This is a genomic window from Roseibium sp. AWQ4_290 (assembly GCF_056160985.1).
Map to the genome: position 1 here is coordinate 1 of NZ_JBSWYG010000020.1, position 112,844 is coordinate 112,844.

Here is a 112,844-nt window from a genome sequence, read left to right on the forward strand (position 1 = left end):
TATCCGGACTGCTTCTGCGCGAAACTCCGCGCCGTGACGTGATGCCATGAACATTCTCCTTTGTGGCAAAATACCAAGTCAAAGGAGCGGTACAAATCCGGGACAGGTCCACCTTGAGGTGCTGGAAGAGTGGGAAAGCCATCTCGCACAGTTAGACCTTGAAAGTCTGAGGTGCGATGATGACGAATTCGCACCATGATTTCAACGAGATAGCCAAAGACAAGAAGCGGAAGGGTAAAACCCCGCCGCCGTTCTCGAGGAGGCTATTGTTGTGACGATTGAAGCAACAGATCTCGTAACCACCGTCTTGTTGGCCGGAGGGCTCATGGGAATGCTGGGTCAAGGCCTGCGTGCCGCAATCGGCTTGAAAAAACTCAAGGATGCCGCTGGAAACAACGGCACTCTGTTTTCCACCAGTTTCAGCGCAAGCCGTTTCTACACCAGCTTGTTCATTGGCTTTCTTGCCGGCGCGCTGACTGCCTTTCTCATATCAGAACCGTCGATGAAACTTGCCTTGACCAAGGAAGTGCTCGTCGGGCTGATGGCGGCAGGATATGCCGGCACCGATACACTTGAAGGTCTGGCTAACAAGTTCATTCCCGGCTCGGTGCAAGCCACCTAGGCGCTTCATTTTAACAGGAGGTAATAATGACTGGAATTCATATTATTAGGCCCGGCGACACCATGTTAGGGATCGCCGCTCAGTTCAACGTTTCATTGCCGGAACTACTTGCGCTCAATGCGCATATCGCCGATCCAAATCTGATCTTTGCCGGTCAACAGCTGAATGTGCCCGATATTGGTGTCCACGGGTCCTCGGTACCGCCAGCGCATACACTCAAAAAGTCGCCGATGGGCCTCTTGTTCGCCCACAAAGACTGATGTGGGCGTCGTGGGACTATTCAGTCTCGCTCGCATTGGGCCCTTGTTGGCTATGGCCGCTTTTGGCGCAAATCAAGTAGGCTGCCTTTTCTTTGGCAACGTCTGATTTCGGGAAGCAACGAAGCTGGCCTCTCCATCCACAATAGCGGCGCATTGCGGCCGTCGCCGAGGTAATGAACCAAACTAAAATTTTCTGGGATCACCGGTCCAGGGCGCTGCCTTGCCTCGTCCCAAATGTCAGTGTGAAATGGGAGCCAAGTGATCTTGCGCGATGCGCCAAGTGATCTTGCGCGCTACACAAGGTTTTAGAGGGTTTTAAAAGCAATCAGTGTGAGATGGCGCACCGGGGAGGATTCGAACCCCCGACCCCCAGATTCGTAGTCTGGTGCTCTATCCAGCTGAGCTACCGGTGCTTGATCTGCTCAAGAGCGTGTCGTCGAAGCCTTAAGGCAATATTGCGACCGTCTTGGCGCTGCGGGGCGTGTGCCCCGGACAGGGCGCTTACCTACTGCGGTCCGGCAGGGAATGCAAGGGGCTTTTCGAAGTTTTTTTCAAGGAACTGTCACATTAGCGCGCTACCCGCAGAAACCTGCCAGTTCCCCGCTCGCCCCGCCTGGCTGTGCATAACAGGACTGCGCGCCCTGCCCCTGAGAGCCGCCGTGGTCAGATGGCTTTAAACCGCTTTGTCTTTTGCAGTGACATCTTTGAGGTCAGGCCGCTTGAGGCAGCCCCTATGACACACGGCCTGCCTCAAGCGGACCGGTCCGGCACCTCGATCCGGAAGCAGGTGCCCGGATGGGTTTCGTCGAGATGGATGGAGCCGCCATGGGCTTTCAAGAGCTCTGCCACGATGGCAAGGCCAAGGCCGACGCCGCCGGTTTTCGAGCCGGAATGGAAGGCCTTGAACAGGGCGGACTTGATGTTGCCCGGAATGCCGGGCCCGGTATCGGACACCGTCACGTGCACACAGGCGCCCTCGCGCTCTGCCGCCAGGGTGATCCTCCGGATCAGACTGCTGTCCCGCTCCGCTTCCAGCGCTTGAAGCGCGTTGCGCACCAGATTGAGCAGCACCCGGAAGATCTGTTCCGGGTCCGCGTCGATCTCCACCTCCTCCGGCACCTTGTTTTCGAAGGTTACCGTGCCGTGATCGGCCAGAGCCAGCACATCGGCCACATCATCGCCAAGACGGCGCAGCGCCAGAAGACGGCGCTGGGGCGGACGCTCCTGGGCCTTGCCATAGGCCATCACCGCCTGGGTGTAGCCGACGGCCCGGTCGAGCGTTGCCAGGATTTTCGGCGCAAGACGGCTGACCGTCGGGTCCGGCACATGTTCCAGACGCTCCAGAAACAGCTGCGCGGAGGCCAGCAGATTGCGCAGATCGTGATTGATCTTGGAGACCGCAAGACCAAGATCCGCCAGCCGCTGCTTCTGGTGAAGCGCCCGGGACAGCGCTTCCTCCATGGCCGCAAGACGGATTTCCGCATCGCCCAGCTCGTCCTTGCGGCCGGAGACCGTGATGATCCGGGAAGTGTCCTCCGGGTTGTCGGCAAAGCGTTCCATGGACCGGGTGAGTCGGCGCAGGGGCCGGATGAACAGCGCCCGCAGCGAAATATAGACCAAGCTGGCTGTGATACCGGAAATCACCAGCGACAGCGCCAGAATGCGGCCGGAAAAGGCCAGCATGTCCTGCTGCAGCAGCTTGACCGGCAACACCACATCCACCCGCTCCGTGTGGCCCATCTGGCCAAGACCGACCACCCGCATAACGCCATTGCCCTGGTAGGTCAGGATCTGGAACGCGCCCAGGATAGAGGAGACCGCCGTGTCATGGGCCATGTCGATCACGAAATCGACATTCTGCGGCACATCCTGCATGGCAATCAGGCTGCGGCGCGAGCCCTGGTCCAGCGAGATTGCAATCGCGCCGGTGGTGGTCAGCAACTCTTCCTGAAGGCGGGGGGCAATCGTATTGGTTTCGGCCAGAACGGACGCGGCCACGCCCGCCGTTGTCAACCGGTCCATCAGCCAAGTGTCCCGGTAGTTGGCGATGGAGGGCACATAGATGAAGACTTCCGACAACATGACAAAGAGCACGGTCAGGATCAGCAGCTTGCCGGACAGCCCGCCAAGCCGGTGCCCCTGTGCACGGATCTGATCTACCCCGGCCGGCCCTCCCGGGGACGGGTGCGGCGGGGCCTGATCCGGTGCTCCATCACTGGCCCCGTGCAGAGCCCGGGAAGAGACTGCGGCGCCGTCCGGCGCGCCCTCATGCTTCATGATCATTCGTCCCGACGGTGCCGCCCTCAGCCGGCACCGGTTCAAATACTTTATCCAAACCGGCGTAACATACCGATTACGCAGCGCAACCAAACACGTTTCGGTGCATCCGCATAGTACGAAATTGCCGCACGCCGCACCAGTTCCCCGAGGGTCGGATAAGGCGCGATGAAGCTGGCAAGGTCTTTCATCGACATCTTCTTAGACAGGGCAAGGGACAAAAGATTGACGATCTCCCCGGCCTGCTCCCCGGCGATGTCAGCCCCCAGAAGGCGGCCGCGCGGCCCTGCAATGAGTTTCAGCCGGCCTTTGAGGGCGCCTTCCGCCTGGGCCCGGTCATTGCCCGCGTAATCGGCGGTCAAGACTTTGACCTTGCTGCCATGGGTCTTGCGGGCCTGCGCTTCGGTGAGGCCCACATGGCCAAGTTCGGGAGAGGTGTAGGTCACCCAGGGCACGATGCCGGGTTCCATCCGGACCGGCAGGCGGAACAAAAGCGCACGGATCAGGAGCCCTGCCTGATAGCCCGCCACATGGGTGAATTGCAGCCCGCCGGCCACATCGCCAATCGCATAGACCTTGCGGTTGCTGGTGCGCAGGCTCTTGTCCACCTGGATGCCTTTGCGGTCATAGGCGATGCCCGCCGCGTCCAGGCCCAGCCCGTCCACATTCGGCGCCCGCCCGGCCGCCACCAGAAGATGGGAGGCTTCGATCTGCCGTGCCACACCATCCTTCTCGCAGACGCTCAAGACAAGCCCATCTCCAGTCTGTGCGACCGCCTCCACGCGGGTCTCTTCCAGAATCTCCACGCCCTCGCCCCGCGCGGCTTGCAGGACCAGGGCGCTGAGCTCCGGATCGTCCTTGCCCAGAGCTCTTGCCGCCTCCACCACGGTGACGCGAGCGCCGAGCCTGCGGTGCGCCTGGGCCATTTCCAGCCCGATGGGACCGCCGCCGACAATGGCCAGATGCTCCGGACAGCTCCGCAGGGTGAACAGGGTTTCGTTGGTCAGATACGGCACCTGATCCAGCCCGGGAAGGGGCGGCACGAAGGCGGAAGAGCCTGTGGCCACCACATAGCGGCGCGCCCGGATCTCCACCTCCCCGGCCTGCGCCCTGTCCGGCCCGGTGAAGCTGGCCGCCGCCTTGAGCACCGTGACACCGAGGCTTTCGAAGCGCTCTTGAGAATCGTGAGGCGCAATCTCGTCTATCACACTGCGCACATGGTCATTCACAGCTGCGAAATCGATCTCCTGCCCCATGGGAAGGATGCCAAATGCCTTGTTTTTCTGCGCGCTGGCAGCGGCCTTTCCGGCGGCCAGCAAGGCCTTGGACGGCACGCAGCCATAGTTGAGGCAATCGCCGCCCATCAGCCCTTTTTCGATCAGTACGACCTCAACCCCGAAAGCGGCCGCCGCCGCGGCGACGGACAAACCGGCCGATCCGGCACCGATGACACAAATGTCTGGGGTCAGCAATTTGGCCATGAAGGGCTCCGTTTCTGCTGGAGGCGGGACAGGATTACGCAGTGACCAGGCTAGGAATTGCGGGACCGGCGTTTTTTCAGGACCACGGGGATGAGGCTTGCAACTCCGAGGGCAAAGAAAGCCGCCAGCAGCTGGGGCGTGACCAGAGCACTGATCTCAATGGCACAGGTTCCCGCCGCCGCACAGCCCGGATTGGCGGCCTCCTGGGCCATGATGACACTGTCCAGACCGGAGCCGATAAAGGCAAAGGCGAAGGTGCCCGGAATGATCCCCAGCACGGTGGCAAAGGCGTAGGTGGCCAGGGGCATCTGAAAGACGGCCGGGGCGATATTGACCAGCCAGAACGGAAAGACCGGGGTGAGGCGCAGGAAGAGGAGATAGCTGAAGCCTTCTGTGCGTAACCCCTCCGCCAGCCGGGCGAGAAAGGGGCCCGCCCGCCGGGTCAGAACATCGCCAAAGGAAGAGCGTGCCACCAGAAACACGATGGAGGCCCCGAGCGACGCGCCGATCACCGTGGCAATCCCACCCAGAACCCAGCCGAACAGGAAGCCCCCGGCAATGGTCAGGAGCGAAGCACCGGGAACAGACAGCGCGACGCTCACCAGATAGATCAGGATATAGGCCAGGAGCGCCAGGACCGTATGGTGTGCCACAAAGGCAGTCAGCCCCTGGCGCTGCATGATCAGATTCGACAGGCTGAGCTGATCCTGAAGTCCGGTGGAAAACACAATCGCCATCAACCCGGCCAAAGCTGCCATCGGCAACCATTTTCGGGCTCTGGCGGCGACGGATGATCCGCCGGAACCGCGTCTGTGCGCGGCCGCCTCGTCCGATCTTCCGGCCGCCGGGCCCGTTTCCTTCGGCGCTGCCATGGTGTCTGCCTTGTCCCCCAGCATATCCATCCACTTTGCGTATCGGTGTCAGGCGGTGGAAAGGACCGCCACAATTGCTTCATAAGGCAGATGTACCTTAAAGCCGGTAAAAAGAACGGCGCTTCACCGAGAAGTGACGGCATCTGGCGGCCCGGTCACCTGTGTGTGATCCGGGTTTTCGTGTCAGATTCTTGTCTGGTGACGTTGACTTGAAGCGGCGCGGCGCTTATAAGCGCGCTCGATCGGGACATGCATTCGGGACCCAAGGCTGAAATTGCCGCGCTCTTCCGGCGCTTTCGGGTGCTTTCTCCAAAGAATTTAAATGAACAAGGGCCGCGCTCAAATCCGCGCGGGGAAGAACAATGAAGCGTACGTATCAACCGAGCCGTCTTGTCCGCAAGCGCCGCCACGGCTTCCGCGCACGTATGGCCACCAAAAATGGCCGTCAGGTGCTTGCTCGCCGTCGTGCAAAAGGCCGCAAGAGCCTCAGCGCCTGATCGGCGACCTGCGCGCAGTGCGCCGGGTTGGCGGCGTCTGCCAGGACCAATCCGCCGCCATGGACACTCTAAAAAAGCGCTCCGAATTCCTGGCGGTCGCCAAAGGCGGCCGGCTGGGTCGGCGCGCTTTTGTCGTTCAGGGCCTTCCGCGGGACACGGATAATGCGCCGCGCGTGGGCTACACGGTGACCAAGAAGACCGGCAATTCTGTTGCCCGCAGCCGCATCAAACGGCGCCTGAGGGCAGCCGTTGCCGCGTTAGAGGCCGGGGATATTCCGCAAAAAGCCGATTTTGTGCTTGTCGCGCGCGATAGCGCGCTCACTCTTCCCTTTCAAAAACTCGTTGCAGACCTTAAGTCTGGCCTGAGCCAAGTGCTGGACCCGGACACGCCGCGCGGACGGTCCAAATCGCGCAAGGGGCGTCACAAGGGCGCTCAAGGGTCTCAGTCGACATCGCGCAGGAAACAGGGGTAACTCCAGTTGATTTCTGAAAACCGAAACACGATTCTTGCAATTGTCTTGTCCCTGATCGTTCTGCTTGGCTGGCAATATTTTGTTGCCAATCCGGAACTTGAGCGCCAGCAGGCAGCCCTTCAGGCCCAGCAGCAGGAAGACGCAGCCCGCCAGGCCGCAACGGCAGACGGCAGCAGCGGCCACGCCAACGCGCCCCAGCCTGCCGCCAACGCTTCGGGCGGCACAGCAGCCCTTCCGGCCCAGGGCGCAGGCGGCTCCGCCACCTTTGCCAACCGGGAGCAGGCCCTGTCCGCAAGCAAGCGCATTGTCATCGATACGCCCCATCTGGAAGGCTCCGTCAATCTGACCGGCGGGCTTCTGGATGATCTGCGGCTGAAGGAATATCACGAGACCGTCGACAAGAGCAGCCCAACCATCGTGCTGTTTTCGCCGAAGGGCAGCCCCAATCCCTATTACGCCGATTACGGCTGGGTGGCCGATCCCGGTGCCAATGTTGCCCTGCCCGGCCCAAATACGGTCTGGTCCGTTGCAGGCGATGCAACGCTCACGCCCAGCTCGCCACTGGTCCTGACCTGGAATAACGGCGACGGACTGACCTTCAAGCGCACCTATTCGGTGGATGACAACTATCTCTTCACCGTTGACCAGTCCGTCGAAAACAGCTCCGGCGCGCCGGTCACGCTTTACCCTTACGGCCTGATTGCGCGCAAGGGCGTGCCGCAGACCAGTGGCATCTGGATCCTGCATGAAGGCCTTCTCGGGGTCTTCGGCGAAGACGGGCTGCAGCAGGTCAAATATGCGGACCTGGAAGAAGACGGCGCCATACGCCCGCCCAAGGTCGACAATGGCTGGCTTGGGATTACCGACAAATACTGGGCCGCCACCCTGCTGCCGCTTCCTGGTGCGGAGTTCCAGCCGAGCTTCAGCTTTTCCAAGACAACAGGCAACTTCCAGGCCGACTACCTGGGCAGTGCGGTGTCTGTTCCGGCGGGCGGAAATGCACAGACCAGCTCCTATCTCTTTGCCGGCGCCAAGGAAACCAAGCTTCTGGACGCTTATGAGGAAGCCCTTGGCCTGAACCGGTTCGAGCTCTTGATCGACTGGGGCTGGTTCTACTTCCTGACCAAGCCGATGTTCTTTGCCATCGACTATTTCTTCCACCTGTTTGGCAATTTCGGTGTCGCCATTCTGGTTGTGACCGTCATCGTCAAGCTGATCTTCTTCCCGCTGGCCAACAAGTCCTATGTCTCCATGAGCAAGATGAAGCTCGTGCAGCCACAGATGACGGAAATCCGCGAGAAATACGGCGACGACCGGCAGAAGCAGCAACAGGCGCTGATGGAGCTTTACAAGAAGGAGAAGATCAATCCGCTGGCCGGCTGTCTGCCGATCCTGATCCAGATCCCGGTCTTCTTTTCGCTCTACAAGGTGCTGTTCGTCACCATCGAAATGCGCCATGCGCCGTTCTTCGGCTGGATTCAGGACCTGTCCGCCCCGGACCCGACAACCCTCTTCAACCTGTTCGGCCTGATCCCCTGGGACCCGCCGCAGCTGCTGATGCTGGGCGTCTGGCCCCTGATCATGGGCATTACCATGTTCGTCCAGATGAAAATGAACCCGGCCCCGCCCGATCCGACCCAGCAGATGATCTTCACCTGGATGCCCGTGGTCTTCACCTTCATGCTGGCTTCTTTCCCGGCCGGTCTGGTGATCTACTGGGCCTGGAACAACACCCTGTCGGTGACCCAGCAATATGTGATCATGCGCCGCCAGGGAGCCAAAGTGGAGCTCTGGGACAATCTGGGTTCCATGTTCAAACGCAAGAAACAGGCGCCGGACGACAAGAGCTGACGTCCAGCCGGACAATCCGGAAAGAGCCTCAAGCCCCGCGCTTCCGCGGGGCTTTCTTTTTGGGCAGACTGCTGATGACGCCCGCCTCCTTCAATCTTCGGGAACCGGACGAAAAACTCAAAGAGCGGATCGGGCGGCGTGTGGACGGAAAGGGCCATCCTCAGGGCCTGCGCGATGTTTGGCTGGAAAGCCGCCGGTCCAAGTAGGGTTTTGCCGTTTGCCTGTCGAAGTCCGGCTTGTATCTCACTGCCCGATGTGGTTGAAGAGGCTCCAGTCTGCCTGAAAGGCAGATGCCTGATCTCTTCCAATCTCAGGAGTGTGCAGACCAATGATCCGATGAAGCAAGACCTGTTCTGAAAGGCGAGGATGCCGGCCGGCAGGTCGAAGACGCACAGCGTCTCTCCATTTCCTTTCCATGTCATTTGCTTCCCGGAGGTCCCATGCACGGCCCATCCCCTGACACACGCCATCCCTTCAACGGTGAACCGCACACGGTTTTTCTGAAGAACGTCATCACCCGCCCCAATATCGAGGTGGGCGACTACACCTATTATCACGACTTCGACAATGCCCCGGACTTTGAGAACCGCAATGTGCGCTATCATTTCGAGGCGATCGGCGACCGGCTGAAAATCGGCAGGTTCTGCGCGCTAGCCCATGGCACCAGCTTCATCATGAACGGGGCCAACCACGCCATGACCGGGTTTTCCACCTACCCGTTTCATATTTTCGATGCCGCCTGGATGGCCGCCTTCGACCCGGCCAGCATTTTCGATCACCTGCGCGGCGACACGCTTGTTGAAAATGATGTCTGGTTCGGCACCCACTCAACTGTGCTGCCGGGGGTGACCATCTGCAACGGGGCCATCATCGGCGCCCACACAGTGGTCACCTCGGATGTGCCCCCTTATGCGGTGGTTGTTGGCAATCCGGGCCGTGTCGTCCGGCTGCGCTTCGATGAGGCCAGCATCGACCGGCTTCTGGCGGTGGCCTGGTGGGACTGGCCCGCCGCAAAGATCACCCGGCACTTGAAGGCCATCTGGGGTGCGGATATCGATCTTCTCGAAGAGGCCGCCCTCGCAGACGAACCGGCTCTCGACGCAGCGGACGAGGCAGGGTAGAAGGCGCCATGAGCGACGATACCCTCCATACCCCAGACGACCTGGAAGCGGGCCGGCTGATGTTTGCCCGGCCCTGGGACTTTTTGACCAGCGTCACCGACATGCGCGACCTTCCGGAAGCAGCCGGAACGGAAATCGCCTTTGCCGGGCGCTCCAATGTGGGCAAGTCCAGCCTGATCAACGCCCTGACCGGCCGCAAGGGCCTGGCGCGGACCTCGTCCACGCCGGGCCGCACGCAGATGCTGAATTTCTTCATCGCCCCGGACACGCCGCTGACCATTGTCGACATGCCCGGCTATGGCTATGCCCAGGCACCGAAAGAGCTGGTGGAGGCCTGGACCGAACTGGTCTTCTCCTATTTGCGCGGCCGGCCGAACCTGCGCCGGGTGATCCTTCTGATCGACAGCCGGCACGGCATCAAGAAGAACGATCTGGAAGCCATGGAGCTTCTGGACAAGGCGGCCGTGGTCTATCAGGTGGTGCTGACCAAGGCCGACAAGATCAAACCGCCCCAGTTGGCGCGGCTGATGGACGAGACCAGAACGCTGCTGACCAAACGGGTGGCCGCCCACCCGGTTGTCCTTGCAACGTCGTCGGAAAAAAACAAGGGCGTTGACGGCCTGAAGGCCGAATTGTGCCTGCTTGCCAACCAGTAGTGTCTGACAGACTTGAGAAAAGCCGCGAATTGTGAAGCCTGCACAAACCAGCTATAGCAAGTGTCCTTCAACCGATTGTCCGCATCCAGATTGAGTATCTCACGTCCATGACCACGCCCGACATGTCCAGCCGCGCCCACATCATCGCGCATGCACTGCCCTACATGCAGCGCTATGACGACAAGACCGTTGTGGTGAAATATGGCGGTCATGCCATGGGCGATCCGGAGCTGGGCCAGGCCTTTGCCCGCGACATCACGCTGTTGCGCCAGTCCGGCGTCAAGCCGGTGGTCGTGCATGGCGGCGGGCCGCAGATTGGCAAGATGCTGCAGCGGCTGAACATTGTCAGCGAATTCAAGGGCGGCCTGCGCGTGACCGACAAGGCCACCGTGGAAGTGGTGGAAATGGTGCTGGCCGGGGCGATCAACAAGGAAATCGTCCAGATGATCAACGCGGAAGGCGGCCGCGCGGTGGGCCTGTGCGGCAAGGATGGCAACCTGGTCACCGCGCGCAAGCTGCAGCGCACCGTGGTTGATCCGGACAGCAACATTGAAAGCGTGGTGGATCTCGGCTTTGTCGGTGAACCGTCCAGCGTCGATCCGACCGTCCTGAAGCTGGTGCTGAAGGAAGCCATCATTCCGGTGGTTGCCCCGGTCGCCCATGGGGAGGACGGCGCCACCTACAACATCAATGCGGACACGGCCGCCGGGGCCATTGCCGGATCGCTTCACGCCAAGCGGCTGCTGTTTCTGACCGACGTGCCCGGCGTGCTCGACAAGGACGGCAATCTGATCAAGCAGCTGACCGTGGCCAAGGCGCGCGAGCTGATTGCCGACGGCACCATTTCCGGCGGCATGATCCCAAAGGTTGAAACCTGCATCGAGGCGCTGGAGCTGGGTGTGGAAGGCGTTGTCATCCTGAACGGCAAGGTGCCCCATGCGGTGCTTCTGGAGCTGTTCACCGATGGCGGCGCAGGGACCTTGATCCGCCCGTGACCGGCAAGCGCACCCTGCCGGCGGAAGGCCAGCACGCCCACCGCCAGGACCTTAGGGTCTTCAAGGGGGTGGAAGCCTGGGTTTTTGATCTGGACAACACGCTCTATCCGCATGACGCGGATCTGTTTGCCCAGATCAACGAGCAGATCGCCCGCTATGTGGAAAGGCTGCTCGACCTCAGCCGGGCCGATGCCATGGCCCATCAAAAGGCGCTTTACCACGAATACGGGACCACCTTGCGCGGCCTGATGGTGACGCACAAGATCGATCCGGACGACTATCTCGCCTTTGTCCACGACATTGACTATTCGGGCCTTGCGCCCGCCCCGGATCTGGGCACAGCCATCAAGGCCCTGCCCGGCCGGAAGTTCATCTTCACCAATGGCGACCGCCCCCATGCGGAACGCACCGCCGCCGCCCTTGGCATTGCAGAGCATTTTGAAGATATTTTTGACATCGTCTCGGCTGATCTTGTGCCCAAGCCCAACCGGGAAACCTATGACAAGTTCCTTGACCTGACCGGCATTGCCCCGGCCCGCGCGGCCATGTTCGAGGATCTGGCCAAGAACCTGCACGTGCCCCACCAGCTCGGCATGCGCACGGCGCTGATCGTGCCCAGGGGCAGCCGGGAAGTGTTTCAGGGGGACCTGGATCTGGAGGCCGATCCCTATCCCCATGTCGACTTTGTCACCGAAGACCTGACCGGCTTCCTGAAAGCCGTTCTGGGGGCTATGGCGTCCTGATCCGGAGCGGCACAGGTCTGCTTCAGTTCTGCGGAAACTTGAAGCCGCTTGAAAAGACGGCCCCTCCCCTTGCCCGGACCGGCTGAAGGCGCAATAAGGGGCAAATTTTCAAAAACCCGTCAGGAGCCTCATGTCCCTTCGTGTCGTCTTTATGGGCACCCCGGAATTTTCGGTGCCGACCCTCATGGAAATCGTCGGTCAGGGCCACGAGGTTGTTGCCTGCTACTCACAGCCCCCGCGCCCGGCCGGGCGGGGCATGGACCTGAAAAAATCGCCTGTCCATGAGGCCGCCGAGTCCTTTGCCATCCCGGTCTTCACGCCCAAAAGCCTGAAAGGGCCGGACGAGCAGGCCGAATTTGCCTCGCTGAACGCCGATGTTGCCGTTGTGGTCGCCTATGGCCTGCTGCTGCCAAAGGCTGTTCTGGACGCACCGCACCATGGCTGTTTGAACCTGCATGCCTCCATGCTGCCGCGCTGGCGTGGTGCGGCCCCGATCAACCGGGCCATCATGGCGGGCGACACGGAAACCGCCGTTCAGGTGATGCGCATGGAAGAAGGTCTGGACACAGGCCCGGTCTGCCTGTCGGAAACCGTGGCCATTGGCCAAAATATGACTGCCGGGGAATTGCATGACCGGCTGTCCGGCCTCGGCGGAGACCTGATGGTGCGGGCGCTTGCGGCCCTGTCACGGGGCGCCCTTGGCGAGCAGGCCCAGCCTGAAGACGGTGTCACCTATGCGGCCAAGCTCTCCAAGCAGGAAACCCGGATCGACTGGTCCAGGCCGGCGGCGGAGATTCACAACCACATTCGCGGCCTGTCCCCCTTTCCCGGTGCCTGGTGCGACATGCCGCTTGGCAGCAAGCCGGAGCGGGTGAAAATCCTGCGCAGCGCGCTGGTGGACGGCAGCGGGGTGCCCGCCACGGTGCTGTCCGCGGATGATGTGCCCGTGATTGCCTGCGGCTCCGGAGCTGTCCGTCTGGAAGAAGTGCAGCGCGCGGGCAAGAAGCCCATGAACGGCGCAGATTTCCTGCGCGGTGCAGCTCTTTCTGCCGGCACACAACTCAACTAAACTAGGCCCTTGGCATCACAGGCTTCAGGAGACACCCATGACCGGCGCGGCCCCATCCTCCGATCTGACAATCCGCAGCGTGACTGCAGAGGACACGGCTGCCATCCGGGACCTGCTGACGGCCGCATTTCCCTCCGGCATGGAAGCCCGGCTGGTTGAACAACTGCGCAACTGCGGCGCCCTTGTGCTGGAACAGGTGGCTGTGGATGCCAGCGGCGCCGTTCAGGGCCACATTGCCTATAGCCGGGTCACTCCGGCGGCCATCGGCCCGGGACAGGCCCTGCAGGTGTGTTGTCTCGCCCCTGTCTCCGTATGGCCCGGCCAGCAGCGCAAGGGCATCGGCTCGCAGCTGATCCGCGCGTCCCTTGAGACGCTGAAAACGCTCGAGGAGGATCTGGTGCTTGTACTCGGGCCACCCTCCTACTATCCGCGCTTCGGGTTTGATGCGCAGCTCGCCCGCAAGGTTCAGGGGCCCTATGCAGGCGATGCGTTCATGGCGCTTGCTCTCACCCCGGCCGGGTCTGCCGATCTGCCGATTGAAGTGGCTTTTGCCACGCCGTTTCAAGAATTCGAATAATCAGAGCCCCGCAGAATGCCACGCTACAAGTTGACGGTGGAATATGACGGCCGCCCGTTCTGCGGCTGGCAGCGCCAGGCCAATGGGCCATCTGTTCAGGCCGTGATCGAACGAGCCATCCGGTCCTTTTCCGGCGAAGAGGTCACCATTGGCGGCGCGGGCCGGACCGACACGGGGGTGCATGCCACCGGACAGGTCTGCCACGCGGATCTCGGCAAAGCCTGGCCGGTCAAAACCATCATGGGGGCCCTGAACTTTCACTGCCAGCCGGACCCGGTGGTAATTCTGGACTGCGCAGAAATGCATGAGGGTTTCGACGCCCGTTTTTCCGCGATCCGCCGGTCCTACCGCTACCGCATCCACAACCGGATCCCGCCGCTGACCCATCAGCTCGGTCTGGCCTGGCATGTGAAGCCGGAGCTGGATGCTAAGGCAATGCACGACGCCGCGCAGGAATTTGTCGGCCACCACGACTTCACCACGTTCCGCCACTCCCGCTGCCAGGCCAAGAGCCCGGAAAAGACCCTTGAACACTTCCGCGTCTTCCGGGAAGGCGAATTTGTCATCGCCGAATGCTCCTCACGCTCCTTCCTGCACAATCAGGTGCGCTCCATGGTCGGCAGCTTGCGGCTGGTGGGGGAAGGCAAGTGGGGCGGCGGCGACATCTCAAAGGCACTTTTGGCACGGGACCGCAAGGCCTGCGGCCCGGTGGCCCCTGCCGACGGGCTTTATCTGACCCGCGTCGACTACCGCCCGGCGGAACTGGATATAGAGCTCTTGAAAGACTGGCAGGCCCGCAAGGCAGCCCTGGATGCTGCCCCTGACGGGGACGCCTGATACATAGCAGAATGATGGCTCAGCTGCCGCCCAGGATCTCACTGAAATTGGCCAGGATCGCACAAAGCAGCACCACACCGGCGATCAGCATCACCATCCAGACGAACATCTGAAACCCGATGGCAAGGCCGCCAAAGCCGATGGCGCCAAACGCAAGCCGCCGGTTTTCTTTCAGGATAAAGCCAATCCCTCCAAGAACAATCGCCAGCCCGCCCAACAGATAGGCGGCAGTTGCCACAGCCCGGTCAAGGCTCCAGGGCCGGGCCTGGGGCTCCGGCTGCGGATCGCCCTTCAGGCCCCGCAGGGCGGACTTGCTGATATCGGCCGCAATTTCCCCAATGGACTGGCCTATGGTCGGCTGAGGCTCGAGCGGCCCGGCACTGTGCAGGAACAGCGCCAGCAACAGCGCGCAGGCGCCGGCTGCCAGCCCGCTCAGGCCAGACCAGGACCGTCTGGCCACTTCAGCTGTGCTCATGTTCCGAACTCCTTGCCCTGTGCGTTCAAATCACAGTGGCAAAGTGCCATGGAGAGCCTAAGGCTCTCTTTACGGGACCTTATACCAGCCTGACCAAACAAGACCTGCAGCCTCATCGAGCAAGCCGCGTTTGATCTGCTTTACCTGCCACGGCCTGACATTAAAGATGTCAGCGCAACAGACAAAGCGATCAGACGACACCGGACCGCGAAGCGCTCTGGGAGGCGGCGGGCTGTTCGTCCGGCGGGATCACAACGCATTTCTTGTAAAGATGCCAGGTGGTGTGACCCAGCACGGGCAAGGTCACAATCAGGCCCAGAAACGCCGGCGCCATCGAAACGATCAACAGCGCGGTGACCGCCAGCGCCCAGCCGATCATCGGCACGGGGGACACGACGACGGCACGCACACTGGTGATCATGGCGGTGATGAAATCCCGGTCCTCCTCCAAAAGCAGCGGGAAGGAAATCACCGTCAGCGAAAACAGGATCAGGGACAGGATCGCCCCGACCACATGGCCGACCGCCAGAAACATCAGCCCTTCCGGCGTGGAAATGACCTGAGCCAGGAACGCATCAAAGCTGGCAAAGGACTTGAAGCCCAGAAAAAGCGCCAGCAGCAGCCGCACCTGATACATCCACATGATCTGGATAAAGAGCACCACAAAAGCCATCCAGGACAGTTCCCGGCCCTTCTGGGCCCAGATCGTGCCAAGGACCGCTGTCCAGGTGAGCGGTTCCCCGGAGGCGAGCCTGCGGCTGACCTCATAAAGGCCAACCGCCGCAAATGGCCCGATCAGCACGAAACCGGCGGCGGCCGGATAGGACAGGTAGCTCATGTTGAGGGCCGCCGCGCTGAGGACCACAAACAGCCCGCCTGCGGCAAACAGGGCACCGATGACGAGGCCGTAAACGGGCGCCCGCCGGAAATCCATCAGACCGGCGGCCAGCGCATCGATGACATCATTGGCGGTGATCTTGTTGACCTGCGGCATGGGGCGCATCGCCGCGGCGCTTTGAGCCACTGGCGCGTGTGGTGCGGCAGTTTGAGATGTTGGGGCCTGGCGGTCTGCGCCCGCAGGCGCGCCAGCCCCGGCGGGGGCAGTCTTGATATCGGTCATGGTTCAGCTTCCTCCCAAAAGCCGGATGATGAACGCGTCTGCCCTCCTTCAGACACACAATGTTACGCATGGATCAGCGGGAGTCTCAACGGGAGAAATTCCTTATCCCTCTAAACGAAATATTTGATGTGAGTTCGAGCCCGCGTGCAAATCGTGAAAGTGGCTGAATTTTAAAAAATAAATCTCTCAAGAAGTGTATTTGAACCGTCCATGACACAGAATTTCTCCTGTGCCACGGGGCACTGCACCGCCTGTATCGGGGCTTTCCGCAAGAGCGTTAAAGGTCAGACCGGCCGGTGCTCACTGCAAGAGCGTTTATTCGGCCGCCGGTTTGGTCTGCTCGGCCGCTGCGGCGGCGGCGGCGGCGGAGGTGAGCGTTTCCTTCTGCTTCTCGTCCATCTGGGACATGTCGGGCAATTGCACGCGCACCTCCTTGCGCGCGAACTGAATGCCGTTTTCGTCAAACACCTGCTGCACGCGCTTGTAGATTTCCTTGCGCACGCCGAACTGCTTGCCGGGCTTGGTGGTGAACTTGCCGCGCACAACAATGCCGACATCGTCCACATCCGCCACGCCCTGCCCCTTGAACGGCGCTAGAATGTCGTCTTTGTATTCGTCCATCTGCATGATGTCCTGGCCGATCCGCTTGAACAGTTTGCGTACTTTCTCCACATCCGTGTCGAAGGGCACCGTGAATTTCAGCTTCATGATCACCCAGTCGCGGGACAGGTTGGTGAGTTTGGGGATCTGGCCATAGGGCACGATATGGACGGCCCCTCTGGTGCCGCGCAGCTGCAGGGAGCGGATCGAGATTTTCTCGATGCTCCCCTGGGCATCTCCCGTGTCGACAAATTCCCCAAGCCGGAAGGCATCATCCATCAGGAAGAAAACCCCGGACACAACATCCTGCACCAGGGTCTGGGCGCCGAAGCCGACGGCAAGACCGATGACGCCGGCCCCGGCCAGAAGCGGCGTGATGTTGACCCCGAGCTGGGACAGCGCCAGAAGGACCGTCAGGGTGAGGATGGTGATCTGAAGGACCACCCGCAAGAGCGGCAGGATTGTTGCCATGCGCGATTTGCCGGCCCCGCCCATTTCCGCATCATCATCCTGATTTTCCGCTGGCGGTGAATCCTTGGCCAGTTGATGGGACACCCACAGATTGGTCACCTCCCAGGCCAGATACCCGGCGGCCAGGATCAGCAGGAATATGACACTGTCGCGGGCGACGGCCGATCCGTCATTGGCACCAAGCGCCAAAAGGTTGAGCCCGTAGATGCGCCCGACCATCAGGATCAGGAATGCCAGAAGGGCGACCCGGGCGATCCGCACATAGCTGTGCCGGGTCTGCAGATGCGCGGCTTCGGCTACCGGTCCGTCCCCCTGCATCGGGGGCACGATATGGGAGACAATGCCCCTGACCATTGTGTCCAGAAACGGTGCGAACACCACAAGCGCGATCACGGCCAGGGACCGCCCGGCGGTCAACGCGTCGCTGCCCATGCTGGTCGCCGCCTGAACCAGAACCCAGTTGAAAATGATGAAGGCCATGGAAAAATACGGCCAGAACCGGGCCATGCGCTCCAGACCCGAAGTCGGGTCTTCATCATCCCCCAAAATGATGCTGGTGAGGCCGTGCCGGGCCTTCCAGACAATGGAGACAATCCATGCGTTGACCGCAAAGCCGACAAAGAAACGGAAGGTCCCGGCGACGTTCTCGTCCGCGCCGTGCAGAATGTTGCGCAGGAAAAAGGCAACACCGACCACAGTGAAGAGCGTCGTGAAATTGTGATAGAGAGCCCGTGCGGTTGCATCATCTGCTGTTACAAGCCGCAATTCGCGGCGGTTGGGCGCCAGCGCAAACCGGAGCAGGGCCGCCACCAGCCGCGGGATGAACACGATCCAGAAGACTGCTTGCAGGGCAAAGCTGCGCGCCACAGGATCGGCTATGGCAGTCCGCCCGGCAATGACCGCCACTACGACAAAAACGACCAGTCCACCAAGGTCAAGCCCGGCCCGGGTCGACACCAGTTTGACCGTTTCAAAAAGGCTTTCGGGGGACTTATCGCGGATCTTGCCGCGCAAGGTGGCAGTGAAGCGGTTCATCGCAAACTCGGCTGCAAACCCGGCGATCAGAATGATGGCAATGCCGATGAGCAGCACAAGCAGAGGACCTGCGACCTCACCGGAGACCAGGGCGGTCAGGCTTGCCGCGATGCTGGAAAAGAGCTCGGGCAGGTTCTGAAAATGGTTGCTCACCATGGCCGCGAAGTCATTGGCCATCGTCTGCAGCTGCTGCAGCAGGCTGGGCCCCTGGCTCGCTGCCGGGGCTGCCTGCGCCTTGGTGGCGGCGCTTTGCTGCAGCAGGGTCATCAGATCGGTTAGCGCCTCGACCTGATCCGGGTCCAGATCGGAGACCAGCTTGTGCATCGCGTCGCTCTGAAGGGCAGGAGGCAGATCCCCCTGGGTGTCCTGAGCAAAGGCGGTTTGTTGAAAAAGGCTGAAGATTGCGAAAAAGAAGCTGATTGCACAGAGATGGATGGACTTGCGTAACACAACGCGCATGGAGCTGCCCCCGACGGCTTTTTTGAAATTGCCCCAAAATAGACTCGTCCACGCCGCAAATCTACCAATAATCCGCTGCGTAATTTGCAAATTTCAGAAACTACGAACTGGCAGAAGAAGACCCCCCTTGCGATAAATACCGGTGCAGTCCAAGGGCGGCGCTTGATCCCGGCCGCGTATGCGTCTACCTCCCTAACAGATCAATTTTCGTAAGCAGGACTGGATGACCACACTCCCTACAAGCGCAAATGTCGCCCCCGGGCCAGCCTGGGCTTTTTTCAGTCCCTTCGGGCGCATGGGCCGTCAGCCCTATTGGCTTTGCTTTGCCTTTATCTGCCTGGTTATGTCGCTTCTCCTCAGGCTCTGGATGCTGTCCCTTCCAGCCCAGCCCACTAGGGAGGAAATGACCCTGGCGGCCTTTCTGTCCTCCAACCCGCTGATTCCGTTTGTTCTGCTCACCCTGAACTGGATTGAGATTGCCATGGTGATCAAGCGCCTTCAGGATCTGGGCCGCAGCGGCTTCTGGGCGCTTTTGATTTTCCTGCCTTTCGTCAACCTGCTGATGTTCTTTCTGCTCGGCTTTGTGCCAAGCCAGGACAAGCCGAACCGCAGCGGACCGATGCCCAACAGCTACTGGCGCAAGTCCTGACCCCTTCCGTCCTCCCTGCCCGCAACTCTCCTTTGAAACCGAGTTCCCCTCTGATGTCTTCTGCCGTCTCCATCGCCCAGGATCTGATCCGCTGCCCCTCTGTCACTCCTGCCGAAGGGGGGGCCCTTGCCACGCTGGAAACGCTTCTGGCCAAGGCCGGGTTCTCGGTCTCAAGGGTCACGTTTCAGGACAAGGACACGCCGGATGTGGAGAACCTGTTCGCAACGATCGGCTCGGGCGCACCGCATTTCGTCTTCGCCGGGCACACGGATGTTGTTCCGGCCGGAGCGGAAAGCGACTGGCGCCATGGCCCGTTTGCGGGCGAAATAGCCGACGGTTACCTGTTTGGCCGCGGGGCGGTCGACATGAAAGGCGGCATTGCCGCCTTTGCCGCAGCGGCGCTGGATTTCATCGGCGCACACGGACCTGATTTTGGCGGCACGATTTCCTTTCTGATCACCGGTGATGAAGAAGGGCCCGCCGTCAACGGCACTGTGAAACTGCTGGATTGGGCAAAGGCGCAGGGCCACAGATTCGATGCCTGTATCGTCGGCGAGCCGACAAATGTGGACACGCTGGGCGACACGATCAAGATCGGCCGCCGCGGCTCCCTTTCAGGCATTGTCATGGTGACCGGCGTTCAGGGCCATGTGGCCTATCCCCATCTGGCCGACAACCCGGTGCCCGGCCTGCTGCGCCTCCTGAGCGCGCTGGATGGTCTGGAGCTGGACAAGGGCAATACGCGGTTTGAACCGTCCAATCTGGAGATCGTGACGGTGGATGTTGGCAATCCAGCCTTCAATGTTACCCCGGCCCGGGCCGAAGCCCGGTTCAATATCCGCTACAACGATGAATGGACCCTGGAGAGCCTGAAGGCCCGGATCACCGAAACCCTGGAGGCGGTGGACATGGGCAACCTGAGCCGGGAAATCACCTTCCGGCCGGATGCCAGCGAATCGTTTCTGACCCGCGACGATACGCTGATCGGCACCTTGAGTGCGGCGGTCGCCGCCGAAACGGGCCGGACACCCGCCCTGACAACCGGGGGCGGCACCTCTGACGCCCGGTTTATCAAGACTTATTGTCCGGTTGTTGAGTTCGGACTTGTGGGGCAGACCATGCACAAGGTTGATGAATGCACCCAGATCGTGGATCTTGAACGGCTGACGGCCATCTACACCCGTTTTCTGGCCGGATATTTTGGGCACGAGTCAGGAGCGGCTTGACGTTGATCACCATGACGGAAATCCGGGCGGCGCTGGACGGCTCCTGGCTATTGCTGCGCAACAGGCCGGAAGGCATGGCGTTTTTCGACCAGTCCATTCATGGGTTCTGGCGCTCGTTTCAGGTCGTGTTCCTGCTGATCCCGTTTTTCCTGCTGGCGGGCCTGTCCGAACGTCAGATCTATTTTCTGGAAAATCTGTTTCATCCGGAAGGGTTCCCCAACCGGGCCTTCTGGAGCGCCCAGGCGTTCGGGCTTGGGGTCGACTGGATTGCCCTGCCCCTGATTATGGCAGCGCTAGCCTCCCCCATCGGGATTTCGCATCGCTATGTGCCCTTCATCGTGGTCCGCAACTGGACCAGCCTGCTGGCATCCATTCCGTTCACGATCAATTACATCCTGTTCCTGCTCGGCATCATTCCGACAGGGATTGCGCTGCTGCTGTCGCTGACCTGTGTCGTGGTCGTGCTCTGGTACCGTTTTCTGGTGGCCAGGATTGCCCTTCAGGCCACCGTCAGCCTGGCGATTGGGGTTGTCGTCCTCGACATTCTGCTGTCGCTGGTGATTGCCGAAATCGTCGAGATCCTTTGGCTCAGATAAAACCCCCGCCTTTCGGAAAGACGGGGGTTGAAAGAGACGATCCGCCCGCTCAGTCGCGCAGAAGCTCGTTGATACCGGTCTTGGACCGGGTCTTTTCGTCAACGGTCTTCACGATCACCGCGCAATAAAGGTTCGGGGCCGCCTCGCCGTTGCCCATGGTGCTGGAAGTCGGCATGGACCCGGCCACGACCACCGAATAGGGCGGAATTTCGCCATAGGTGATTTCGCCGGTCATCCGGTTCACGATCCGGGTCGACTGGCCGATATAAACGCCCATGCCCAGCACGGACCCTTCGCGCACGATGCAGCCTTCCACCACTTCGGAGCGGGCACCGATGAAACAATTGTCCTCGATGATGACAGGACCGGCCTGAAGCGGTTCCAGAACCCCGCCGATGCCAACGCCCCCGGACAGGTGCACATTCTTGCCGATCTGAGCGCAGGAGCCGACGGTCGCCCAGGTATCGACCATGGAGCCCTCATCCACATAGGCGCCGAGATTGACGAAAGACGGCATCAGGACAACGCCCTTGCCGATAAAAGCGGAGCGGCGCACGGTGCAGTTCGGCACGGCCCGGAACCCGGCCTTTTCAAAATCCGTCCCGCCCCAACTGTCGAATTTGGACGGCACCTTGTCCCACCACACGGCAGCGCCAGGGCCACCTTTGATGACTTCCATGGCGTTGAGGCGGAAGGACAGCAGAACCGCTTTTTTGGCCCACTGGTTCACGAGCCAGTCCCCGTCCTTTTTCTCCGCAACACGCAATTCGCCACGGTCCATGCTGTTCAGCGTGGCTTCCACCGCATCACGGACCTCGCCGGTGGTCGAGGTGTCGATGGACGCGCGGTCTTCAAAGGCGGCGTCGATGATCGCAGACAAGGCGGCAAAATCTTGAGGCATGGCTCGAAGGTCTCCAGACAGGAACAAATCGTGCGCGGACCTAAGCCGCCGCACCTTGCCATGTCAAGCGCCCTGCGCGCCCCGTCCGGCCCCTTGCGCCCCGGCTCCTTGCCCGCCTGCTGGCCAGCCGCCGCCCCTCCCGGCCCTTCCGGCCTGTGCGCCCTTGCCCGGTTCCGGCCCGGGCGGCCGCCCGGTTGAGCAAAAATAACCGAACCCTTGCAGTTTCAGTTAGTTTTTGTCGGCCTAGCCTGACCTAAGATGAGTGGAAATCAACTGAACTCAAAGGTGCCCCCGTGGAACTGTGGATCCCGATCACGATTTTTGCGGCCTTTTGCCAGAACCTGCGCACGGCAATGCAAAAGCATCTGAAGGGCAGGCTCGGCACGACCGGGGCCACCTTTGTCCGCTTCGGCTACGGTGTGCCGTTTGCGCTCGCCTATGCGGCCGTTCTGCACCTTGTTTTCAAGGCCCCTGTTCCGGACCTGACCCCGACCCTGATGATCGCAGGTGCGCTCGGCGGGCTGGCGCAGATCATGGCCACCTTTCTGCTCATCTATCTGTTTTCCTTCCGTAACTTTGCGGTCGGCACGGCCTATTCCAAGACGGAACCCATCCAGGCGGCCCTGTTCGGGCTGGTGGTGCTGGGAGAACATGTCACCTGGGGCGCCGCTATCTGCATCATGGTGGGCATTTCCGGGGTGGTTGTCATTTCACTCGCCCGGGTGCCCCTGACCTTTGCTGGCGTGCGCGCGTCTCTCTTCGGGCGCCCGGCCCTGATCGGTCTTGCGTCCGCCGCCCTCTTTGGCGCGTCTGCAGTAGCCTACAGAACCGCGTCGCTGTCGTTGCAAGGCACGCCGGTGCCCATGCAGGCGGCCACTGCCCTGGTCTATGCCACCCTGTTTCAGACCTTGATCATGACGCTCTACATGCTGTGGCGCGAGCCCGGAGAGTTGCGTGCCAGCCTCAAAGCGTGGCGGGCTGCTGTCTGGGTCGGCGCCTCTGGTGTGGCCGGGTCCGCTGGCTGGTTCACCGCCATGACCTTGCAAAATGTTGCCTATGTCCGGGCCCTGGCCCAGATCGAACTGGTTTTCACCTTCCTGGCCTCCTGGCTGGTGTTCAAGGAAGTGATCACACGGTCTGAGATCGCAGGCTGCCTGCTGATCATTGCAGCGGTGATCGGGGTCATTCTGTCACACTAGTCACCCCGATCTGAAGTTCGTCTCACTTTCCAGCATGTTCCGGCCGAGTTCAGCTTCATGAGGATCACTAGCAAGCCTATGTTCATAGTGTGGTTTTCGTAGCGGAAATACGCCACGGCGCGCTGCATAAATCAGGCGTATTTCAAGTCCACCGCACTAGGGCTGCCCGGCGGTGCCTTCCAGCCAGTCGCGGAAGGCGGCGACGGGCCGGGCAAGGGTGCGGGCCGGAGAGCGGACGAACCAGTAGCCGGTATCCAGTTCCAGCACCGGCCAGTCCGGGGCAACAAGATGGCCCGCTTCCAGCTCCTGAGAAATGAAGCGCCTGTCGATGGCGATCGCACCCATGCCTGCAATCGCCGCCTGGATGGCCAGGTCCCGGCTTTGCAGAACCGTGCCGGAATTAATGTCCGGATGACTGAGGCCGGACGCCTCCAGCCACTGCATCCAGTCGGCCCGCCGGGCGGCGCTGTGCAGCAACGGCAGCGTTTCCAGAACCTCCGGATCCGGAGGCTTGGCGCCCTGAAGCAGACCGGGCGCCATGGCAACCGCCAGATGTTCCCTCCAGAGCAGATGGGCTTCGATCCCGGGCCAGTTGCCGGTGCCCAGCCGGATGGCACAATCATAATTTTCCCGGTCCAGATCGATCACCCTTGTGGAGGTGGACAACAACAGCTCCACATCCGGCTGGTGCGCCTGAAAGTCGGGCAGACGCGGGATCAGCCAGCGGGTGGCAAAAGTGGTGACCGTGCTGATCCTGAGTTCCGTACGGCCCCGCCGCCGGAAACTGTCAACCGCCTCGTCAATCCGGTCAAAGGCGTCGCCCAGGCTAAGAGCCAGCCGCTGGCCCTCGTCGGTCAGGGTCAGGCCGCGCCCGTCCCGGTTGACCAGCGTTGCGCCCAATTCGCTTTCCAGTTTGCGCATGAGATGGGACAGCGCGGACGGAGACACGCCCAGCTTTTCAGCCGCGAGAGCTGCCCGGCCGTGACGGGCGAGGAGAGAAAAAGCATGAAGCGCGCGCAGGGAAGCCATGAAGAACCGGATCTTTATTGAGTTTTGCTCAATTTAACCGAGTTTCATGCGAATAAGAACCGGTTTGATCCCTTCTTTGCCGAAGGGCAGGCGATGACGGCTTTTTGATATCTGCAAACGGCTGCGCACATCCAAAAAGATCGTGATGTCCGAAGAATTGGCGGTCTGAAAATCCCTCAGGCGAGACCGGGCAACAGCACCTTGAGACTGCCGGTCATCATCTCCATGGCGATGGCGGCCAGGATCATGCCCATCAGGCGGCTCATGACGCTGTTGGCGGTTTGCCCCAGGAACCGCGACAGGAAGGGGGCTGCAAAAAATGTCGCGACCAGAACCGCAATGGCTGCGGCCACAGCTGCAACATAGGCCACTTCCTGCTCAAAGGAACTCACTTGCCCCCGGAAGATGATCATCGTGGAAATGGACCCTGGGCCGAGCAGCACCGGAACGGTGAGCGGATAAATCGCCGGATTGTCCTGCGCCTGCATATGCTCCTTTTCGGTTTCCGAGCCATGATGGGTTTCCGTCTTCTGCCCCCGGATGAGATCCAGGGCAATCAGAAGGATCAGAAATCCGCCCGCGAGGCGGAAGGCATCCAGGCTGATGCCGAAGATCTTCAGGATAATATCACCGGTCAGGCCGATCACCACTGAGCCGATGGTGAGGCTGATCAGGAGCGTGAAGGCAACCTTGCGCTCAAAAGCCGGGCCCCGGTCAGAGGTCAGGGCCAGGAATACAGGCAAATTGGCAATAGGGCTCATGATCGCGAACAGCGCCGCGAAGGTTTTCAGGAACAAGGCCTGATCCATGACTGCCGCCCTTCCCCTTTTGGCCGCCTTTTGGCCGCCTTTTGGCCGCCTTCAGCCAGCTGCACCCAGTCGGCGGTGGTCAGACCTTGCCGGCCAGTCTGGCCTGTTTGCTGAATTTCTTGACCACCCTGTCGCGTTTCAGCTTCGACAGATAGTCAATGAACAATTTCCCGTTCAGGTGGTCAAGCTCGTGCTGGATACAGGTGGCCAGCAAGCCGTCCGCCTTGATTTCCCGTTCGGCGCCCTCCCGGTCAAGAAACTGCACCGTCACTTCCGCAGGCCGTTCCACATCCTCATAGTAATCTGGAATGGACAGGCAGCCTTCCTGATACACGGACAGATCTTCACTTGACCAGACGATTTCCGGATTGATGAAGACCATGGGCTCCTTGGGCGCATCTTCCTTGGCCACATCCAGCACGAACAGACGCTGCAAAATGCCGATCTGGCTTGCAGCCAGACCGATGCCCGGCGCCGCATACATGGTTTCCAGCATGTCGTCGGCCAGAGTGCGGACGTCGTCAGTGACGGTTTCCACCGGCGCGCAGACCTCGCGCAGCACCGGGTCGGGAATGGTGATAATGGGGCGTTTTGTCATGCGCCTGACATAGGCAATCGCGCCGCGCCGGTCAACGCGCAATTCACGCCTCTCCAAAGGCCTGGCCCAAGCGTTTTCAACGGTTCTGACCGGTAGGGCGGATAGGAGCATCAGCCGAATCGTTCTATGTTTGTTTCATGAACGAGATCCTGTTTGAGTTGAATGGCCGTCCGGTGACAGGGCTGGAAGCAGCCCTTGCCGGTGGTTTCTGTCTGCTGGTGCTGATTGTCTGGCTTGTCTTGCGCACCATGCGCCAGATCCGCCTGCGCGCGGAAGACGACAGCGCGGCGGCAGAGCGCATCCACGAGCTGGAAAGCCACCTGTCCCAATTGCTGAAATCGCAAGGGGAAATGACCGGCCGCATGCAGACCATGGCGGAGGTGTTCGGCACCCGCCAGTCGGACATGATGCGCGCGGTCAATGAGCGCCTGGACGGCATGGGCCACAAGCTGGGCCTGTCCATGGCCGACACCACCAAGAAAACCCAGGACGGGCTCCGCCACCTGCATGAACGCCTTGCAGTGATCGACCGGGCGCAGCGTACCATCACGGACCTTTCCGGTCAGGTGGGCCAGCTTCAGGCCATTCTCGCCAACAAACAGACGCGCGGCGCTTTTGGCCAGGGGCGGATGGAAGCGATCATTCAGGACCAGATGGCACCGAGCACCTATTCCTTCCAGAGCCTTCTGTCTAACAATAGCCGTCCGGACTGTCTGATCCATATGCCGAACGGTGCGCCCCCGCTTGCCGTTGACGCGAAATTTCCGCTGGAAGCGTTCAACCTGCTGCGCGAGGCGGAGACCGACGATCAGCTGAGGGTGGCGCAGGCCCAGTTCCGTAAGGATTTCACCAAACACATACAGGATATCAGCGAAAAGTATCTGCTGCCCGGAGAAACCCAGGACACGGCATTCCTGTTTGTGCCGTCAGAAAGCATTTTTGCCGAGGTGAATGAGCGGTTCGAGGATCTGGTGCAACGCGCGCACCGGGCCCGGGTCGTGATCGTCTCCCCGTCCCTGTTGATGCTGTCTATCCAGGTGATTCAGTCGGTTCTGCGCGATGCCAAGATGCGGGAACAGGCACACCTGATCCAGGCGGAGGTCGGCCATCTGATCACCGATGTCGGACGGCTGAATGAACGGGTCGGCAAGTTGCAATCCCATTTTGCCCAGGCGAACAAGGATATCGACCAGATCCTTATTTCAACGGACAAGATCACCAAGCGCAGCCGCAAGATCGAAGACCTTGAACTGGGAGAGGCAGAGCCAGCCCGGCAGGAGGTGTCCGATCCGGAGCCTGAGCTGTCATTGTCGCAAAAAGCCTGAACAGATCCACCACGCCGCCGGGCAGCTGCCGGCTGGCCCAATAGAGTGCCGCGCTCCGCCGGATCTGCATTTCGCGGCCTGACATCAGAGATTTCAACGCAAAAGACAAACGGTTTGACCGCATTTGAACGCGACACGCACTAACGGCGTGCCGAATGGTCCTGTGTCGGCAGATGGCGGGCGCTGGTGATCTGGCCCCATTCCCTGGCCGCAATACGCTCAATCGCCCGGTCGAGGGGCTCGGAAGCGACGGTCATGGTGAAACCATTGGCATGAAGCAGCCGGTTCGGACCGGTGACAATGCCCACATGCCCTTTCCAGAACACCAGATCCCCGCGCAGGAAAGTGCTCGGATCCTCATGCGGAATTTCCGCGCCTGCAGCCGCTTCCTGCATATCGCTGTCGCGGGGGATGTCATACCCTCCCGCTTGGGCAGCCAGCTGGACAAGCGCAGAGCAATCAAGCCCCGTGCTGGTGCGCCCGCCCCACAGATAGGGGGTGCCGGTAAATTCCTCCGCCACCGCCACCCAGTCGCCTGCATATGTCTCCAGCGGCACCAGATGTTTGGCGGCAACGGCCGTGCCGTCGCTCAGCAGGGCATAGGTCAGGCCGCGGGTTTCAGTCGTGCCGGTAACGTGCACCTGCGCGCCGATGGACAGGCAGCCAAGTGGCGGAAATTTCAGGTCCGGCCCAGGATAACAAAAGGTCCGCAGCGCCCGGACCCGGTGGGAGGCCGGGTTGACCGGGCCGAGCCCGTCGGACGAAAACCAGCCGACATAGCCATCGGTGTCGAGTTGCCCCCAGGCCCAGCCTTCCGCAGTCTGTTCATAGACCGTGACCCATTCCCCGCGCAAAGCCTGGCTGTCGATGGACCGGTCCGGCCGGGGCTCCGGCCGGATGTCCAGATGATCGGCAGTGACCTGAAACACTTCACCATCGGCAAAGCGGGACGCCTCCACCCTGCCCTCATAGTCACGGGCGGCAAGGTCCGGACGGACCGGATGCAAACGTCGGTCAAAAGGCTGGCTCATGGGAGGGCACCGGGTCACGGGGTGAAAGGCTGAGACCACTCTTACCCGATAGCAATCTATCTGATGAGGGTGGCATGAGGCCCTGCGTTCAAAAGGTTATTCCTTAGCGCGGCAGATCTTTGGCCTTGTCTACCACGAGGTCGCCCAATTGCTCCAGATAAAGTGCGCCGGCGACGGTTCGGGTAATAATCACGTTGCGTTTGTCGGCCTCATCCCGCTTGCGTGATAACAGCCGCATGCCGCCCAGCGTGTCCAGCGCCCGGGTGATGGCCGGTTTGGTCACATTGAGCTTGGCCGCAAGCCCGCGCACAGTATGAGGCGGTGGCTCCAGATAGACAGTCAGCAGGATCGTTATCTGGCGCGCGGACAAATCCTGTTCGCTGTCGCGAACCAGCGCCAGATTAACTTCATGCAGCAATTTCAGCGCCTGAGAGGCGCGTATGTCGACAGCCATGGTGTTGCCGGTTTCTCGGTTTCATTCCCGGCCATCGAAACACAAAAACGTTTCGGACCCGTTATCTTACGTTCAAATAGCGTTCCGAGATCATATCGAACAGGCAGCGGATGCCCTGAGCCTCTCCGCCCGCCGGTTTTCCGGGCCGGTCAGACGGCGTCCAGCCGTAAATATCGAAATGCACCCAGCTGTCTGTCTTTTCGACAAAACGGGACAGGAACAGCGCCGCCGTGATGGAGCCGGCAAAGCCGGTGCCGGACGTGTTGATGTGGTTGATGTCTGCCACCTTGCTGTCGAGATACTTCATGTAAGGTTGCCAGAGCGGCATCCGCCACAGCGGATCGGCGGACGCTTCCGCCATGACGGCAATGTCTTCGGCGAGGACCTCGTCATCGGTGTAGAAGGGCGGAAGATCCGGCCCGAGCGCGACCCGGGCGGCACCGGTCAGGGTGGCCATATCCACCAGAAGGTCCGGTGCCTCTTCATCCGCCAGCGCCAGGGCATCTCCCAGGATCAGGCGGCCTTCCGCATCCGTATTGCCGATTTCAACAGTCAATCCCTTGCGGCTTGGCAGAATGTCACCGGGACGGAAGGCACTGCCGGCCACCGAATTTTCAACGCAGGGAATGATCACCCGCAACCGGACAGGAAGGTTTGCCGCCATGATCATGCTGGCAAGGCCAAGCACATTTGCCGCCCCACCCATGTCCTTCTTCATGAGGGACATGGAGCCGCCCGGCTTCAGGTTGAGGCCGCCCGTATCGAAAATGACGCCTTTGCCCACCAGTGTGACTTTGGGATGCCCCGCATCCCCCCAGCAGAAATCGGCCAGACGCGGGGCCCGGGAGCTGGCCCGGCCAACCGCATGCACCATGGGGAAATTCTCCGTGAGGAGATCCTCCCCCACAACAATGCGCCCGGTGCCGCCGTGTGCCTGGAACAGCGCCTCAACGGCGGCGGCAAGCTCTTCCGGCCCAAGATCATTTGCCGGTGTGTTGATCAGGTCGCGAGCCAGTTTTACCCCATCCAGGATCGTGCCGATCCGTTCAAGGTCCACCTCTTCGCCCACTCCGAGCCGCCTGGCCTTGCCGGATTGCGCCAGATAGCGCTCGAACCGGTAGGATGAAAGAGCAAACCCGAGCGCGGCCTGTTCGGGATCGGGAAAGCCATCTGCCAGCACATAGTCGCCTTCCGGAAGGCTGCTGACGCAGGCGCCAAGCGCAAACGGATGCGCGAGGCCGGTCTCTTCTACACCGAAAAGGACTACGGCCCCATTGTCTTTTCCGTTTGGCACCAGAAGATGGGACGAGGGTTTTGCCGAATACCCGTAGGCCTCACACCAGCTGCGCGCTGCCGTGCCCAAACCGGCAAGAACCGTTTCAAGGGTGGCCTCGCGCACCGCGATGATGGAGGTGGCATCCGGCAGGCCGGTGTTGCGGAGAAGGATGTTGCGCACTGTTGAGGCTCCGTTGGCTGGGCTGATCTGGTTCGGTCAGATCAACAGGTAAGCCCCCTAGCCCGAAGACGCAATATTCCAGCCAATGCTCTGATCAATCTTGCAAATCGCGACGGAACTTAACCAAGCATTAGGGTTAATTATCTATTTCTCTAAGGGAACCCGAAAAGTGCGGGCAACAAGGAAGTTGACAATGCAAGCGCCCAGGACCGGCTCCGCGCCACGCCAAACCAAGACACGTGTCTCCGTTCTAATAGCCGTGAGTGTGCTCGCGCTGATGACCGCTGGCTGTGCGTCGAACAAGGCCAATACGGGAACGCATTCCCCCACTTCCGGTGTCCACTCCGTAGCGCCCGGCTCCAGCCAGGCCCGCGCCGAAGTGGCCAAGTGGGCCAAGCGCTATGAAAAGGACCGCCAGAACCGCACCTCCCTTCTTGGCTATGCCAATGCGCTCAGCCAGAATGGCCAGATCCAGCAGGCCATGGCGGTGCTGCGCGCCGGTGTAATTGCCCATCAAAACGACCGCGAAATCGCCTCGGCCTATGGCAAGATCCTGGCCATGAATGGACGCTTTGAAGAAGCACTCAATGTTATTCAGGGCGCCCAGCGCCCGGATATGCCGGACTGGAAACTGATGTCGGCCGAAGCGGCCATCTATGACCAGACGGGCAATCAACAGAAGGCCCGCAGCCTCTACAAGCAGGCTCTCAAGATCGCTCCGGACGATCCGAGCCTGCTCAACAATCTGGGCCTTTCCTATCTGCTGTCCAACGAACTGCCGGATGCCGAATACACGCTGCGCCGTGCCGCCAGCCTGCCCGGAGCGGACAGCCGCGTACGTCAGAACCTCGCCCTGGTTCTTGGGGTGCAGGGTAAATTTGACGAAGCCATTCAGGTGGCCCAGGCTGAGCTGGACCCGCGCCAGGCCGAAGCCAACATCGCTTACCTGCGCCACATGATGCAAAAACGCGCCCGGAGCTAGAGCAGACCGACGCCCGGGCTGTCACAGGCCGCTACAATGACACTATAGCCTATCGCGAATTGATCAGCCTGTCGCGATTGACCGGATTTGCCTTTCGCTGCCTGAAATCAAAGATTGCAATGCAAAAGACAAACGGTTTGCAACCATTTGGGCGCGACACGCACCGGAAACCGTCGCCGCTGTCTGCGAAGAGGCCAAAATGGATCCAGTGTTGAATGCCGCCCTGCAACCGGAAGGCCGGCCACAGTCGGAGGGCAAAGTGACACCACTTTCATTGACACTATCGTTTTTCTCTGATCGAGACCCATTTTCGCGGTGTTTATCTTGAAGTATCGACAGGGTTTCGGGCTGTTTCAGCGCACGATAATTCGTCAGACAGTCACCTGAAACGACGTTTTTTCTGCCGCAATCTGCTTCTCACAAATGCTCTTCCACTTGCGAATTGAGCAGCCGAGAAATCCGGAAATGTATCTCGCATCATCCGACAGGTTGCCGCCCTGCATGTAGATCAAGTCCAATAACACCCGGTAGATGCACTTGACCTTGAACTCCATACCGATGGTGCCTTCGGTGAAGCGACGCGGACAGGCTTTGCAATAGGGTAACCGGTTCACACAGCGACTCCACGACTCAACCAGAGAGTGGTATCAGCAAGACCATGAAGAAAAGCGCGATTTGGCTCTCTCTAGGGGCCGCCATACCAATATTTGTGATTGTTGCCTGGATGATGCTGGACAGCGCGTGTGGGCAGATCAGTGACATTGCTCTGCTCAATGCGTGTCGCTATGGCTGGGTTGGGGCGCTTAGTGGATGGGCTGCTGCGATTGGCGCTTTGACTGCTGCAGTATGGGCCTATAACGGCTTGAGAAATCAAATGACACTGCAAGCACTGCAGCATCGAGCTGATGTGCTGGAAAAAAAATTGCTCCATGCAACTCAGCAATGTCAAGGCACTTCCAAAGCAATCAAGTCTTTTGATTATCTTGCAGCGCGCGCTGAACTGGCAAACAACAGCAACTCGCAAAACAGCCTTAGAGACTTCTGTAGAGATATCACTTCTGAAGCAGTAATCGCTCGGCTTAAGGAGAGCGTTTCGCTGGTCCGCAATGAACACTCTGCCACCGTAAAGCTCGCGCTTAGAACCGCAGAAAGCCTCTTTGCATCCGCAGGGCAGATGAAAAGCAAAGAGTTTAGAACTGAATGTATTGGTTTAAAAACTCTCAGGGATATCCTTACGCAGCATGCTCGTTCGCTCCACGCAGAAATCTCCGGCATAAAAATTGAGTTACATAATATCAACCAACGTATCTGCCAATATGAAGACAACTAGCGGCTTTAAAAACTACGGCCCCAGTCTGTTTCATCCCTCCACCGCCTCTCCGTGCAGGTTCACCAGCGTTCGGGACGTCTGATCCAGCAGCGCATCAAGCCGCTTGATTCATTCGCCGAGCTCTTCTTCCGTAAGCTTTCCACCCGCTTAAGAATTCATGACCAAGCCGGTTTGGACCTGTCACGTTTTGATCTCACTCCTCGTTCTCTTCTTCGCAGCCCTTGCTTCGAAAGCCAAGGGGCTTTTCCATCCATGCTGATCCTGGCGTTGCTTTGCAAAGACGGAAGTGAACTGCGTCGCGATTTGTAACACTCAAAGAGACCCGCAGGCTCTTTTGGCGCCGCCCCTTGCAAAAGAGGCATGCCGCCGGCCGCCGCCGATCAAAAAACCGGGCCCGCATTGGCGGGGGCCCGGTTTGGTATGTTCTCTCTTTTCGCGTGCGAGGCGCAGCCGAGAGTCAGTAAAGTCTGAAGCCGTTTCAACGCGAGTTGCTCTAAAAGACCGGCTGGCGTTTTCAGCAAAGCGGTCTGGAGCGCCGCTCAGCCCCCGGCAATATCCATGACCTGCATGACCGCCGGGCTCATGATAATGAAGAACAGCACCGGCAGAAAGAATATGATCATCGGAACGGTCAGTTTCGGCGGCAGGGAGGCCGCTTTCTGCTCGGCAAACAGCATGCGCTGTTCGCGGGTGTCATCGGCCATGGTCCGGATTGCGGTCCCAACCGGTGTCCCGTAACGCTCTGCCTGTACAAGAGCCATCATGACGTTTTTCACGCCGTCCACACCGGTGCGTTTGGCAAGGTTTTCAAAAGCCGTCCGGCGTTCGCTGAGATAGGATAGTTCTGCTGTGGTCAAGGACAGTTCTTCCGCCAATTCAACGGACTGTACCCCGACCTCTTCGGCAACCTTCTGAAACGCGCCCTCGATCGACATGCCCGATTCCACACAGATCAGCATCAGATCGAGTGCATCCGGCCAAGCCCTTTGAATCTTGAGCTTCCGTTTGTCGATCTTGTTTTTCAGGACCAGGTTCGGGGCAAAGACACCCACGCCGGAAATCAGCAGACAGATACAGATCCGGGTGACGACCGGCAGGGTGTCGGCCGGCAGAATGACAAAGGCATAGAACAAGGAGATCAAAAACAGCACAAGCGGCAAGGCAATCCGGGCTGTCAGGTAGTAGTAGAGAGGTGCCGAACCACGATATCCAGCCATTTTGAGCTTCTCAATCGTGCTTTCATCCGACAGCATTTCCCTCAAATTAAGCCGGTCGACAAGGCTCTTCATCTGGGCCTTGGGCTGGTTCCGAAGCGCCATCCTTGCATCTTGCTGGCCTTCCTGCAGCCGCGCCCGTTCCTTGGCCCGGAGCTTGTCGCGTTCCAGGGCTACGCTTTTCATGCGCGATTTCAAGGTGTCACGGGACAGAAGGGGCGTCACCAGCGTGAAGATTGTGCCGGTCACCGCAACCATGGCCAGAACCGCTGCCAGAGTTTGGCTGGAGGCGAGAGTCTCGAGATCCATGCGGGCTCCTAAAAATCAAAATTGATCATGTGGCGCATGACCATGATGCCGATAAACATCCAGAACAGGCAGCCGCCAATAATGATGTTTCCAGACGTGGTATTGAACAGCATCATCATATAGTCGGGGTTAATCAGGTAAATAATGCTGCCCACACCAAAGGGCATGGCACCAATAATCGCCGCCGATGATTTGGCTTCTGAACTCAGAGCCTTGATCTTCCCCTTGAGCGATTTCCGGCCGCGCAAAACCCGGGAAAGGTTTCCGAGCGCTTCAGCAAGACCACCACCGGCCTTTTGCTGAATGGCGACCACGATTGCAAAGAAATTCGCCTCCGCGAGAGGCACACGGTCCGGCAACCGGGCAACCGCTTCAGCCAGCGAAACCCCCATCACCTGGGTTTCTGTGATCTTGCGGAACTCTGTTGCAACAGGCTCACGGGACTCCCGGGCCACCACTTTGATGCAGTCCGCCAGCGGAAGACCCGCCTTAACGCCACGCACAATGATGTCGACGCCATTGGGCAACTCATCCAGAAACTGGTTGAAGCGGCGTTTGCGCTTGTGCCCCACATACCAGCGCGGGAACCCGAACGCACCGACAAAGCCTGCGGCCAGCGTGATCCAGAGGTTTCCAACTGCGATCAAGCCGATCAGAAGAAAGACCAAACAGCAAACGGCGCTGAAAATCACAAAGTGCTTCATCTCCCAGGTCAGCCCGGCCTGTTCCATTTTGACCTTCAGCGAGACCTTATGCTGCTTGTCGTGCTTGGCCCTTTGACGCTGCTCAAAATCTTGCAGCTGATCCTGAATCGATTTCTTGCGCCTGTCATTGTCCCGAATGGCTTTACGTTGTTTCTCGTTCTGAGGCCGCGCGGCAACGGACTGGATGCGTTTGTCACTGCGCTTGGTGCCGGAAAGGGCCGGTTGGAACAGGCTGAAAATGATCCCGCCAACCGCAAGCATGACCAGCACCGCAACTGCGATGCCGGTAATCTGTGGAGTTAGAAAGTCTTCAAGTCCGGACATTGATCGCTCATTCAGCTCCATATTCAGGCATTTCGGCCGCATCCAGGGCCTGTGCCAGGCGCGCTTCATCACCGAAGTAGCGGGCGCGCTCCCAGAATTTCGGCCGGCCAATTCCGGTGGACCGGTGACGGCCGATAATGCGGCCGTTCGGATCTTCCCCGACAATGTCATAGAGGAAGACATCCTGCGTGGTGATGATGTCGCCTTCCATGCCAACCACTTCGGTCACGTGGGTGATGCGGCGGGAGCCATCGCGCAAACGGGCGGCCTGCACCACAACGTCGATGGACGAAACAATCATCTCGCGCAGGGTCCGCGACGGCAGCGAGAAGCCACCCATGGTGATCATGGATTCAAGTCTCGACAGGGCCTCGCGCGGAGAGTTGGCGTGCAAGGTGCCCATCGAGCCATCGTGACCGGTGTTCATGGCCTGCAGAAGGTCGAAGGCTTCCGGGCCACGCACCTCACCCACGATAATCCGCTCAGGACGCATACGCAGACAGTTTTTCACAAGATCGCGCATGGTGATCTCGCCTTCCCCTTCCAGGTTCGGGGGGCGGGTTTCAAGACGCACCACATGGGGCTGCTGCAACTGAAGCTCGGCGGAGTCTTCGCAGGTGATGATGCGTTCGGTGCTCTCGATATAGGCCGTCAGACAGTTGAGCAATGTCGTCTTGCCCGAGCCCGTACCGCCGGAGATCAAAACATTACAACGGGAGCGTCCAATCACCTGGAGGATGGTGGCCCCTTCTGGCGTGATCGAGCCGAAATTGACAAGCTGATCGAGCGTGAGCTTGTCTTTCTTGAACTTACGAATGGTGAGTGCGGGACCGTCAATGGCAAGCGGCGGCGCAATGACGTTAACACGGGATCCATCCGGGAGACGGGCGTCACAGATCGGGCTGGCATCATCCACCCGGCGGCCGACCTGGCTCACGATGCGCTGACAGATGTTCATCAGCTGTGCATTGTCGCGGAAATTCACGCCGGTCTGCTCAACTTTACCGGACGTTTCGATATAGACCGTATGCGCGCCGTTGACCATGATATCGGCAATATCATCCCGGGCCAGGAGAGGTTCCAGAGGGCCGTAGCCGAGCACGTCATTGCAGATGTCTTCAAGCAGGTCTTCCTGCTCGGCAATCGACATGATGACATTTTTCAGCGCGATGATGTCATTCACGACATCCCGGATCTCGTCGCGGGCATCTTCGGCATCAAGGCGGGCCAGCTGCGACAGGTCAATGGCCTCAACCAGCGCGTTGAAGATCTGGGCCTTTGTCTCGTAATACTCGTTGTTCTTCTTGCGCGGTGAAGACGCGGACTGGCTGGCTTCGGGTTCAGGAGCCGGAGCAGCTTTTGCCGCAGGCGCGGGAGCGGCTGCCTCAGCCGGCTTTTCAGGCTCCGCAGACGCAGGAGCCGGTTGTGCTTTTTTCGCATCATCGGGCTTTTCAGGGTCTTCTGGCAGGCTCTGAAGGCCTCCCGGAACCCCTCCCGGGCGGAGGGTCTGAGATCCGGACGATGAATTACCGCGTCTTCCAAACATAACGATCTATCAGCTCCGTCTAAGGGCCCGTCAGCCGGACTTCCGTCTCAGTTTCGAGAAAAGTCCGCCGAGAGATGACCGTGACGTCGGTGCAGGCTGCACCTTTCCGGAAATTGCGTTGGCCAGATTGTCGAACATGCCGGTCACGGCGTGTTTTCCGTCCATCTCACCGATCATCTGTCCATTGTTCGCCGCCGTGCCGAAAAGCTGGGGTTCGAATGGGATGACTGCCTTCACCTGAAGCCCAAGCGCTCCGGCAAATTCATCGGGTTTGATCTCGGGGCGCTTGGGCACGTTGACCTTGTTCATGACCAGGTGCGGCGCCCGGTCGTTTGGCCGCAGCTGCTTCAAGATATCAACGGCATTCTTGGCGTTGCGGAGATTGGCAAGATCGGGCTCGGCAACCAGAACAATCTCATCCACGTTCAACAGTGTGTTTTTCACCCAGGCATTCCAGCTGTGGGGCACATCAAGCACCACATTGGGAACGGACGAGCGCATGGTCTCAAACAGAAGCTCGAAAGATTTCTCGCCGTGATCATAGGTCCGCTCAAGGGTCGCGGGAGCGGCCAGAATGCTCAAATGCTCGCTGCATTTGGACAGGATCCGGTCAAGATAGGTTTCGTCCAGCCGGTCCGGCGAGGAAATCGCTTCAAACACCCCTTGCAACGGGTCCTGGTTGAAATCCAGTCCAGCTGTCCCAAAGGGGAGATCCAGATCGGTGATAACCACTTCGCTCTGGAAATTCCGGCCAAGGGCCCAGGCACAATTGTGGGCAACAGTTGAAGCGCCACAGCCCCCCTTGATGCCGAAAAAAGCAGTCGTCCGGCCGAGTGGTTCGGCTTCAGGGTCACTGTAGAGCTCGGCAATGGAGCCGATCAGCTGATACACATTGACAGGTGCAATGAGGTATTCACTGACACCACGCGCGATCAGATCCCGGTAAAGAGACACGTCATTGACGTTGCCAATCACGATCACCTTGGTTCCGGCATCGCAATATTCAGCGAGCTGATCCAGGTTGCCAAGCAGCTCTTCCCGCTGGCCATTGGTCTCCACGATGATCAGATTCGGTGTCGGTGCCTGGGCAAAGACATCAATGGCTGCCGGAATGCCACCCATATCGAGTTTGAGATGCGCTTTGGCCATGCGGCGGTCTTCCATCGCCGTTTCGGCAACCTGCATGGTCGCATCGGTCAGACAGAAGCCGTGCACCGTGATGCGCGGAACCGATCCGATGTTTCCTGCAGCATCGATCCCTGCAGGCTGGTGATCAGCAGGCTCGGACATGGACTCCAGATAGCCCGGCATATCCTTCAATTCTGCGTTTGTGCTCATGCTTCACCTATTCTGAGACCTGAGCGCCCACACCTTCGGTATAGGAACTGGTGGTCTCTGACCCTTCTCTGTAATTCTCGATCACAACTGCGCGGCGGGCCTGATCGGCCGGTGTGGACGCCCTTGGCGTAATCAGGTCAGACGGATTGTCGACCATCGCGGCAAGGTTGGACTGGGTAGCGCAGCCGAAATTCTCATATTCCGTGTTTTCTCCAATGCCGCCGCCGAGGTTTTTCGGCCAGGCCCCGCAGGGCCCTGCCGTTGCCTGCATGGCAGCATAAGACAGACGAATTGGTGCCTCGGCAGAGGAATCTTGAACAGCGTAGGTGCGGGTCGAAATTCGGGACCGGCTGACACCGCCACGCTGCAACGCCGTCTTGATATCGCCTGTCACCGCATGAACGGCGGCTTCATTCGCTCCCCCTGAAGGGATCAGAATTTCGACCGCGCCATTGCCCTTTTGACGGGACTCAGCTGCAAATGCGGAAATCGTGCCTTCGATCGGACCATATAGGTTCCGCGTGTTCCGGCCGATTGGTAGGTCGAGCGTCGCCGGCTCTTCCGTAATGACAATCGGGTGCCGGTAGCGGTAGTCATGAGCTGCCAGCAACTCGGAATTCGTCTGACCCGTCGTATTGCAGCCCGCAGCAGTCAAGCACCCGGCAAGCACAAGCGCGGATCTGGAAAGGGCAGACATCAGGACTGCATGCTTCGTCTTCATCCGTCCATCCTCACTTGTAGATAAATCCGACTTCGCCATGGTATTCATCCTCGATGACACCACCAGAAGGGTTAAAAATCTTGTTCAACCGGTTCAGAAAAACGGTTTCTGCGTCCGATGGCGGTATCAGGTTCTTGTCTGGCCGCACCATTTTCTGCATGGCGACCGGCCGGACGACATAAGGCGTGACGAACACTGCCAGTTCAGTTTGATCCCTCAGAAAGTCGCGGCTTTTGAACAAGGCACCCAAAACCGGGATCTGCATCAAACCGGGAATGCCCTCGATAGACTGGCTGTAGGATTCTTTCAGCAGGCCTGCCATGACCAGCGTACCGCCAGAGGGGAGTTCCACAGTGGATTCTGCCCTGCGGACTTTCAGGGCCGAAATCGTGATACCGCCCGTGGTCACCGCGCCTTCGTTGGTCAATTCACTCACCTCGGTCAGCACCCGGAGACTGATGCGTCCCCCGGAGAGCACCACCGGCGTGAAATCCAGGCCGACACCGAATTTCTTGAACTCGACACTGACAGAGTCATTGTCCTGAGCAACCGGGATTGGAAACTCCCCCCCCGCCAAGAAGCTGGCATTTTCACCAGATATCGCTGTCAAGGTCGGTTCGGCGAGCGTGCGGATAACCCCATCGCGCTGAAGCGCCTGGATCTCTGCGCTAATCGAGGCCGAACCAGAGGCAAACGACACGCCGGCAACCGCCTGGTTGACGATGGAGGGGTTCACGTTGAACCCGGGAGCCGAAGAAAAATTCGGTGTGAAATTGCCGGTTCCCACCGATCCACTGAATTGAACCCCAAGCTGCTTGACAATCGAGCGCTCGACTTCGGCCACCGTCACCTTGAGGTGAACCTGATCCTTGCCTTCCACTGTGATCAAATTGACCACTTTGGTCGCACTGTCAGCGCCTTGGAACTTCGAGGCAATGTCTGCTGCCTGTTGCGCCTCAAGGGTGCTTTTGGCAGTGCCGCTCAAAATCACGTTGCCATTGACAGACTCAGCAGAAATATTTGCCCCGGGAATGAGTTTGCGAATGATCCTTGCCAGATCGGATGTGTCATTTTCCACCCGCAGATCAAAGCTCGCCAGTTCGCGGCCACTGCGGCTGAACAAGACCAGACGGGCCTGACCTGCGGTGTTTCCGAGAACAAAGATCCGGCGCGGCGTTCTGAGGACCGCATCAGCGATTTCCGGATTCGAGACCAGGACGTCGGCTGCATCTTCGGCCAGATTGATCACAACCGACCGGCCGATCCCGACATTCAAAATGCGTCCGCTGGCCCGCTCTCCGGCTGCGATATGAACCTGGCTTGGAAAATTGGACTGAGCTGAAGCTCCGGTGACCGGTGTTCCAAGGCTAGCGGCGAACAGAGCGACACACGCCGTCAGTTTAACCAGATGGTGTCTCATTGCGCCCCTCATTCTGAACTTTTTTCTCATATCCGGTCTCATGGCGAAACTGCCTTGCTGGTGATGCCGTATTTCACGTAGCTCACATCATTGCGCCGGCCTTGATCGTCGACCGCATCATCGGCTGAATCCTGAGCACTGCGAAGGGCGAGCGAGATGGTGCCAAGCTGTTGCGCCTGCGCCACGACCTCAGACTCCGGCAGTGTGAGTTCCAGAGTTGCCGTCTTCTTGGGTGACAGATTTTTCTGGTCCTGTTCTCCCGCAGTCGTGGAGTCAATCGCCAGAACGCGTATGTTTTCCAAGATCGTCTTTGAGACGACGGATTCACGCTCGTCACTGGTAAGAATGAGATCGACCTTGTCGCCGGGAAGAATAAAGCCGCCCGCGGTGGTCTCCGCTTCGACGCTCACGGCAATTGCCCGTTTCCCCTTCGGCAAAATCGCCGCCATGAAACCTTTGTCCGTGTTGATCAGGCGTTCCGGCCGGATGGGCTCGCCTGCGAAAATCGGTGCCTTTGCGATTCGGCCGATGAATTCCTTTTCGGCCGTCGGATCGCTCTTTTTGGTCACGACCCCACGCGGCAGTGCATCCTCGGGCCAATCTGACCAGGCGAAGTTGTCCTTGGTCAGCTTGCCACCGAGAGGAATGTCGACTTCGGCAATGAGAACCTTTGCCTTTTTCGTTTCAACCGGGACCTCGACAGCCTGTGGTGCCGGCTCTCCGCCGGACATCATAACCATCCGGAAAGCCAGCAGACCTGCCACCAATGCGATCGCCAGTACGAAGATTCGAGCGAATTTCATGACAAAAACCCAATGATCCTGCGCGCTTCTGCGCCTTGTGTTCTTAGGATGACGGGAAATTGGTCAAAACATGGTTAATCGTCAGTAGAAGTTTTTGGTTAATTTCCATTAACTTTACCAAACACGTCCTTAAATCTCATTCAATTTGCGAAAATTCGTACCAATTGACAAAGCGCGACCGGACAACGCCGATTTTCTGTGCCGTTGCTGACTTCACATTTGAACATCAAGGAAACAGGACACTTTTCACTGTTCCCAGTTGAGCGAAGCAATGATTTCGAACTGGTCCGGGGCGCCTGGCTCGGGGAAAGAACCGCCTTCCGTGCTTTTACCCATGTCTCATATGCCGAATTTAATTTTTTGCCAGGAGAGCCAGCCAGATTTTGCGGCCACACAAACGCCAAGACTGGCAAAAAAGAGCGGGACGCGGGACAGCCAAGACCGGAGAACGCTCAGAAAGACAGGCAGCGGGAGGCAAATCAGATGCAACGCGATGTGCGCCAAAGCGTACGTGTCAGGCGCTTTGGCCAAGCATCAGAAACCACCCGGTCGACGGGTAGATTTGGAGACCGGCAATTGCGATGGCAATTCCATATGGGATGCCGCTCTTGCTGTCGTGCAAACGCGCAAGCCAATCCTGCCGGTACAGCACAGCCGGGAGCACAAGATGGGAGCGCATCAAGAGCAGGCCAATCGTCAAGAACATTCCGTATATCGCGACAAGAGCTACAAACGCGGCGAGTTCTGGAGAAAAACCGACCCACAAGGCGATGGCGCTTATGAACTTGACGTCCCCGCCCCCCATCCATCCGGCGGCAAAAAACGCAAAACAGACGGAAAAAACCGCAAGCAGCCCGGCCACATGAAGGCCCCAACCACTCGGCGGCATGCCGGTGCAAAGAGCCAGAACAGAAAACCCGCCGATAAGCAGCAGCGACACCCTGTTGCGGATGGTCATCGTCAACAGGTCGGAGGCCCCGCCGAATGCCACAAGCATCGGGAAGAAGACCAATAGTGCCGCCTCTAACATATCAAGCTCACAATTCTTTCAGCCCGTTCCAAGCATAGGTGCAGGAAGTTAATGAAATAAGGACCTAAGACAGCAAACCGCAAAACAAAAAACGGGCAGAGATCTGCCCGTTTCTTGCAATCACACGATCTGGTAACGCCGCACCGCGTTCGATGTGGCGCAGACCAGCGTATTAGCTACCGGTCGTGACGGTCGTGCCAGCGAGCGCGGAACCGATCGCGGAGAAGATGCTGCTGATGTTCGTACCAGCCAGAGACACACCAGCAATGATCACGATGGACAGCAGACCTGCGATCAGGCCGTATTCAATTGCAGTTGCGCCGGATTCGTCTTTAGCGAAACGGTTGATAAGAGATTTCATGTTTTTGCTCCAAGTACCACTGAGTTGACAGCTTCAAGTTCGCCGGATCTTTTTTGGTCCGTTCGAACACGGCTTCACCCTAGGCATCAGAGCTTTCCAACCCGTTAAAACAACCAAAGGATTCCGCGTTAATGCTGAGAAAAGAAAAGATAGTTAAAAATCTGTATAGATAAAAAAATATTAATTTCAGTATTCGACAATTAATATCCAGAATATTATTTGTAAAAACTCTTCTATATGCAGGAATATTCCTCAGTATATTTGAGATTTCTCCGCGCACTCCCCATCATGAATTCGCTTTGATCTTAATAAAACGCACTATCAGTAAAATTTATAAGACCGGAATTCTGGATACAAGATTGTCCTGATCTCACTCTCCGGCTTTTAAACATGCTCAATGAGATTTCTTCTCCAGCAAAAACAAGTTGAGGCAGCTTTAGTCTTAATTCTTCACCGTTAGCAGATCGTTCACCACGTTTGAGGCATTATCTCGAAAGAAATCACATAGATGGAGTATTCATAAGCATGTTTATGAAGCTAGCGAAATGGGCCGGCGTTCTTGTGTTTGCTGTTCAGGCAAGCGCCGCTCTGGCTGAGGAAGGCCCTGTGATGGTGACAGTCGACCGCGCAAAGATCTTCCGCATAGATGACGGCGCCTCCGCAGTGATCGTTGGCAATCCGTTTATTGCCGACGTTGCCCTTTACGATGAGAATACAGTTGTGATTACGGGCAAAAGCTACGGGACTACCAATCTCGTCATTTTGGATCGCAACAGCAAGCCGATTGTTGACGAGACCCTGACTGTCAGGGCGTCCGCAGAGGGTGTGGTCGCGATTTACCGCAAGTCCTTGCGCTCGACCATGTCGTGCCATCCAACCTGCGAGCCAACGATGCGCCTTGGCGATGATCTCAAAACCTTCGAAGGAATTGCGGCCCAGTCTGAATCCAGAAACGCGATGGCTGCAACAGCGGCTGGCGGCACACAATAACGTTGCTGAAATGTGAGCAAACGATGAAGCGGCAGATGGCAGAGCGAACCAGATATATTCCCCGGTTGATGAGATGCTTTCTCAAGGACCGGAAAGGGGCAACAGCAATCGAATTTTCGTTCATCGCCTTGCCCTTCTTTATCCTGGTCTTTGGCATCATCGAAGTCTGCTTTTCGATCTTCGTCAACAGGATGGTCGACAATGCTGTGATCAGCGCCTCCAGGCTGATCCGAACCGGCCAGCACGCGGACATTTCTTCCGTTTCGGATTTCAAAGACAAGATTTGCGGTTTCATGCCGACCTTCATGTGCGACACGGACAGAATTGTTGTCGACGTGGAAAACGTGAATGCCTTTTCCGATGCCGGTTCGACAAACAGCCTCTATGACAGCGACGGCGAGCTGAAAGAAGAAGATGAGCTTTCGTACAACATCGGAGGTTCAAGCAGCATTGTCGTCGTCAAGGTCATCTACAGATGGCCGAGGATGTCGTCGGCACTGAATTTGGCTCTCGGCGACCATGGCACTGAGCAACTCCTGACCTCAACAATGGTGTTTCGCAATGAACCCTGGCAATGATCTCAATCTGAGCCCAGCAAGATTGGACGGCCGCGCTTTCCGGCTCCTTGCGAAACTGCGCCGCAGCGAAGACGGTGTCACCGCAGTCGAGTTTGCGATCATTCTGCCGTTCATGCTTTTCCTGCTGATCGGCATGACGCAATTGGCGGATGCGCTGAATCAGGACCGGAAAGTCAGCCGGATTGCCAACTCCATCGCCGACCTCATCGCGCAGGAAGAAACCCTCACGTCGTCGGATCTCGATTCCCTTCTGGACATTGGTGAGAACATTCTGGACCCTTACCCTTCGACCAATTTGCAGGTGATTGCGGCAAGCGTTTCCTTTGACGCATCTGGAGATGCAACAGTTGACTGGAGCCGTGACTCCAATGGTTCGGAGCCTTGGGCCGAGGGCACGGCCCCGCCCTTCACGCTTCCTGCGACCGTGGCAACTCCAAACACATCCATTGTTGTTGGCCAGACCAACCTTGGATACACACCCAACTTTGTTGGATTTCTGGACTCCCTCTACGGCTGGAGCCCGTCGGCTCTCACCCTGAGTGACACCTACTATCTTGCTCCGCGCATCACAGACACGGTGACCTGCGGCACCTGCTGACACGTTCCTGGCCTTGACCCGAATGGGGGCAGAAAGGCACCGTAAGAACTCTCCCGTATTTGTATCGTCGTACAATCCGGATACCTTCCAGCTGAATGTTGCGCTGCAAAATTCCGTTTCAGCTTGGGATCCACGACCGATGGCGACAAACAAGACATATGACCAGATTTCCGTAGGGGATACAGCAGAGATCATCCGGGAATGTTCCAGCAATGACCTGCTGGTCTTTGCCCACGCCTCCGGCAATCACAATCCGATCCACCTGCCCGACACCGACTGGACCGGCGACGGCCATGTGGACAAGCCCGTGGCACCGGCAATGTGGGTTGGAGGCCTCGCTTCGGCTGTCCTTGGCAATATTCTTCCCGGCCCGGGAACCGTCTACAAGTCCCAGTCTTTCCGGTTTCTCGGCGGCGCTGCTGTGGGCGACAAGCTGCATGTGCGGGTCACGGTCACAGAAAAGCGGGGGGACAATATTGTTGTCCTGGATCTGAGCGTGGCCCGTGACGGCACCGTCCCCCTGGTGGAGGGCGTAGCGGAAGTGGCCGCCCCGACCGAAACCATTGAATTTGATTCCAGCAACATTCCTGCCCTGCTGGTGCAAAGGCACCGTCACTTCAACCGGATGATCGAGCTGGCCAAGACCTTGCCGGCCCTGCCCACCGCCGTTGCCGCGCCCGATGACCCCAATTCCCTGGAGGGGGCGATCATGGCCGCGCGTGAAGGCCTGATCCGCCCTACCCTGATCGGCGCAAAAGACCGGATCGAACAGGCCGCGAAAGACCTCGGCGAGGATATCGGGGCCTATGAACTGATCGATATCGAAGACGAGATGGAAGCAGCCGGGCGGGCAGTCGCCATGGTGCAGGAAGGCAAGGCAAAAGCGGTGATGAAGGGGCATCTTCACACCGACCACCTGCTGCATCACGTGGTCAAACGCGATGGTGGCCTCAGGACAAAACGGCGGATCAGTCACGTATTTGTCATGGACATTCCCGGCCGCAAGACACCGGTTCTCATTTCCGATGCTGCCATCAACATCACACCCGACCTCAATACCAAGGTCGACATCACCCAGAACGCGATCGACGCTGCCTGCTCACTGGGCCTCGACACGCCGCGCGTCGGCATCCTCTCCGCCATTGAAACCGTCAATCCGGCGATCCCCTCCAGTCTCGATGCGGCGGTTCTGTCGAAGATGGCCGAACGCGGCCAGATCACGGGTGCCATTGTGGATGGCCCGCTGGCCATGGACAACGCCATTGACGTTCAGGCGGCGCGCACGAAGGGCATCACCTCTCTTGTGGCAGGCCATGCGGAGGTTCTGATCGTTCCCAATCTGGAAGCCGGCAACATGCTGGCCAAGGAACTGACGTTCATTGCCCATGCCGAAGCCGCCGGACTTGTGCTCGGCGCGAAGGTGCCGGTGATGCTGACCAGCCGGGCCGATGATGCAAGGGCCCGCCTCGCCTCCTGCGCGCTGGCGCTCCTCTACATGCACTGGCAGGCGACCGGGGCCCCGGCCGGGATACTGGACCGGGAGGCGACCTGACCATGGCACAGGTTATTCTGGTCCTCAATTCCGGGTCGTCTTCCATCAAGTTCACACTCTATGCAGGCCCGGCTGTGCAGCTGGCCGGGCAGATTTCCGGCCTTGGCACCAAGCCGCAGATGACGCTGACATCAAAGGGGACGGGAACCCGGATCGACCGTGCCTTGACCGGCAGCGAAGGTCAAAGCCATAGCAGCGCCCTGGCCGCGCTCCTGCCGGTGCTGGAGGCTGAACTGGCCGGGCAGACAGTCGATGCGGTCGGGCACCGGGTGGTGCATGGCGGCACGGCCCACACCGCGCCGTTAAAGATCACGGATGCGCTTCTTGAAGACCTGAAAACGCTGGAGCCACTTGCTCCTTTGCACCAACCTCACAATCTGGCCGGGATCGAAGCGGCACGGGCCGCCTTCCCGGACGCCTTGCAGACCGCCTGTTTCGACACGGCGTTTCACCGTTCACACCCCTGGGTGAACGACACCTTTGCCCTGCCCCGCTCCCTCTATGAGGAAGGTGTGCGCCGCTACGGCTTTCATGGCCTGTCCTATGAATATATCTGCAGCTATCTGAACCGGACGGCGCCGGACCTTTCTGCCGGCCGGCTGGTTGTGGCCCATCTGGGCAATGGCGCGTCCATGTGCGCGATCCGCAACGGTCAGAGCATCGGCTCCACAATGGGCTTTACTGCCGTCGACGGCCTGCCCATGGGCACGCGGTGCGGTCAGCTGGATCCGGGGGTTGTGCTTTACCTGCTGACCACAAAGGGCCTGTCCGCGGATGAGGTTTCGGATCTGCTTTACAAACAATCCGGTTTGAAGGGCCTGTCCGGCATCAGTCAGGACATGCGCGCCTTGAGCGAAAGCGATGATCCCCGGGCAGCAGAGGCCATCGACTATTTTGTTTTCCGGATCCGAAGGGAACTGGGCGCCATGGCCGCAGTGCTTGGCGGTCTTGATACGATTGTCTTTACCGGCGGCATCGGTGAGAACGCCGCACTGATCCGCTCAAAGGTCTGTGACAATCAGGACTGGCTGGGCCTTGCCATCGATGAGACGAAAAACGCGGCACGGGCCGAGGACATTTCAGCAGACGGCTCGCGCATCAAGGTGCTGGTCATTCCGACCAATGAGGAAGAAATGATCCGCCGCCATACGCAGGCCCTGATGCAAGCGGCGGCCTGATACCACGTGCAATTGATCGTGACCTATTTGGCCGCTCTTGGTATGACGCTTCTCTTGCTCGCCGCCAAACAGCGGCAGGCCAATCAAAAACCTGCCCGTTTGGGCCCCACACATCAGGGTTTGCTGGACGCCTCCAGCAGACCTGCATAAGTATCTTCAAAAGTTCTCAGAACCGGCCGGTAATCGGCATGGACCACCGGCTCAAAACCGCCCGGCAGATCCGGCTCGATCGCCAGATAGGCATCCGGGGCCTCGCGCCGCAGATCCATCAACCCGGCTCTCAGCCTGCGCTTCAGCTCGTCTGGCAAATTCTTGGAGATGCTGTGGGCCGAATAGGGAATGGGGGCAGACCGCCAGACAATCTCCAGATCCTTGAAGCCCTTGCCACCGGAAATGTAAAAATCGTTCAGCGTACCCGCTGTAAAGCCGTTCTTGGCTTCTCCCGCGAGGCTCGACCAGCCGAGCGTTGCTTGAACACGCCCGTCCATCAGGGCTTTTACCCCTTCCAGCGGGTTCTGCACCTCCACAAGAGCCTGAAAATGCGACCGGACGTCGATCCCATCGGCTGCCAGGTTGGCCAGCGGCACCCGGTAGGCGGCAACCGCCTGGGCACTGCCAACGGCGAGCCGGGTGCCTTTCAGATCTTCAAGCGCGCCCTTGCCCTCGTCCTTGCGTGCAATCAGAACCGCATAGAAGCGGGCCGGGAAATCATCCGGCCCAGCGGTCACCAGGGGTTCGACGCAATGGCACAGCCGGTCGGCAGCCGCATATGCGGAGGGAGACAGACGCACATAATCGATCTTGCCCTTGGCAAGCCCGTCCACCGCGTCTCCCAGTGTCGTCATCAGGAAGAGGTCCACGGGAAGATCGGCAATCTCCTCCAGAGCCTGGCGGAAAGGCTCCACCCGCTCGCGGGCGGTTTCATCAGAAGCGACAACCACCCCGAGCCGCAACCGGTCCGGCATTGTCTCCAGATTGGCGGCAGAGGCGGCTCCGGGTATGAAGATCAAGACCAGAAGCAGCACAAACAGGTTCGCACGAAAGATCAGCAAAGCCACAGTTCCGTCATAACACTCTGATTAATATAAAAGATTATAGCCTGCCCAACGAAACACTTCTCATCAAAACAGGTTCCCCACATGAGCAACCCTATCACGACCGTTGTCTTCGATATAGGCAATGTCCTTATCGAATGGAATCCGGAAATTCTCTATGAACGTCTCATTCCCGACGATGTGGAGCGCAAAACGTTTCTTGAGACCGTGTGCACCTATGACTGGAACCTGCAACAGGATCTTGGCCGCACTTGGAAAGACGCCGTCGACACCCTGAGCGCGGCCCATCCGGACAAGGCCGGCCTGATTGCCGCCTATTCGGAGCGCTGGCACGAGATGGTTCCAGGCGAAGTCCCGGGCACGCGGAGCCTGCTTGACACCCTCAAGGACAAAGGGATTCCCCTTTATGCCATCACGAATTTTTCGGCTGAAAAATTCGCCGAGGCGATCGAGCGGTTTCCGTTCCTGGCAACCAGCTTTCTGGATACGGTTGTCTCCGCGCATGAGCAGCTGGTCAAACCGGATCTGCGCATCTATGAGGTGCTTTTCAACCGCAACACACTGGATGCCGCCAGTTGCCTCTTCATTGACGATTCCCTTGCCAATGTTGAAGCCGCCAGAAAAACCGGCATGACCGCCCATCACTTCAAGGGAGCTGAGGGCCTCCAGCAGGATCTTCAGCGGCTCGGACTGCTGTGAAGCTGTTGAGGCGCGGCGGGATCTGCAGAATGTGCCGTGGTGCACATCGCGTTTCATCAGATGCGCCTCTCGCTGCCTGACCTCAGAAAGTTCAACACGAACAGCAAAAACGGTTTGAACCCGGGGGAACGCTGCTCTGTCTAGCGCATCGGGCGATAAGTCCGATATTCCAGTGTGTTCCGAAAAAACTTCAGAGTCAGGAGAGTGACTAGCCAGCCTATGTTTCTAGTGTGGTTTTCGGAACTGAAACACGGCATGCCGCGCGCTGCACAAATGGAGGCATCTTTCAATTCCACCGCACTAGGTGGAAAAACCTTCCAGCACATTCACACAATTTGTGCCAAGTGCGTCCACCGCATAGCCACCTTCCATCACGAACAGGGTCGGCACCTTCAGCTTTTGAAGGCGTTGTCCGAGCAGGAGATAGTCTTCGCTCTTGAATTTGAACCCGGAAATCGGGTCCCTTTCAAAACAGTCAAGCCCAAGGGAGACGATCATGGCATCGGGCTTATAGACCAGAAGCCAACGGCACGCCTCGTCGAGAGCTGGCTTGTACCCGTCCCAGCCGGTCCCAAGGGGCAAGGGCCAGTTCCGGGTAAAGCCTGTTCCGGCATGTTCGCCGGTTTCATCCGAATAGCCAAGGAAATACGGGTATTCGGTCTTCGGGTCGGCATGAATGGACAGGAATAGAATGTCCGGCCGGTCATAGAACAGCGCCTGTGTGCCATTGCCGTGGTGATAGTCCACATCCAGGATCGCGATCCGGTTCATGCCATTGTCGCGCATATATTGCGCAGCCACAGCCGCATTGTTGAAAAAACAATAGCCGCCGAAGAAATCAAAACCCGCATGATGTCCGGGGGGACGGCACAGCGAGAAGGCCGATGCCTCACCGTCCAGAATCAGTTTTGCGCCGGTCAGTGCCGTGTCGGCCGAGGCGCGCGCGGCCTGATAGGTGTGCTCGCCCAGCGGCGTGCCCGCATCCATGGAATAGCGGCCGAGCAATCCGTCAATATTGTTCAGCTCCACATCCTGGCGCAGGCTGCGGATGGGCCAGACAAACGGAAAGGCTTCCTTGGTCCGCCCGACAGCCGTCCATCTGTCCCAGAAGCTTTCCAGAAAGGAAACGTAGTGCGGGGAATGGACCTGATGGATTGGACGAATCGGGAAGTCTTCCGGCGTCACGATCTCGCCAACGCCCCGCTCCCGGACGGTTTTCAAAACGATTTCGGCACGGCTCGGGATTTCCACGGCGGGCTTGAGCTCACCGTCGGAAATCTCCTGAGCAGGCGCATGCGCAAACTGAAGGTCAGAAAATACCGTCTTCAAATGCTGCCCTTTCTGCCGTCATCTGGTGATCCTGCGGCGAACGCCGCTCCCCTACTGTAACCTAAATCAGGAAAAACGGAATTCCGTCACATGTGTATATGTTTCAGACGGGTGTAGCAGGACAGGCGTAAATTCTTTCTGATTAACGCTGTCCGGCCAGCGCTGCGCCTCCAGGCACAGTCCGGCATGGGGCCCGTAGCGCTGTCCATTGAGCCCCGGCACCGGCACAGTCATCCGGCTGGCATCATAAAGCTGCAGGCCCGGTTCGCTGGTCCAGACTTCCATGCGCCGGTCCCCGTCCGGGTCCTCCAGCGCGGCCGCAAATTCAACCGCTGGCCGCACCTTATCGTCCAAACAGAAATTGTGGTCATATTCGATGGCCTCCTCGCCCGGCTTGCGGCGCAGCTTGCGGCCGTCGCGAAAGTCAAACGGGGTCCATTCCACCCGCCGGATCTCACCGGTCGGGATCAGCATCTCATCGACCGGAAGATAGTGTTCTGCCGCAATTTCCAGAGTGTGGTCCAGGATCGTGCCGCCCCCGGCGAGATTGAAATAGCTGTGCTGGGTCAGATTGACCGGCGTGGTCTTGTCCGTCACAGCCGTGATCTTGATCCGCAGCGCACCAGCACCGGTCAGGGTGTAGCGCACCAGCGCTTCGACCCGCCCCGGATACCCCATGTCGCCATCCTCAGAGACCATCTTCAGAAGCACGCTTGCCTTGTCGCTCTGCTCCAGGCTCCAGACACGCGCAGAAAATCCCTGGCTGCCCCCGTGAAGGTGGTGCCGCCCGGCTTCGTTCCGGTCGAGCTGGTAGATGGTGCCCCCGGCTTCAAACCGCCCTTCGGCAATGCGGTTGGCACAGCGTCCGGCGATCACGCCGAAATAGGGAGACTGATCAAGATAACTCTGAAGATCATCAAACCCCAGAACAACAGTTTGGCCGTTGACTTTCAGATCCCGGATAATGGCACCATAGGTCAGAACCGCCATCTCCAGCGGCCCCTTTTTCAAGGTGATTTCCTGAACAGCGGTTCCGTCCGCAAGAGTGCCGAACTCTCTGATCATCCCGTTTCCCATTGCCTCGTCTTCCTCCAAGCAGCTCTGAGCAGCCAGCCTGGCTGAAACCTTCCCTCAAATCGTCTGATTGTACGCGCCGACTTCCGGGTTCTCCCGCAAGATCCCGTCGACAGCCTTGAACATGGCATGAAGCCGGTCTTCAGAAACCGGGCTTTCCACCACGACCACCAGTTCCGGCTTGTTGGAGGAGGCCCGTACAAGGCCCCAGGTGCCGTCTTCGCTGACTATACGAACCCCGTTGACCGTGATCAGCTCCGTGATGGCCTGTCCGGCAAGCTGGTCTCCCTGCGCCTTCATGGCCTCGAACCGGGAAACGACCCGGTCCACAACGTCATATTTGATCTCGTCGGCGCATGTGGGAGACATGGTCGGCGAGCCCCAGGTCCTGGGCAAGGCGCGCCGCAGATCCGCCATGGTCTCGTCCGGCGCCCGGTCGAGCATATCGAGAATGGCAATTGCGGACACCAGCCCGTCATCATAGCCCCGGCCAATCGGCCCGTTGAAGAAATAATGGCCGGACTTTTCAAAGCCGACAATCGCCTCCAGATCGCGCACCCGGCGCTTGATATAGGAATGCCCGGTCTTGAAATAGTCCGTCCGGGCGCCGTTTTTCTGCAGCACGGGATCGGTGTTGAACAGGCCGGTCGACTTCACATCGACCACAAACCGGCAGCCCGGGTGAAGCGCTGAAATGTCCCTGGCCAGCATGACACCGACCTTGTCGGCGAAAATTTCCTCGCCCTCATTGTCGACAACACCACAGCGGTCACCATCCCCGTCAAAACCCAGCCCGAGATCCGCCCCGGTTTCCAGAACCTTGTCCCGCAGAGCATGCAGCATTTTCAGGTCTTCCGGGTTGGGATTGTAGCGCGGAAACGTGTGGTCCAGCTCCGCATCCAGCGGGACAACATCGGCGCCAAGCGCTTCCAGCACCTTCGGCGCGAAGGCCCCGGCCGTGCCGTTGCCGCAAGCGGCGACCACTTTCAAGGGCCGGTTCAATTTCGGCCGGCTGGTCAAGTCCTTGAAATAAACCTCAGGGAACCCGTCAACAAAGCGGTAGCTGCCCGCCCCTTTAACGACAAACGCAGCCTCCAGAACAATCTCCTTCAGCCGGGCCATTTCCCCCGGCCCAAAGGTCAGTGGCCGGTCGATGCCCATTTTCACACCCGTCCAGCCGTTGTCATTGTGGGACGCGGTGATCATGGCAACAGCCGGGACATCTAGGGCAAACTGGGCGAAATACGCCATGGGCGACAGGGCAAGACCGATGTCATGCACGTTGATGCCCGAAGCCATCAGGCCGTTTATGACCGCCATCTTGATCGAGGCGGAATAGCCCCGGAAGTCGTGCCCCACCACAATCTCCGGCGCAACGCCCCGCTCATGCATCAGCGTTCCGATTCCCAGCCCCAGAGCCTGCATGCCCATGAGATTGATTTCTTTTTCGAACAGCCAGCGTGCGTCATATTCCCGGAAGCCCGTCGGCTTCACCATGGGCAGGGCTTCATATTCAAACGTATTGGGCGCCAGGGCCGGACGCGGTCTGGGAAACATCTGTGCCTCTTGCGTGGCGAAAAGGAAAACGCTCAGCGACGCCAGACAGGACGGACGTCAAAGCTATTGAACAAGTACTAGCGTGCCACTTGAAAAGTCAAACCGCTTGAGCTGGCCCAGCACCGACATGCCCAGAAGCGGTGAGCTCAGGCGTTCGTCTGAAAGGACAACCGCCTCCACATTTCGCAGGCGGATCGCGCCGATGCGCAGCCGGTCGATCACCGCGCCCGCGCCGTAGATCCTGCCATTGGCCGTTCCGATGGGCATATCGAAATCTGACGGGCGCAAGTGAATGCCGATATCCTCGGCAACCGATACAGGCAGCACGGTCAGGGTCGCCCCCGTGTCGACCAGCATATCGATGGCACGGCCGTTCAGATAGGCATCGGCAACATAGTGCCCGCTGCGGTCAACGGAAATCCGGTGGGTTCTTGGCCCGGTCTCCCGGGTGGCTTCAGCGGCGTCCGGGCCTTCGTCCTGAAGGGCAGCCAGGCGTGTTTCAATCAGGCCCGGCACAAGTGGCGCCGCACCGGCAAGCAACACAAGAACAAACACATAGCGCCACATAGCGCCCCCAGGGTGTCACAACGGTCCCTGCCGGATAGCACAGTTTCCTTAGCGGCCCGTAAAATCAATTCAGACGATTTGACCTGCCAGCCGGTCAATATCGGCCCTTTGCGGTGCGCTCGACTGGGCGCCGGTCACAGTGCAGGCCAGGGAGCCTGCGGCAACCCCTTCCTTGAGCGCCCGATCAAAAGCTTTACCAGCATCGAGCGCGGCGGCCAGGGCCCCGCAAAAAGCGTCCCCGGCGCCGGTCGTGTCCACGGGATCGACCTTGGGGGCAGACAGGGAAAGACGGTCCGCCCCTCGTCCGGCCCAAACACCCTTGGCACCAAGGGTAACGACAACAGCCTCGAACTCTCCGGCAAGGGCGTCCACAAAGGCGGCCGGCTCTTCTGAATGTCCAAGCCGGGTGGCAATTTCGGCCGCTTCGCTTTCATTCACCACAAGGATGCTGACCTGTTTGAGTGCGGCGGTCAGATCCCCCATCGGAACAGGAGCCGGGTTCCAAACGACCCGGGCCCCGGACCGGCGGGCAGCGGACATGGCCGACACCGCTTCCTTTAGCGGCACTTCGCCTTGAAGCACCAGGAGGTCTGAGGCGGAAAGCGCCCCCTCCAGCCACGCGGCCTCCACCCGGGCATTTGCCCCGCTGGCCACAATGATCTGGTTTTCCCCGGAAGCCTCGATCCCGATCAGGGCGAGACCCGTTGCCCCGGGAAGGCTGCGCACACCGGACAGATCAACGCCCGCCACCTTCAGATTGGCCAGAGCAAGAGCTGCAAAAGCGTCGCCGCCAACCGCGCCGATCATTTTGACCTCAGCCCCGGCCCGGCAGGCCGCGAGCGCCTGATTGGCGCCCTTGCCGCCGGCAAAGGTCTGATGATCCGGGCCGCTGACCGTTTCGCCCGCCGTGGGCAAGCGCTCCACGGCAACCACGAGATCCAGATTAATGGAACCGAAAACCGTAATCATGCATCCGCCATCATAGGGTTATTTGGTGCCATACATGCGGTCACCCGCGTCGCCGAGGCCGGGCACGATGTAGCCCTTCTCGTTGAGCTTCTCGTCAATGGCCGCCGTATAGATCGGAATGTCCGGATGGACTGCGTTGAAATTGGCCACCCCTTCCGGCGCTGCGAGCAGGCACAGGAAGCGGATATTGTTGGCGCCCCGTTCTTTCAGTTTCTGAACAGCGGCAATAGCTGAATTGGCCGTGGCCAGCATCGGGTCAACCACGATAACCAGCCGTTCATTCAGGTCTTCTGGCGCCTTGAAGTAATATTCCACCGGCTGCAGGGTTTCCGGATCGCGGTAAAGACCCACATGGGCAACGCGGGCGGAGGGCACCAGCTCCAGCATGCCTTCCAGAAGGCCGTTCCCGGCCCGCAGCACAGAGGCAAAGACCAGTTTCTTGCCAGCCAGCATCGGCGCCTGCATTTCGGCAAGCGGTGTTTCGATGGTCTGGCGGATCAAAGGCAGGTCCCGGGTCACCTCGTAGCACAACAGGGTGGAGATTTCGCGCAGCAGGCGGCGGAACCCCTGGGTGGACGTTCCCTTGTCGCGCATAATGGTCAGCTTGTGCTGGACCAGCGGGTGACTGATGACGTTGGCTCCGGACATATCTGCCTCTCTTGCATTCAGGTCCCGCAGGAACCGGGACCGGTTTTCATTTTTATGTTCAGGACCTATGCCCCGAACGGCAACCAAAAAACAGCCCCCGGGTTGAGATAACGCCCGAGTTTTTGCACCTCCGGGCCCGATTGCTGCAAAATCCGGTGGCCCAACCGGCTTGTCCCCCCTTCCAGAATACAGGTCAGCGGCAATTGATCCGGCGGCACGTCGAGTTCCTGGCGCAGCAGATCGGCCAGCATGCCGGTCAGGGCAAGGGTGAGCGCGCGCAGTTCAATCATCCGGTCGCGCGCGCCCTCCGCGTCAAGGCTCCCATGGCCAGTGCGCAACTGCAGCACACCGGCGTCCACAAACAGGGCCGCATGGGCGTCATCGGCAGGACCGGTGAGCTGCTCCAGATCCGACACCTCGAAGCCTGCCCAGGCGAAGGGCTCGATCAGGGAATAGACCATATCCTGCGCAGCCAGGTGGAACGGGAACACCTGACGGCTGTCCAGACCGTGCCGCGTGTCGTCAGGCCCTTCGTCGGCCCCTTCTGCAGGTGCTGTCTCAACCTTGGCCACAGAATGGTGAAAACTGTCACCGAGAACGATATCGCCCAACTGCGCCCCGCCCTCCCAGACCGGCGCCAAAGCCCCCAGGAAGAGGTCCAGAATTCCGGCGGCACTGACCACGCCTGCCCCGCTTGCCGCAGCCTGTTTCCACGCCAAAAGCCCCGGCCGGGTTGCCTCGCCTTCAGAAAAGAGATCCGGCCGCAGGGCCAGAGCCTCCCCAAACCGTTTCAGGTGCCTGCGCATGGCCTCCACCAGATCCCTGGCGCTCTCCGGGTCCCATTGCAGCGCAAATGCCAGTTCTTCCGGTTCCAGCCGGATCAAAGTGTCCGCATCCACCCGGTAAGGGTCGCTCATGTCGCTTGAAAACGATCCAGCAGCAAACATATGAAATGCTGCAAGACCTGACGCCTGCGGCCCGCGCACTTTCGTGCCGGTCATCGGGTCCTCATAGACCCAGCCCTCCGGAGACATGGTTTTCATGACGCAGGCAAGACAAGCCAGATCGGCAGCGGAGACCAGCATCTCATCAGCGCTTTCAAACGCCCTGGCCCCGGCCAATGCGCCCCAGCGGTCAAGGCCGTCCGGTTCGAAGGCCCGCCACGCACCATAAGGGGGAATTTGAAAATCCGGATAGGTCTCCTTGGTAATCTCCAGCACGTTCAAAAGAACACCGCCCAGCCGGGAGAGATCCACCCGGGCATGGGCAAGATCCCCCGCCTCCGCCTGTTGCAACAGGGTCTGCGCCCGGCTCAGCACCTCAGCCGGCTTAAACAGCTTGAGCGTGTTTGTGGTGTTCAGATCGTTTTGGGCAATCTCCAAAGGCCCCGTCTCCCTCAGCTCCGGCCGCCGGACTGTTTGGCACTGTCCAGCCTGACCAGAAGTCTCTGTTTTGTTGCCGAATCGCAAAAGGCGGCTTCGATTGCGGTCCGGGTCACGGCCATCTGGTCGTCAAAAGACCAGCCGAAGGTCCCGGCGACCGACGTATATTCCTTGCCCAGCGTGGTGCCGAAAAAAGGCGGATCATCCGAGTTGAGGGTGATCCTTACTCCCGCATTGCGCAGGAGGTTCACCGGATGGAAGCGCAAATGTGTATAGACGCTGAGGGCGATATTCGACCCGGGGCAGACTTCAAGCACCACCTCCTCATCCACGAGTCGTTTCACCAGATCCTTGTCTTCGATGGCCCGCACGCCATGCCCGATACGTTTGACCCTCAGAAATTCCAGGGCCGCGATCACGCTGTCCGGACCGCCAAATTCGCCCGCATGGGCGGTGGTGCCAAGGCCCGCCTCGGCAGCCATCCGGAAAGCCTTGGAAAAATTCGCCGGGTGCCCTGAGCGCTCGTCCCCCGCCAGTCCAAATCCGGTCACAAGCGGATGCGGGTTGCCGACCACCTCCTTGGCCACCCGCTCCACGGACGCAGCGCCGAAATGGCGGACCCCAATGGCGATCATGCGCCCTTCGATGGCTGTATCCGTCTTGGCCCGCTCGATCCCGGCGGCAAGCCCTTCCACATAGGACCGATAGGACAGTCCCGTGGCCTGGGCATGGTCGGGCGAGATGGTGATCTCCCCATAGACCGCCCCTTCAGCGGCCAGCATGCGGAAATAGGTTTCCGACAGCAGGGAATAGTCAGCCGGTGTCTTGAAGACAGAGCTGGAGACATCATAAGCCTTCAGGAAGCTGGTGAAATCGGACCAGATATACTTACCGGCCCCGTCAATCACCTCGGACACGTCCACCCCGTGATGCTCTGCCAGGCGCAGCACCAGACTGGCCGGAGCCGCCCCTTCAATATGGCAATGCAATTCAGCTTTCGGGACGTTTATGGTGTCATTCATCTGTGGCGGACCCTGCCAAGCTGTTTCATCCGGGGACCGCACCGGCCCTCTCGGTCCCCTTTGCGGCGGCGGGACGTGTGACCTGCCCGCTCGTGCCCGCAGACCCTACAAGAAACTTGTCCCGTGGGGACCTTGCGCGATCCGAAGATGCTGCGCAACACTCTCGCCGATATCCGCATAGGTTTTCCGGCCGCCAATGCCCCTGCCGGGAACTCCGGGACCGGTGGCAATGACCGGAACATGCTCGCGCGTATGGTCCGTGCCCTGCCAGGTGGGATCGCAGCCATGGTCCGCAGTCAGGATCAAAAGATCCCCCTCGCGCAGCCGGGCAGTCAGTTCCGGCAGCCGCCGGTCGAAGGCTTCCAGGGCAGCAGCATAACCCGGCACGTCGCGCCGGTGGCCGTAGAGCGAATCAAAATCGATGAAGTTCGAAAAGACCAGATCCCCGTCCCCGGCCATCTCCATGGCCTCCAGCGTCCTGTCAAAGAGCTGATCATTGCCCGCCCCTTTGAGCACTTTGGCCACCCCCTGGTGGGCGAAAATGTCGGAGATCTTGCCGACACCGATCACTGTGCGGCCCGCGTCCGTCAGCCGGTCAAGCAAGGTCGGTTCGGGCGGCAGCACCGAATAGTCGCGCCGGTTAGCCGTGCGCTGGAAAGTTGCGGCTGTCTCTCCCTCAAAGGGGCGCGCGATCACCCGGCCAATTGTGTAGGGATCGGCAAATTCCCGGGTGATTTCACAAAGCTTGTAAAGGTTATCGAGCCCATACTGCGCTTCATGTGCCGCAATCTGAATCACAGAATCAGCGGATGTATAGAAAATCGGCTTGCCCGTGCGCAGGTGCTCTTCACCAAGTTCGGCGATGACCTGCGTACCCGACGCATGCTTGTTGCCCAATATGCCGGTCAGCCCCGCCGCCTCTTTGATCTTCCCGATCAGCTCATCGGGAAAGGCGGGAATGGTCTGGGGGAAATAGCCCCAGTCGAACCGCACCGGCACGCCGGCAATCTCCCAGTGTCCGGAGGGCGTGTCCTTGCCGTTGGACACTTCTGCAGCATAGCCCCACAGGCCGTCCGGCTCCGCCGCATGATCGAGACCGGGCAGGGTCTTTCCCGTCGACAGGCGCCCGGCTGCGCCCAGGCCCAGACGGTCCATGTTCGGCACTTTCAAGAGCCCCTGGCGCAGGCCGTCCCTGTCGCCGTTGCCACGGGCGCATTCTTCGGCAATGTGGCCCAATGTATCGGACCCGGAATCGCCAAAGGCGGCTGCATCTTCAGCTCCGCCAATGCCGAAACTGTCCAGGACGCACAGGATTGCACGGGGCATGGGGTTTCCTCACTTTGTTTTTTGCCGGTTGGTGAAACCGGAGAACGCGCCGGACCCGTCCGGTCCGGCCCCCTATAAACCGGACGCGCTTACGGTGCGATCCGTTCAACCACACTCGGGCGGTCGGGAACAGCGGACGCTGCCCCGATCTGATAAGCGTTGCGCACGGCAATGGCCGCAGCCGCAGCCTCGTCTTCAGAGCGGGCATGAACGATGGCCAGCGGCGCATCCGCATCCACCGTGTTGCCGATCCCGGCCAGATCCGTCAGACCGACGGACGGGTCGATCACATCGGCCGCAGCCCGGCGCCCGCCGCCAAGCGCCACAACCGCCACTCCGACAGCCCGCGCATCCACGCCGGTCACCGTGCCGTCCCGGTCAGCATAGACCGGGGCCTGGACCGGGGCCTTGGCGAGATAGAGCTCGCTTTTTTCCATGAAGTCGGCAGGCCCGCCAAGCGCGTGCACCATCTGGGCAAATTTTTCTGCCGCCTTGCCGCTGTCAAAGGCCTGGCGCATCATTTCAGCCCCGGCATCCGCCGTGGACGCAATCCCGCCGGAGGCCAGCAGCTCCCCGCCCTGGGCAACCGTTACGTCCCACAGGCGATTGTCCACCGCCGTGCCTTTCAGAAAATCGACCGCATTTTGCATTTCAACCGCGTTTCCAGCAGCCGACGCCAGCGGCTCGTTCATGTCGGTCAGGAGGGCGGTTGTCTTCAGGCCCGCCCCATTTGCAACCAGAACCAGGCTCTGGGCAAGCCCGCGGGCCTCGTCGAGCCCGGCCATAAACGCACCGGTGCCCCATTTCACATCCAGCACCAGGCCTTGCAGCCCGGCGGCCAGCTTCTTGGACAGGATCGAGGCGGTGATCAGATCAATGCTCTCCACCGTCGCCGTCACGTCACGGATGGCATAGAAGCGCTTGTCAGCCGGTGCCAGATTGCCGGTCTGACCGATAACCGCGCAGCCGATGTCCTTGACCACTTTCTTGAACAGCAGATTGTCCGGCTGGGTCTGGTAGCCCGGAATGCTATCGAACTTGTCCAGCGTGCCACCAGTATGGCCAAGACCGCGCCCGGAGATCATCGGAACGGCAGCGCCGCAGGCTGCAAGCGCGGGGGCCAGCATAAGCGACACATTGTCCCCGACACCACCGGTGGAATGCTTGTCCAGAACCGGTGCGTCAAGGCCGGTCCAGTCCATAACATCGCCGCTGTCGCGCATGGCCAGCGTCAACGCGACCCTTTCCTCAACACTCAAGCCTTGAAAAAAGACGGCCATCGCCAGGGCAGAAACCTGCCCTTCGGTCACCGAGCCATCGGCGAGCCCTTTGACGAAAAACGCAATTTCGTCTGCGTTCAGGGCGTTCCCGTCACGCTTTTTGCGGATGACTTCCTGCGGCAGCATGTTGTTGTCCTTGTCTTGCAGGTCCCGCCTGTCGGGTGCCCTGTAACAGGCACCTGAAAGGCTCTCGCATCTTGAAATCGAGCAGCATCTTGCCGGCATTGCCATGAGGCCTGAGCGGCCAGCGAGCCGGAGCATGTCCCGTTCAGTACGGGTTCACTCCTTTGGAGTGCGCTGCGCCCTAATATCCTTCTGCAGCCCTCATATCCTTGCCTTCGATGGTGGCAATCAGCGCGTCCAGAAGGCCGCTCGCCCCAAAACGGAATGTGGATGTGGAGACCCAGTTGTGCCCCATGATCCTGTCCGCCAGGGCCAGATAGGCTTCCGCATCTTCGCTTGTGCGGATTCCGCCGGCGGGTTTGAAACCGATGACCCGTCCGGTGTGGTCCCGGCGGGCTTCTTCCAGCACCGTGAGCATGATCTCGGCGGCCTCAAGCGTCGCGTTGACGGCCACCTTGCCAGTTGAGGTTTTGATGAAATCCGCCCCGGCTGCAACCGCCATGTTCGAAGCGGCGTGGATCAGAAGCGGATCCTTGATCTCGCCCGTTTCCAGAATGACTTTCAGGAGGACCGGATCGGGAATGGCTGCCTTCACCCGCACGATCTGCTCTTCGGCATAACCCTTGCGCCCTTCGGCAAAGGCCCGATACGCCATGACAAGGTCGACCTCGTCCGCGCCGTCGGCAATCGCCTGTTCAGTTTCGGCCACAACGGCCGTGGTATCCTCGCCTCCTTGCGGGAAGTTGACGACGGTCGCGACCTTGACACCGGTTCCGGTCAGTTCCCGGACCGCCTGGGCCACGAAACGCGGCCACACACACACAGCGGCGACAGAGCCGTGATCGGTCACGGTCCGGCTGGTCAGTTTGGTCACATCCCCGCCGGAGCAATCGTCATTCAGATTGGTCAGATCCACCAGGCCAAGAGCCCGCTTGGCGTTTTCAATCCTGTCACTCATCGCCAATTTCCTTCACAAACGCGCGCACAAGCTGTTTCATGCGTTCCATGCCCTTCAGGGCAACAGCCTTGGTTTCGTCATGGGACAGTGCGTGGGTCTGCATACCGGCCCCGTAATTGGTGATGATCGATATGGCGGCCACGCGCAACCCCAGGAACCGGGCCAGAATCACTTCGGGAACCGTCGACATGCCGACCGCATCGGCGCCCAGGATCTTGGCCATGCGGATCTCTGCCGGTGTTTCGAAAGAAGGGCCGGAAAACCACATATAGACGCCTTCGGCGATGGCATCGCCCGTTTCTGTGGCCACCTTTTTCATGGCGGACCGCAAGTCCGGATCATAGGCCGCGCTCACGTCCAGAAAGCGCTTTTCGCTCTCTTCACCGATCAGTGGATTCTTGCCCGACCAGTTGATGTGATCGGAAATCAGCATGGGCGATCCGGGAGCAACCTCCTCGCGCAGGGAGCCCGCAGCATTGGTGGCCAGCAGCACCTCGCAGCCAAGCTCTTTCAGCGTTTCCACCGGCGTGCGCATAATGGCCGGGTTGCCGCTTTCATAATAATGCGCCCGCCCGGACAGGATCACCACCGGCACCCCGGCCAGCGACCCCGCCACCAGTTCGCTGGAATGGGAGGTCACGGTCGAGACCGGGAAATCCGCCAGACGCGCATAGGGAATACGCACGGCATCTTCCACCTCTTCTGCCAGCGCGCCGAGCCCCGACCCCAAAATCATGCCAATCTTGTAAGAGCCCTTGCGGGCAGCGCGGACAATGTCCGCACATTCACGGCCGTACCCAGTCATGGCGGGTCAGTCCTTCTTGTCGTCTTGTGTGTCTTCCAGTTCAAATGCGGCCGGCAGCAGTTCTTCCAGCGTGAAACTGCGCTTGATGCCGTTCAGATCCGCAACGTGAACCACAAGGTTTTTCGTTCCGAATTCGGCGAACCTCTGGCGGCACATGCCGCAGGGCGTGCACAGGGCCGCGTCGCCAATCACCACCGCTTCTTCGATTTGACGGTGGCCTGCCGCGATCATAGCACTGACAGCGCCCCCTTCGGCACAGACACTGACCGGATAGGACGCATTTTCCACGTTGCAGCCGGTAAAGACCGTACCGTCCGGCGTGCGGAACGCGGCCCCGACCAGAAAATTCGAATAGGGCGCATAGGCCTTCTCCCGGACCGCCTTGGCGGCCTCGAACAAGGCATCCAGATCGCTCATGACCGCTCCTTCAGATAGGGAATACCCGCCGCCTTTGGCGGGATCGCCTTGCCGATGAACCCGGCCAGCAGGATCACGGTCAGAATATAGGGCAGAGCCTGGAAAAGCTGGACCGGGATTTCTCCAATGCCCGGAACTTCCTGCCCCTGCATGCGGATGGCCAGCGCATCCAGAAAGCCGAACAGAAGACAGGTGAGCATGGCACTGGCCGGACGCCACTTGGCGAAGATCAGCGCGGCCAGCGCAATGAAGCCCTTGCCCGCAGTCATGTTGACCCCGAAGCCCGCCCCCTGGGCAATGGACAGATAAGCCCCCGCAAAGCCGCACAGGGCACCACAGGCAATCACGGCCCGATAGCGCAGCCAAAGGACCGAAATACCTGCCGTGTCGACGGCAGCCGGATTTTCCCCGACCGCGCGCAGGCGCAGGCCAAAACGGGTGCGGAACAGAACCCACCAGGTGAAGGGCACCGCCAGAAACGCCACATAGACCAAGATATTATGACCGGACAGAAGCTCATAGTAGACCGGGCCGAGAACAGGCACGTCGCGCACCTGATCGGCAAAGGGCAAGGTGATTTCCGTGAAACGGCCGCCCTGCGGCAGCGCCGGGGTCCGGCCGCCCTGCCGGAACCAGGACTGGCCCAGAAGCGCCGTCAGCCCGGCGGCCAGAAAATTGATCGCCACCCCGGAAACAATCTGGTTGCCCCGGTTGGAAATCGAGGCAAAGCCATGCAGCAGACCCAGCGCCACAGCAACGGCGATGCCTGCCAGCAGGCCCAGCCAGGCATTAGCGGTGAGATAGGCCACTGCCCCGGCGCCAAAAGCCGCGCCCAGCATCTTGCCCTCCAGGCCGATATCGACCACACCGGCGCGTTCTGAATAGAGCCCGGCCAGACAGGCCAGCAGGAGGGGCGTTGACAGGCGGACGGTGGAATCGAGGATCAGAATGAAATCTTCAAACATGATTACGCCTCCTTCGCCTGCAGGGGCTGGGCTGGGGTGAACAGCCGGATGATCGCCGGGCGGAACATGTATTCCAGCGCCCCGGCAAACAGGATCACCAGCCCCTGGATGACGATAATCATGTCGCGGGTGATGTTCGGCATTTCAAAGGAAAGTTCCGCGCCGCCCTGGTAGAGCATGCCGAACAAGATGGCGGCCAGAACAATACCGACCGGATGCGCCCGGCCCATCAGCGCCACCGCGATGCCGACAAAGCCGTAACCGGTGACGAAGTCGATCAGCAGCCGGTTCTGGGACCCCATGATTTCGTTGATCGCCATCATGCCGGCGAGCCCGCCGGAAATCAGCATGGTGATCACGATCGTGCGCACCGGCGGGATGCCCGCATAGACCGCGGCCGTGGCATTGGCTCCGAAAGACCGGATTTCAAAGCCGAGCCGGGTCCGCCAGATCAAAAGCCAGACCAGAACGCAGGCCGCCAGCGCGATGAACAGCGACAGGTTGACCGGCGCATAACCGAAGCCGAAAGACGGGAACAGGTCATTGAGGAACGGCAGCCGCCCGCCGGCTTCAAAGGTGCGTGTTTCCGGCTGCATGGAGCCATGTTCCTTCAGCACCCCGTTGAGGAGATAGACCATCAGCGAAGAGGCAATGAAGTTGAACATGATGGTGGTGATGACCACATGGCTGCCGCGCGTTGCCTGCAGCCAGGCCGGGATGAGGGCCCAGGCAGCGCCCGCTGCAGCAGAGCCGAGAATGGCAAAGGGCAGCGTCACATACCAGGGTACATACCGGTCCAGCGCCAGACAGGCAATCGCGACCCCAAGGCCGCCCACATAGGCCTGCCCTTCCCCGCCGATATTGAAGAGACCTGCATGGAAGGCAACGGCCACGGCCAGGCCGGTGAAGATGAAGTTGGTGGCGTAAAACAGCGTGAAGCCGATACCTTCACCATAGCCGAGCGATCCCCAGACAAGGATCTCAACCGCATCCAGCGGGTTCTCGCCGATCAGGATCACGACGAGCCCGGACACGAGAAAGGCCGCGGCCAGGTTCAAAAAAGGGATCAGACCGAGGTCGACCCAGCGAGGCAACTGGCCCTGTGTCATTGCACATTTTCCTCTTGTGGCTGTTGACCCTTGTCGACACCGGCCATGAGAAGGCCGAGGTCGCCTTCTTCCGCGTTGGCGCCGCGCTCGCCAACAATGCGGCCGTCAAACATGACCAGCACCCGGTCGGCCAGGGCGCGGATCTCGTCAAGTTCCACGGAGACCAGCAGGATGCCCTTGCCAGCGTCGCGCAGTTCGACCAGCCGTTTATGGATGAATTCAATGGCGCCGATATCGACCCCGCGGGTCGGCTGGCCCACCAGAAGCACCTCCGGATCGCGCTCGATTTCCCGGGCCAGAACGATCTTCTGCTGGTTTCCACCGGAGAAGTTCGCGGTCTTCAGCATCGGATTGGGGGGCCGGATGTCGTATTTTTCGATTTCGGCCACCGCATTTTTCTTGATGGCCTGCAGGTCCATGAACGGCCCTTTCGCATAGACCGGGTCCCGGTGATAGCCGAGAATGGAATTCTCGTATTCGGTGAAGCTGTTGATCAGGCCCATACGGTGACGGTCTTCCGGAACGTGGCCAAGGCTTCTGGCACGCATGTCGGCGGCATCCAGCGTGCTGGTGCCCAGATCGATGACTTCCCCGCCCAGGGTCATCGTGCCCGACGAGGCCCGCCGGATACCCGACACCGTCTCCAGCAGTTCCGACTGACCATTGCCCGAGACACCGGCAATGCCGACAATCTCCCCGGCCCGCACGCAAAAGGACACATCCTTGACCACCTGCACACCGCGAGCGTCGGTCACGGTCAGGTTCTGGATGTCCAGAACCGGCTGTTTCGGCTCGGCAGGAACCTTGTCAACCTGGAGCAGCACCGAGCGGCCGACCATAAGCTCCGCAAGTTGCTCCATGGAGGTGTCAGCCGTCTCGACCGTTGCCACCATCTCGCCCCGGCGCATCACCGAGACCGTGTCGGTCACGGCCATGATCTCGCGCAGCTTGTGGGTGATCAGGAGAACCGTCTTGCCTTCGTCTTTCAGGACTTTCAGGATCTTGAACAGGTGGTCGGCTTCGGCCGGGGTCAGAACACCGGTCGGCTCGTCCAGGATCAGAATCTCGGCGCTGCGGTAGAGCGCCTTGAGGATCTCGACCCGCTGTTGCAGGCCCACCGGCAGATCCTGAACCAGCGCGTCCGGATCGACGCGCAGCTCATATTCGTCTTCAAGGCGCTTCAGTTCGGTGCGGGCCCGGGCCAGGCCTCCGGCGAGCATGGCGCTGTCCTCAGCGCCGAGCACCACATTTTCCAGAACGGAGAAATTGTCGACCAGCATGAAGTGCTGGTGCACCATGCCGATTCCCATGGTGATCGCGGCCTTGGAATCGGGGATCGTGACCGTGCGGCCATCGACGCAAATGTCGCCATCATCGGCCTGATAAAAGCCGTAGAGGATGGACATGAGCGTCGATTTGCCCGCGCCGTTTTCCCCGATGATCCCGTGAATGGAGCCCTTTTTCACCACAAGGTCGATATCCTTGTTGGCGTGAACCGGGCCAAAGCGCTTGTTGATCTTGCGCAGTTCGATCGCCGGCGTTTCGCTCATGCCTTCCCCCAGGCGTGACGTCTGCTCTTTGCCATTGTTGTTGTCCCTGTCGGCGCTTTTTTTGATCGCGCTGTTTTTCTCGGCTCTTGTCCGGTTTCTTTGCCCGGTCCTAGAACGGGCACGGCCCGTCGCTTACAACATCATGAACCTTGATGTGTCCTTCAGAGATTGCGGCCACCGCCGCATCCGCTGCTGTCTCCATCTCTTTGGAAATCAGCCGCGCATTGTTACCGTCCAGCACCCAGTCCATGCCGCCATCGGCCAGACCGAGCACCTTGACACCCGATGTGAAGCTGCCGTTTCGAGCCGACTGGAAACTGTCATAGACCGCATTGTCGACCCGCTTGCGGATGGAGGTCAGAACATGGCCCGGATGCAGGCCGTTCTGGTTGCTGTCCGTGCCGATGCCAAGCACGCCCTCATCGGTGGCCGCCTGAAGGACGCCAAGACCGGTGCCGCCAGCGGCCTGAATGATGACATCAGCGCCGCGCTTGATCTGGCCGAGCGCAAGCTCGCCACCCCGCACGGGATCAACAAAGGCCGCCGGCGTGTCGCCTGCCATGTTGAACAGGACCTTGATCTTCGGATTGACCGACAATGCCCCTTGTTTGTAGCCGCACAGAAAGCGGCGGATGATCGGGATATCCATGCCGCCGACAAAGCCGATCGTGCCGCTTTTCGACGCCATGGCCGCCAGAAGGCCGCCAATATAGGCGCCTTCCTGCTCCTTGAAGACATAGGAGCGCACATTGGGCTGCTCGACGACCATGTCCACAAGGGCAAATTTCGTGTCCGGAAAGTCTGGCGCCACCTGATTGAGCGCATTGGCCTGGTTGAAGCCGATCGCCACGACCGGCTCATTGCCGCGGCTGGCAAAGTTGCGCAGGGCCTGAAGGCTCTGGGAATCCCGCTCCAGCTCAAATTCCCGCACGCTGTCACCGGTTTCTTTGCGGAAGCGCTCGACACCGGTATAGGCGCTTTCATTGAACGAACCGTCGAATTTCCCGCCGACCGAATACACAATGGCCGGATCGGCCAGCGCAGGCAACACGCCCCCAACACTGCCAGCCAGCACCACAGCAAGAATACATGTTTTCAAATCGATCATACGGTCCCCCAGCAGCTTGAAAAAATCCGGCGGCAGTCATGATTTGGAAAGCGGCCTCCGCGCAGCAAGGCGCGAAGGCCGGGATTGTCTCTAATCTGCCTTAAAACGTGCAGGAATCATCGGACATGTAGTCGTGAACCTTGATCTCGCCGGAGATGATCTTCTGGGTTGCCTCTTCGACAGCCGCTTTCATTTCGTCGGTGACCAGCTCGGCATTGTTTTCATCCAGAGCCCAGTCCACACCGCCTTCCTTCAGGCCGAGAACTTCAAAGCCGGACGACCAGGTGTCGTTTTCCGCGTCTTCAAACGCCTGATAGACAGCAATATCGACACGCTTGAGCATGGAGGTCAGGACGGAGCCCGGATGCAGGCCGTTCTGGTTGCTGTCCACGCCGATGCCCAGCTTGCCCGCGTCGGCTGCGGCCTGAAGCACACCAATGCCGGTGCCGCCGGCTGCGTGATAGACAACATCCGCACCCCGGTCGAACTGGGATTTGGCAAGCTCGCCGCCCTTGACCGGGTCATTCCAGGCAGCACCGGTGGTGCCGGTCATGTTTTCAAAGACTTCCGCATCCGGATTGGCTGCCAGAACACCCTGCTTGTAGCCGCAGGCGAATTTGCGGATCAGCGGAATGTCCATGCCGCCAACAAAGCCCAGCTTGCCGGTTTCAGAGGCCATGGCGCCCAGCATGCCGACAATGTAAGAGCCCTCATGTTCCTTGAACAGAATGGAGCGCACATTCGGCAGATCGACGACCATGTCGACAATGGCGAATTGGGTGTCCGGGAATTCCTTGGCGACTTTCTCAACCGCATTGGCCTGGGAGAAGCCGATGGCCACGATCGGATTCATGCCGCGCTTGGCGAAGTTGCGCAGCGCCTGTTCGCGCTGGCTGTCATTCTGGATTTCGAAGTCCCGGTATTCGATGCCGTAGTCCTGCTTGAACTTTTCAGCGCCGTTATAGGCCCCTTCGTTGAACGACTTGTCGAACCGGCCACCCAGATCATAAAGCACGGCTGGCTTGGTATCAGCCGATGCGCTTGCGATAGACAAGGCCAGTCCGGCGAGTGCCGTGCCGATGGTTAGAAACTTTTTCACTTTTATGTCCTCCGACATTGCAGGGGCCAGTCCCGTTCGACCGGCCCGTTTCCCCTCGTGACCCAGCCGCCTCACGCCGACTGTGCCAGTTGCAGTCCGGCCCGGGACCTGAGAGCCCTTGCCAGGGTCTCGTCGGCCACCAGGTCGGTGATGACACCGGTGCGCAATGCAGCGAGCGTGGCATCCACCTTGCTCTCTCCACCCACCAGCGCAATGACACGGCGCCCGCGCACTTCATCAAAGTGCAGTCCGACGGCACAATCGCCGAGGGAATTGGGTGCCAGCTTTCCTTCAATCGTCAAAAATCGGCCCATCAAATCACAGACCGCGCCGCATGACATCAACTCTTCCTGTTCCTGCTTGGAAATCATGCCGCGCTGGACCAGATGCCCCTCGTTCTCGACCGACCCGATGCCGATAAGAACCGCATCGGACTGGCGCGCCCGCTCCATCAGGTCCTGAACGCTGCGCTGCGACAGGAACAAAGCTTTTTCGTCCGGCGTCTCGGTGAAATAGGGCACGGGCAGGAAATAGCCGATCCCGCCGGTCCGCTCCTGCATCTTCTGGACGATATCGTAAGGATTTGCCGCCAGGGTTCGCGTCAGCGACCCGCAGATCGACATGATTTCAAGATCCGGACGGGCCGCCTTCGGCAGCGCCTCGACAGCCGCTGTCAGGGTCATGCCCATGCCGACCCCAAGCCGCTTCACGCTTGCCCCGGTCAAAAGCCCGGTCAGGAACTGGGAGGCAGCGGCGGCAACGGACCGCAAGTTGCTGTCCTCATCGCCACTGCCAAGATCCGGCGCGACGATGCAATTGGACAGTTTGAAATGGCGGGACAGATCTTCTTCGAGCTGAAGGCATTCCATCGGCCGCCCATCAACCTGGAATTTCACATATCCGGATTTTTGGGCGTGGGCGATCAGGCGGTGTACCTTGGCAGGCGAAACACCGAGCTGGGACGCGATCTCTCCTTGCGTCCGCCCTCCCACAAAGGAAAGCCAGGCCGCCCGGATGGCCATATAGGATGTCCAATCGTCTTCACCCGCCTGCATCCGGCCCCGACACCTTCCCCTCAAACCGGCAGAAGATGCGTCTCTTCCACCCCTGTTCTGCGTCCTCTCCCGGCGGAGAGTGATTCGTTTTCGGACCTCTTCATTGCCGGAGAGCCGAAAAATTCTTCACCTTGTGAGAATTTCTTCAGATCATGACCAGCCAGTCTTTTGCCGTCAACCCGAAAAACAGCTGAATTTTGGGCAAATTGCTGCATTCCTGGGCATCAACCCTGTCCCCTGACAACTTTTCATAGCGGCAAAATTTGCCTAGCCGGACTGCAATCCTCCGGAGATCCGGCAAAAATTGCCGAACTATCCGGCACTTATTTCCTATCTGTGGATTTACGCACTCCGTGCGCATTTGATTTTGCCAGATAAATTAAAATCCTGTAGATTTGGCACATGGCTTGCAAAGTAAAACTCCAAGCTAAGACAAGGCATCTTTGCCAGCCTAAGCAGGAATAACGAGGACTATAAAGAAGACTGATAGAACAATAAAATAAAACTGGGGAGACGTGGCAACGCGGCTGAAAGGCCGACAAAAGGAGAAAAAAATGCGTCTCGACATCAAGACCAACTGTGCACTGACAGTAGCGACGATACTGTCCTTTATAATAACGGCGACTTGGAACGCCGCCCCCGCCGAGGCCCGCGATGGCCGTCTGGCGCGGACTGCCTCGATGCAGTATTCGTACAATCCAGCCAATGAAGTGGACGTGGAACTCGTCCTGGCTGTCGACATCTCTCAATCGATGGACACGGAAGAGCAGGAAATCCAGCGTGCGGGCTATGTCGCAGCCCTGACCTCCCGGGAATTCCTCGACGCCATCCAGGTCGGTCCGATCGGGCGGGTTGCCGTGACCTATATGGAATGGGGCGGTGTCGATGAACATTTCATTGTGGCCGACTGGACCGTGGTGCAGGACGCAACGTCTGCTGCGCAATTCGCGTCCATGATTGAAGAAGCCCCACTCCGGCAGGTCCAGCGGACCTCGATCGCCTCGGCCCTGGAAAAGTCGGTCGAACTGGTCAACACCAACCAGTATGTCGGCCTGCGCCGCGTGATCGATATTTCCGGCGACGGCCCCAATAACCAGGGCGGCTCTGTCACCGAAATGCGCGACCGCATGGTCGCCTCCGGGGTCACCATCAATGGCTTGCCGCTGATGATGAAGTCGAACAAGAACACCTGGCAGGCAATGCTCAATCTCGATCACTACTATGAAGACTGCGTGATCGGCGGTCCGGGCTCCTTTGCTATCCCGGTGCGCTCCAAGGAAGGGTTCGCCGATGCCATCCGGATGAAACTGGTTCTGGAGATCGCCGGTCTTCACCTCAATGAACCGGATCCCTACTTCCAGCGCGTGTCCGGACGCGAGCCCGTGCGCTGCAACTTATTTGACTGACCAAGCCACGTTTACTCTCCTTCACCTGCCGTGTTCCTCCCCATCGGAACACGGCTTTTTCTTTGCCTGCTCTTGAATCTCCTCAACCATGCGTGCAAGCGGAGGAACGCCCGCCTGCACCCTTCCCTCCGGTTTTGCAGGTTTCGGTCCCCTCCCTGATAACATCCTTTGCGCGTTGCTGACTTTACGGCTAATACCAAGTCCGTTGCCCTTACAAAAAGGAACCGCAATGCCCGACATGCCCACGCTCGCGCTTGTTGCCCATGATGCCAAAAAAGACGTGATGGTCGATTTTGCCCGCCGCCACCGGGAGAAGCTGGCCGGCTTTCATCTGGTATCCACCGGCACAACCGGTGGTCGCGTTCTCGAGGCCTGTCCGGAACTCGATCTGACCCGGCTCAAAAGCGGCCCCTTGGGAGGCGATCAGCAGATCGGTGCAATGATCGCCGAAGGCAGGCTGCAGGGTCTTTTGTTTTTTGTCGATCCCCTGTCACCCATGCCCCATGATGTGGATGTGAAGGCCTTGATGCGCCTGGCGCTGGTCTATGACATTCCGATGGCTCTCAACGAGACCACCGCTGACATTCTGCTGCGCTCGGCCCGGCTCAAGGGCCTGCAAACCACCTCAGATACGCCCGAAGTCGGTACCCGAGAGGCGGGCCGCGCCGGATCATGACCCTTTCCAAACGCTCCCGGACCTTTTCCTATCCTGTTCTGGTGGCCGATATCGGCGGCACCAATGCCCGTTTTGCCCTGGTTGACAATCCAGAGGCCCCAACCCGCATGTGCGGCAAAACCGCGACAGCTGATCACAAGGATATTTCCAGCGCCGTCCGCGCCGTTGTCTATCCGGACGCGCAGACGAACCCCAGAACTGCCATCATTGCCGTTGCGGGGCCCGTGACCGGAAATGCCATCGCACTGACCAATGCGGCCTGGGTGATTGAACCCTTGAAATTGATTTCCGATCTCGGGATCGAGGAAGTTATCGTGCTCAACGATTTTGAGGCCCAGGCGCTCGCCCTGCCCGGCTATGAAGGCGCGGATATCGAGCAGATCGGACCCGGCGCTATCCGCCCCGAAAGTGCAAAATTCGTGCTCGGTCCGGGCACCGGGCTCGGTGCGGCCTCCATGATCCATGCCTCCAGCACCTGGGTGCCCGTGCCCGGCGAAGGCGGTCATGTCGAACTGGGACCGGTGACGCCTGAAGACATGGTCATCTGGCCCTTCATCGAGCGGGTCGGCGGGCGCATCGGCGCAGAGCAGCTTCTGTCCGGCAGCGGCCTTCCCCGGCTGGCCCGGGCGGTGAGCCAATGGATGACACTCGACCGGTCCTTTGAGACTGCCGCCAGCATCACCAGTGCCGCCGGGGACAATGATCCTGTGGCGGTCAAGACCCTGGAAGTCTTTGCGCGCTGCCTGGGCCGGGTCGCCGGAGACTGTGCCCTGACCGTTCTGGCCCGGGGCGGCGTCTATCTGACCGGCGGCGTCACCCCCCGCATTGCCCGGTTTCTGACCGGGGACGGTTTCCGGGCAGCCTTCGAAGCCAAGGCACCCCATGAGGCTTTGATGGCCCGGATCCCGACCTTTATTGTCCGCCATCCGGACCCGGCGCTGGAAGGACTGGCCTCCTTTGCCCGCCAGCCCGGCGCTTTTTCGGTCAACACCCATGAGCGGCAATGGAAAGCCGCCGCCAGCCCCGCATCCGCCTGAGCCTCCCTGCCATGACGGTACCTCGCTCCTTTGCCGTGCCGCTGCCCATTGATGGCGTTCTGCCGGATCTCCTGCGCACGCTGGACAGCCATAGCAATGCGGTTCTGGTAGCGGAGCCTGGAGCCGGCAAGACGACCCGTGTGCCGCTGGCCCTGCTGGACGCGGACTGGCGGGCAGACGGGCGCATTCTGGTGCTGGAACCCCGCCGCCTTGCCGCCCGGGCCGCCGCCCGCCGCATGGCCCAGGAGCTGGGGGAGCGGCCCGGAGAGACGGTCGGCTACCGGGTGCGCATGGAAACCAAGGTCAGCGTCCGCACCCGGATCGAGGTGATCACCGAAGGTGTGTTCACAAGACTGATCCTTGATGACCCCGAACTGACCGGCGTTGCAGCCATTCTCTTTGACGAATTTCACGAACGCTCCCTGGACGGGGATCTCGGGCTGGCGCTCGCCCTTGATGTACAATCGGCCCTGCGCGAAGATCTGCGGCTTGTGCCCATGTCCGCCACCCTTGACGCTGCCAGCATTGCCAGGCTGCTCGGGGACGCTCCGGTCCTGGAAAGCAAGGGGCGCAGTTTCCCGGTGGAGACCCGCTATCTCGGCCGCGATCCGAAGGCCCGGATCGAACCGCAAGTGGCCCGCGCCGTCAGCAAGGCCGTGCAGGAGGAGACTGGCTCGCTGCTGGTGTTCCTGCCCGGTCAGGGGGAAATCAAACGCACCGCTGACCTTCTGGCCGGTTCTGTGCCTCAGGACTGCCAGATCGCCCCGCTCTTCGGTGGTCTCGATGCCAAGACCCAGGATGCGGCGATCCGCCCCGCAGGGCCCGGCCAGCGCAAGATCGTGCTGGCCAGCGCCATCGCCCAGACCTCGCTCACTATTGAAGGGGTGCGGGTTGTGATCGATAGCGGACTGGCCCGGGTGCCCCGCTATGAGCCCCAGACCGGCCTGACCCGGCTGGAAACGGTCCGGGTCTCACGGGCCTCCGCCGACCAGCGCAGGGGCCGGGCCGGACGGACGGAGCCGGGCGTGTGCTACCGGCTTTGGGATGAAGCCCAGACCGCCGCACTTCCTGCGAATGAAGCTCCGGAAATTCTGGAAGCCGATCTGACCGGCCTTGTGCTGGATCTGGCTGCCTGGGGCACACTGGACCCGGCGGTGCTGGCCTTTGCCGATCCGCCGCCAGACGCTGCATGGAGCGAAGCCAAGAACCTTCTGAAAGACCTTCACGGCCTGAATGCGGCTGGCCATTTGACCGGACAAGGCAAGGCGCTGGCCAAGCTGCCGCTGCATCCCCGGCTGGCGCATATGGTGCTGGAGGGCTGCCGCCAGGGGCTTGGCTATACCGCTGCGCTGATCGCTCTGGTCCTGTCGGAACCCGGCCTTGGCGGCCGCGATCCGGACCTCAAGACAAGATTGCGCTGTCTGCTTCAGGACAAAAGTCAGCGGGCAAAGGACGGACGGGCTCTGGCCAGCCGCTGGCTGGCCCTGGCCGGTGGACGTGGCACGCAGACCGATCTGGACAGCGCTGGCGCCCTGCTGGCCCTGGCCTATCCCGACCGGGTCGCCCAGGCCCGCGGCCAGACCGGCCGGTTCCGCCTTGCCAATGGCCGGGGCGCCGAACTGAACCCCACCCATGGGCTCGCCGGGGAGCGGTTTTTGACCGTTGCCGACATTCAGGGCAAGGCCGCCGGCGGCCGCATTCAGCTTTGTGCGCAAATCAGCCGGGACGAGATTGAAACGCTTTTTTCAGACGCCATCCTGGAAGAAGATCTGGTCGAGCTGACCGGAGACGGGGCTTTGAAGGCCCGCAGGGTGACCCGCTACAAAGCGGTGGAGCTGCAGTCGGCGGCGGTTGGCACGCCAGATCCGGCGGCGGTTGAAACAGCGCTGATCAAGGCGATCCGTCGCAGGGGCACCAGCCGCCTGCCCTGGAGCAAGGACCAGGTCCGGCTGCGAAAACGGGCGGCCTATGCCCGTGAGACCGGCACTGCCGCCCTGCCTGACCTGAGCGATCCTCATCTGACCGCTACGCTGGAGGAGTGGCTCCAGCCCTTCCTGTCCGGGCTGACCAGTCTTGCCGCGGTGGATTCCGCCCTGCTCGGCACTGCCTTGTCTGCGCTTTTGCCCTATGACGCCATGACGCAGCTCGACGCCCTTGCGCCCTCTCACTTTAAGGCGCCCACCGGCAGCAAGGTGCCGATTGACTATGGGGCCGCCGCAGGTCCGACCCTGTCGATCCAGGTGCAGGAACTCTTTGGCCTCAAGGACCATCCAAACCTGTGCGGCGGCAGCCTGCCGCTGATCCTGGAACTTCTGTCCCCCGCCCAGCGGCCTATCCAGATCACCAGGGATCTGCCCGGTTTCTGGGCCGGGTCCTGGGCGGACGTGAAAGCGGATATGAAAGGCCGCTATCCCAAACACCCCTGGCCGGATGATCCGACCGCGGCCGAGGCAACCCGGCGCGCGAAGCCGCGGGGCACCTGACTTCAAAAACGCTTTCGATCAAATTTGGATATTTGTCTTCAAACAAAAGAAAAACCCTCTCCCGTTGGGCAGGAGAGGGTCTGAAGGAGGAGCAAACCTGTCGTTAAGCGACAGGTTGCCTCTCGGGCGGCGCCTGCAGTTCCGCGTCCAGGTGGGTTCGGGCACGGAACTGTTCCGGACAGGAGGCGCTTCTTGTTAGGTGGCGGGGTAAACCGGGGACCGTGCACTAATCGTCAGATGCAGCAACAAGGCTGGCATTGCCACCCGCTGCTGCTGTGTTGATCGAAACCACCTGTTCCAGCGCGAACCGGGTCAGGTAGAGCGGGCCGCCCGCCTTGGGGCCGGTACCGGACAGACCCGAGCCGCCAAAGGGCTGGGTGCCGACAACAGCGCCAATCGTGTTGCGGTTGACATAGACATTGCCGACGGACAGACGGTCGACCACTTTCGTCACCGTTGCGTCAATGCGGCTGTGAACGCCAAGCGTCAGGCCGTAGCCGGTCGAGGCGATTTGATCGAGCACCTGCTCAATATCCTTGGCCTTGTAACGCACCACATGGAGCACGGGGCCGAAGACTTCCCGGGTGAGCGCCTCGGCCTTGTCCAGCTCGATGATATGCGGGGCAACCCAGGAGCCATTGGCGAGTTTGCCCGCCGGCGTTTCGCCCGCAAAGCGCAGGGTCTGCTTTTCCTTCATGTCGTCGATATGGCTGACGATCACCGACTGTGCCTCATCATCGATCACCGGGCCGATGTCGGTGGAAGGAAGGCGCGGATCACCAAGGCTGAGCTCCCGGGCAGCGCCTTCCAGCATCTGCAGAAGCGAGTCCGCCACATCGTCCTGCACATAGAGCAAGCGCAGGGCCGAACAGCGCTGCCCGGCGGAGCGGAAGGCCGACATGACAACATCGTCGCAGACCTGCTCCGGCAGGGCGGTGGCATCCACCAGCATGGCGTTGATGCCGCCTGTTTCGGCAATCAGCGGCACAATCGGGCCGCGCTTGGCCGCAAGCGTCCCGTTGATGGCCCAGGCGGTTTCGGTCGAGCCCGTGAAGGCCACCCCGGCAACGGCCGGATGGGAGGTCAGCGCAGCGCCGATATCGCCCTCGCCCGGCACCAGAAAGAAAGCATCTTGCGGGATGCCGGCCTGATACATCAGCTGCGCCGTTTCATAGGCAATCAGCGGCGTCTGTTCAGCCGGTTTGGCGACAACCGCATTGCCGCCCACCAGCGCAGCGCTGATCTGGCCAAGGAAAATGGCCAGCGGGAAATTCCATGGCGAAATGCACACGAAGACACCCCGGCCCCGGTGCCGGTAGCGGTTCTCTTCGCCGGTAGGCCCGGGCATCAAACGGCCTTCGCCGAACAGCGTGCGCGCTTCATTGGCATAGTAGCGGCAGAAATCAACGGCCTCGCGGATTTCTGCAATCCCGTCCGGCAGGCATTTGCCCGCTTCCATAGACAGGATCATCATCAGACGGTCCCGGTTGTCTTCCAGAAGATCGGCCAGCTTTTCAAGAGCGGCGGCGCGCTCGTCCACCGGCTTGCGCGACCAGGCCTCGAAGCCTTTCTGAGCATTTTCCATGGCCTTGCGGGCCGTGTCCTGATCGGCAAAGCGCACGGTGCCAACCTTGGTCGAGCCGTCCATCGGCGCAAAGACCGGATGGGGCTCCCCGCCCTGCGGCAAGCCCGCGCCGAGCGGACCGGCGTCCAGGAAGGGCGCCTTGGTGCGGGCCATGCCGTCCACCAGGGCAGCACGTTCCGCTGCGCAGCCAAATTCGATACCGTCCGAGTTGCGGCGGCCGTCCCCGTAAAGACCGGCCGGTAGCGGAATGGACCGGTTGACCGCATGGTGGCCATTGTCCAGCAGAACCGCCGGGCGCTTCAAAAGCGTTTCCACGGAAACGGAAGTGTCGCCGACAATGGTGACAAAGGACGAGTTGGCACCGTTTTCCAGAAGACGGCGGACCAGATAGGCCAGAAGATCCTTGTAGCCTCCGACCGGAGCATAGATCCGGCACGGGAACCCGTCCCGCTCGCACACCGATTTATAGAGGCTTTCGCCCATACCGTGGAGGCGCTGGAACTCATACCCCTCAGACGATCCGCCCGCCACTTCGATGATCTGGGCGACGGTCAGGGCGTTGTGAGTGGCAAATTGCGGATAGAGCACATCCCGGGCCGCCAGCATGCGCTTGGCGCAGCACAGATAGGAAAGATCCGTGGCCGCCTTGCGGGTGAAGACCGGATAGCCGTCGGCGCCGCCTTCCTGGGCATGCTTGATTTCCGTATCCCAATAGGCACCCTTCACGAGCCGGACCATGAGACGGCGGTTGGTCTTGCGGGCTGCATTCACCAGCCAGTCGATCACCTGGGTGCCCCGCTTCTGATAGGCCTGAACCGCCAGGCCGAACCCGTCCCAGCCTTCCGTCACCGGGTCGGCCAAGAGGGCTGCAATCACATCCAGGGAGATTTCCAGCCGGTCGGCCTCTTCCGCATCCACCGTGAAGTTGAGGTTCCGGTCTTTCGCCATCTGAACGAGTTCGCGCAGCTTCGGCAGAAGCTCGTCGCGCACCCGCTCGCCATTGACCGCCTCGTAGCGCGGATGCAGGGCGGACAGCTTGACGGAAATGCCCGGCCGGTCTGGCAGCGGCTTCTTACCTGCGGCGCTGCCGATGGCTTCAATGGCGCTGGCATAGGACTGGAAATAGCGCTCGGCATCCTTCTGGGTGCGGGCGCCCTCGCCCAGCATGTCATAGGAATAGCGGTAGCCTTTGGCTTCCTGGCCCTTGGCCCGCTCCAGCGCCTTTTGAATCGTTTCACCGAGCACGAATTGATGGCCAAGCAGGGTCATGGCTTTACGGGTCGCGATCCGCACCGTTGGCATGCCCATGCGCTTGACAAGGCTCGACAGAATGCTTTGCGGCGTATCACCCGGGTGCAGCAGACGGGATGTGACGCCCAGCGCCCAGGAGGAGGCGGACACCAGCCAGGTGTCAGATTTCGGGCCCGAAGGATCATCGAACCGGGCCGCCGCCAGCTTGTCCTCGATCAGTTTGTCGGCGGTATCCGCGTCCGGCACGCGCAGCAGGGCCTCGGCCAGCACCATCATGGCCAGACCTTCACGGGTCGTCAGGCCGAATTCGCGCATGAAGTCTTCGACGCCGCCAAGACCCACCTGAACCGACCGCATGTCTTCGATATAGCCGCGGGCCCGCTGATCGATCAGCTTTTCAACCACCGGATCGCCCGACGCGTCCTTCAACAGCGTCTCCACCACCTTGCGCTCTTCAGGCGCGTAAGGCTCCCGGAACGGCTCAAGATCGGCATGTGTCATTTTTGTGGTGGCGGTAGACGGTACGTTCATGAGAACCTCCGGAAAGGGCGCATCAGCGCCAAACCAATACTTCCCCTAATTTATACGAAAATTTCTTGTTTTTATCCCTGTTTTTAGGCCAGAGTTTAGTGTATTTCTTCGTTAGATTTCATTTTATAGTGAAAATAACATGCTGAACGCGACAGACCGCCGGATTCTGAAGGTGCTTCAGGAAGACGGCCGCATTACCAACACCGAGCTGTCGGAGCGGGTCAGCCTGTCCCCCACAGCAACAGCCGAACGTATGAAGAGGCTGGTGCGGGAAGGATATATCGAGAGATTTTCCGCAACGCTGGACCCGAAAAAGGTCGAGCGGGGCCTTCTGGTCTTTGTGGAAATCCGGCTGGAGCGAACGTCACCGGAAATCTTTGACGCGTTCAAGCTCGCGGTTGAACGCTCAGTGGACATTCTGGAATGCCACATGGTTGCCGGGGGGTTCGACTATCTGGTGAAAAGCAGGGTGAAAGACATGGAAGCTTACCGCGCATTCCTCTCCGATGTGGTGCTAGCCCTTCCCGGGGTGCGTGAAACCCACACCTATGCGGTCATGGAAGAGATCAAGGACACCCACATTCTGCCTGTCTAGACCCGTGGCGGCAGAAAAAGAACTTGCCTATGACGTTCACAAAGCCTTGTCTTGACCGTGCGGCGTGGGCTGCGCGAGGGAAAGGGCACTGACATTCAGACCGGTCTTTTCAGACCGGCGACACGGGGACTTTGCATGAAACGAGTGTGCGCCGCCGGCCTTGGCCTCCTTGCAACGCTGCTGATGCCGGGTCTTGCCGCCGCCCAGGAGCAGACTGTTGACCCGGCCTGGCAGCAGGTTCTTGAGGAGGCAAAAGGCGAGACCGTCTATTTCCATACCTGGGGCGGCGAGCCGCGCATCAATGCCTATATCCAATGGGCCGCCCGCGAGGTGGAACGGGACTACGGCACCCGCGTGGTGCACGTGAAGGTCAGCGACACGGCCAGCGTCGTGTCCCAGGTGCTGGCCGAGAAATCCGTCGGCAAGACCTCCGGCGGGGCCGTGGATCTCATCTGGATCAATGGCGAGAACTTCGCCTCCATGAAGGAAAACGGGCTGCTGGCTGGCAAAGGCTGGGCCGAAACACTGCCCAACTGGGCCTATGTGGATGTTCAGAACAAACCAACGGTCAAGGTCGACTTCACCGTACCGACAGACGGGCAGGAAAGCCCCTGGGGCATGGCCCGGCTTGTCTTCATGTATGACGCGGCCCGCCTGTCCGCCCCGCCCACCAGCCTCAAGGGTCTTCTGGCCTTCGCCAAAGCCAATCCGGGGCGCTTTTCCTATCCCCAGCCACCCAATTTCTACGGTACCACCTTCTTGAAGCAAGCTTTGCTCGACACGGTTGCCGACACAAGCATGCTGTCGGCCCCCGTCAACAAAGAGACTTTTGAGGACACCGCCGCACCGTTATTTGCCTTTCTGGATGAGCTGCATCCGCATCTGTGGCGTCAGGGCAAGGCTTTCCCGAAAAACGCTGCGGACATGCGCCAGCTTCTCGCCGACGGCGAAGTGGACATCGCCTTTTCCTTCAATCCCAGCGACGCCTCGGGAGCGATCGCCAACGGGGAACTGCCGGAAACGGTGCGCACCTTTGTCTTTGACGGCGGAACCCTCGGCAACACCCATTTCGTGGCCATTCCCTTCAACAGTTCCAACAAGGCCGGAGCAAAGGTGTTTGCCAATTTTCTGCTGAGCCCGATGGCCCAGATGCGCAAGCAGGAGCCGGAGATCTGGGGTGATCCAACCGTTCTGGACGTGGCTGGCCTGCCCGCCAATGAAAAAGCGCTGTTTGACACCATGGAGCGGGGTCCGGCGACGTTGCCCCCGGAAGACCTTGGACCGGTTCTGCCCGAACCCCATCCCAGCTGGGTCGCTGCCCTGGAAGAGGCATGGTCGGCCCGCTATGGCGCCGGAACGGACTGAGACAGCTTGCGAGTGACCCGTCTTGCCTCCCCCGGCTGAACGCCCCGACCTGCCAACGGCCTGTGTGCTAGTGCTGCTGGCCGGACCGGTGCTGGCCGGTCTGGCGGGCACTGCCCTGCCCGCCTTCGGCTACCTGCCGGCGCTGGGCTACCGGTCCTTGTCCTTCGCCCCGTTTCAGGATCTTCTGGCAACACCGGGCCTGTGGATGTCGGTTCTCCTGAGCTTTACCACCGGACTGGGCGCGGCCTTTGTGTCGCTTGTGGCCGTCTGTGTGTTTTCAGCGGGCTGGTACGGCACGCGCACTTTCCACCGCCTGTCCCGGTTTTTATCGCCACTGCTCTCCGTGCCCCACGCAGCGGCGGCCATCGGCCTTGCCTTTCTCATTGCCCCTTCCGGTTTTCTCGCCCGCCTTGTCTCGCCCTGGGCAACCGGATGGGACCGGCCGCCGGATCTGCTGATCCTGAACGATCCGGCGGGTCTGAGCATGACCTTTTCCCTCGTGGCCAAGGAAGTGCCGTTTCTGTTCCTGATGATGCTGGCGGCCCTGAACCGGCCTCACCTGCAAAACACGTTGAAGGCAGGCGCCAGTCTCGGCTACGGCCGTATGGCGGCATTCTTCAAATGTATCCTGCCGCAGGTCTATCCGCTGATCCGCCTGCCCATGCTGGCGGTCATTGCCTATTCGACCTCCGTGGTCGACGTGGCCCAGATCCTGGGGCCCACAACACCGCCGCCGCTGGCACCGCGTCTGGTCCAATGGATGAGTGACCCGGACCTGACCAAACGTTTGATGGCCTCCGCCGGAGCCTTGCTGCAGCTCTGTGTCAGCGGCAGTGCGCTTGCAGCCTATCTTCTGCTGGAACGGCTGGCCGCCGCCTGTTTTGCCCGCCCTCTTGTGAACGGGCACCGCCATGGCAACGACCGGATCTGGCGGCGCGCTGCCCTGGTCCCCATGCTTGTAATTGTGGCGGCCATGGGCCTTGCCCTGCTGCTGCTTGGCCTTTGGTCCCTGGCGCGGTCCTGGTGGTTTCCCGCCACCCTGCCAGGCCGCTGGGGCCTCGCCCGATTTCAGGAAACCTTCGCCATGGCCGGACCGGCATTGTCGGCCAGCTTCGCCCTTGCGGTCGCCGCGTCCCTTCTGGCCACAGCCCTGACCCTGTGGCTGCTGGAAAGCCGAAGCAGAGGCGCACGTCCGGCGGGGCCCGCTTTGAAAGCCATCTTGTTCCTGCCTCTGCTTCTGCCGCAGATCAGTTTTCTGTTCGGCCTGCAAATGCTGTTTCTGGTTCTGGATCTGAGCGGCAGCTTCCAGGCGGTTCTTCTTGCTCATCTGATCTTCGTGCTACCTTACGCCTTTCTTGCGCTCAGCGATCCCTGGGCCCGGCTTGATCCCCGCTACGCCAAGGCGGCCGCAGCGCTTGGGGCCTCTCCCCGCCGGATTTTCTGGCAGGTGAAGCTGCCGCTGCTGTTGCGATCCGTGCTTGTGACCCTGGCCGTTGCCGCCGCCGTATCGGTGGGACAATATCTGCCAACGCTCATGATCGGGGCGGGCCGTCTCGTCACGGTCACAACGGAAAGCGTTGCCCTGGCCAGCGGCGGAAACCGGCAAATTGCCGCGCTATACGGCCTCCTGCAGCTGCTCATCCCGCTTGCGGGTTTCGCTTTGGCCGCCCTCGTGCCTGCGCTCGCCTTCCACAAGCGAGCCACCCTGCGATTGGAAAGGTGATCCAGATGGCTGCACCCAAGCCCCGGCCGGGGCTCATTCTGGACGCTGTGCGCCTGTCCCTTGAAGGCACCATGCTGCTTGAGATCGATTGCCATATCCCCCCGGCCACCGTGCTGACCGTGATGGGAGAGAGCGGCAGCGGCAAATCGAGCCTGCTCGATTTCATTGCCGGGTTCCTCAGGCCCAGCTTTCAGGCAGACGGACGGGTGCTGCTGAATGGGCAGGACCTGACAGTCTGCCCAGCCCAGGCGCGGCAGATCGGGCTGATGTTCCAGACACCTGTTCTCTTTCCCCACATGTCGGTGCTGCAAAATCTGCTGTTTGCCCTGCCCGGGCAGATCAAGGGGCGCGCTGTCCGGAAGGCTCTGGCTGAAGCGGCTCTGGACGATGTCGGTCTGGCCGGATTTGGCGGCCGCGATCCGGCAACCCTGTCCGGCGGGCAACAGACCCGCGTTGCGCTCATGCGCACACTTCTGGCCGCCCCGCACGCCCTGTTGCTGGACGAACCCTTTTCCAGTCTGGACAAGGCCCGGCGGTCGGACATACGCGATCTTGTGTTCCGCCTGGCCCGGCAAAAGGGCTTGCCGGTACTGCTCGTTACCCATGACGAGGAGGACGCACGGGCGGCGGGCGGCCCGGTTCATCTTCTGAACACAGCCCCTCGAACACAAAACGGCTGCTCCGGACCGGAGCAGCCGTAACTGATTTTCCCTTATGTCCGGCGGCTCCCCCGGCCGGCAGGCTGGGGCGCGCAAGACCCTCAGATCATTCTGCCTGATCGGCAGACTTGGCGTTCAACAGGGAATAATTGTCGATGCCGATCCGTTCGATCAACTCCAACTGGGTCTCCAGAAAATCGATATGGCTTTCTTCGTCACTCAAAAGCTGCTCGAACAGCTTCATGGAGACATAGTCCTCCTTATCGCGGCAGACTTCCCGCGCTTCATGGTAAAGGGCGCGGGCCACATATTCAGCCGCCAGGTCGCCTTCCAGGCACTCTTTTACATTCTGGCCGATACGCAGCGGATCAAGGGTCTGCAGGTTGGGCAGGCCTTCCAGGAAAATGATCCGGTCCATGAGGTCCTGGGCATGCTGACGTTCTTCGTCCGCCTCTTCCAGTTCCTTGTCCGCGAGCTTGCCGAAACCCCAGTCGGCCAGAAGCCGGGCATGGACCCAATACTGGTTTACCGCAGTCAGCTCGTGGCGCAAAGCCTTGTTCAAATAGTCGATTACTGTCGGTTCACCCTTCATAGGCCCTCTCCATCTCACCGGCTGGCGGAGCGCTTCATCCGCACGGGCGCCGGTTCAGTTTGCGTCGCCTCTTCAGAGCCTTTTTCATGAATGATGTCAATAACAGAGGGAAAACAACTGCCGCATCTCGGGCGGCAGCCCAGATGCCGGAACACGGCACCGGGGGTCGGCACCTTGCCATCGGGGTCGGAGCGCATTTCTTCCGCAGCTTCTTTCAGCTGCTTTTGAGAAAGAACATTACAGGAGCAAATGATCATTGTAGGGTTCGCGCTGGGTCCAGTCACCCGGTCATATCGGCATCAGGGTTCAAAGCGCAATAGCCAAACCCTACTATAAGAGTCAACTTTTTCTGAACCTCCTGCGAAGAAACAAGGTCCCCCATGAGCGGCAAAGACGCCTCCGACACACGGCCGACACTCGTCCTGACTGGTGCGAGCCGGGGCATCGGTCACGCAACGGTCAAACGGTTTTCTGCCGAAGGTTGGCGCGTGATCACCTGTTCCCGCCAGGCATTTTCCGACAAGTGCCCCTGGCCCATGGGACCGGAAGACCACATACAGGTGGATCTGTCCGATCCGGAAAATCTCGGCTTTGCGGTACAGGAAATCCGCAAACGCCTGGAAGAGAACGGCTCGCAGCTGAATGCACTGGTCAACAATGCCGGCATCAGTCCGAAAGGCCCCCAGGGCGAGCGGCTCAACTCACTCAACACCGCAATGCATGAATGGCGGACCGTGTTTCAGGTCAACCTGTTTGCACCGATCCTGCTGGGGCGCGGGCTGTTTCTGGAACTGAAGAAAGCCGGAGGGTCGGTGGTCAATGTCACGTCGATTGCCGGCATGCGGGTGCACCCGTTCGCAGGCACAGCTTATTCCACCTCAAAGGCAGCACTGGCGGCCCTCACCAGGGAAATGGCCGCCGATTTCGGCCCGCACGGAATCCGGGTCAACGCCATTGCGCCGGGGGAAATCGACACCTCCATTCTCTCACCTGGAACGGAAAAACTGATCGATGACATTCCGCTGCGCAGGCTTGGCCGCACGGACGAGGTGGCCGACACAATCTTTTATTTGTGCTCGGACCGGTCGAGCTATGTTACCGGATCGGAAATCCACATCAACGGCGGACAGCATGTGTAACGGCGCTGGCCAACGTGCTCCCTGCCATTCCTGCCAATAGCTCACGGCCGAACACAATTGATAACCTCCGTAATACTGACCAAAATACAACTCCTCGTGTCAAAACAAGAGCTTCCAAATTTCATTCAAAATTAATCGCTCCCGCAAATAATATTCCAGATGAAGAATGCTCAGCTGGCATTGGGGAGAAGAATGAACCGGCTTCTGAAAACTCTGGTTGATCTTAAATTTGGTTTCAAGGTTGGGGGAGGCTTTCTGGCCGTCCTTTTGCTGACAGCGGTTGTGGGTGCCGTCGGCTTTCTGGCCATCTTGAACCTGTCGGCAAGTTTCACCGTCGCCGACCACGCCGCGCAGGCGTCCGGCCAGGTGCAAGCGATCTCCCTGAAGCGGGAAGATTATCTGAAAACCCCCTCACAGCAGCAGGCCAGCGCCGTCCACACAGAAATCGCAAAGCTGGAAGCGACCCTGCAAAAACTGCGGACAGAGGTTGCCGGAGATCCTGCGGCCGAAGCCCAGGTGAGCGGCGCGGAAGCAGCCGTCACAGAATTCGGGGCCACTTTTGATCTTGTTGTCGAGCAGACCGAACAACAGGCCGCGCGTCTGGCAACCTTGCAGGACAGCACCACCAATCTGAGCAAACTGGCCAGCACCATCACGGACGCCGTCGCCACTGAAGAAAAGCGCGTCAGCGCGGAAGCTTTTGCCGCCGGCAGCCGTCTGGATGATGTAAACCAGATGCAGCGTGACGTTTTCGAACTGAAGGATGATGTCCTCCAGATCCAGCTAAAATATCTGGAAGGTAACGGCAATCTGGAGGGCGAGGCCCTGCAGCAGTCGATCGGTATCGCCCGCACTCTGGTTTCGCTCACCAAACAGATGCGCTTCAAGCAGATCGAGGGCATCGATCGCAAAGCCATGGCCAAGCTGGCCGGTCAGGCCAACAAGCTGAACAAGGTACTTGAGAACCTGACAACGGATCTGGGCTTTTCCGAAGCCTATGAAGCCCGCCTTGCCGTTGGCACCGCCATTGAGGGCCTGCAGGCACGCACTGAAGACATTCTTAAGCTGTCAGAACCGGTCGTCAGCCAGACAAAAACGGAAGCGCTTTCGGCTGCAAGCCGTCTGGCCATCATCCGGTCCATTTCCGACAAAGCTAAGACCATGAGCCAGTTTGCGCAAAGCGCACGGGCCGAATTGCTCTATCTCTTTGGATCATTTGGCGCCCAAGCCACGGAGCCGGTTGAACAGCAGATCGCCAAGTTGTCGGGCCTTGAAGAACAGATGTCTCAATATGCAGATGTCCTGCCGGCGGCCGCAGATGCGATCAGCGAAATTCCCGTCTCGCTTGCCATGCTGGACCGGGCCTTCAAGGAGATGCAGGCCACGGAGGCTGATCTGGCGGACAAACGGGCGCAGCTGGATGGCCTGACCCGTAAGGTGAACACCGACATTTCAGCGATCGCCCACTCCCAGTCCAAGGTGTCCAAGGCAGCCGCCGATTCGGCCAAAGCACAGATCATCGTCACGATCGTTCTGGCAACGCTCGGCGGCATCGGTCTGGCGGTTATTTTGAACCTAGCCATTACCCGCCCGATCCGCACCATCACCGAGGTCATGGCCCGGCTGGCTGGCGGGGAAAACGAGGTCGACATTCCGGGAATCGACCGGGGAGATGAAATTGGCGACATGAGCCGGACGGTTCAGGTGTTCCGGGACAATGCGGTTGAGCGGGCCGAGCTGCGGGTGCAAAGTGAGCAGGAAGAGGCGGCCCGGCAGGAACGCCAGCAGCGCATCGACGACCTGATCAACGGCTTCCGGGCCACAGCCGAAGAGGCGCTCGGGTCCGTGGCCATGACCGCAGGTGGTCTGGACAGCACCGCGCAGGCCCTTTCGGAAATCGCACGGGACAGCGCCACCCATTCCGGCGAGACCCAGGAAGCCACCACCGAAACCACCAATAACGTGCAGACCGTTGCGAGCGCGGCGGAAGAACTGGCCACATCCATCGGCGAGATTTCACGGCAGGTCTCCAAGACAACCGAAATCGTCGACCGGGCAACCCGCGGCACCCGGAACACCAATGAAAAGGTGGAAGGGCTTGCGGAAGCGGCCACCAAGATCGGCGAAGTTGTTACCCTGATCCAGGCGATTGCCGAACAGACCAACCTGCTGGCCCTGAACGCGACCATCGAGGCCGCCCGCGCCGGTGAAGCCGGGAAAGGTTTTGCCGTGGTAGCCTCCGAAGTGAAGGAACTGGCAACGCAGACCTCCAAGGCCACGGAAGAGATCTCCAGCCAGATCACCGAGATCCAGAACGCTACCAAGGACTCTGTCGTCGCCATCGGCGAGATCACCGAGATCATGAACGAGGTCAACAGCTATACCGCCGCCATTGCCTCCGCCGTTGAGCAGCAGGGCTCCGCCACAGACGAGATCTCCCAGAACGTCCAGCGTGCAGCCGAGGGCACAGGTGCGGTCACCTCCTCCATGACCGAGCTGTCCCAGGCCGTCGATCAGACCGCCTCGTCTGCGGATATGGTTCTGTCCGCCTCCGGCGAACTGACTGACAAGACCGACCAGCTGAAACAGGAAGTGGAACGCTTCCTGTCGGAAGTCGCTGCGGCCTGACAACGGCCGTCTTTAAGTGTCCATCAAGGGCGGGGTGCCGGGTGCCCCGCCCTTATCTTGTCCGCAGGCGTCTCAAAAGATTGACCTCAGCCCAAGAGAGGACTAGGTGACGGACCCACGCAGGATAACCAGAAACGAGAGAATGACGTGGCGGACAAGACCAGCGCCCCAGCCTTTGCCCCCTTCGGCTCGCCCCCCAGCCAGGACTGGCCAGTCATTCTGGAAACGAAGGGATGGAAGGACTACCGGCTTCTGGACATGGGTGCAGGCGAAAAGCTTGAACGCTATGGCCGCTTCACCATTGTCCGTCCGGAACCCCAGGCCATGGGCGCCCGCCGCCTGAAAGACAGCCAGTGGGCCCGGGCCGATGCGGTCTTTTCCGGCGATACGGAAGAAGAAGGCCCCGGCCGCTGGAAATTTGCCGGCAACGTTCCGGAGACCTGGCCCATGTCCTATGGGCCGGTGCGCTACAATGGCCGCTTCATGTCCTTCCGCCATGTGGGCGTTTTTCCTGAGCAGGCCGCCCATTGGGACTGGGTGAACGGCAAAATCCGTGCGGAACGCCAGCGCAGCCCGGACAGGCCTTTGAAGATCCTGAACCTGTTTGGCTATACCGGGCTGGCCTCCCTGCTGCCAGCCTCCGAGGGCGCGCAGGTGACCCATGTGGACGCGTCCAGGAAAGCCATTGGCTACGCAAGGGAAAACCAGGACCTGTCCGGCCTTGAGGACCTGCCTATCCGCTGGATCTGTGAAGACGCGTCCAAGTTCGTTGCGCGTGAGGTCCGGCGCGGCAACACCTATGACGGCATCATTCTCGACCCGCCGAAATATGGCCGCGGCCCCAAGGGGGAAGTCTGGGACCTTTACACAAGTCTGCCCGGCATGCTGGAGGATCTGAAGCAGCTTTTGACCGATCAGTCCCTGTTCATGATCCTGACCGCCTACGCGATCCGCTCCAGCTTCGTGTCCATTCACGAGCTGATGGCCGAGACCCTGGCCGATCAGGGCGGGCTGCTGGAATCGGGGGAACTTGTGATCCGGGAAGAAACCGGCGCGCGGGCCCTGTCGACCTCGCTCTTTTCCAGATGGAGCAGCCGATGATGGAACGCCGTCAGGGCGCGGTGAAGCAGATCACCAGCCACTCCAACCCGATCGTCAAGGAAATCAAGGGCCTTGTTGCCCAGCGCAAGCACCGCACCCAGTCGGGCCTGTTTGTGGCCGAAGGATTGAAACTGGCGGCCGATGCGCTGGAAGCAGGCTGGGGCGTGCGCTATCTCGCTCTCGGGCCGGAGGCCCGAGACAATCCGGTGGCCCAAAAGGCTGCCGCCAGCGCCAAATCCCGGGGCGCCCTGATTCTGGAAGTTTCCACCGCAGTTCTGTCGGCCATGACCCGCAAGGACAATCCGCAGATGGTTGTCGGCGTTTATGAACAGCAGACCCTTGCGCCCCAGGACCTCACCCCGCAGACAGCGACCGTCTGGGTGGCGCTGGACCGGGTACGCGATCCGGGCAATCTGGGCACGATCCTGCGGACCGTGGATGCGGTCGGCGGCAGTGGTGTCATTCTGGTGGGCGACTGCACCGACCCCTTTGCGGTGGAAGCGGTGCGGGCCACGATGGGTTCGCTGTTTCACGTGCCCATCGCCCGGATGAGCAAGGACGCGTTCAAATCTTTCGCCGGCGCGTGGCCGGGTACGGTTGCAGCCACCCATTTGAAGGGCTCAGTGGACTACCGCACGCCCGACTATGACGAACCGGTTCTCTTGGTGATGGGCAACGAGCAGCAGGGTCTGGAAGACGACATGGCGGCCGCCTGCTCCACCTTGATCCGCATTCCCCAGACCGGCCAGGCCGACAGCCTGAACCTTGCAGTGGCCACCGGCATCGCGCTTTATGAGATCCGGCGCAACCATCTGGAGCTATGATCTGATGCGGCTGTTTATTTTCGGGGCGGGATTTTCCTCCAAGGCCTTTGCCGAAAAGGTCAAGAACCGGTTCGACTGGATCGGCGGCACGACCCGTTCTCCTGAAAAAGCGAACGCGCTGAAAGCGCTTGGCGTAACCCCGTTCCTGTTTGACGGCACAAACAAGGGCGAAGGTATTGCACAGGCCCTGGCAAAAGCCACCCATGTTCTGGTGTCCATTGCCCCTGATGAACACGGCGACCCGGTGCTTCTGCAGCACGGGGCCGATATCGCCGCAGCCTCGCCAGTCTGGATCGGCTATCTGTCGACGGTCGGCGTTTATGGCAATCATTACGGGGCCTGGATTGACGAGGAGACACCCTGCAAACCGGTATCTCAACGCTCCAAGCAGCGCGTGGCGGCCGAAGAGGCCTGGCTGTCCCTTTCCCGGGAGCAGGATGTTCCGGTTCAGATCTTCCGCCTGTCCGGCATTTACGGGCCCGGCCGCAACGCCTTTGAGAATTTCAGGAAAGGCAAGGCGCGGCGTCTGATCAAACCGGGTCAGGTCTTCAACCGGATCCACGTGGCTGACATTGCAGCGGCCCTGGAAATGGCCATGGACCAGCCCACGACACGCATTTTCAACGTCACAGATGACGAACCGGCCCCGCCCCAGGATGTGGTGACCTATGCCGCCGGGCTTCTGGGCGTCGACCCGCCCCCTGAAATCCCGTTTGAAAGCGCGGAGCTCTCGCCAATGGCCCGCTCGTTTTATGGTGAGAACAAGCGTGTCTCCAACAAGCGCCTGAAGGAAGAACTCGGCTTTTCCTTCCGCTATCCGAATTACCGCGTCGCCCTGAAAGACCTCATCACCACTTTGTAACGTGCTTCTTCTGCACAAAAGCCGGTGGCCTGGACTTGACGCGGCACAGTTGAACCCCCAGCTTCGGCGCCGGAAACAAGGAAGGATCAAGAGATCATGAGCGACTGGCGTGTCTACCTCTCCGGTGAAATTCATACCGACTGGCGCGAGCGGATTGTTGCAGGCGTCAAGGCGCTGGACCTGCCGGTGAGCTTTTCCGCACCGGTGACCGACCACGCGGCCAGCGATGACTGCGGCGCGGTGATCCTGGGTGAGGAAGACAAGAAATTCTGGTACGATCACAAGGGGGCCAAGGTCAATGCGATCCGCACCCGCACCCTGATCGAGAAAGCCGATATCGTGGTGGTGCGGTTTGGCGATCAGTACAAACAGTGGAACGCGGCCTTCGATGCCGGGTACGCTGCAGCCCTTGGCAAGTCCCTGATCGTGGTCCACGACCCCTCGCTCACCCACCCGCTGAAGGAAATCGATGGCGCTGCGCTGGCGGTGGCCGAAACCTCTGAACAGGTTGCCGAAATCCTTAAATATGTGATCCTCGGCCACTTAGACCGCTAGTGTGGTGGAAGTGAAATACGCCCGATTTGCGCAGCGCGTGTCGTGGCGTATTTCAGTTCAGAAAACCACATTAGCAACAAAGACTTGCCAGTCTCCTTCATGAATCTGATGTTCGTTCTGAACGCGCCGGAAAAGGACACGAACTTCCGGTTTGGGTGACTGGGGATCAGTCCCCATATATGTGGCCTTCAGGCTCCCGCACGCGGAAGCGAAGCGGGGGACCTTGCCCGTCGACCGGGCCGCACAGGGTGAGACCTTTTCCACCTTGCCTTACGGTCTCTTGACATTAACGAATTTCTTACCATATCAGACGAAGCTAAGAGTTACCGCGCTTTTTAGCCGGAAAAGCGATTCCTTCTTTCAATGAACTGCGCATTCGGATGCAGCAGCAACGTAAGCTGCGCATGAATTCGAATAGTTCTGAAGGTCAAGCGCGAAGTACTTTAGTATTATCAAAAACACTGTCATCAAGACGTCGAAATTTCGGACTAGATGTCCTTCTTGTATGTTTTGATGCGTAAAATTGGAAAGAAACTCCATGCAACATGGAAATGTGAAATGGTTTGATCAGGGCCGTGGGATTGGCACGATCGAACCGGAAGATGGCGAGGACATCCTTGTCGATATCTCGGCCCTGCACCGGTCCGGCATCCACACCTTGAAGGAAGGCCAGCTTGTTGCCTTTGATCTGGAATGGCGCCGCGGTCAGATGGTGGCTGAAGACCTCAAAGTCCTGTAAGGTCACTTTTCAGGACTTACCGGGAACAAGGGCGGTTCGACCGCCCTTTTTTGTTGGGGGACACCATGCCGGCCAGTGACAGGCTTCAGGACGGAATCGCAGCCCACCAGAACGGCGACCTTGAAACGGCGCAGGACATCTATCTGGATATCTTGAAGGAAAATCCGGACAATCCGGACGGCCTGCATTTTCTGGGCCTGTTGCATTTTGATGCGGGCCGGCAAGACAGCGCCATCGCCCTGATCCAGACCTCCCTTGAAAAGGACCCGCACAACACCTCCGCCCTCAACAATCTGGGAAACATCCTCAAGCTCACCGGCGAGCCGCAGGCCGCCTTCGCCGCTTATGTGCGCGCGGTGGAACTGGACTCCCGGCACGCGGAAGCCTGGAAAAACATCAATCTTCTGGTGCGCTCATGCGGCAACTACGACGAAGTCCTGACAATCATGTCAGAGATCGTACGGATTGATCCTGAAAATCCCAGCGCCTGGCACACATATGGCCTCGCGCTGATGTTCACCGGCGCCAGGGAAGAGGCGTCCGAGGCCTTTGAAAAGTCTCTCAGGTTCGATGACCCGAAAGCGCCCAATGCCCTCTGGCGCGCCCGTATCTTGAGCGCGCTCGGGCGCCGGGACCTGTCGCAGCTCTATCTGGAACGCATTGTCGCCGCCGATCCGGACAACACATCCGCCGAGTATCACTTGGCAGCCGTGCGGGGCGACAAGCTGGAACATGCTCCTGAAGACTATGTGAAGACCCATTTCGACAAGTTTTCAGAATCCTTTGACGACGTTCTGCAAAATCTTGGCTACCGCGCCCCGGAACTGGTTGCCGCAGATGTGGCAATCCTTGCAGGGGCCGCCTCCAGCCCGTTTCAGGATGTGGTGGATCTGGGCTGCGGCACGGGTCTGTGCGGCCCTCTGATCCGCAAACACTGCATCCGCCTGACCGGGGTTGATCTTTCAAGGGGCATGATGGAAAAGGCGGCCCAGCTCAATGTCTATGACTATCTGGTGGAAGGTGAGCTGGTCGCGTTCTTAAAATCCGACCTGCCCACCCTGTTCGATCTGGCGGTCTGCGTCGACACGCTCTGCTATATCGGCAATCTGCGGCCATTCATGTCCGCCCTTGCCACGGCCTTGAAGCCGGGCGGTCGGCTGGTGGCCAGCGTTGAACACCTTCAAACGCCCACTGCCACGGGTTTCAAGGTCGACAGCACCGGGCGCTATGCCCATACACCGGACTATATCAGAACCTGCGCCGAAGAGGCCACGCTGATCTATGCCCAGGACCGGAAAGACGTTCTGCGCAAAGAGCTTGGCCAGGATGTCCAGGGCCTGATCTTCCAGATCCAGAAGCCGCATTTGAACTGAAACGGGGCTGCTCTTTCCCGTTTGACTTCCCCCTCCCAGCTGTTTCCAATAGCGGTCCGGCTCCCATAGAGGTTCCAAAGGTCCCTGTTGCTCCGCCACGTATGAAAAACCGCAGCGCCCTTGTCTTTATTCTGGTCACCTTGACGCTCAACTCCATGGGTATCGGGTTGATCATGCCCGTCATGCCGTCCCTGTTGACCGACCTGACCGGACTGGCCGTCAGTGAAGCGGCCCGGTGGGGCGGGGCCTTGAGCGTTGTCTATGCCTTGATGCAGTTTCTGTGCGGTCCAACCCTTGGCAACCTGTCCGACCGGTTCGGACGGCGGCCGGTGCTGCTGACTTCCATGGTGACCCTGGCTGTGGACTATCTGATCATGGCCCTGTCCTGGCATCTGGCCATCCTGTTTCTTGGCCGCCTGCTCTCCGGAATTGCCGCAGCGACCATCTCGACCGCGTCCGCCTATATTGCGGATGTATCGCCCAGGGAGGACCGGGCCAAGAATTTCGGGCTGGTGGGAGCCAGCTTTGGCGTCGGCTTTGTGCTGGGGCCTGTCATCGGCGGGTTTCTGGGAGAACTCGGCCCGCGTGCGCCATTTTATGCCGCCGCTGCCCTGTCTTTTGCCAATTTCCTGTTCGGCTATTTCATGCTTCCGGAATCCTTGCCCCTCGGAAAGAGACGTTCCTTGGATTGGAGCCGGGCCAATCCGCTGGGGGCTTTGAAACAGATCGCGCATTATCCGGCGGTGCGCGTTTTGCTGTTGGCCCTGTTCCTGTTCGACATTGCCCACTACGTCTATCCGGCCATCTGGAGCTACTATGTGGAAGAGGTCTTTGCCTGGACACCGGGTGATATCGGCCTGTCGCTTGCGTTTGTCGGCATTGGTTTTGCCATCGCGCAAGGCTACCTGATCCGTGTTCTGGAGCCGAAGCTCGGGCCCGGGCGGCTGCTCCTGTTCGGCCTGTGCGCCAGCCTCGCTGCCCTTGCGGGTCTCAGCGTCGCGGATCAGGGCTGGATGATCTATGTGCTGATCGTCTTTGCGTCTCTGGGCGCCTTGCCGACCCCGGCCTTCACGGGGCTCATGTCCAACCGCATTCCCGACGATGCGCAGGGCGAATTGCAAGGACTGATTGCCAGCGCAGCCGGCCTTGCCATGGTGGTCAGCCCACTCGTTATGACCCAGGTCTTTGCGGCCTTTTCCGGGCCACAGGCAAGCGTCTCTTTTCCTGGGGCTCCCTTCGCCCTTGCGGGCCTTCTGGTCCTTGCCTCCATGGCGATTTCCCTGAGTGTCCTGCGCAGCTCCGCCGCCGCCCTGTCTCCACCCACCCGACCCTGGCCAAAAGACGGATAAAGAGTTTGTCATGACCGGTCCCCCTGCCCTTGACGGACCCCGCCTTGCGCCCGCCTCCGGAGGGCTTGCGCGCCAGCTTGTGGTGCTTCTCCATGGCTATGGCGCCGACGGCACCGACCTGATCGATCTTGCCCACGCCTTTCAGGCCCGCTTGCCAGACGCGGCTTTTGTCCTTCCCCACGCCCCGGAACATTTGCCCTTTGAAGCGCTGTCCGGGCGGCAATGGTTTGCCTTGAGCGAGCGCACGCCGCACGAGTACCAGCTCGGCGCGGAAGCGGCCGCCCCCCGTCTCAACCATTTTTTGGACCGCGAGCTGGACAGGCTTTCTCTGGAGGATCACGCTCTCGCCCTGGTTGGCTTCAGCCAGGGCGCCATGATGGCGTTTCAATGCGGGCTGCGGCGTCCGGCGGCCCCTGCCGCGCTGATCGCCTATTCCGGGCTCTTGCCCGGAGCGGCAGAGATGACAGCCGGGCGGCCAGGCGCCACCGGCAAGGCCATACCGGCCGAAGGTCCACCGGTTCTGATCGTGCATGGCTGTGAAGATGACATTGTGCCAGCCTATCACGGGCAGATGGCCCATAATACCAATCGCACTTGATAGAGACCCATCTGACCGGTTTTGGAGGTCTTTCGGCGCGGCGCTGAGCGTAGCGCGATACAGGTATCGGGCAAGATCTGCAACAAAGTCCGAAAGGGCTCCAAAACCAGCCTTTGGTGGCGTTTTCCAACCTGCCGGACGGCGTTGCGCTGCTTGAACGGCCATCCAGGCCGTCCTGCGCATCGCGCCTTGCCAGCAAATTGGAAAACACCATCAGATAGGTCTCTATCAAGTGCGATTGGTATAAGGTCCTGACCTCCTCCGGACGGTCCTGCTCGTTTCACGCGCTGGAGGGGCTCGGCCACGGGATCGACGGTCGCGGGCTCAAGCTTGCCGCGACGTTTCTGGAACAGGCCTTTGCGAGAGGTTAAAGGCCTGTTAACCAATTTCCGGGATGCTTTGAAGACCTGTGCCGGACCAGAACGGGCTGGCGACACCGGGAACCAAGCACATGCAGATCACTGTCGAAACGACAACCCAGAGTGCAAGCCTGTTTTCCGCGTCCTTTTCCAGCGGTGGTCCAGAAGGGCAGAAAAACACCCCTAAGGGAAACGCATTCGGGCATGATATCGGCCAGCGTAACGGCCAGGACAAAGCGGCACCTGTCTCGGCGCTGGAAGCTGCCAGCAAGAAGGCAGAAGAGGATGCGGTCGTTATCGCCGCCCTGCAGCAGGCCGTTGAAAAGGGCAAATCCGGCGAGAGCGATGAGGATGGCAAGGACAAGAAGCTGGCCAGCATCGAGGATTACCAGAAGACGGCCGGCCAGCTGAAAGCCGCCCTTGGGGAAGACGAGGCAGGCTCTTCCGCATCTGCGTCTGTTGCCTATGAAAGCGCGTCGATCTCAACAACGACCATTGAGGCTGAAATTGGCGGCGAGACCATTTCGGCCCAGTTCGTCTCATTTGAGCGGGTGTCCTATGACAGCGAAACCGGCCTATCAGTCCGCTCCGCCAGCGCAGCCGCCATTGAAGGGGAATTCGACGGCGGCTCCTTCAGCTATTCCAGCGCTTCGGTGAGCGAGCTTTACGCCGGAACGGGCGATCAGATTTCAAACCTGGCAGGGTATCTCGCCTGACGCAGACACAAGAGTACGGGGCCGCCTGAGCCGGCTTTTGCAAGTGCCCCCGGGACTTGAAGCCCCGGACGGTTTTTCTTTTGCGCAGGACAGCCCGGGCGTCCGGCCGCGGAAACGGCCGCGGCCCAGGTGAAGGGAGCCCCCGGCTCCCCTCCATGTCCTCACGCCTTTTTCAGATACGCCACCAGCACATCCAGAGCCGCCTGAAGGTCCGATTTGTGGATCATCTCAGTGACCGTGTGGATGTAGCGGGTGCCAACCACGATCCCGACCGCCTTGGCCCCCGCAGCGGCCTGCTGGGCGGCCGCGCCATCCTGGCCTCCGGCGGCCAGCATGGTGCGCTGGAACGGGATGTTTTCCTTTTCCGCCAGCGCCTCGAACTCCTTCACCAGCTCCCGGTCGGCAATGAAGCTGGAATCCTTCACATGAAGGCCGAAGCCTTCGCCCTGAACCGTGGTGCGGTCCTGTTCGGGAACGCCCGGCGTGTCGCAGGCCAGGGTCGTGTCGATGCCAAGGCCGATGTCCGGTTTGATGGCGAAAGACGCAGTGCGCGCACCGCGCAGGCCGACTTCTTCCTGGCAGGTGAAGGCCACATGGATCTCGCATTCATGCTTTGCCTTGCCCAGCCCTTTCAGCGCTTCCACCCCGAGCCAGCAGGCAATGCGGTTGTCCAGCGCCTTGGAGACGATCTTGTCACCGATCTCGATGAGCGGCTCGTCCATGGTCACCATGTCGCCGACCTTGACCACATCCTTGGCCTTGTCGCCCAAGCCGAGATCCACCACGAAGTCCTTCGGCTCAGGCACTTTCTTGCGCTCCTCGGGTGAGGAGATATGGATCGGTTTGCCGCCCGGATTCATGACTCCCTTGAAGTCGCCTGAATCCGTGGAGACCAGAACCCGGCGGGAGAACAGATTGCGTGCGTCAAAGCCACCGACCGGCTGCACATGCAGAAATCCCTTGTCGGTGACATGGGAGACCAGAAACCCGATCTCATCCATATGGCACAGCAGCATGACCTTCTTCGGCGTCCCCTTTTTGAGCGCCTTGCGGCTGTCCCGGCGGCACAGCAGCGAGCCCATCGGGTCCACCGTGACCTCGTCGAAAAGGCCCTTGATCTCTTTTTGAATGATCTCGCGCACCCGGTGCTCATGGCCCGGCACACCCGGCGTTTCGCAAAGGCGGCGAAGTAAGTCGATATTCATGGAACATCCTGTTGGAGGGGTGAAGTACCGGTCCGATCCTATGCCAAACCAGCCGGAGGGATAAAGGGTCCCCAAAGGAAATTCCGGTCTTTGCAGAAAGCTGCAAAGAAAACGGGCACGATTTGAGAAGGAAATTTCCGGTCCGGTTAACCTTCTGCTCTCCAATTTCAGAATTTTCACCCTATCTGAAGCCCATTGCCATGGCAGTGTCTTAATTGGCAGACAAACTTGAACCAACGTTCAGATAAGCGTTTGACGCAGATCTGCGAACAAACGCTGCCCCGTCCGGTTCGATCACAGTGGGGATCCAGCATGACCCAGAAAAAACGGTTTATTCTTTCCATTGATGGCGGCGGTGTCCGTGGCCTCATCCCCTTGCGCGTACTTGAGTCTCTGGAAAGCCGGCTCAGCCAGCGCGGCATCGACGCCCCCCTTCACCAGGTGTTCGACCTGATGGCTGGAACCTCCACCGGCGGTTTGATCGCAGCCGGCCTGAGTGCGCCCCGCCCTGGCGGCACCGCGGGAGAAGCGGCCGCCACCATCGCCGAATTGCGTACCTTCTATGAGCGTGATGCCCGGGAGATCTTCCAAAATTCCATCAGCGCGCGCATCGCACGGGCGCTGACGAATCCGCTCGGCCTGTTCGACGAAACCTATGACGCCCGCCCGCTTGAAAAGCTGCTGAAGGAGCGCTTCGGCTGGACGTCCATGGCCAGCGGCCTGACCCGGCTGGTGCTGACCGCCTATGACATTGAACAGCGCAAAGCGGTGTTCCTGACCAACGGGCTTGAGGAAAATGGCAGCCGCCCGGACGACTATTATTTCTGGCAGGCCGTGCGGGCCACAACCGCCGCTCCGGCCTATTTCGAACCGGCCCGGGTGGAAAATCTGAGCCGCAAGCGCGACGAAGCGCTGGTTGATGGCGGCGTGTTCATGAATGACCCGGCCATCGCGGCCTATCTGGAGGCCCGCAAACTGGGCTGGGACCAGGAGGACATCGTGATCCTGTCGCTTGGCACCGGCCGTGCTCCGGGACGGCCCTTCCCATATCAGGAGGCCATCGGCTGGGGCTCACTGGGCTGGATGCAGCCGTCCAAGGGCGTTCCGCTGTTGTCGATCTTTGCCGACGGGCAGACCCAGACGGCCTCCTATCAGGCCGAGCATCTCTTCAACGAACTGCCCAACGTAACCTATCACCGGCTGAACACGGTACTGGAGCCAGAGGCAGAAGATCTGGACAATGCCCGTCCGGGCAACCTGATCCAGCTGAACGGGGCCGCCGACCGGATGATCCGAGACAACACCGTGTTGCTCGATAGGCTGGCCGATCTGTTGAAAGACCATCTTCTCCCAACGGAAGAAGATGCGCCCGAGGCCGATTTGGTGCATGCTGCCTGAACCCGTCCGGTTGCCGGATCATGACTGATCCCGGCGGCCGGAGCCAGCAGCGGCCCGGCGAAAGGGCCCGCAACCCCTTTGAGGCCCCCGTGAGCGAGCCCACCAGATCCGTGCGCCTTTTTTGGAGTTCTTCCCTGCCGGGGCTGGCCGGAATGCTTGCAGCGGCCCTTTTTCCTCTAGAGGTCTCAGGCGCACCGGTGCCGGCGGCAAAGCCTGGCGCGGCCCCTGTGCAAACCGCAGCCCCCGGTGCGGCGGCTGCCGTTTCGGCAGTTCCGGTACCTTTCAAGAAGCGGGCCGTACCGGAGGGATATGTCCCCCAGACGCCCAAACTGGTGCTGCGTTCCCAGCTTCCGGCAAAGGACTATTTCGGGGCGGCCAACGGCCCGGCGCCGTTGAAAGCCCGCGCCATCGGCTCCTATGCCAAGGGCTGTCTGGCGGGCGGCGCCAAACTTCCCGAAGACGGCCCTACCTGGCAAGCCATGCGCCTGTCACGCAACAGGAACTGGGGCCATCCGGAGTTGATTGCTTATCTGAAGGATCTGGCAGCCGATGCGCCGGAAGTGGGCTGGAACGGCCTTCTTGTCGGCGATCTGGCCCAGCCACGCGGCGGGCCAATGCTGTCCGGCCATGCCAGTCACCAGATCGGGCTGGATGCGGATATCTGGCTGACGGAAATGCCGAAAAGACGCCTGTCCGCGCAGGAGCGGGAACAGGTGTCCGCGATTTCCATGCTGAAGGGCCCGCTGGATGTGAAAGGCGCCGACCGGCGCGTCGACCCGCGCAAATGGACCGATGTTCACGCCCGCCTGATCCGCCGGGCTGCATCCGACAAGCGCGTCGCCCGGATCTTCGTCAATCCGGTGATCAAGAAAGCCCTGTGCACGTTCGAAAAAGGCCGGAACCGGGCCTGGCTGCGCAAGGTCCGTCCCTGGTGGGGGCACCACTATCATTTCCATGTGCGGCTGGCCTGCCCAAGAGGCAGCACCGGTTGCAAGAACCAGGCGCCTCCTCCCCCCGGAGATGGCTGCGGTGCCAATCTCGCATACTGGCTGTCGGACGAACCTTGGGTGCCGAAAAAACCACGGAAACCCGGAGAAAAGCCGAAGGTCGTCAAAAAACGGGCCATGGCGCTAGCTGCGCTGCCGCCGGACTGCCGCACCGTACTGACAGCCCAATAGACATGTGAGACCGAATGTTGGTGAGCCAAGCATGACCCCACTGCCCTCTCAAGGCAAAAAAGCGTGCCGCGCGTGATCAAGCCGGGTCTGGTCTCCTGACGCCTTCACCTCCTTGAGGTCTCCGTACGGCCAATCCCATGGAACGGAATTCGTGCTATCCGTCCGGCGCATCCATCGGGCTAAGCACCTTGGTCAAGAACACCAGATCCAGCCAGCGGCCGAATTTGGTGCCGGTCTCCGGCAAAATACCGGCAATATCGAAACCGAGTGCCCGGTGCAGACCGATCGAGGCTGAGTTCTGCCCGTCCACGACACCGACCAGCACATGAAGGCCGCTTGTGCCTGCAATCTCGATAAGACGGCTCAAGAGTTTCCGCCCGACCCCGCGCCCCTGTGCCGCCGGATCGACATAGACCGTATGTTCCGCCGTCAGCCGGTAGCCTTCGCGCGGGCGGAATGGGCCAAAGCTGGCAAAGCCGACAATCTTGTTGTCCGGGCCGCACGCGACCAGAACCGGGAGCCCGTCCGCAGCCCGCTTCTCAAACCAGGTGAGCCGGTCGTCCAGTGTTTCCTCCGCCGTGGTCCAGGCGGCTGTCGTTTCACGCACCGCCTGGTTGTAAAGCGCGAGGATATCGGGAACGTCCCGGGGCTCCGCGCCCCGGACCAATACTGTTTCATTTGCTGTAATGGGGTCAGGTCCTTCTGTTGAGCCTGGATCAGGGAGGAGCGCAGCAATCTGCATCTTGATGCAGATCTCATCTGCGACCTAAGGCAAAAATGTGGCTTACCGCCGGAAAGAAGCGCAAAAAGCAGCGGACTTACACCGGGAAAAGTGTTCATTTTTCTGGTGGAAACCGGATTGCGATGGTAAAGGGGCGGCCATGACGACGAAGACGCTTTCCAACATCCGCAACTTTTCGATTGTGGCCCATATCGACCACGGCAAGTCGACCCTTGCCGACCGCCTGATCCAGATGACCGGCACCTTGACCGACCGGGAGATGACCGAGCAGGTGCTCGACTCCATGGATATCGAGCGGGAGCGCGGCATCACCATCAAGGCCCAGACGGTTCGTCTGATCTACAATGCCAAGGATGGCCAGCAATATACGCTCAATCTGATCGACACACCGGGCCACGTGGATTTTGCCTATGAAGTGTCCCGCTCGCTTGCGGCCTGCGAAGGCTCGCTGCTGGTGGTGGATGCCTCTCAAGGGGTGGAAGCGCAAACGCTTGCCAATGTCTATCAGGCCATCGACAATGACCACGAGATCGTCACCGTTCTGAACAAGATCGACCTGCCTGCGGCCGAGCCGGACCGGATCAAGGAACAGATCGAGGATGTGATCGGCATCGATGCCTCCGAGGCCTGCATGATTTCCGCCAAGACCGGGCTTGGCGTTGAGGATGTTCTGGAAGCGATTGTCCAGAAACTGCCCGCTCCCGAAGGTGATCCGGACGACACCCTGAAGGCCATGCTGGTCGACAGCTGGTACGACACCTATCTTGGTGTCATGGTTCTGGTGCGCGTGATCAACGGCTCTCTCAAGAAGGGCCAGAAGATCAAAATGATCGGCACTGGCGCGTCCTATGACATTGACCGGGTCGGCGTCATGACCCCGAAATTCATCCAGGTGGACGAGCTGCGCTCAGGCGAAATCGGCGTCATCACCGGGTCCATCAAGGAAGTGGCCGACACGCGGGTCGGGGATACGATCACCCTGGACAAGAAGCCCTGTGCCGAGCCGCTGCCGGGCTTCAAACCAGCCCAGCCGGTTGTGTTCTGCGGTCTCTTTCCGGTGGACGCCAATGACTTTGAAGACCTGCGCGCCGCCATGGGCAAGCTGCGCCTGAACGATGCCAGCTTCTCTTTCGAAATGGAGACGTCTGCGGCGCTCGGCTTTGGCTTCCGCTGCGGTTTCCTGGGCCTGCTGCATCTGGAAATCATTCAGGAACGCCTGTCGCGCGAATTCGATCTGGACCTGATCGCCACCGCCCCGTCCGTGGTCTACCAGATGACCATGACCGATGGCACCGATATCGACCTGCACAATCCGGCCGACATGCCCGATGTGGTCAAGATCGATGAAATCCGCGAGCCCTGGATCCGGGCGACCATCATGACACCGGACGAGTATCTGGGCGGCATCCTGAAGCTTTGCCAGGAGCGGCGCGGCATTCAGGTGGATCTGTCCTATGTGGGCTCCCGCGCCATGGTCGCCTATGACCTGCCGCTCAACGAAGTGGTGTTTGATTTCTACGACCGGCTGAAATCCATTTCCAAGGGCTATGCTTCCTTCGACTACCAGATCTCCGATTATCGGGCGGGCGACCTCGTCAAAATGTCGATCCTGGTCAACGAGGAGCCGGTGGACGCCCTCTCCGTTCTTGTGCACCGCAGCCAGGCGGAACGGCGCGGACGGGCCATGTGCGAGAAACTGAAGGACCTGATCCCACGGCACATGTTCAAGATCCCGATTCAGGCTGCCCTTGGCGGCCGGGTGATTGCCCGTGAAACCATCGCCGCCCTGCGCAAGGACGTGACCGCCAAATGCTACGGTGGCGACGCCACCCGGAAGCGCAAGCTTCTGGAAAAGCAGAAGGCGGGTAAAAAGAAGATGCGTCAGTTCGGCAAGGTGGAAATTCCACAGGAAGCGTTTATTCAGGCGCTCAAGATGGACGAGTGAGCAGCGGCCAGGCTGAGACCGGTGTCCCTGTCTCAGTCCCTTTACGCTCCACACGCAACAAAAGGAATGTTCCATGAGCGTTGAACAGGCCGTTTCCGAGCGCGCCGGCCATAAGTGCGAACTCAGCGGCGCGGCTGAGGACCTCGTTCTTTTTCAGGTCGGTCCGGACGCAGATGGCACAGCGGACACAACCCTTCTTCTCAGCAAAGCCTGCGCGGATCAGATCTCCGGTGCGGCGGAACTTGATCCGAACCTCTGGCATTGCCTGAATGAAAGCGCCTGGAGCCAGGTCCCGGCGGTTCAGGTCACCGCCTACCGCCTGTTGACAAAGCTGCAGGGAGAAAGCTGGGCCCGCGATCTGCTTGACATGCTCTATCTGGAAGACGAGGTCCTGGCCTGGGCCAAGGCCGGCCACGAGGAGGCGGACCAGAGCGAGGCCGCCAGCGACCCTCACAAGGATACCCACGGCGCTGTTCTCAGCGCGGGCGACACCGTGACCCTGATCAAAGATCTGAAGGTCAAGGGTGCCAATTTCACGGCCAAACGCGGTACGGCGGTGCGAAATATCAGTCTCGTTGCAGATAACCCAACGCAGATTGAAGGCCGGGTGAACGATCAGCGGATCGTCATTCTGACCGAATTTGTGAAAAAGTCCTGAGCGCGCAGGCGCTCAGGGGCCGGTCCACAGATCAGCTCCGGTACGCCTTTGGGTTCACGCCACTTTCGCCGCCACTCAGCATGTTTCCTGAAAGGCCTTGAGGATTGCTGCAGCCACCGTGCTGGTGCCGGTATTGGTATCGGACGGGCGCGCGAACAGGGCCATCCGTGTCTTTGGCAAATCCGGCAGCTGATAAACAGTTCCAATGTCCCGCCCCCCTTCCGGAATGTTCCGCCGGTTCAGGCAGGCAATGCCAAGCCCGGCTGAAACGGCTGCCTGGACCGCGCCAACGCTGGTTCCGGTAAAAACATTGTCAAAGCCTATTCCGGCCTTTCTCAAAACCTCTTCTGCGAGCCGTTTCACCGAGCAGCTGTTTGTCAGCCCGACAAGAGGCAGCTGCTTGCCCGATGGCCAGTCGAAGGTTCTGGAGGCAACCCAGACAAGATCTTCTTCAAAGGCGGTTTGTGCCGGAACGCCGACATCGTCCGAGTGGACCATGACCACATCCAGCAGTCCTGCCTTGAAGTCTTTAAACAGTGGCTCGGATGATCCCACCGACACCTCCAATCTGTGATGTGGAAGAGACTGTGTGAGCTGGGCAATCACCTGCGGCAATTTATTTCCCGCTGCGTGATCGCTGATCCCGATCAGCAGCCGCGACACTGTCTGCGCACCTGCCACGTTTGCCGCAACCCGGTCATGCAATTCGATTAGGCGGCGCGCGTCTTTCAGGAACCGTGCGCCGACGCTCGTCAGACGGACCGACCGGGGCGACCGGCTGAGCAAGACGCAGCCAAGGCGGTCCTCCAGCTTTCTGATCCGCAGGCTAACCGCAGACTGGCTCGCCCCGACCATGGCCCCTGCCCGGGTGAAACTACCGGTTTCAGCCACACGAACAAACGCCCTCAGAAGATCCATATCCAGATTTTGCATGCATCTATTTTAAAATTGAATTTCTGAAATATCAAAGATTTGTTTTCCTCATCAAAAGGCAACTGCTACCTTGATTTCACTATCTTTTCAGAGGGAGAGCTCCATGCCGCTTGCACAAATTTCCATTCTCAAAGGTTCAAAGACACCGGACCGGAAGACTGCGATCATGGATCAGGTCTATCTGTCCTTACGTGAGACCTTTGATGTGCCCGCGGATGACCGCTTCATCACGATCACGGAACACGAGCCGGATGACTTCGCCTATGGCCGCCACTATGGCGGTGTTGACCGCTCCGATGAGCTCGTCATTGTGCAACTCACCGTTAGCAACACCCGGCCCTTGGAGAAAAAACGGGCCCTGTTCAAACGGCTTGCCGACGGCTTGGAACGCGAAGCTGGTCTGCGGCCCGATGATATTTTCATCAATCTGGTTGAAACAAAAATGGAGAACTGGTCGTTCGGATATGGGATCGCGCACTATGCAGACCGGCCACCTGAACCCGGCTCCGTCTAGCACCACCCTCAACAAATCGCCGGGCGCCTTCCATCAATCCACGGTCACAACTTGCCCGGTGATGGCCCCTTCAACGCATTTGGCATAGGCCAGCCCCACGCGCCGGGACGGCACCGGATCGTGGCCCGGGAACCAGGCGCCATACTGATCGGCGGACACCTCCAACAGTCCAGGACTGACAACGTTGATGCGCACCCCTCGGGGAAGGTCGATGGCAGCGGCCGTCACGAACCCGGCCAGGGCCCCATTGGCCGTCGCCGCCCCTGCGCCCATACGTACCGGATCCCGGTCCAGAATGCCGCTTGTCAGGGTGAACGAACCGCGTTCGCTCACCTGGGTCAGGCCCGCCAGGACCAGATTGATCTGGGTGAGCACCTTGTTTTCCAGACCGAAACGGAACCGGTCTGCCGTCATCTCGCTCAATCGCCCAAATTCAACTTCACCAGCTGCCGAAAGCACCGCATCAACCGGTCCGGTCTCCCGGTATAGGGCCTCAACGCTTTCCGGCACGGCCAGATCCACCCGGCAGTCCCCCGACGAGCGGCCGGCGGTGATGATCTCATGGCGGCCGGACAACTCCGCATAGGCTGCCTTGCCCACATCCCCTGAAGCACCAACAAGCAGAATTTTCACGGGCCGTCTCCTTCAATTTTTCTGTATGCTGCAATCTTGTAAGCCAGCACCTCCTGGCACCGGTCCAGATCCGCCCGGCGCTGCTGAAGCCTCTGCTCATGCTGGAGCAAAATGGCCTTACGCTCTGGAATGCTACTGTCCCCTAACCGGTAGAGCGCCGCAAAATGCTGCATTTCCTTAAGCGGCATTCCGGTCTTGCGAAGCCAGTAAAGCAGAGTGAGCCATTCGACATTTTCCGGCGAAAACCGGCGCAAACCGTCCGGCCCGCGCTGAACCGCCGGGACAAGTCCTGACTTTTCATAAAACCGGATCGTATCGGCGCTGAGCCCCGATCTGGCCGCCGCTTCTGAAATACGCATGGTGTCTCTTTCGTACTGTCCGGCACAGCCTACGGGGCTGGAGCCGCTCCAGGTCAAGACAAAAGACGCGGGTCGGCGATTGCTGCCGGCAGACATGATTGATGTGCTGCCTGTCTCACGCTAGGCTTGTCTCCCGTGACAAACAGATCCGGATCACCACGGCGGAGACCGGCCATGCGCCCCAGTAAAATGTTTAATGTCGCGATTGATCCACGGCTCGCGAAACAGGCAAGCGACTTGAAACTTGATCTCGCCAAAGCAGCGGAAGAGGGTTTGAAGCAGGCTGTGCGCGCAGAGCGGGAACGGCTCTGGCGCCAGGAGAATGCGACGGCGATTGAAGCGGCCAATGCCTTTGTCGACAAGAACGGCTTGCCGTCTGAAAGGCATCGTCCGTTTTAATGGCCCGCTTTGATGTTCACCGGCTGGAACATCCCGGCACGCTCGCCCTGGTTCTGCAAGCCGATCTTCTGGATGGGTTCAACACCCGTGTTGTGGTGCCGCTCGTCACCGGTGAGGAATTCAGCACCCGGATTGAAGGCCTCAATCCGCTTCTCACCATCAACGGGCTGAATTATGTGATGCTGACACAGCATCTGGCCACTGTCCCGACCGCAGATCTTGGAGATGTCGTCTGCAATCTCTCAGAGCTGGAAGAAACACTTTCTGCAGCAACAAAGCTGCTGTTCGACGGGCTGTAAATTCAGCCCATGCGTGATCCAGCTTCTCCCCGGCCGTTCAGCGCCGGTTCAGCGGCAGGTCCGCCAGTTCACGCGGGCTCATGCGCTGGATGGCCGGGTGGGACAAAGGGTCGGTCCGGTCCGTCCAGCTCGGGGGGGCGGTGCGCAGATGGCGGCGCATAAACAGTTTCATCATGAGGATCAGTTTCCTTCTTGTTGTTGTCTTCATGGCCAAATCCTTTTCCTGAATTTAGCGATGCTGATTATCTAGTCGCTTTTTCCCTTTTAAAAAATCGACTTCTTCTGGCTTTCGATTTAGATTTGCTAAAATGAAGTCCTTGAACCGCATTCACCTGTCCGGCCTGCGGGCCGTGGAAGCCGTGGGCCGCCTCGGGTCGGCAAAGGCCGCCGCCGAGGATCTGGGCGTCACCGTTGGCGCTGTCAGCCAGCAGGTACAGAAAACCGAAGCCCAGCTGGGCGTACCCCTGTTCGAGCGCCAGAACCGGTTGCTGGTGCCAACGCCCCATATGCAGGCCATGCAGCCCCATCTGACCGCGGCCATGTCGTCGCTCGCCACTGCGATTGCGACCACAAGCCGTGGCCGCGAGGATGCGCTGACCATTTCGGTTGCCCCGGTTTTTGCGGGCAAATGGCTGGTCTGGCATTTGAAGAAATTCACCAAGGCCCATCCGGGCATAAGGGTCCGGGTGGAGGCAACAATTGATCTGGTCGACCCGGATCTGAGCGACGTGGATCTGTGCATCCGGGTCGGCCGGGGCCCTTATCCGGGTCTTCGGGCCGAAAAGCTCCTGCGCCACCGGGTGTTTCCTGTCTGCAGTCCGGCGCTGGCCGAACAGTTCCGGCACCCTTCGGACATTGCCAGACTGCCCATCATCCATGATCCCGGCCAGCCCTATTCCTGGAACACCTGGCTGCATCTGTTCGGCCTGGACGAAAGCATTTTGCAGGACGGCCCGAGCTTTTCCGACGGCTCCCTGTGCCTGGATGCGGCCATTGCCGGCCAGGGAGTGTTTCTCGCCTGGGAAACCCTGGCGGTCTATGCGGTCCAGGCCGGGCAGGTCATTGCCCCCTTCCCCCAACGTCCGGCAACGGATCTGTCCTATTGGCTCCTCAGCGGCCGGACCGCGCCCCAGACCAAGGCAAAAGCGGCGTTCGGCACGTGGCTGAAACAGGAGCTGCAAAGCTCGATCGGGCGGGCCAAAGGGGCGGATAAGGTGGAAAGCTAGTGTGGTGAATTTGAAATATGCCTCACTTTTGCAGTCACCGCCGGAGCGTATTTCAAATTCGAAAACCACACTAGAAACATAAACTTGCCAATCGCCCTGTTGACTCTGAAGTTCCTATGGAGCGTGCCGGGAAATGTGACGAACTTCAGAGTCAGGTGACGGGCGCGTTCCCTCAGCCCTTCGCGCCGCACCGGCCCTGAGACGGAGACTGCTCAAAATATGAATGAGGTCCCCGCTCTTGGCCAGGATGGCGCGAAAATGCAAGGAATGTGCGGGCAAACGTCCTGGTTTCAAAAGACCGGCGGAGGAACGGGCCGGACCTCTCCTGCCGCTTCCCCCTTGTCTTTCTCACGCCTTTGGGTAGAGTGCCGCCATGATGAATTGCGCTGCCCCTTGTTGTGTTCTGGACCGTGCTGCCCCGACCGGGCGGACATGCGGGGTCTATTTGCGCGCGCCGGAGCGTCAAGGTCCGGCCTGCGGACGATTTACGCGCTGAGGCGCCTGGTCCGCAGTCTTTGAAATCAAGCGCCTTTTTCCGTCATCCGGGGCTCACGCAATAATGCGTTGAGGCCGTGGCCTTCCGCGTGAATATTCGCTAAAAGACCCCGACTTTCCGTTTCGAACACAGCCCGCGCCCGATACGCGGCACCGACAACCGAGCACGCATGTCCAATCTCGATACCTTAGAAACCGATCTTCTTGCGGCCATTGACGGCGCTGAGACCGAAGCCGCCCTGGAAGAGCTGCGGATCAACGCCCTGGGCAAGAAGGGCAAGATCTCCGAGCAGATGAAGACCCTCGGCAAGATGACCCTGGAGGAACGCCAGGTGATGGGGCCGGCCCTGAACGGCCTGAAAGCCCGGATCACCGAGGCGCTCAACACCCGCAAGGACGTTCTGGCCGCAGCCGCGCTGGAAGCACGGCTTGCCAGTGAGACCGTGGATGTCACCCTGCCGCTGCGCCCCGCGCCTGCGGAAACCGGCCGCATTCACCCGGTCAGCCAAGTGATCGATGAACTGACGGCAATTTTTGCGGATATGGGCTTTTCCATTGCCGAAGGTCCCGATATCGAAACCGATGAGCTGAATTTCACGGCGCTGAATTTTCCGGAAGGCCATCCGGCGCGCGAAATGCACGACACCTTCTTTTTCAACGAAAAGGAAGACGGCGAGCGGCTGTTGCTGCGCACGCATACGTCTCCTGTGCAGATCCGCACCATGCGCACCCAGGAACCGCCTATCCGGGTGATCATTCCGGGACGGACCTATCGCTGCGACAGCGACCAGACCCACACGCCCATGTTCCACCAGGTGGAAGGCCTTGTCATCGACAAGGAAAGCCATTTCGGCCATCTGAAATGGGTGCTGCAGGAATTCTGCAAGAGCTTCTTTGAAGTCGATGACATCAAGATGCGCTTCCGTCCGAGCTTCTTCCCCTTCACAGAGCCGTCCATGGAACTCGACATCCAGTGCGATCGCTCCGGCGGAGAAGTGAAGATCGGCCAGGGGGAAGACTGGCTGGAAATCCTGGGCTGCGGCATGGTGCACCCCAATGTCATCCGCAATTGCGGCCTCGATCCGGATGTCTATCAGGGGTTCGCCTGGGGCATGGGGATCGACCGGATCGCCATGCTGAAATACGGCATGCCGGACCTGCGCGCTTTCTTTGATGCGGATCTGCGCTGGATCCAGCATTACGGCTTCCGCCCCCTCGACCTGCCGACCCTGTTCGGCGGCTTGTCCACCTGATCACCTGAACCCTGGGGCGATTGTCCATGTCCTTGCTGACCCGCATTTACCTCATCGCTGCGCTGTTGATGGCCGCAACGCTTCCGGCAACAGCGCAGACAGACAACAAGCAAGAGCGTGTTGCAACGCCGACCTCGTTTCTGGAGGCCTGTGCCGAGAAGATCGAGAACCGGGGTAGGTTGCGGTTTTGCGACACGTATTTCCGCGACAAGCTGGGCACGGAAGCCGACGCCCTGCTCTATCTCAGGGACCGGATCACGACGCTGCGCGCCAATCACGAGGCCAGCTCTGCGGAGAAATACCAGAGCTTTCTCCAGGCGATCTACATCGTGGCCTTCCTGACCATTGCCTCCATGGTGCTGATCGCCAGCGACCGGCGCATTGGCGGCACGGCCAAGTGGGCGGGGCTGACCAGCACCGCAGCCCTTCTGGTCATGGTGGTCATTGTGGCTCTGGGCTGGCTCGGCAAGTACCGGGCGGAATATGCCGCCCAGGTGGAGCTGGGCATCCTGCGCGACCGGATTGAGGCCGAAGCGGCCCAGGTTATTGCGACGAACCAGCAGATCACGCCGGACATGGTGCGCGAATGGTCCGGCGAGTTCGCCGATATCGGCCGCCGCTTCGCCGAAAGCTATGGCAATGCCACGGTGGTGCCCGAAGTCGGCCGCCTCGGCAACTGACCCAGGATTTGACCCGATTTGCGGCCCAGGCATGGCCGCCCAAGCGATAAAGAGTAAAGCACATGAAATTCACCCTTTCCTGGCTCAAGGAGCACCTGGAAACCGACGCCCCCCTGGAAGAGATCGTTGAGCGTCTCACTCTGATCGGGCTGGAAGTCGAAGAGGTCACCAACCGCGCCGACCGGCTGAAGCCGTTCCGCATTGCCAAGGTTCTGGAAGCCGAGCAGCACCCAAATGCGGACCGCCTGCGGGTCCTGAAAGTCGATACGGGCGCAGGCGAGCCGGTGCAGATCGTCTGCGGCGCCCCCAATGCCCGCGCCGGGCTTGTCGGGGTTCTGGGCAAGCCGGGCGACTATGTGCCCGGCCTCGACATCACCCTGTCCGTTGGCAAGATCCGGGACGTGGACAGCTTCGGCATGATGTGCTCGGAGCGGGAGCTGGAACTCTCCGAAGAACATGACGGCATTATCGACCTGCCCGCCGATGCCCCCGTTGGCATGGCCTATGCGGAATGGGCCGGGCTCGACGAGCCGGTGATAGAAATTGGCCTGACCCCCAACCGTCCGGACTGCACCGGCGTTTACGGCATTGCCCGGGACCTGGCCGCAGCCGGGCTCGGCAAGCTCAAAGAGCGCTCTCACGGCCAGATCCGGGGCAGCTACCCCTGCCCGGTTGGGGTGACGCTGGATTTCGGCGCCACCAAGCCCATGTGCAAGGCGTTCGGCCTGCGCCTGGTCAAGGGGGTGAAAAACGGCCCGTCGCCAAAATGGCTTCAGGACCGGCTGACGGCCATCGGCCTGCGTCCGATCAATGCGCTGGTCGACATGACCAACTACATCACCTTCGACCAGGGCCGTCCGCTCCACGTTTTCGACGCGGACAAGGTGCACGGACATCTGGTGGTGCGCCGGGGCAAGGACGGCGAGAAGATCGACGGGCTGAACGGCAAGACCTATGAGATTGACGATACGGTCTGCGTCATTGCCGATGACAACGGCGTGGAAAGCCTGGGCGGCATTCTGGGCGGCGAGCCCTCCGGCTGTACCAACGAGACCGTCAATGTGCTGATCGAATCCGCCCTTTGGGACGAAGACGATATTGCCGCGACCGGCCGCAAGCTGGGTGTCAATACGGATGCCCGCTACCGGTTCGAGCGCGGGGTTGATCCGGATTACATGATGCCTGGCCTCGATTATGCCACCCAGATGGTGCTGGACCTGTGCGGCGGTGAGCCGTCCGAGCCCCTTCAGGCCGGGTCCGTTCCGGAGAGCAACACCATCATCGATTTTCCCTATGCTGAGATCAAGCGCCTTTCGGGTGTCGAGGTGTCCCAGGCCGAAGCCAACCTGACCCTGAAGGCGCTCGGCTTCTGGATTTCCGGCTCCGGGGACACGGTCAAGGTGGCCGCTCCCAGCTGGCGCCCGGATATTGAAGGCAAGGCGGATCTCGTGGAAGAAGTGGTGCGCATCATCGGTCTCGACCGGGTGCCGCTGACGCCCCTGCCGCGCCTTGGCACCGTTGGCCGCAAGGTTCTGACACCGGGACAGATCCGCCGGAACAAGGCCCGGCGGGCACTGGCCGCCCGGGGCTTCAACGAGGCGGTCACCTGGTCCTTCATCGGCCGCACTCAGGCGGAGCTGTTCGGGGGCGGCAGTGCGGCGCTTGCGCTTGCCAATCCGATTTCGAGCGAAATGTCCGACATGCGCCCGAGCCTGCTGCCCGGTCTTTTGACCGCCGCCCAGCGCAATGCAGACCGGGGCTTTGGCGATGTGGCCCTGTTCGAAATCGGCCAGATCTTTGAAAGCGATGCGCCGGAGGGCCAGAAGATGGCCGCCGGCGGTGTGCGCCGGGGCACGGCCAGACTCCAGGGGGGCGGCCGCCACTGGTCCGGCACCTCTGCGGCGGTTGATGTTTATGACGCCAAGGCAGATGCGGAAGCCGCTCTTGCAGCCATTGGGGCTCCGGTTGAAAAACTGCAGGTCGTTGCAGACGCGCCAGCCACGTTCCATCCCGGCCGTTCGGGCTGTTTGAAGCTCGGCCCGAAAAACACCCTGGCCGTTTTCGGGGAAGTGCATCCGCGAACGCTGGCCGCGCTGGACCTGGAAGGCCCGCTGGTGGCGTTCGAGATTTATTTGGACGCCCTGCCCCAGCCGAAGTCCAAAGGGGGCCGCTCCAAGGGCTCGCTGGATGCAAGTCAGCTGATGCCGGTGCGGCGTGACTTCGCCTTCCTGGTGGGCAAGGATGTGAAGGCCGAAACACTTCTGAAGGCTGCCCGCGGGGCGGAGAAAACCCTGATCGCCGATGTCACCCTGTTCGACATTTATGAAGGCCAGGGGGTCGCGGATGATCAGAAGTCGGTCGCCATCGACGTGCTTTTGCAGCCGCGCCAGAAAACCCTGACCGATGAGGATATCGACGCTGTGTCGAAAAAGATCATCGCCAATGTGGAAAAAGCCACCGGCGGCACGCTGAGAGGATAAGTCTCCCGCCGCCTGTTTTGCCCTGGGACCGGCCCTGTGGCTCAGCTCTCCGGAGCGGGGCCTAGGGGCCGGTTTTTCTATTTTTCCAGTCCGGGCCCATCAGTCGTTGAATTTGAAAGCTCGCGGATTAACGCAGGAGCGAGCCAGACAGCGCCTTTTGTCCTTGGTCGGCACCCAGTTGTTGCCCGCCACCTCCCCATGGGGGCAGAAACTGCGGTTGGCCACGTAGCGGTCGAATGTATACTCACCAGTGCTCAAAAGCACGGCCCCCCTCTGCTCGATCATCGCCTGCACCTGGGCGCAGGTCATGGCACGGGTGTCGGGCCGCCGGGACTGGGCCTCGGAGGGTTGAACCGCCAGAAGGAAAAGCCCCGCCCCAAGGGCTCCGGCCACCGCCGGTGCTGCAAGGGCCGCACATGTCTTTGAAAAACGGGTCATGAAACCGATCCTGGATTAATCAACCTTGCCGTGAACATGGCACCGACTGCCGCAGTGTCAAGCAGCCAGGCACGTGTGGACACGCCGCAATTTTCTCCTGCCGGGGCACGCCCCCAAAATCCGGGATGGAGCTCCGCCGAGAATCGGCTAGGCTGGTCAAGACCGCTCTCCCTCCTTCCCTCGGGACTTTTGACCTCTCCCATGGACCGCGCCCTGCTAGACCGATTGGGCACCCCTTACGGCGCCGCCGAAGAGGACCGCCTGCATCATCTGAAGGAGATCCTCCTTCAGGCGCCGCACATTCTTCAAATGCTGCGCACCCTGCGCGACCTTGCACTGCCCGATGCCTGGCTGGTTTCCGGCGGGATCTATCAGACTGTCTGGAATGTCGTTACCGAACGTCCGCTGTTCCATGGCATCAAGGATTTCGACCTGATCTATTTTGACGGCACCGACCTGTCCTATGAGGCTGAGGACGCGGTGATCAAGCAAGTGAATGCGGCACTTCCCGACCTGGCCGATCTTCTGGAAGTGCGCAATCAGGCACGCGTGCACCTGTGGTATGAGAAGCGCTTTGGCCGCCCCTACAGACCGCTTGACTGTTCCATGGACGCCCTGACCACCTATGCCGCCAGAACCCATGCGGTGGCAGCGCAGATGGACAGCTCAGACAGGCTCCACCTCCACGCCCCCTTCGGCCTCGCCAATCTTTTTGGGCTGCGGCTTGTGCCAAATCACGGGCAGCCGAACGAGGAGACCTACACGGAAAAAGCCGCGCGCATGAAGGCCCTCTGGCCGGAACTGACGGTGGAACCGTGGGAGTGAATGAACGCGAGCGGGCCACCGCTGCGTCTGCGTGAGCGGTTCATCGGGCAAGTGGCGCAACGCTGGCGATGGGCTGCTTTCCATCACCCGAAAGGCCGGTTTGCAAACCGGGCCGCTTTGACCTCTCAGTGGTCAGCCTTTCTGGTGAACTGCCGCATCAGGAAATCGACAACCTGCGGAACATGCGGTGTGAACAGAT

At 60.2% G+C, this 112,844-nt stretch carries 111 protein-coding genes and 1 tRNA gene (1 of these 112 running past the window's edge); 57 read left to right on the forward strand and 55 right to left on the reverse strand.

The genetic code is table 11. The features are described 5' to 3' along the window. The first annotated feature begins 271 nt into the window (after positions 1-271). Entirely contained in the window at positions 272-622 is a 351-nt protein-coding gene (locus tag ACXAH0_RS19115; RefSeq protein ID WP_475194213.1) for a hypothetical protein, read from the forward strand. Between the two features lie 26 nt (positions 623-648). Next, positions 649-882, forward strand: coding sequence for a LysM peptidoglycan-binding domain-containing protein (locus ACXAH0_RS19120; RefSeq protein ID WP_475194215.1), 234 nt, complete (start codon positions 649-651; stop codon positions 880-882). A 336-nt stretch (positions 883-1,218) separates the two neighbouring features. Here ACXAH0_RS19120 and ACXAH0_RS19125 read toward each other — a convergent pair. The 4 genes from ACXAH0_RS19125 to ACXAH0_RS19140 form a co-directional block, all read right to left on the reverse strand. Beyond that, positions 1,219-1,295: transfer RNA gene (locus ACXAH0_RS19125), tRNA-Arg, on the reverse strand. Positions 1,296-1,632: 337 nt separating this feature from the next. Beyond that, the gene (locus ACXAH0_RS19130; protein ID WP_475185403.1) at positions 1,633-3,159 is read right to left on the reverse strand and encodes a sensor histidine kinase; all 1,527 of its coding nucleotides are present in this window, start codon (positions 3,157-3,159) and stop codon (positions 1,633-1,635) included. Between the two features lie 50 nt (positions 3,160-3,209). Continuing rightward, positions 3,210-4,640, reverse strand: coding sequence for a dihydrolipoyl dehydrogenase family protein (locus ACXAH0_RS19135; RefSeq protein WP_475185398.1), 1,431 nt, complete (start codon positions 4,638-4,640; stop codon positions 3,210-3,212). A 50-nt stretch (positions 4,641-4,690) separates the two neighbouring features. Beyond that, entirely contained in the window at positions 4,691-5,512 is an 822-nt protein-coding gene (locus tag ACXAH0_RS19140) for a TVP38/TMEM64 family protein (RefSeq protein WP_475194216.1), read from the reverse strand. Positions 5,513-5,874: 362 nt separating this feature from the next. On the opposite strand from ACXAH0_RS19140, the gene rpmH reads away from it, so the two are divergent. The 11 genes from rpmH to truA all read left to right on the forward strand — a co-directional run bounded on the left by rpmH (position 5,875) and on the right by truA (position 14,331). Further along, complete coding sequence (gene rpmH, locus ACXAH0_RS19145; protein WP_006934271.1) at positions 5,875-6,009, forward strand: 50S ribosomal protein L34; 135 nt, start codon at positions 5,875-5,877, stop codon at positions 6,007-6,009. A 59-nt stretch (positions 6,010-6,068) separates the two neighbouring features. Continuing rightward, positions 6,069-6,482, forward strand: a complete 414-nt coding sequence (gene rnpA, locus ACXAH0_RS19150; protein WP_475185390.1) for a ribonuclease P protein component — start codon at positions 6,069-6,071, stop codon at positions 6,480-6,482. A gap of 9 nt (positions 6,483-6,491) precedes the next feature. Then, positions 6,492-8,333 carry a membrane protein insertase YidC gene (gene yidC / locus ACXAH0_RS19155; protein WP_475185414.1) on the forward strand — a complete coding sequence of 614 codons (1,842 nt, stop codon included), beginning with the start codon at positions 6,492-6,494 and terminating at the stop codon, positions 8,331-8,333. A 74-nt stretch (positions 8,334-8,407) separates the two neighbouring features. Further along, positions 8,408-8,539: a hypothetical protein gene (locus ACXAH0_RS19160; RefSeq protein WP_475185387.1), complete on the forward strand. Its 132-nt coding sequence runs from the start codon at positions 8,408-8,410 to the stop codon at positions 8,537-8,539. Between the two features lie 234 nt (positions 8,540-8,773). Next, positions 8,774-9,454, forward strand: coding sequence for a CatB-related O-acetyltransferase (locus ACXAH0_RS19165; protein WP_475185384.1), 681 nt, complete (start codon positions 8,774-8,776; stop codon positions 9,452-9,454). 8 nt (positions 9,455-9,462) lie between these two features. Next, on the forward strand, positions 9,463-10,110 hold the full coding sequence (yihA, locus tag ACXAH0_RS19170) for a ribosome biogenesis GTP-binding protein YihA/YsxC (protein WP_475194219.1): 648 nt from the start codon (positions 9,463-9,465) through the stop codon (positions 10,108-10,110). A 107-nt stretch (positions 10,111-10,217) separates the two neighbouring features. Further along, a complete protein-coding gene (gene argB, locus ACXAH0_RS19175; RefSeq protein WP_475185375.1) occupies positions 10,218-11,105 on the forward strand; it encodes an acetylglutamate kinase in 888 nt (295 codons plus the stop codon). Then, positions 11,102-11,848 (forward strand): pyrimidine 5'-nucleotidase, encoded by a 747-nt coding sequence (locus tag ACXAH0_RS19180; protein ID WP_475185371.1) that lies wholly within the window; start codon positions 11,102-11,104, stop codon positions 11,846-11,848. Before argB ends, ACXAH0_RS19180 begins: the two co-directional genes overlap by 4 nt. Before the next feature lie 130 nt (positions 11,849-11,978). Next, positions 11,979-12,917 carry a methionyl-tRNA formyltransferase gene (gene fmt, locus ACXAH0_RS19185; protein ID WP_475194221.1) on the forward strand — a complete coding sequence of 313 codons (939 nt, stop codon included), beginning with the start codon at positions 11,979-11,981 and terminating at the stop codon, positions 12,915-12,917. A 37-nt stretch (positions 12,918-12,954) separates the two neighbouring features. Next, on the forward strand, positions 12,955-13,494 hold the full coding sequence (locus ACXAH0_RS19190) for a GNAT family N-acetyltransferase (protein ID WP_475194223.1): 540 nt from the start codon (positions 12,955-12,957) through the stop codon (positions 13,492-13,494). Between the two features lie 15 nt (positions 13,495-13,509). Beyond that, positions 13,510-14,331: a tRNA pseudouridine(38-40) synthase TruA gene (truA, locus tag ACXAH0_RS19195; protein WP_475194225.1), complete on the forward strand. Its 822-nt coding sequence runs from the start codon at positions 13,510-13,512 to the stop codon at positions 14,329-14,331. 19 nt (positions 14,332-14,350) lie between these two features. On the opposite strand, the gene ACXAH0_RS19200 is transcribed toward truA, so the two are convergent. The 3 genes from ACXAH0_RS19200 to ACXAH0_RS19210 all read right to left on the reverse strand — a co-directional run bounded on the left by ACXAH0_RS19200 (position 14,351) and on the right by ACXAH0_RS19210 (position 18,491). Continuing rightward, positions 14,351-14,806 (reverse strand): hypothetical protein, encoded by a 456-nt coding sequence (locus ACXAH0_RS19200; RefSeq protein ID WP_475194227.1) that lies wholly within the window; start codon positions 14,804-14,806, stop codon positions 14,351-14,353. Positions 14,807-14,996: 190 nt separating this feature from the next. Then, on the reverse strand, positions 14,997-15,809 hold the full coding sequence (locus tag ACXAH0_RS19205) for a DUF2189 domain-containing protein (RefSeq protein ID WP_475194394.1): 813 nt from the start codon (positions 15,807-15,809) through the stop codon (positions 14,997-14,999). A gap of 432 nt (positions 15,810-16,241) precedes the next feature. Next, positions 16,242-18,491, reverse strand: a complete 2,250-nt coding sequence (locus ACXAH0_RS19210) for a mechanosensitive ion channel family protein (protein ID WP_475194230.1) — start codon at positions 18,489-18,491, stop codon at positions 16,242-16,244. A gap of 223 nt (positions 18,492-18,714) precedes the next feature. Here ACXAH0_RS19210 and ACXAH0_RS19215 point away from each other — a divergent pair, with 223 nt between their 5' ends. The 3 genes from ACXAH0_RS19215 to ACXAH0_RS19225 are packed head-to-tail and all read left to right on the forward strand — an operon-like array spanning position 18,715 to position 20,962. Then, positions 18,715-19,140: a DUF805 domain-containing protein gene (locus ACXAH0_RS19215; RefSeq protein ID WP_475185350.1), complete on the forward strand. Its 426-nt coding sequence runs from the start codon at positions 18,715-18,717 to the stop codon at positions 19,138-19,140. 53 nt (positions 19,141-19,193) lie between these two features. Continuing rightward, a complete protein-coding gene (gene dapE / locus ACXAH0_RS19220) occupies positions 19,194-20,366 on the forward strand; it encodes a succinyl-diaminopimelate desuccinylase (RefSeq protein ID WP_475194232.1) in 1,173 nt (390 codons plus the stop codon). Then, positions 20,363-20,962, forward strand: a complete 600-nt coding sequence (locus ACXAH0_RS19225) for a hypothetical protein (protein WP_475185346.1) — start codon at positions 20,363-20,365, stop codon at positions 20,960-20,962. The genes dapE and ACXAH0_RS19225 overlap by 4 nt, the downstream gene beginning before the upstream one ends. A 49-nt stretch (positions 20,963-21,011) precedes the next feature. Here ACXAH0_RS19225 and dapD read toward each other — a convergent pair whose 3' ends face one another. Next, complete coding sequence (gene dapD / locus ACXAH0_RS19230; protein WP_475194233.1) at positions 21,012-21,863, reverse strand: 2,3,4,5-tetrahydropyridine-2,6-dicarboxylate N-succinyltransferase; 852 nt, start codon at positions 21,861-21,863, stop codon at positions 21,012-21,014. Positions 21,864-22,156: 293 nt separating this feature from the next. On the opposite strand from dapD, the gene ACXAH0_RS19235 reads away from it, so the two are divergent. After that, positions 22,157-23,062, forward strand: coding sequence for a DMT family transporter (locus ACXAH0_RS19235; RefSeq protein WP_475194236.1), 906 nt, complete (start codon positions 22,157-22,159; stop codon positions 23,060-23,062). 156 nt (positions 23,063-23,218) lie between these two features. Here the strand turns inward: ACXAH0_RS19235 and ACXAH0_RS19240 are convergent, their stop codons facing one another. From ACXAH0_RS19240 to def, 3 genes are all read right to left on the reverse strand, one after another. Next, complete coding sequence (locus tag ACXAH0_RS19240; RefSeq protein WP_475194237.1) at positions 23,219-24,091, reverse strand: LysR substrate-binding domain-containing protein; 873 nt, start codon at positions 24,089-24,091, stop codon at positions 23,219-23,221. Positions 24,092-24,267: 176 nt separating this feature from the next. Continuing rightward, on the reverse strand, positions 24,268-24,900 hold the full coding sequence (locus tag ACXAH0_RS19245) for a MarC family protein (RefSeq protein ID WP_475185333.1): 633 nt from the start codon (positions 24,898-24,900) through the stop codon (positions 24,268-24,270). Positions 24,901-24,979: 79 nt separating this feature from the next. Next, a complete protein-coding gene (gene def / locus ACXAH0_RS19250; protein ID WP_475194399.1) occupies positions 24,980-25,498 on the reverse strand; it encodes a peptide deformylase in 519 nt (172 codons plus the stop codon). 137 nt (positions 25,499-25,635) lie between these two features. Between def and ACXAH0_RS19255 the strand changes: the two genes are divergently transcribed. Then, positions 25,636-26,823: a DNA recombination protein RmuC gene (locus ACXAH0_RS19255; RefSeq protein WP_475185328.1), complete on the forward strand. Its 1,188-nt coding sequence runs from the start codon at positions 25,636-25,638 to the stop codon at positions 26,821-26,823. Between the two features lie 140 nt (positions 26,824-26,963). Here the strand turns inward: ACXAH0_RS19255 and ACXAH0_RS19260 are convergent, their stop codons facing one another. From ACXAH0_RS19260 to ACXAH0_RS19270, 3 genes are all read right to left on the reverse strand, one after another. Further along, positions 26,964-27,854 carry a C40 family peptidase gene (locus tag ACXAH0_RS19260; RefSeq protein WP_475194239.1) on the reverse strand — a complete coding sequence of 297 codons (891 nt, stop codon included), beginning with the start codon at positions 27,852-27,854 and terminating at the stop codon, positions 26,964-26,966. A 103-nt stretch (positions 27,855-27,957) separates the two neighbouring features. Continuing rightward, positions 27,958-28,308 carry a MarR family transcriptional regulator gene (locus tag ACXAH0_RS19265; protein WP_475185322.1) on the reverse strand — a complete coding sequence of 117 codons (351 nt, stop codon included), beginning with the start codon at positions 28,306-28,308 and terminating at the stop codon, positions 27,958-27,960. Positions 28,309-28,369: 61 nt separating this feature from the next. Next, positions 28,370-29,764, reverse strand: a complete 1,395-nt coding sequence (locus ACXAH0_RS19270; protein ID WP_475194241.1) for a leucyl aminopeptidase family protein — start codon at positions 29,762-29,764, stop codon at positions 28,370-28,372. Between the two features lie 193 nt (positions 29,765-29,957). On the opposite strand from ACXAH0_RS19270, the gene ACXAH0_RS19275 reads away from it, so the two are divergent. After that, positions 29,958-30,746, forward strand: a complete 789-nt coding sequence (locus ACXAH0_RS19275) for a tetratricopeptide repeat protein (protein WP_475185317.1) — start codon at positions 29,958-29,960, stop codon at positions 30,744-30,746. A 371-nt stretch (positions 30,747-31,117) separates the two neighbouring features. On the opposite strand, the gene ACXAH0_RS19280 is transcribed toward ACXAH0_RS19275, so the two are convergent. Continuing rightward, the gene (locus ACXAH0_RS19280) at positions 31,118-31,360 is read right to left on the reverse strand and encodes a DUF1376 domain-containing protein (protein WP_475194244.1); all 243 of its coding nucleotides are present in this window, start codon (positions 31,358-31,360) and stop codon (positions 31,118-31,120) included. A 44-nt stretch (positions 31,361-31,404) separates the two neighbouring features. Here ACXAH0_RS19280 and ACXAH0_RS19285 point away from each other — a divergent pair, with 44 nt between their 5' ends. Then, positions 31,405-32,076: a hypothetical protein gene (locus tag ACXAH0_RS19285; RefSeq protein ID WP_475194246.1), complete on the forward strand. Its 672-nt coding sequence runs from the start codon at positions 31,405-31,407 to the stop codon at positions 32,074-32,076. 539 nt (positions 32,077-32,615) lie between these two features. Here the strand turns inward: ACXAH0_RS19285 and ACXAH0_RS19290 are convergent. The 9 genes from ACXAH0_RS19290 to ACXAH0_RS19330 form a co-directional block, all read right to left on the reverse strand. Next, positions 32,616-33,599 (reverse strand): type II secretion system F family protein, encoded by a 984-nt coding sequence (locus ACXAH0_RS19290; protein ID WP_475185313.1) that lies wholly within the window; start codon positions 33,597-33,599, stop codon positions 32,616-32,618. A gap of 8 nt (positions 33,600-33,607) precedes the next feature. After that, positions 33,608-34,696, reverse strand: a complete 1,089-nt coding sequence (locus ACXAH0_RS19295; protein ID WP_475194404.1) for a type II secretion system F family protein — start codon at positions 34,694-34,696, stop codon at positions 33,608-33,610. Next, the gene (locus ACXAH0_RS19300; protein WP_475194250.1) at positions 34,635-36,173 is read right to left on the reverse strand and encodes a CpaF family protein; all 1,539 of its coding nucleotides are present in this window, start codon (positions 36,171-36,173) and stop codon (positions 34,635-34,637) included. Before ACXAH0_RS19300 ends, ACXAH0_RS19295 begins: the two co-directional genes overlap by 62 nt. Before the next feature lie 30 nt (positions 36,174-36,203). Then, on the reverse strand, positions 36,204-37,511 hold the full coding sequence (locus ACXAH0_RS19305; protein ID WP_475185300.1) for a CpaE/TadZ family protein: 1,308 nt from the start codon (positions 37,509-37,511) through the stop codon (positions 36,204-36,206). A 7-nt stretch (positions 37,512-37,518) separates the two neighbouring features. Further along, positions 37,519-38,232, reverse strand: a complete 714-nt coding sequence (locus ACXAH0_RS19310; protein ID WP_475194252.1) for a CpaD family pilus assembly protein — start codon at positions 38,230-38,232, stop codon at positions 37,519-37,521. Positions 38,233-38,242: 10 nt separating this feature from the next. Then, positions 38,243-39,652, reverse strand: a complete 1,410-nt coding sequence (locus ACXAH0_RS19315; protein ID WP_475194255.1) for a type II and III secretion system protein family protein — start codon at positions 39,650-39,652, stop codon at positions 38,243-38,245. 38 nt (positions 39,653-39,690) lie between these two features. Continuing rightward, entirely contained in the window at positions 39,691-40,455 is a 765-nt protein-coding gene (gene cpaB, locus ACXAH0_RS19320) for a Flp pilus assembly protein CpaB (protein ID WP_475185289.1), read from the reverse strand. Positions 40,456-40,969: 514 nt separating this feature from the next. Beyond that, complete coding sequence (locus tag ACXAH0_RS19325; RefSeq protein WP_475185288.1) at positions 40,970-41,485, reverse strand: A24 family peptidase; 516 nt, start codon at positions 41,483-41,485, stop codon at positions 40,970-40,972. Between the two features lie 172 nt (positions 41,486-41,657). Next, on the reverse strand, positions 41,658-41,846 hold the full coding sequence (locus tag ACXAH0_RS19330) for a Flp family type IVb pilin (protein ID WP_475185286.1): 189 nt from the start codon (positions 41,844-41,846) through the stop codon (positions 41,658-41,660). A 525-nt stretch (positions 41,847-42,371) separates the two neighbouring features. Between ACXAH0_RS19330 and ACXAH0_RS19335 the strand changes: the two genes are divergently transcribed. The 5 genes from ACXAH0_RS19335 (at position 42,372) to ACXAH0_RS19355 (ending at position 46,742) form a co-directional block, all read left to right on the forward strand. Next, complete coding sequence (locus ACXAH0_RS19335) at positions 42,372-42,836, forward strand: pilus assembly protein N-terminal domain-containing protein (protein WP_475185284.1); 465 nt, start codon at positions 42,372-42,374, stop codon at positions 42,834-42,836. Positions 42,837-42,871: 35 nt separating this feature from the next. Then, on the forward strand, positions 42,872-43,414 hold the full coding sequence (locus ACXAH0_RS19340) for a TadE/TadG family type IV pilus assembly protein (RefSeq protein WP_475185283.1): 543 nt from the start codon (positions 42,872-42,874) through the stop codon (positions 43,412-43,414). Further along, complete coding sequence (locus ACXAH0_RS19345; RefSeq protein WP_475185279.1) at positions 43,398-44,012, forward strand: TadE/TadG family type IV pilus assembly protein; 615 nt, start codon at positions 43,398-43,400, stop codon at positions 44,010-44,012. The genes ACXAH0_RS19340 and ACXAH0_RS19345 overlap by 17 nt, the downstream gene beginning before the upstream one ends. Positions 44,013-44,151: 139 nt before the next feature. Next, a complete protein-coding gene (locus ACXAH0_RS19350; protein WP_475194257.1) occupies positions 44,152-45,564 on the forward strand; it encodes a bifunctional enoyl-CoA hydratase/phosphate acetyltransferase in 1,413 nt (470 codons plus the stop codon). Positions 45,565-45,566: 2 nt separating this feature from the next. Next, on the forward strand, positions 45,567-46,742 hold the full coding sequence (locus tag ACXAH0_RS19355) for an acetate/propionate family kinase (protein ID WP_475194259.1): 1,176 nt from the start codon (positions 45,567-45,569) through the stop codon (positions 46,740-46,742). A gap of 113 nt (positions 46,743-46,855) precedes the next feature. On the opposite strand, the gene ACXAH0_RS19360 is transcribed toward ACXAH0_RS19355, so the two are convergent. Then, positions 46,856-47,794: a phosphate/phosphite/phosphonate ABC transporter substrate-binding protein gene (locus ACXAH0_RS19360; RefSeq protein ID WP_475185267.1), complete on the reverse strand. Its 939-nt coding sequence runs from the start codon at positions 47,792-47,794 to the stop codon at positions 46,856-46,858. A gap of 87 nt (positions 47,795-47,881) precedes the next feature. Between ACXAH0_RS19360 and ACXAH0_RS19365 the strand changes: the two genes are divergently transcribed. Beyond that, complete coding sequence (locus ACXAH0_RS19365; RefSeq protein WP_475194261.1) at positions 47,882-48,496, forward strand: HAD family hydrolase; 615 nt, start codon at positions 47,882-47,884, stop codon at positions 48,494-48,496. Between the two features lie 300 nt (positions 48,497-48,796). Here the strand turns inward: ACXAH0_RS19365 and ACXAH0_RS19370 are convergent, their stop codons facing one another. The 19 genes from ACXAH0_RS19370 to ACXAH0_RS19460 all read right to left on the reverse strand — a co-directional run bounded on the left by ACXAH0_RS19370 (position 48,797) and on the right by ACXAH0_RS19460 (position 68,839). Continuing rightward, positions 48,797-49,825 (reverse strand): histone deacetylase family protein, encoded by a 1,029-nt coding sequence (locus ACXAH0_RS19370; protein WP_475177090.1) that lies wholly within the window; start codon positions 49,823-49,825, stop codon positions 48,797-48,799. 66 nt (positions 49,826-49,891) lie between these two features. After that, positions 49,892-50,890, reverse strand: a complete 999-nt coding sequence (locus ACXAH0_RS19375) for an aldose epimerase family protein (RefSeq protein WP_475177084.1) — start codon at positions 50,888-50,890, stop codon at positions 49,892-49,894. A 66-nt stretch (positions 50,891-50,956) separates the two neighbouring features. Next, positions 50,957-52,456, reverse strand: coding sequence for a phosphomannomutase/phosphoglucomutase (locus tag ACXAH0_RS19380; protein ID WP_475194262.1), 1,500 nt, complete (start codon positions 52,454-52,456; stop codon positions 50,957-50,959). 63 nt (positions 52,457-52,519) lie between these two features. Next, positions 52,520-53,023, reverse strand: a complete 504-nt coding sequence (locus ACXAH0_RS19385) for a retropepsin-like aspartic protease family protein (RefSeq protein ID WP_475194264.1) — start codon at positions 53,021-53,023, stop codon at positions 52,520-52,522. 69 nt (positions 53,024-53,092) lie between these two features. Beyond that, positions 53,093-53,992, reverse strand: coding sequence for a ribokinase (locus tag ACXAH0_RS19390; RefSeq protein WP_475194266.1), 900 nt, complete (start codon positions 53,990-53,992; stop codon positions 53,093-53,095). An 18-nt stretch (positions 53,993-54,010) separates the two neighbouring features. Next, positions 54,011-54,640, reverse strand: coding sequence for a uracil phosphoribosyltransferase (upp, locus tag ACXAH0_RS19395; protein ID WP_475177065.1), 630 nt, complete (start codon positions 54,638-54,640; stop codon positions 54,011-54,013). Positions 54,641-54,705: 65 nt separating this feature from the next. After that, positions 54,706-56,022, reverse strand: a complete 1,317-nt coding sequence (locus ACXAH0_RS19400) for a DUF1688 family protein (RefSeq protein WP_475194268.1) — start codon at positions 56,020-56,022, stop codon at positions 54,706-54,708. 14 nt (positions 56,023-56,036) lie between these two features. Then, positions 56,037-57,044 (reverse strand): adenosine deaminase, encoded by a 1,008-nt coding sequence (locus ACXAH0_RS19405; protein ID WP_475177053.1) that lies wholly within the window; start codon positions 57,042-57,044, stop codon positions 56,037-56,039. 105 nt (positions 57,045-57,149) lie between these two features. Beyond that, on the reverse strand, positions 57,150-58,370 hold the full coding sequence (locus ACXAH0_RS19410) for a phosphopentomutase (protein ID WP_475177048.1): 1,221 nt from the start codon (positions 58,368-58,370) through the stop codon (positions 57,150-57,152). Positions 58,371-58,459: 89 nt separating this feature from the next. Next, positions 58,460-59,776 (reverse strand): thymidine phosphorylase, encoded by a 1,317-nt coding sequence (gene deoA, locus ACXAH0_RS19415; RefSeq protein WP_475194271.1) that lies wholly within the window; start codon positions 59,774-59,776, stop codon positions 58,460-58,462. Between the two features lie 178 nt (positions 59,777-59,954). Beyond that, positions 59,955-60,731, reverse strand: a complete 777-nt coding sequence (gene deoC, locus ACXAH0_RS19420; RefSeq protein WP_475194274.1) for a deoxyribose-phosphate aldolase — start codon at positions 60,729-60,731, stop codon at positions 59,955-59,957. Next, positions 60,724-61,536, reverse strand: coding sequence for a purine-nucleoside phosphorylase (locus tag ACXAH0_RS19425; RefSeq protein WP_475194276.1), 813 nt, complete (start codon positions 61,534-61,536; stop codon positions 60,724-60,726). Before ACXAH0_RS19425 ends, deoC begins: the two co-directional genes overlap by 8 nt. Before the next feature lie 6 nt (positions 61,537-61,542). Beyond that, positions 61,543-61,953: a cytidine deaminase gene (locus ACXAH0_RS19430; RefSeq protein WP_475177025.1), complete on the reverse strand. Its 411-nt coding sequence runs from the start codon at positions 61,951-61,953 to the stop codon at positions 61,543-61,545. Further along, the gene (locus ACXAH0_RS19435) at positions 61,950-62,918 is read right to left on the reverse strand and encodes an ABC transporter permease (RefSeq protein ID WP_475194278.1); all 969 of its coding nucleotides are present in this window, start codon (positions 62,916-62,918) and stop codon (positions 61,950-61,952) included. Before ACXAH0_RS19435 ends, ACXAH0_RS19430 begins: the two co-directional genes overlap by 4 nt. Before the next feature lie 2 nt (positions 62,919-62,920). Continuing rightward, positions 62,921-64,027, reverse strand: coding sequence for an ABC transporter permease (locus tag ACXAH0_RS19440; RefSeq protein WP_475177016.1), 1,107 nt, complete (start codon positions 64,025-64,027; stop codon positions 62,921-62,923). After that, the gene (locus tag ACXAH0_RS19445) at positions 64,024-65,577 is read right to left on the reverse strand and encodes an ABC transporter ATP-binding protein (protein ID WP_475194282.1); all 1,554 of its coding nucleotides are present in this window, start codon (positions 65,575-65,577) and stop codon (positions 64,024-64,026) included. Before ACXAH0_RS19445 ends, ACXAH0_RS19440 begins: the two co-directional genes overlap by 4 nt. 109 nt (positions 65,578-65,686) lie before the next feature. After that, positions 65,687-66,676, reverse strand: a complete 990-nt coding sequence (locus ACXAH0_RS19450) for a BMP family lipoprotein (RefSeq protein ID WP_475177114.1) — start codon at positions 66,674-66,676, stop codon at positions 65,687-65,689. Between the two features lie 109 nt (positions 66,677-66,785). Beyond that, positions 66,786-67,784 (reverse strand): BMP family lipoprotein, encoded by a 999-nt coding sequence (locus tag ACXAH0_RS19455; protein WP_475194287.1) that lies wholly within the window; start codon positions 67,782-67,784, stop codon positions 66,786-66,788. Between the two features lie 71 nt (positions 67,785-67,855). Further along, a complete protein-coding gene (locus ACXAH0_RS19460) occupies positions 67,856-68,839 on the reverse strand; it encodes a sugar-binding transcriptional regulator (RefSeq protein WP_475177006.1) in 984 nt (327 codons plus the stop codon). A 554-nt stretch (positions 68,840-69,393) separates the two neighbouring features. Here ACXAH0_RS19460 and ACXAH0_RS19465 point away from each other — a divergent pair. The 4 genes from ACXAH0_RS19465 to hrpB all read left to right on the forward strand — a co-directional run bounded on the left by ACXAH0_RS19465 (position 69,394) and on the right by hrpB (position 74,441). Next, the gene (locus ACXAH0_RS19465; RefSeq protein ID WP_475177001.1) at positions 69,394-70,245 is read left to right on the forward strand and encodes a DUF1194 domain-containing protein; all 852 of its coding nucleotides are present in this window, start codon (positions 69,394-69,396) and stop codon (positions 70,243-70,245) included. A 229-nt stretch (positions 70,246-70,474) separates the two neighbouring features. Further along, complete coding sequence (locus ACXAH0_RS19470) at positions 70,475-70,921, forward strand: methylglyoxal synthase (RefSeq protein ID WP_475176996.1); 447 nt, start codon at positions 70,475-70,477, stop codon at positions 70,919-70,921. Next, a complete protein-coding gene (gene glk / locus ACXAH0_RS19475; protein ID WP_475194290.1) occupies positions 70,918-71,958 on the forward strand; it encodes a glucokinase in 1,041 nt (346 codons plus the stop codon). Before ACXAH0_RS19470 ends, glk begins: the two co-directional genes overlap by 4 nt. An 11-nt stretch (positions 71,959-71,969) precedes the next feature. Beyond that, on the forward strand, positions 71,970-74,441 hold the full coding sequence (hrpB, locus tag ACXAH0_RS19480) for an ATP-dependent helicase HrpB (RefSeq protein ID WP_475194294.1): 2,472 nt from the start codon (positions 71,970-71,972) through the stop codon (positions 74,439-74,441). A gap of 226 nt (positions 74,442-74,667) precedes the next feature. Here the strand turns inward: hrpB and putA are convergent, their stop codons facing one another. Continuing rightward, positions 74,668-77,808: a bifunctional proline dehydrogenase/L-glutamate gamma-semialdehyde dehydrogenase PutA gene (gene putA / locus ACXAH0_RS19485; RefSeq protein ID WP_475194298.1), complete on the reverse strand. Its 3,141-nt coding sequence runs from the start codon at positions 77,806-77,808 to the stop codon at positions 74,668-74,670. A 139-nt stretch (positions 77,809-77,947) separates the two neighbouring features. Between putA and ACXAH0_RS19490 the strand changes: the two genes are divergently transcribed. The 4 genes from ACXAH0_RS19490 (at position 77,948) to ACXAH0_RS19505 (ending at position 82,192) form a co-directional block, all read left to right on the forward strand. Next, positions 77,948-78,403 carry a winged helix-turn-helix transcriptional regulator gene (locus ACXAH0_RS19490; RefSeq protein WP_475176982.1) on the forward strand — a complete coding sequence of 152 codons (456 nt, stop codon included), beginning with the start codon at positions 77,948-77,950 and terminating at the stop codon, positions 78,401-78,403. A gap of 135 nt (positions 78,404-78,538) precedes the next feature. Further along, positions 78,539-79,768 (forward strand): ABC transporter substrate-binding protein, encoded by a 1,230-nt coding sequence (locus ACXAH0_RS19495; RefSeq protein WP_475176979.1) that lies wholly within the window; start codon positions 78,539-78,541, stop codon positions 79,766-79,768. A 22-nt stretch (positions 79,769-79,790) separates the two neighbouring features. After that, positions 79,791-81,491 (forward strand): ABC transporter permease, encoded by a 1,701-nt coding sequence (locus ACXAH0_RS19500; RefSeq protein WP_475194302.1) that lies wholly within the window; start codon positions 79,791-79,793, stop codon positions 81,489-81,491. Between the two features lie 5 nt (positions 81,492-81,496). Beyond that, positions 81,497-82,192: an ATP-binding cassette domain-containing protein gene (locus ACXAH0_RS19505; protein WP_475176968.1), complete on the forward strand. Its 696-nt coding sequence runs from the start codon at positions 81,497-81,499 to the stop codon at positions 82,190-82,192. 64 nt (positions 82,193-82,256) lie between these two features. On the opposite strand, the gene bfr is transcribed toward ACXAH0_RS19505, so the two are convergent. Together bfr and ACXAH0_RS19515 are read right to left on the reverse strand one after the other, a co-directional pair. Beyond that, positions 82,257-82,742, reverse strand: a complete 486-nt coding sequence (gene bfr, locus ACXAH0_RS19510) for a bacterioferritin (RefSeq protein WP_475176963.1) — start codon at positions 82,740-82,742, stop codon at positions 82,257-82,259. A 14-nt stretch (positions 82,743-82,756) separates the two neighbouring features. Further along, positions 82,757-82,999 (reverse strand): (2Fe-2S)-binding protein, encoded by a 243-nt coding sequence (locus ACXAH0_RS19515; protein WP_475176958.1) that lies wholly within the window; start codon positions 82,997-82,999, stop codon positions 82,757-82,759. Between the two features lie 123 nt (positions 83,000-83,122). On the opposite strand from ACXAH0_RS19515, the gene ACXAH0_RS19520 reads away from it, so the two are divergent. From ACXAH0_RS19520 to ACXAH0_RS19570, 11 genes are all read left to right on the forward strand, one after another. Then, positions 83,123-83,881, forward strand: a complete 759-nt coding sequence (locus tag ACXAH0_RS19520) for an SDR family NAD(P)-dependent oxidoreductase (RefSeq protein ID WP_475176952.1) — start codon at positions 83,123-83,125, stop codon at positions 83,879-83,881. Positions 83,882-84,073: 192 nt separating this feature from the next. Beyond that, on the forward strand, positions 84,074-86,509 hold the full coding sequence (locus ACXAH0_RS19525) for a methyl-accepting chemotaxis protein (protein WP_475194305.1): 2,436 nt from the start codon (positions 84,074-84,076) through the stop codon (positions 86,507-86,509). Positions 86,510-86,656: 147 nt separating this feature from the next. Continuing rightward, positions 86,657-87,610, forward strand: a complete 954-nt coding sequence (locus ACXAH0_RS19530; RefSeq protein ID WP_475194308.1) for a class I SAM-dependent rRNA methyltransferase — start codon at positions 86,657-86,659, stop codon at positions 87,608-87,610. Continuing rightward, positions 87,607-88,434: a TrmH family RNA methyltransferase gene (locus ACXAH0_RS19535; RefSeq protein WP_475176938.1), complete on the forward strand. Its 828-nt coding sequence runs from the start codon at positions 87,607-87,609 to the stop codon at positions 88,432-88,434. The genes ACXAH0_RS19530 and ACXAH0_RS19535 overlap by 4 nt, the downstream gene beginning before the upstream one ends. Before the next feature lie 4 nt (positions 88,435-88,438). Further along, the gene (locus ACXAH0_RS19540; protein ID WP_475194311.1) at positions 88,439-89,296 is read left to right on the forward strand and encodes an NAD-dependent epimerase/dehydratase family protein; all 858 of its coding nucleotides are present in this window, start codon (positions 88,439-88,441) and stop codon (positions 89,294-89,296) included. 96 nt (positions 89,297-89,392) lie between these two features. Then, the gene (locus tag ACXAH0_RS19545) at positions 89,393-89,851 is read left to right on the forward strand and encodes a YtoQ family protein (protein ID WP_475176930.1); all 459 of its coding nucleotides are present in this window, start codon (positions 89,393-89,395) and stop codon (positions 89,849-89,851) included. Positions 89,852-90,389: 538 nt separating this feature from the next. Then, complete coding sequence (locus tag ACXAH0_RS19550; protein WP_475176926.1) at positions 90,390-90,590, forward strand: cold-shock protein; 201 nt, start codon at positions 90,390-90,392, stop codon at positions 90,588-90,590. A gap of 65 nt (positions 90,591-90,655) precedes the next feature. Continuing rightward, on the forward strand, positions 90,656-91,963 hold the full coding sequence (locus ACXAH0_RS19555; protein WP_475194314.1) for a tetratricopeptide repeat protein: 1,308 nt from the start codon (positions 90,656-90,658) through the stop codon (positions 91,961-91,963). 101 nt (positions 91,964-92,064) lie between these two features. Continuing rightward, positions 92,065-93,312, forward strand: a complete 1,248-nt coding sequence (locus tag ACXAH0_RS19560) for a TCR/Tet family MFS transporter (RefSeq protein WP_475194316.1) — start codon at positions 92,065-92,067, stop codon at positions 93,310-93,312. Between the two features lie 10 nt (positions 93,313-93,322). Continuing rightward, positions 93,323-93,910 (forward strand): alpha/beta hydrolase, encoded by a 588-nt coding sequence (locus tag ACXAH0_RS19565; RefSeq protein WP_475194319.1) that lies wholly within the window; start codon positions 93,323-93,325, stop codon positions 93,908-93,910. Between the two features lie 451 nt (positions 93,911-94,361). Further along, a complete protein-coding gene (locus ACXAH0_RS19570) occupies positions 94,362-94,985 on the forward strand; it encodes a hypothetical protein (protein WP_475176911.1) in 624 nt (207 codons plus the stop codon). A gap of 161 nt (positions 94,986-95,146) precedes the next feature. Here the strand turns inward: ACXAH0_RS19570 and ACXAH0_RS19575 are convergent, their stop codons facing one another. After that, a complete protein-coding gene (locus tag ACXAH0_RS19575; protein ID WP_475176907.1) occupies positions 95,147-96,190 on the reverse strand; it encodes a M42 family metallopeptidase in 1,044 nt (347 codons plus the stop codon). A gap of 312 nt (positions 96,191-96,502) precedes the next feature. On the opposite strand from ACXAH0_RS19575, the gene ACXAH0_RS19580 reads away from it, so the two are divergent. Continuing rightward, positions 96,503-97,588 carry a patatin-like phospholipase family protein gene (locus ACXAH0_RS19580; RefSeq protein WP_475176903.1) on the forward strand — a complete coding sequence of 362 codons (1,086 nt, stop codon included), beginning with the start codon at positions 96,503-96,505 and terminating at the stop codon, positions 97,586-97,588. A 152-nt stretch (positions 97,589-97,740) separates the two neighbouring features. Then, on the forward strand, positions 97,741-98,766 hold the full coding sequence (mepA, locus tag ACXAH0_RS19585) for a penicillin-insensitive murein endopeptidase (RefSeq protein WP_475177109.1): 1,026 nt from the start codon (positions 97,741-97,743) through the stop codon (positions 98,764-98,766). A 154-nt stretch (positions 98,767-98,920) separates the two neighbouring features. On the opposite strand, the gene ACXAH0_RS19590 is transcribed toward mepA, so the two are convergent. Further along, positions 98,921-99,433 carry an N-acetyltransferase family protein gene (locus ACXAH0_RS19590; protein ID WP_475176900.1) on the reverse strand — a complete coding sequence of 171 codons (513 nt, stop codon included), beginning with the start codon at positions 99,431-99,433 and terminating at the stop codon, positions 98,921-98,923. Between the two features lie 214 nt (positions 99,434-99,647). Here ACXAH0_RS19590 and lepA point away from each other — a divergent pair, with 214 nt between their 5' ends. Together lepA and ACXAH0_RS19600 are read left to right on the forward strand one after the other, a co-directional pair. Beyond that, entirely contained in the window at positions 99,648-101,453 is a 1,806-nt protein-coding gene (gene lepA / locus ACXAH0_RS19595) for a translation elongation factor 4 (protein WP_475176897.1), read from the forward strand. Positions 101,454-101,526: 73 nt separating this feature from the next. Then, entirely contained in the window at positions 101,527-102,111 is a 585-nt protein-coding gene (locus tag ACXAH0_RS19600) for a PhnA domain-containing protein (RefSeq protein WP_475194323.1), read from the forward strand. Positions 102,112-102,186: 75 nt separating this feature from the next. On the opposite strand, the gene ACXAH0_RS19605 is transcribed toward ACXAH0_RS19600, so the two are convergent. Continuing rightward, the gene (locus ACXAH0_RS19605) at positions 102,187-103,044 is read right to left on the reverse strand and encodes a LysR family transcriptional regulator (protein WP_475176893.1); all 858 of its coding nucleotides are present in this window, start codon (positions 103,042-103,044) and stop codon (positions 102,187-102,189) included. Positions 103,045-103,147: 103 nt separating this feature from the next. Between ACXAH0_RS19605 and ACXAH0_RS19610 the strand changes: the two genes are divergently transcribed. Next, positions 103,148-103,558, forward strand: a complete 411-nt coding sequence (locus tag ACXAH0_RS19610) for a tautomerase family protein (RefSeq protein ID WP_475194327.1) — start codon at positions 103,148-103,150, stop codon at positions 103,556-103,558. A gap of 33 nt (positions 103,559-103,591) precedes the next feature. Here the strand turns inward: ACXAH0_RS19610 and ACXAH0_RS19615 are convergent, their stop codons facing one another. Beyond that, positions 103,592-104,191, reverse strand: coding sequence for a short chain dehydrogenase (locus ACXAH0_RS19615; protein ID WP_475176888.1), 600 nt, complete (start codon positions 104,189-104,191; stop codon positions 103,592-103,594). Then, entirely contained in the window at positions 104,188-104,550 is a 363-nt protein-coding gene (locus ACXAH0_RS19620) for a MerR family transcriptional regulator (RefSeq protein WP_475176883.1), read from the reverse strand. Before ACXAH0_RS19620 ends, ACXAH0_RS19615 begins: the two co-directional genes overlap by 4 nt. A gap of 174 nt (positions 104,551-104,724) precedes the next feature. On the opposite strand from ACXAH0_RS19620, the gene ACXAH0_RS19625 reads away from it, so the two are divergent. Together ACXAH0_RS19625 and ACXAH0_RS19630 are read left to right on the forward strand one after the other, a co-directional pair. Continuing rightward, the gene (locus ACXAH0_RS19625; protein ID WP_475176879.1) at positions 104,725-104,949 is read left to right on the forward strand and encodes a type II toxin-antitoxin system CcdA family antitoxin; all 225 of its coding nucleotides are present in this window, start codon (positions 104,725-104,727) and stop codon (positions 104,947-104,949) included. Beyond that, positions 104,949-105,248, forward strand: coding sequence for a CcdB family protein (locus tag ACXAH0_RS19630; protein WP_475176875.1), 300 nt, complete (start codon positions 104,949-104,951; stop codon positions 105,246-105,248). Before ACXAH0_RS19625 ends, ACXAH0_RS19630 begins: the two co-directional genes overlap by 1 nt. A 37-nt stretch (positions 105,249-105,285) precedes the next feature. Here ACXAH0_RS19630 and ACXAH0_RS19635 read toward each other — a convergent pair whose 3' ends face one another. Beyond that, positions 105,286-105,423: a hypothetical protein gene (locus ACXAH0_RS19635; RefSeq protein WP_475176871.1), complete on the reverse strand. Its 138-nt coding sequence runs from the start codon at positions 105,421-105,423 to the stop codon at positions 105,286-105,288. Positions 105,424-105,556: 133 nt separating this feature from the next. Here ACXAH0_RS19635 and ACXAH0_RS19640 point away from each other — a divergent pair, with 133 nt between their 5' ends. The 4 genes from ACXAH0_RS19640 to pheT all read left to right on the forward strand — a co-directional run bounded on the left by ACXAH0_RS19640 (position 105,557) and on the right by pheT (position 111,382). Beyond that, entirely contained in the window at positions 105,557-106,474 is a 918-nt protein-coding gene (locus ACXAH0_RS19640) for a LysR substrate-binding domain-containing protein (protein ID WP_475194330.1), read from the forward strand. 665 nt (positions 106,475-107,139) lie between these two features. Next, positions 107,140-108,222 (forward strand): phenylalanine--tRNA ligase subunit alpha, encoded by a 1,083-nt coding sequence (gene pheS / locus ACXAH0_RS19645; RefSeq protein ID WP_475194333.1) that lies wholly within the window; start codon positions 107,140-107,142, stop codon positions 108,220-108,222. Between the two features lie 26 nt (positions 108,223-108,248). Next, complete coding sequence (locus ACXAH0_RS19650) at positions 108,249-108,902, forward strand: phenylalanyl-tRNA synthetase subunit alpha (RefSeq protein WP_475176856.1); 654 nt, start codon at positions 108,249-108,251, stop codon at positions 108,900-108,902. Between the two features lie 62 nt (positions 108,903-108,964). After that, complete coding sequence (gene pheT / locus ACXAH0_RS19655) at positions 108,965-111,382, forward strand: phenylalanine--tRNA ligase subunit beta (protein WP_475194337.1); 2,418 nt, start codon at positions 108,965-108,967, stop codon at positions 111,380-111,382. A gap of 99 nt (positions 111,383-111,481) precedes the next feature. Here pheT and ACXAH0_RS19660 read toward each other — a convergent pair whose 3' ends face one another. Beyond that, positions 111,482-111,820, reverse strand: coding sequence for a hypothetical protein (locus ACXAH0_RS19660; RefSeq protein WP_475176845.1), 339 nt, complete (start codon positions 111,818-111,820; stop codon positions 111,482-111,484). A 201-nt stretch (positions 111,821-112,021) separates the two neighbouring features. Between ACXAH0_RS19660 and ACXAH0_RS19665 the strand changes: the two genes are divergently transcribed. Next, positions 112,022-112,645 (forward strand): nucleotidyltransferase family protein, encoded by a 624-nt coding sequence (locus ACXAH0_RS19665; protein ID WP_475194340.1) that lies wholly within the window; start codon positions 112,022-112,024, stop codon positions 112,643-112,645. 125 nt (positions 112,646-112,770) lie between these two features. On the opposite strand, the gene ACXAH0_RS19670 is transcribed toward ACXAH0_RS19665, so the two are convergent. Beyond that, on the reverse strand, positions 112,771-112,844 hold the 3' portion of the coding sequence (locus ACXAH0_RS19670) for an alpha/beta hydrolase fold domain-containing protein (RefSeq protein WP_475194344.1). It continues 898 nt past the right edge of the window; 74 of the gene's 972 nt are visible here — the last part of the coding sequence; its start codon lies beyond the right edge, outside the window; the stop codon is at positions 112,771-112,773.

Excerpts from the sequence above, each read along its gene's own strand:
- rnpA (WP_475185390.1), top strand. The coding sequence starts at position 6,069 with ATGGACACTCTAAAAAAGCGCTCCGAATTCCTGGCGGTCGCCAAAGGC.
- ACXAH0_RS19605 (WP_475176893.1), bottom strand. The coding sequence starts at position 103,044 with ATGCAAAATCTGGATATGGATCTTCTGAGGGCGTTTGTTCGTGTGGCT.
- ACXAH0_RS19435 (WP_475194278.1), bottom strand. The coding sequence starts at position 62,918 with ATGTTTGAAGATTTCATTCTGATCCTCGATTCCACCGTCCGCCTGTCA.
- ACXAH0_RS19135 (WP_475185398.1), bottom strand. The coding sequence starts at position 4,640 with ATGGCCAAATTGCTGACCCCAGACATTTGTGTCATCGGTGCCGGATCG.
- ACXAH0_RS19460 (WP_475177006.1), bottom strand. The coding sequence starts at position 68,839 with ATGCAGGCGGGTGAAGACGATTGGACATCCTATATGGCCATCCGGGCG.
- ACXAH0_RS19610 (WP_475194327.1), top strand. The coding sequence starts at position 103,148 with ATGCCGCTTGCACAAATTTCCATTCTCAAAGGTTCAAAGACACCGGAC.
- deoC (WP_475194274.1), bottom strand. The coding sequence starts at position 60,731 with ATGAGTGACAGGATTGAAAACGCCAAGCGGGCTCTTGGCCTGGTGGAT.
- ACXAH0_RS19640 (WP_475194330.1), top strand. The coding sequence starts at position 105,557 with ATGAAGTCCTTGAACCGCATTCACCTGTCCGGCCTGCGGGCCGTGGAA.
- glk (WP_475194290.1), top strand. The coding sequence starts at position 70,918 with ATGACCCTTTCCAAACGCTCCCGGACCTTTTCCTATCCTGTTCTGGTG.
- ACXAH0_RS19425 (WP_475194276.1), bottom strand. The coding sequence starts at position 61,536 with ATGACTGGGTACGGCCGTGAATGTGCGGACATTGTCCGCGCTGCCCGC.
- rpmH (WP_006934271.1), top strand. The coding sequence starts at position 5,875 with ATGAAGCGTACGTATCAACCGAGCCGTCTTGTCCGCAAGCGCCGCCAC.
- ACXAH0_RS19550 (WP_475176926.1), top strand. The coding sequence starts at position 90,390 with ATGCAACATGGAAATGTGAAATGGTTTGATCAGGGCCGTGGGATTGGC.
- ACXAH0_RS19620 (WP_475176883.1), bottom strand. The coding sequence starts at position 104,550 with ATGCGTATTTCAGAAGCGGCGGCCAGATCGGGGCTCAGCGCCGATACG.
- yihA (WP_475194219.1), top strand. The coding sequence starts at position 9,463 with ATGAGCGACGATACCCTCCATACCCCAGACGACCTGGAAGCGGGCCGG.
- upp (WP_475177065.1), bottom strand. The coding sequence starts at position 54,640 with ATGTCCGGAGCCAACGTCATCAGTCACCCGCTGGTCCAGCACAAGCTG.
- ACXAH0_RS19520 (WP_475176952.1), top strand. The coding sequence starts at position 83,123 with ATGAGCGGCAAAGACGCCTCCGACACACGGCCGACACTCGTCCTGACT.
- ACXAH0_RS19630 (WP_475176875.1), top strand. The coding sequence starts at position 104,949 with ATGGCCCGCTTTGATGTTCACCGGCTGGAACATCCCGGCACGCTCGCC.
- ACXAH0_RS19245 (WP_475185333.1), bottom strand. The coding sequence starts at position 24,900 with ATGGATCAGGCCTTGTTCCTGAAAACCTTCGCGGCGCTGTTCGCGATC.
- ACXAH0_RS19140 (WP_475194216.1), bottom strand. The coding sequence starts at position 5,512 with ATGGCAGCGCCGAAGGAAACGGGCCCGGCGGCCGGAAGATCGGACGAG.
- ACXAH0_RS19285 (WP_475194246.1), top strand. The coding sequence starts at position 31,405 with ATGAAGAAAAGCGCGATTTGGCTCTCTCTAGGGGCCGCCATACCAATA.
- ACXAH0_RS19190 (WP_475194223.1), top strand. The coding sequence starts at position 12,955 with ATGACCGGCGCGGCCCCATCCTCCGATCTGACAATCCGCAGCGTGACT.
- ACXAH0_RS19665 (WP_475194340.1), top strand. The coding sequence starts at position 112,022 with ATGGACCGCGCCCTGCTAGACCGATTGGGCACCCCTTACGGCGCCGCC.
- dapE (WP_475194232.1), top strand. The coding sequence starts at position 19,194 with ATGTCTTCTGCCGTCTCCATCGCCCAGGATCTGATCCGCTGCCCCTCT.
- ACXAH0_RS19440 (WP_475177016.1), bottom strand. The coding sequence starts at position 64,027 with ATGACACAGGGCCAGTTGCCTCGCTGGGTCGACCTCGGTCTGATCCCT.
- ACXAH0_RS19525 (WP_475194305.1), top strand. The coding sequence starts at position 84,074 with ATGAACCGGCTTCTGAAAACTCTGGTTGATCTTAAATTTGGTTTCAAG.
- ACXAH0_RS19535 (WP_475176938.1), top strand. The coding sequence starts at position 87,607 with ATGATGGAACGCCGTCAGGGCGCGGTGAAGCAGATCACCAGCCACTCC.
- ACXAH0_RS19505 (WP_475176968.1), top strand. The coding sequence starts at position 81,497 with ATGGCTGCACCCAAGCCCCGGCCGGGGCTCATTCTGGACGCTGTGCGC.
- ACXAH0_RS19570 (WP_475176911.1), top strand. The coding sequence starts at position 94,362 with ATGCAGATCACTGTCGAAACGACAACCCAGAGTGCAAGCCTGTTTTCC.
- ACXAH0_RS19560 (WP_475194316.1), top strand. The coding sequence starts at position 92,065 with ATGAAAAACCGCAGCGCCCTTGTCTTTATTCTGGTCACCTTGACGCTC.
- ACXAH0_RS19330 (WP_475185286.1), bottom strand. The coding sequence starts at position 41,846 with ATGAAATCTCTTATCAACCGTTTCGCTAAAGACGAATCCGGCGCAACT.
- ACXAH0_RS19255 (WP_475185328.1), top strand. The coding sequence starts at position 25,636 with ATGAACGAGATCCTGTTTGAGTTGAATGGCCGTCCGGTGACAGGGCTG.
- ACXAH0_RS19300 (WP_475194250.1), bottom strand. The coding sequence starts at position 36,173 with ATGTTTGGAAGACGCGGTAATTCATCGTCCGGATCTCAGACCCTCCGC.
- ACXAH0_RS19310 (WP_475194252.1), bottom strand. The coding sequence starts at position 38,232 with ATGAAGACGAAGCATGCAGTCCTGATGTCTGCCCTTTCCAGATCCGCG.
- bfr (WP_475176963.1), bottom strand. The coding sequence starts at position 82,742 with ATGAAGGGTGAACCGACAGTAATCGACTATTTGAACAAGGCTTTGCGC.
- ACXAH0_RS19625 (WP_475176879.1), top strand. The coding sequence starts at position 104,725 with ATGCGCCCCAGTAAAATGTTTAATGTCGCGATTGATCCACGGCTCGCG.
- ACXAH0_RS19555 (WP_475194314.1), top strand. The coding sequence starts at position 90,656 with ATGCCGGCCAGTGACAGGCTTCAGGACGGAATCGCAGCCCACCAGAAC.
- ACXAH0_RS19165 (WP_475185384.1), top strand. The coding sequence starts at position 8,774 with ATGCACGGCCCATCCCCTGACACACGCCATCCCTTCAACGGTGAACCG.
- pheT (WP_475194337.1), top strand. The coding sequence starts at position 108,965 with ATGAAATTCACCCTTTCCTGGCTCAAGGAGCACCTGGAAACCGACGCC.
- ACXAH0_RS19495 (WP_475176979.1), top strand. The coding sequence starts at position 78,539 with ATGAAACGAGTGTGCGCCGCCGGCCTTGGCCTCCTTGCAACGCTGCTG.
- ACXAH0_RS19205 (WP_475194394.1), bottom strand. The coding sequence starts at position 15,809 with ATGCGCCCCATGCCGCAGGTCAACAAGATCACCGCCAATGATGTCATC.
- ACXAH0_RS19470 (WP_475176996.1), top strand. The coding sequence starts at position 70,475 with ATGCCCGACATGCCCACGCTCGCGCTTGTTGCCCATGATGCCAAAAAA.
- ACXAH0_RS19545 (WP_475176930.1), top strand. The coding sequence starts at position 89,393 with ATGAGCGACTGGCGTGTCTACCTCTCCGGTGAAATTCATACCGACTGG.
- ACXAH0_RS19600 (WP_475194323.1), top strand. The coding sequence starts at position 101,527 with ATGAGCGTTGAACAGGCCGTTTCCGAGCGCGCCGGCCATAAGTGCGAA.
- ACXAH0_RS19390 (WP_475194266.1), bottom strand. The coding sequence starts at position 53,992 with ATGATTACGGTTTTCGGTTCCATTAATCTGGATCTCGTGGTTGCCGTG.
- deoA (WP_475194271.1), bottom strand. The coding sequence starts at position 59,776 with ATGCTGCCGCAGGAAGTCATCCGCAAAAAGCGTGACGGGAACGCCCTG.
- ACXAH0_RS19210 (WP_475194230.1), bottom strand. The coding sequence starts at position 18,491 with ATGCGCGTTGTGTTACGCAAGTCCATCCATCTCTGTGCAATCAGCTTC.
- cpaB (WP_475185289.1), bottom strand. The coding sequence starts at position 40,455 with ATGAAATTCGCTCGAATCTTCGTACTGGCGATCGCATTGGTGGCAGGT.
- ACXAH0_RS19375 (WP_475177084.1), bottom strand. The coding sequence starts at position 50,890 with ATGATCAGAGAGTTCGGCACTCTTGCGGACGGAACCGCTGTTCAGGAA.
- ACXAH0_RS19260 (WP_475194239.1), bottom strand. The coding sequence starts at position 27,854 with ATGAGCCAGCCTTTTGACCGACGTTTGCATCCGGTCCGTCCGGACCTT.
- ACXAH0_RS19410 (WP_475177048.1), bottom strand. The coding sequence starts at position 58,370 with ATGCCCCGTGCAATCCTGTGCGTCCTGGACAGTTTCGGCATTGGCGGA.
- ACXAH0_RS19660 (WP_475176845.1), bottom strand. The coding sequence starts at position 111,820 with ATGACCCGTTTTTCAAAGACATGTGCGGCCCTTGCAGCACCGGCGGTG.
- ACXAH0_RS19575 (WP_475176907.1), bottom strand. The coding sequence starts at position 96,190 with ATGAATATCGACTTACTTCGCCGCCTTTGCGAAACGCCGGGTGTGCCG.
- ACXAH0_RS19405 (WP_475177053.1), bottom strand. The coding sequence starts at position 57,044 with ATGAATGACACCATAAACGTCCCGAAAGCTGAATTGCATTGCCATATT.
- ACXAH0_RS19130 (WP_475185403.1), bottom strand. The coding sequence starts at position 3,159 with ATGAAGCATGAGGGCGCGCCGGACGGCGCCGCAGTCTCTTCCCGGGCT.
- def (WP_475194399.1), bottom strand. The coding sequence starts at position 25,498 with ATGACAAAACGCCCCATTATCACCATTCCCGACCCGGTGCTGCGCGAG.
- ACXAH0_RS19565 (WP_475194319.1), top strand. The coding sequence starts at position 93,323 with ATGACCGGTCCCCCTGCCCTTGACGGACCCCGCCTTGCGCCCGCCTCC.
- ACXAH0_RS19515 (WP_475176958.1), bottom strand. The coding sequence starts at position 82,999 with ATGATCATTTGCTCCTGTAATGTTCTTTCTCAAAAGCAGCTGAAAGAA.
- pheS (WP_475194333.1), top strand. The coding sequence starts at position 107,140 with ATGTCCAATCTCGATACCTTAGAAACCGATCTTCTTGCGGCCATTGAC.
- ACXAH0_RS19350 (WP_475194257.1), top strand. The coding sequence starts at position 44,152 with ATGGCGACAAACAAGACATATGACCAGATTTCCGTAGGGGATACAGCA.
- ACXAH0_RS19580 (WP_475176903.1), top strand. The coding sequence starts at position 96,503 with ATGACCCAGAAAAAACGGTTTATTCTTTCCATTGATGGCGGCGGTGTC.
- ACXAH0_RS19265 (WP_475185322.1), bottom strand. The coding sequence starts at position 28,308 with ATGGCTGTCGACATACGCGCCTCTCAGGCGCTGAAATTGCTGCATGAA.
- ACXAH0_RS19490 (WP_475176982.1), top strand. The coding sequence starts at position 77,948 with ATGCTGAACGCGACAGACCGCCGGATTCTGAAGGTGCTTCAGGAAGAC.
- ACXAH0_RS19200 (WP_475194227.1), bottom strand. The coding sequence starts at position 14,806 with ATGAGCACAGCTGAAGTGGCCAGACGGTCCTGGTCTGGCCTGAGCGGG.
- ACXAH0_RS19290 (WP_475185313.1), bottom strand. The coding sequence starts at position 33,599 with ATGGATCTCGAGACTCTCGCCTCCAGCCAAACTCTGGCAGCGGTTCTG.
- fmt (WP_475194221.1), top strand. The coding sequence starts at position 11,979 with ATGTCCCTTCGTGTCGTCTTTATGGGCACCCCGGAATTTTCGGTGCCG.
- ACXAH0_RS19635 (WP_475176871.1), bottom strand. The coding sequence starts at position 105,423 with ATGATGAAACTGTTTATGCGCCGCCATCTGCGCACCGCCCCCCCGAGC.
- putA (WP_475194298.1), bottom strand. The coding sequence starts at position 77,808 with ATGAACGTACCGTCTACCGCCACCACAAAAATGACACATGCCGATCTT.
- hrpB (WP_475194294.1), top strand. The coding sequence starts at position 71,970 with ATGACGGTACCTCGCTCCTTTGCCGTGCCGCTGCCCATTGATGGCGTT.
- ACXAH0_RS19385 (WP_475194264.1), bottom strand. The coding sequence starts at position 53,023 with ATGTGGCGCTATGTGTTTGTTCTTGTGTTGCTTGCCGGTGCGGCGCCA.
- ACXAH0_RS19340 (WP_475185283.1), top strand. The coding sequence starts at position 42,872 with ATGGCAGAGCGAACCAGATATATTCCCCGGTTGATGAGATGCTTTCTC.
- ACXAH0_RS19380 (WP_475194262.1), bottom strand. The coding sequence starts at position 52,456 with ATGTTTCCCAGACCGCGTCCGGCCCTGGCGCCCAATACGTTTGAATAT.
- argB (WP_475185375.1), top strand. The coding sequence starts at position 10,218 with ATGACCACGCCCGACATGTCCAGCCGCGCCCACATCATCGCGCATGCA.
- ACXAH0_RS19120 (WP_475194215.1), top strand. The coding sequence starts at position 649 with ATGACTGGAATTCATATTATTAGGCCCGGCGACACCATGTTAGGGATC.
- ACXAH0_RS19215 (WP_475185350.1), top strand. The coding sequence starts at position 18,715 with ATGACCACACTCCCTACAAGCGCAAATGTCGCCCCCGGGCCAGCCTGG.
- mepA (WP_475177109.1), top strand. The coding sequence starts at position 97,741 with ATGCTTGCAGCGGCCCTTTTTCCTCTAGAGGTCTCAGGCGCACCGGTG.
- ACXAH0_RS19335 (WP_475185284.1), top strand. The coding sequence starts at position 42,372 with ATGTTTATGAAGCTAGCGAAATGGGCCGGCGTTCTTGTGTTTGCTGTT.
- truA (WP_475194225.1), top strand. The coding sequence starts at position 13,510 with ATGCCACGCTACAAGTTGACGGTGGAATATGACGGCCGCCCGTTCTGC.
- ACXAH0_RS19160 (WP_475185387.1), top strand. The coding sequence starts at position 8,408 with ATGACGCCCGCCTCCTTCAATCTTCGGGAACCGGACGAAAAACTCAAA.
- ACXAH0_RS19315 (WP_475194255.1), bottom strand. The coding sequence starts at position 39,652 with ATGAGACACCATCTGGTTAAACTGACGGCGTGTGTCGCTCTGTTCGCC.
- ACXAH0_RS19650 (WP_475176856.1), top strand. The coding sequence starts at position 108,249 with ATGTCCTTGCTGACCCGCATTTACCTCATCGCTGCGCTGTTGATGGCC.
- dapD (WP_475194233.1), bottom strand. The coding sequence starts at position 21,863 with ATGCCTCAAGATTTTGCCGCCTTGTCTGCGATCATCGACGCCGCCTTT.
- ACXAH0_RS19430 (WP_475177025.1), bottom strand. The coding sequence starts at position 61,953 with ATGAGCGATCTGGATGCCTTGTTCGAGGCCGCCAAGGCGGTCCGGGAG.
- ACXAH0_RS19295 (WP_475194404.1), bottom strand. The coding sequence starts at position 34,696 with ATGAAGCGCGCCTGGCACAGGCCCTGGATGCGGCCGAAATGCCTGAAT.
- lepA (WP_475176897.1), top strand. The coding sequence starts at position 99,648 with ATGACGACGAAGACGCTTTCCAACATCCGCAACTTTTCGATTGTGGCC.
- ACXAH0_RS19305 (WP_475185300.1), bottom strand. The coding sequence starts at position 37,511 with ATGAGCACAAACGCAGAATTGAAGGATATGCCGGGCTATCTGGAGTCC.
- ACXAH0_RS19240 (WP_475194237.1), bottom strand. The coding sequence starts at position 24,091 with ATGGCTTCCCTGCGCGCGCTTCATGCTTTTTCTCTCCTCGCCCGTCAC.
- ACXAH0_RS19355 (WP_475194259.1), top strand. The coding sequence starts at position 45,567 with ATGGCACAGGTTATTCTGGTCCTCAATTCCGGGTCGTCTTCCATCAAG.
- ACXAH0_RS19465 (WP_475177001.1), top strand. The coding sequence starts at position 69,394 with ATGCGTCTCGACATCAAGACCAACTGTGCACTGACAGTAGCGACGATA.
- ACXAH0_RS19365 (WP_475194261.1), top strand. The coding sequence starts at position 47,882 with ATGAGCAACCCTATCACGACCGTTGTCTTCGATATAGGCAATGTCCTT.
- ACXAH0_RS19540 (WP_475194311.1), top strand. The coding sequence starts at position 88,439 with ATGCGGCTGTTTATTTTCGGGGCGGGATTTTCCTCCAAGGCCTTTGCC.
- ACXAH0_RS19325 (WP_475185288.1), bottom strand. The coding sequence starts at position 41,485 with ATGTTAGAGGCGGCACTATTGGTCTTCTTCCCGATGCTTGTGGCATTC.
- ACXAH0_RS19445 (WP_475194282.1), bottom strand. The coding sequence starts at position 65,577 with ATGAGCGAAACGCCGGCGATCGAACTGCGCAAGATCAACAAGCGCTTT.
- ACXAH0_RS19275 (WP_475185317.1), top strand. The coding sequence starts at position 29,958 with ATGCAAGCGCCCAGGACCGGCTCCGCGCCACGCCAAACCAAGACACGT.
- ACXAH0_RS19345 (WP_475185279.1), top strand. The coding sequence starts at position 43,398 with ATGAACCCTGGCAATGATCTCAATCTGAGCCCAGCAAGATTGGACGGC.